This window comes from Pseudomonas sp. PVC-3-1 (assembly GCF_057444315.1).
Genome location: NZ_CM172023.1, coordinates 2,556,802 through 2,663,848 on the forward strand (window position 1 = coordinate 2,556,802; position 107,047 = coordinate 2,663,848).

Annotated in this window: 119 protein-coding genes, 2 tRNA genes, 3 pseudogenes and 1 riboswitch (1 of these 125 cut by a window edge); of the genes and pseudogenes, 77 read left to right on the forward strand and 47 right to left on the reverse strand. The window is 64.3% G+C overall.

Annotated features, from left to right (window positions below; translation table 11 throughout):
* Window positions 1–114: 114 nt before the first annotated feature.
* The 4 genes and pseudogenes from AC2T4A_RS11915 to hrpA form a co-directional block, all read left to right on the forward strand.
* Window positions 115–714: pseudogene (locus tag AC2T4A_RS11915) on the forward strand (methyl-accepting chemotaxis protein); the annotation flags it as partial.
* A gap of 227 nt (window positions 715–941) precedes the next feature.
* Window positions 942–1,193, forward strand: a complete 252-nt coding sequence (locus tag AC2T4A_RS11920) for a GlsB/YeaQ/YmgE family stress response membrane protein (RefSeq protein ID WP_486743387.1) — start codon at window positions 942–944, stop codon at window positions 1,191–1,193.
* A gap of 11 nt (window positions 1,194–1,204) precedes the next feature.
* Window positions 1,205–1,681 (forward strand): hypothetical protein, encoded by a 477-nt coding sequence (locus AC2T4A_RS11925; protein WP_486743388.1) that lies wholly within the window; start codon window positions 1,205–1,207, stop codon window positions 1,679–1,681.
* Window positions 1,682–1,846: 165 nt separating this feature from the next.
* Entirely contained in the window at window positions 1,847–5,908 is a 4,062-nt protein-coding gene (gene hrpA, locus AC2T4A_RS11930) for an ATP-dependent RNA helicase HrpA (RefSeq protein ID WP_486743389.1), read from the forward strand.
* A 99-nt stretch (window positions 5,909–6,007) separates the two neighbouring features.
* On the opposite strand, the gene AC2T4A_RS11935 is transcribed toward hrpA, so the two are convergent.
* A complete protein-coding gene (locus AC2T4A_RS11935) occupies window positions 6,008–6,712 on the reverse strand; it encodes a glutathione binding-like protein (protein WP_486743390.1) in 705 nt (234 codons plus the stop codon).
* Window positions 6,713–6,868: 156 nt separating this feature from the next.
* Between AC2T4A_RS11935 and AC2T4A_RS11940 the strand changes: the two genes are divergently transcribed.
* Window positions 6,869–7,306, forward strand: coding sequence for an HIT family protein (locus tag AC2T4A_RS11940; protein ID WP_478378849.1), 438 nt, complete (start codon window positions 6,869–6,871; stop codon window positions 7,304–7,306).
* Window positions 7,307–7,327: 21 nt separating this feature from the next.
* Here the strand turns inward: AC2T4A_RS11940 and AC2T4A_RS11945 are convergent, their stop codons facing one another.
* The gene (locus AC2T4A_RS11945; RefSeq protein ID WP_416744427.1) at window positions 7,328–7,762 is read right to left on the reverse strand and encodes a 3-isopropylmalate dehydratase; all 435 of its coding nucleotides are present in this window, start codon (window positions 7,760–7,762) and stop codon (window positions 7,328–7,330) included.
* Window positions 7,763–7,936: 174 nt separating this feature from the next.
* Between AC2T4A_RS11945 and AC2T4A_RS11950 the strand changes: the two genes are divergently transcribed.
* Entirely contained in the window at window positions 7,937–9,001 is a 1,065-nt protein-coding gene (locus AC2T4A_RS11950; protein ID WP_486743391.1) for a GGDEF domain-containing protein, read from the forward strand.
* Here AC2T4A_RS11950 and AC2T4A_RS11955 read toward each other — a convergent pair.
* Together AC2T4A_RS11955 and AC2T4A_RS11960 are read right to left on the reverse strand one after the other, a co-directional pair.
* Window positions 8,983–10,026, reverse strand: a complete 1,044-nt coding sequence (locus AC2T4A_RS11955; RefSeq protein WP_486743392.1) for an acyltransferase family protein — start codon at window positions 10,024–10,026, stop codon at window positions 8,983–8,985. The two genes, AC2T4A_RS11950 and AC2T4A_RS11955, sit on opposite strands and share 19 nt — an antisense overlap.
* An 88-nt stretch (window positions 10,027–10,114) precedes the next feature.
* Window positions 10,115–11,299 carry an MFS transporter gene (locus AC2T4A_RS11960; RefSeq protein WP_486743393.1) on the reverse strand — a complete coding sequence of 395 codons (1,185 nt, stop codon included), beginning with the start codon at window positions 11,297–11,299 and terminating at the stop codon, window positions 10,115–10,117.
* Between the two features lie 114 nt (window positions 11,300–11,413).
* On the opposite strand from AC2T4A_RS11960, the gene AC2T4A_RS11965 reads away from it, so the two are divergent.
* Window positions 11,414–12,316, forward strand: coding sequence for a LysR family transcriptional regulator (locus AC2T4A_RS11965; protein ID WP_486743394.1), 903 nt, complete (start codon window positions 11,414–11,416; stop codon window positions 12,314–12,316).
* Window position 12,317: 1 nt separating this feature from the next.
* Here the strand turns inward: AC2T4A_RS11965 and AC2T4A_RS11970 are convergent, their stop codons facing one another.
* Window positions 12,318–12,830 carry an ankyrin repeat domain-containing protein gene (locus AC2T4A_RS11970; RefSeq protein WP_486743395.1) on the reverse strand — a complete coding sequence of 171 codons (513 nt, stop codon included), beginning with the start codon at window positions 12,828–12,830 and terminating at the stop codon, window positions 12,318–12,320.
* Window positions 12,831–13,256: 426 nt separating this feature from the next.
* On the opposite strand from AC2T4A_RS11970, the gene AC2T4A_RS11975 reads away from it, so the two are divergent.
* The 3 genes from AC2T4A_RS11975 to AC2T4A_RS11985 are packed head-to-tail and all read left to right on the forward strand — an operon-like array spanning window position 13,257 to window position 15,222.
* A complete protein-coding gene (locus AC2T4A_RS11975) occupies window positions 13,257–14,378 on the forward strand; it encodes a beta-ketoacyl-ACP synthase III (protein ID WP_486743396.1) in 1,122 nt (373 codons plus the stop codon).
* Window positions 14,378–14,989, forward strand: a complete 612-nt coding sequence (locus tag AC2T4A_RS11980; RefSeq protein WP_486743672.1) for an RNA polymerase sigma factor — start codon at window positions 14,378–14,380, stop codon at window positions 14,987–14,989. Before AC2T4A_RS11975 ends, AC2T4A_RS11980 begins: the two co-directional genes overlap by 1 nt.
* Entirely contained in the window at window positions 14,983–15,222 is a 240-nt protein-coding gene (locus AC2T4A_RS11985) for an anti-sigma factor family protein (protein ID WP_169937215.1), read from the forward strand. The genes AC2T4A_RS11980 and AC2T4A_RS11985 overlap by 7 nt, the downstream gene beginning before the upstream one ends.
* 111 nt (window positions 15,223–15,333) lie before the next feature.
* Here AC2T4A_RS11985 and AC2T4A_RS11990 read toward each other — a convergent pair whose 3' ends face one another.
* Complete coding sequence (locus AC2T4A_RS11990; protein WP_478378842.1) at window positions 15,334–16,248, reverse strand: DedA family protein/thiosulfate sulfurtransferase GlpE; 915 nt, start codon at window positions 16,246–16,248, stop codon at window positions 15,334–15,336.
* 301 nt (window positions 16,249–16,549) lie between these two features.
* On the opposite strand from AC2T4A_RS11990, the gene AC2T4A_RS11995 reads away from it, so the two are divergent.
* Window positions 16,550–17,866 carry an OprO/OprP family phosphate-selective porin gene (locus AC2T4A_RS11995; protein WP_416744412.1) on the forward strand — a complete coding sequence of 439 codons (1,317 nt, stop codon included), beginning with the start codon at window positions 16,550–16,552 and terminating at the stop codon, window positions 17,864–17,866.
* A gap of 179 nt (window positions 17,867–18,045) precedes the next feature.
* Here the strand turns inward: AC2T4A_RS11995 and AC2T4A_RS12000 are convergent, their stop codons facing one another.
* Window positions 18,046–18,510 (reverse strand): GNAT family N-acetyltransferase, encoded by a 465-nt coding sequence (locus AC2T4A_RS12000; protein ID WP_486743397.1) that lies wholly within the window; start codon window positions 18,508–18,510, stop codon window positions 18,046–18,048.
* Window positions 18,511–18,655: 145 nt separating this feature from the next.
* Between AC2T4A_RS12000 and AC2T4A_RS12005 the strand changes: the two genes are divergently transcribed.
* Window positions 18,656–19,795, forward strand: coding sequence for an acyl-CoA dehydrogenase family protein (locus AC2T4A_RS12005; RefSeq protein ID WP_486743398.1), 1,140 nt, complete (start codon window positions 18,656–18,658; stop codon window positions 19,793–19,795).
* 42 nt (window positions 19,796–19,837) lie between these two features.
* Entirely contained in the window at window positions 19,838–21,019 is a 1,182-nt protein-coding gene (locus AC2T4A_RS12010; protein WP_486743399.1) for a CaiB/BaiF CoA transferase family protein, read from the forward strand.
* Between the two features lie 6 nt (window positions 21,020–21,025).
* On the opposite strand, the gene AC2T4A_RS12015 is transcribed toward AC2T4A_RS12010, so the two are convergent.
* The 3 genes from AC2T4A_RS12015 to AC2T4A_RS12025 form a co-directional block, all read right to left on the reverse strand.
* Window positions 21,026–21,523: a SprT family zinc-dependent metalloprotease gene (locus AC2T4A_RS12015; RefSeq protein WP_486743400.1), complete on the reverse strand. Its 498-nt coding sequence runs from the start codon at window positions 21,521–21,523 to the stop codon at window positions 21,026–21,028.
* A gap of 253 nt (window positions 21,524–21,776) precedes the next feature.
* Complete coding sequence (locus tag AC2T4A_RS12020; RefSeq protein ID WP_024764594.1) at window positions 21,777–22,373, reverse strand: Yip1 family protein; 597 nt, start codon at window positions 22,371–22,373, stop codon at window positions 21,777–21,779.
* 160 nt (window positions 22,374–22,533) lie between these two features.
* Window positions 22,534–23,130: a DNA-J related domain-containing protein gene (locus tag AC2T4A_RS12025; protein ID WP_416744404.1), complete on the reverse strand. Its 597-nt coding sequence runs from the start codon at window positions 23,128–23,130 to the stop codon at window positions 22,534–22,536.
* Window positions 23,131–23,231: 101 nt separating this feature from the next.
* On the opposite strand from AC2T4A_RS12025, the gene ttcA reads away from it, so the two are divergent.
* The 6 genes from ttcA to AC2T4A_RS12055 all read left to right on the forward strand — a co-directional run bounded on the left by ttcA (window position 23,232) and on the right by AC2T4A_RS12055 (window position 27,530).
* The gene (gene ttcA / locus AC2T4A_RS12030; RefSeq protein WP_017522174.1) at window positions 23,232–24,059 is read left to right on the forward strand and encodes a tRNA 2-thiocytidine(32) synthetase TtcA; all 828 of its coding nucleotides are present in this window, start codon (window positions 23,232–23,234) and stop codon (window positions 24,057–24,059) included.
* Window positions 24,060–24,080: 21 nt separating this feature from the next.
* Complete coding sequence (locus tag AC2T4A_RS12035) at window positions 24,081–24,752, forward strand: DNA-3-methyladenine glycosylase I (protein ID WP_416745616.1); 672 nt, start codon at window positions 24,081–24,083, stop codon at window positions 24,750–24,752.
* Window positions 24,753–24,780: 28 nt separating this feature from the next.
* Entirely contained in the window at window positions 24,781–25,545 is a 765-nt protein-coding gene (locus AC2T4A_RS12040; RefSeq protein WP_486743401.1) for an NAD-dependent deacylase, read from the forward strand.
* 69 nt (window positions 25,546–25,614) lie between these two features.
* On the forward strand, window positions 25,615–26,241 hold the full coding sequence (locus AC2T4A_RS12045; protein ID WP_138215336.1) for a C40 family peptidase: 627 nt from the start codon (window positions 25,615–25,617) through the stop codon (window positions 26,239–26,241).
* Between the two features lie 80 nt (window positions 26,242–26,321).
* Entirely contained in the window at window positions 26,322–26,852 is a 531-nt protein-coding gene (locus AC2T4A_RS12050; protein WP_478378821.1) for a C40 family peptidase, read from the forward strand.
* 15 nt (window positions 26,853–26,867) lie between these two features.
* A complete protein-coding gene (locus AC2T4A_RS12055; protein WP_486743402.1) occupies window positions 26,868–27,530 on the forward strand; it encodes an O-methyltransferase in 663 nt (220 codons plus the stop codon).
* A 63-nt stretch (window positions 27,531–27,593) separates the two neighbouring features.
* Here the strand turns inward: AC2T4A_RS12055 and AC2T4A_RS12060 are convergent, their stop codons facing one another.
* The 5 genes from AC2T4A_RS12060 to AC2T4A_RS12080 all read right to left on the reverse strand — a co-directional run bounded on the left by AC2T4A_RS12060 (window position 27,594) and on the right by AC2T4A_RS12080 (window position 31,775).
* Entirely contained in the window at window positions 27,594–28,292 is a 699-nt protein-coding gene (locus AC2T4A_RS12060) for a pirin family protein (RefSeq protein WP_416745608.1), read from the reverse strand.
* A gap of 126 nt (window positions 28,293–28,418) precedes the next feature.
* Window positions 28,419–29,186 (reverse strand): L-cystine ABC transporter ATP-binding protein TcyN, encoded by a 768-nt coding sequence (tcyN, locus tag AC2T4A_RS12065; RefSeq protein WP_416745606.1) that lies wholly within the window; start codon window positions 29,184–29,186, stop codon window positions 28,419–28,421.
* Window positions 29,183–29,854 (reverse strand): cystine ABC transporter permease, encoded by a 672-nt coding sequence (tcyL, locus tag AC2T4A_RS12070; protein ID WP_171049556.1) that lies wholly within the window; start codon window positions 29,852–29,854, stop codon window positions 29,183–29,185. The genes tcyN and tcyL overlap by 4 nt, the downstream gene beginning before the upstream one ends.
* The gene (gene tcyJ, locus AC2T4A_RS12075) at window positions 29,854–30,654 is read right to left on the reverse strand and encodes a cystine ABC transporter substrate-binding protein (RefSeq protein WP_486743403.1); all 801 of its coding nucleotides are present in this window, start codon (window positions 30,652–30,654) and stop codon (window positions 29,854–29,856) included. Before tcyJ ends, tcyL begins: the two co-directional genes overlap by 1 nt.
* 119 nt (window positions 30,655–30,773) lie before the next feature.
* The gene (locus tag AC2T4A_RS12080) at window positions 30,774–31,775 is read right to left on the reverse strand and encodes a D-cysteine desulfhydrase (RefSeq protein ID WP_486743404.1); all 1,002 of its coding nucleotides are present in this window, start codon (window positions 31,773–31,775) and stop codon (window positions 30,774–30,776) included.
* A gap of 253 nt (window positions 31,776–32,028) precedes the next feature.
* Here AC2T4A_RS12080 and AC2T4A_RS12085 point away from each other — a divergent pair, with 253 nt between their 5' ends.
* From AC2T4A_RS12085 to AC2T4A_RS12095, 3 genes are all read left to right on the forward strand, one after another.
* Complete coding sequence (locus tag AC2T4A_RS12085) at window positions 32,029–32,463, forward strand: hypothetical protein (RefSeq protein ID WP_416745600.1); 435 nt, start codon at window positions 32,029–32,031, stop codon at window positions 32,461–32,463.
* A 129-nt stretch (window positions 32,464–32,592) separates the two neighbouring features.
* On the forward strand, window positions 32,593–32,799 hold the full coding sequence (locus AC2T4A_RS12090; protein WP_138526277.1) for a hypothetical protein: 207 nt from the start codon (window positions 32,593–32,595) through the stop codon (window positions 32,797–32,799).
* A 199-nt stretch (window positions 32,800–32,998) separates the two neighbouring features.
* Window positions 32,999–33,250, forward strand: a complete 252-nt coding sequence (locus AC2T4A_RS12095; protein ID WP_401033169.1) for a hypothetical protein — start codon at window positions 32,999–33,001, stop codon at window positions 33,248–33,250.
* A gap of 6 nt (window positions 33,251–33,256) precedes the next feature.
* Here the strand turns inward: AC2T4A_RS12095 and AC2T4A_RS12100 are convergent, their stop codons facing one another.
* The 4 genes from AC2T4A_RS12100 to AC2T4A_RS12115 are packed head-to-tail and all read right to left on the reverse strand — an operon-like array spanning window position 33,257 to window position 36,750.
* Complete coding sequence (locus tag AC2T4A_RS12100) at window positions 33,257–33,886, reverse strand: ABC-type transport auxiliary lipoprotein family protein (protein ID WP_478378817.1); 630 nt, start codon at window positions 33,884–33,886, stop codon at window positions 33,257–33,259.
* Window positions 33,883–34,821 (reverse strand): MlaD family protein, encoded by a 939-nt coding sequence (locus AC2T4A_RS12105; RefSeq protein WP_416745595.1) that lies wholly within the window; start codon window positions 34,819–34,821, stop codon window positions 33,883–33,885. Before AC2T4A_RS12105 ends, AC2T4A_RS12100 begins: the two co-directional genes overlap by 4 nt.
* 1 nt (window position 34,822) lies before the next feature.
* The gene (locus tag AC2T4A_RS12110) at window positions 34,823–35,608 is read right to left on the reverse strand and encodes an ABC transporter ATP-binding protein (protein ID WP_416745593.1); all 786 of its coding nucleotides are present in this window, start codon (window positions 35,606–35,608) and stop codon (window positions 34,823–34,825) included.
* A complete protein-coding gene (locus tag AC2T4A_RS12115; RefSeq protein WP_416745591.1) occupies window positions 35,605–36,750 on the reverse strand; it encodes an ABC transporter permease in 1,146 nt (381 codons plus the stop codon). The genes AC2T4A_RS12110 and AC2T4A_RS12115 overlap by 4 nt, the downstream gene beginning before the upstream one ends.
* 130 nt (window positions 36,751–36,880) lie before the next feature.
* Window positions 36,881–37,105, forward strand: a riboswitch (cobalamin riboswitch).
* A gap of 270 nt (window positions 37,106–37,375) precedes the next feature.
* Here AC2T4A_RS12115 and cobO point away from each other — a divergent pair.
* From cobO to AC2T4A_RS12170, 11 genes and pseudogenes are all read left to right on the forward strand, one after another.
* Window positions 37,376–37,987, forward strand: coding sequence for a cob(I)yrinic acid a,c-diamide adenosyltransferase (gene cobO, locus AC2T4A_RS12120; RefSeq protein WP_416745589.1), 612 nt, complete (start codon window positions 37,376–37,378; stop codon window positions 37,985–37,987).
* A 225-nt stretch (window positions 37,988–38,212) separates the two neighbouring features.
* Entirely contained in the window at window positions 38,213–39,508 is a 1,296-nt protein-coding gene (locus AC2T4A_RS12125; protein ID WP_416745587.1) for a cobyrinic acid a,c-diamide synthase CobB, read from the forward strand.
* Window positions 39,505–40,155, forward strand: a complete 651-nt coding sequence (gene bluB / locus AC2T4A_RS12130; protein ID WP_478378814.1) for a 5,6-dimethylbenzimidazole synthase — start codon at window positions 39,505–39,507, stop codon at window positions 40,153–40,155. Before AC2T4A_RS12125 ends, bluB begins: the two co-directional genes overlap by 4 nt.
* Window positions 40,152–40,283: pseudogene (locus AC2T4A_RS12135) on the forward strand (cobalamin biosynthesis protein); the annotation flags it as partial. The gene bluB and the pseudogene AC2T4A_RS12135, both read left to right, overlap by 4 nt.
* A gap of 105 nt (window positions 40,284–40,388) precedes the next feature.
* Window positions 40,389–41,228 (forward strand): annotated as a pseudogene (cbiB, locus tag AC2T4A_RS12140) (adenosylcobinamide-phosphate synthase CbiB); the annotation flags it as partial.
* Window positions 41,228–42,229 (forward strand): threonine-phosphate decarboxylase CobD, encoded by a 1,002-nt coding sequence (gene cobD, locus AC2T4A_RS12145; RefSeq protein ID WP_486743405.1) that lies wholly within the window; start codon window positions 41,228–41,230, stop codon window positions 42,227–42,229. The pseudogene cbiB and the gene cobD, both read left to right, overlap by 1 nt.
* 8 nt (window positions 42,230–42,237) lie before the next feature.
* Window positions 42,238–43,686 (forward strand): cobyric acid synthase, encoded by a 1,449-nt coding sequence (locus tag AC2T4A_RS12150; RefSeq protein WP_486743673.1) that lies wholly within the window; start codon window positions 42,238–42,240, stop codon window positions 43,684–43,686.
* A gap of 132 nt (window positions 43,687–43,818) precedes the next feature.
* On the forward strand, window positions 43,819–44,340 hold the full coding sequence (gene cobU, locus AC2T4A_RS12155) for a bifunctional adenosylcobinamide kinase/adenosylcobinamide-phosphate guanylyltransferase (protein ID WP_486743406.1): 522 nt from the start codon (window positions 43,819–43,821) through the stop codon (window positions 44,338–44,340).
* A complete protein-coding gene (gene cobT, locus AC2T4A_RS12160) occupies window positions 44,337–45,392 on the forward strand; it encodes a nicotinate-nucleotide--dimethylbenzimidazole phosphoribosyltransferase (protein ID WP_416745579.1) in 1,056 nt (351 codons plus the stop codon). Before cobU ends, cobT begins: the two co-directional genes overlap by 4 nt.
* Entirely contained in the window at window positions 45,389–45,976 is a 588-nt protein-coding gene (cobC, locus tag AC2T4A_RS12165; RefSeq protein WP_486743407.1) for an alpha-ribazole phosphatase family protein, read from the forward strand. The genes cobT and cobC overlap by 4 nt, the downstream gene beginning before the upstream one ends.
* 159 nt (window positions 45,977–46,135) lie before the next feature.
* Window positions 46,136–46,801, forward strand: a complete 666-nt coding sequence (locus AC2T4A_RS12170; RefSeq protein ID WP_486743674.1) for an adenosylcobinamide-GDP ribazoletransferase — start codon at window positions 46,136–46,138, stop codon at window positions 46,799–46,801.
* Window positions 46,802–46,957: 156 nt separating this feature from the next.
* Here the strand turns inward: AC2T4A_RS12170 and AC2T4A_RS12175 are convergent, their stop codons facing one another.
* The gene (locus tag AC2T4A_RS12175) at window positions 46,958–48,778 is read right to left on the reverse strand and encodes an acyl-CoA dehydrogenase C-terminal domain-containing protein (protein ID WP_486743408.1); all 1,821 of its coding nucleotides are present in this window, start codon (window positions 48,776–48,778) and stop codon (window positions 46,958–46,960) included.
* A gap of 174 nt (window positions 48,779–48,952) precedes the next feature.
* Here AC2T4A_RS12175 and AC2T4A_RS12180 point away from each other — a divergent pair, with 174 nt between their 5' ends.
* The 5 genes from AC2T4A_RS12180 (at window position 48,953) to AC2T4A_RS12200 (ending at window position 52,558) form a co-directional block, all read left to right on the forward strand.
* Window positions 48,953–49,369, forward strand: coding sequence for a MarR family winged helix-turn-helix transcriptional regulator (locus tag AC2T4A_RS12180; RefSeq protein WP_486743409.1), 417 nt, complete (start codon window positions 48,953–48,955; stop codon window positions 49,367–49,369).
* A 74-nt stretch (window positions 49,370–49,443) separates the two neighbouring features.
* The gene (locus AC2T4A_RS12185; protein WP_486743675.1) at window positions 49,444–50,637 is read left to right on the forward strand and encodes an MFS transporter; all 1,194 of its coding nucleotides are present in this window, start codon (window positions 49,444–49,446) and stop codon (window positions 50,635–50,637) included.
* Window positions 50,634–50,756: a hypothetical protein gene (locus AC2T4A_RS12190; protein WP_478378871.1), complete on the forward strand. Its 123-nt coding sequence runs from the start codon at window positions 50,634–50,636 to the stop codon at window positions 50,754–50,756. Before AC2T4A_RS12185 ends, AC2T4A_RS12190 begins: the two co-directional genes overlap by 4 nt.
* Before the next feature lie 48 nt (window positions 50,757–50,804).
* Window positions 50,805–51,356, forward strand: a complete 552-nt coding sequence (locus AC2T4A_RS12195; RefSeq protein ID WP_478378810.1) for a glutathione peroxidase — start codon at window positions 50,805–50,807, stop codon at window positions 51,354–51,356.
* Window positions 51,357–51,628: 272 nt separating this feature from the next.
* Window positions 51,629–52,558: a DUF2167 domain-containing protein gene (locus AC2T4A_RS12200; protein WP_486743410.1), complete on the forward strand. Its 930-nt coding sequence runs from the start codon at window positions 51,629–51,631 to the stop codon at window positions 52,556–52,558.
* Between the two features lie 206 nt (window positions 52,559–52,764).
* Here the strand turns inward: AC2T4A_RS12200 and AC2T4A_RS12205 are convergent, their stop codons facing one another.
* Genes AC2T4A_RS12205 through purM form a run of 3 tightly spaced genes read right to left on the reverse strand, consistent with a single transcriptional unit; the run spans window position 52,765 to window position 55,203 of the window.
* Window positions 52,765–53,481 carry a DUF3108 domain-containing protein gene (locus AC2T4A_RS12205; RefSeq protein ID WP_416745566.1) on the reverse strand — a complete coding sequence of 239 codons (717 nt, stop codon included), beginning with the start codon at window positions 53,479–53,481 and terminating at the stop codon, window positions 52,765–52,767.
* A gap of 10 nt (window positions 53,482–53,491) precedes the next feature.
* Window positions 53,492–54,142 (reverse strand): phosphoribosylglycinamide formyltransferase, encoded by a 651-nt coding sequence (gene purN / locus AC2T4A_RS12210; RefSeq protein ID WP_416745564.1) that lies wholly within the window; start codon window positions 54,140–54,142, stop codon window positions 53,492–53,494.
* Complete coding sequence (gene purM, locus AC2T4A_RS12215; RefSeq protein ID WP_416745562.1) at window positions 54,142–55,203, reverse strand: phosphoribosylformylglycinamidine cyclo-ligase; 1,062 nt, start codon at window positions 55,201–55,203, stop codon at window positions 54,142–54,144. The genes purN and purM overlap by 1 nt, the downstream gene beginning before the upstream one ends.
* A gap of 212 nt (window positions 55,204–55,415) precedes the next feature.
* Between purM and AC2T4A_RS12220 the strand changes: the two genes are divergently transcribed.
* Both AC2T4A_RS12220 and hda read left to right on the forward strand, forming a co-directional pair.
* Entirely contained in the window at window positions 55,416–56,456 is a 1,041-nt protein-coding gene (locus AC2T4A_RS12220; RefSeq protein ID WP_416745560.1) for a DUF2066 domain-containing protein, read from the forward strand.
* 145 nt (window positions 56,457–56,601) lie between these two features.
* Window positions 56,602–57,306: a DnaA regulatory inactivator Hda gene (gene hda, locus AC2T4A_RS12225; protein WP_024764559.1), complete on the forward strand. Its 705-nt coding sequence runs from the start codon at window positions 56,602–56,604 to the stop codon at window positions 57,304–57,306.
* A 12-nt stretch (window positions 57,307–57,318) separates the two neighbouring features.
* On the opposite strand, the gene AC2T4A_RS12230 is transcribed toward hda, so the two are convergent.
* From AC2T4A_RS12230 to arsC, 4 genes are all read right to left on the reverse strand, one after another.
* Window positions 57,319–57,822, reverse strand: a complete 504-nt coding sequence (locus tag AC2T4A_RS12230; protein ID WP_486743411.1) for an alpha/beta fold hydrolase — start codon at window positions 57,820–57,822, stop codon at window positions 57,319–57,321.
* A gap of 177 nt (window positions 57,823–57,999) precedes the next feature.
* Complete coding sequence (locus tag AC2T4A_RS12235) at window positions 58,000–58,419, reverse strand: DUF2069 domain-containing protein (protein ID WP_478378807.1); 420 nt, start codon at window positions 58,417–58,419, stop codon at window positions 58,000–58,002.
* A complete protein-coding gene (gene wrbA, locus AC2T4A_RS12240; protein ID WP_416745556.1) occupies window positions 58,420–59,016 on the reverse strand; it encodes an NAD(P)H:quinone oxidoreductase in 597 nt (198 codons plus the stop codon).
* Window positions 59,013–59,366 carry an arsenate reductase (glutaredoxin) gene (arsC, locus tag AC2T4A_RS12245; protein ID WP_478378806.1) on the reverse strand — a complete coding sequence of 118 codons (354 nt, stop codon included), beginning with the start codon at window positions 59,364–59,366 and terminating at the stop codon, window positions 59,013–59,015. Before arsC ends, wrbA begins: the two co-directional genes overlap by 4 nt.
* Window positions 59,367–59,491: 125 nt before the next feature.
* On the opposite strand from arsC, the gene AC2T4A_RS12250 reads away from it, so the two are divergent.
* Together AC2T4A_RS12250 and AC2T4A_RS12255 are read left to right on the forward strand one after the other, a co-directional pair.
* Window positions 59,492–60,721: a YihY family inner membrane protein gene (locus AC2T4A_RS12250; RefSeq protein WP_486743412.1), complete on the forward strand. Its 1,230-nt coding sequence runs from the start codon at window positions 59,492–59,494 to the stop codon at window positions 60,719–60,721.
* Between the two features lie 157 nt (window positions 60,722–60,878).
* On the forward strand, window positions 60,879–61,073 hold the full coding sequence (locus AC2T4A_RS12255) for a hypothetical protein (RefSeq protein ID WP_416745550.1): 195 nt from the start codon (window positions 60,879–60,881) through the stop codon (window positions 61,071–61,073).
* A 4-nt stretch (window positions 61,074–61,077) separates the two neighbouring features.
* On the opposite strand, the gene AC2T4A_RS12260 is transcribed toward AC2T4A_RS12255, so the two are convergent.
* The gene (locus tag AC2T4A_RS12260) at window positions 61,078–61,473 is read right to left on the reverse strand and encodes a hypothetical protein (protein WP_416745548.1); all 396 of its coding nucleotides are present in this window, start codon (window positions 61,471–61,473) and stop codon (window positions 61,078–61,080) included.
* A gap of 186 nt (window positions 61,474–61,659) precedes the next feature.
* On the reverse strand, window positions 61,660–63,069 hold the full coding sequence (locus AC2T4A_RS12265) for a PilZ domain-containing protein (protein ID WP_486743413.1): 1,410 nt from the start codon (window positions 63,067–63,069) through the stop codon (window positions 61,660–61,662).
* 30 nt (window positions 63,070–63,099) lie between these two features.
* Between AC2T4A_RS12265 and AC2T4A_RS12270 the strand changes: the two genes are divergently transcribed.
* Together AC2T4A_RS12270 and AC2T4A_RS12275 are read left to right on the forward strand one after the other, a co-directional pair.
* Entirely contained in the window at window positions 63,100–63,570 is a 471-nt protein-coding gene (locus tag AC2T4A_RS12270) for a TlpA disulfide reductase family protein (RefSeq protein WP_416745544.1), read from the forward strand.
* A 2-nt stretch (window positions 63,571–63,572) separates the two neighbouring features.
* Complete coding sequence (locus tag AC2T4A_RS12275; protein WP_478378803.1) at window positions 63,573–63,848, forward strand: acylphosphatase; 276 nt, start codon at window positions 63,573–63,575, stop codon at window positions 63,846–63,848.
* A gap of 3 nt (window positions 63,849–63,851) precedes the next feature.
* Here the strand turns inward: AC2T4A_RS12275 and AC2T4A_RS12280 are convergent, their stop codons facing one another.
* Window positions 63,852–64,808 carry a hypothetical protein gene (locus AC2T4A_RS12280; protein WP_486743414.1) on the reverse strand — a complete coding sequence of 319 codons (957 nt, stop codon included), beginning with the start codon at window positions 64,806–64,808 and terminating at the stop codon, window positions 63,852–63,854.
* 8 nt (window positions 64,809–64,816) lie between these two features.
* Window positions 64,817–66,532, reverse strand: coding sequence for a proline--tRNA ligase (locus tag AC2T4A_RS12285; RefSeq protein WP_478378802.1), 1,716 nt, complete (start codon window positions 66,530–66,532; stop codon window positions 64,817–64,819).
* Window positions 66,533–66,643: 111 nt separating this feature from the next.
* Between AC2T4A_RS12285 and AC2T4A_RS12290 the strand changes: the two genes are divergently transcribed.
* Window positions 66,644–67,051 (forward strand): PaaI family thioesterase, encoded by a 408-nt coding sequence (locus AC2T4A_RS12290; RefSeq protein ID WP_416745663.1) that lies wholly within the window; start codon window positions 66,644–66,646, stop codon window positions 67,049–67,051.
* Window positions 67,052–67,136: 85 nt separating this feature from the next.
* Here the strand turns inward: AC2T4A_RS12290 and AC2T4A_RS12295 are convergent, their stop codons facing one another.
* Window positions 67,137–68,459 (reverse strand): OprD family porin, encoded by a 1,323-nt coding sequence (locus tag AC2T4A_RS12295; protein WP_478378801.1) that lies wholly within the window; start codon window positions 68,457–68,459, stop codon window positions 67,137–67,139.
* A gap of 713 nt (window positions 68,460–69,172) precedes the next feature.
* Between AC2T4A_RS12295 and AC2T4A_RS12300 the strand changes: the two genes are divergently transcribed.
* On the forward strand, window positions 69,173–69,598 hold the full coding sequence (locus AC2T4A_RS12300) for an HIT family protein (protein ID WP_486743415.1): 426 nt from the start codon (window positions 69,173–69,175) through the stop codon (window positions 69,596–69,598).
* A gap of 3 nt (window positions 69,599–69,601) precedes the next feature.
* Window positions 69,602–69,808 carry a SlyX family protein gene (locus tag AC2T4A_RS12305; RefSeq protein WP_416745532.1) on the forward strand — a complete coding sequence of 69 codons (207 nt, stop codon included), beginning with the start codon at window positions 69,602–69,604 and terminating at the stop codon, window positions 69,806–69,808.
* Between the two features lie 356 nt (window positions 69,809–70,164).
* On the opposite strand, the gene AC2T4A_RS12310 is transcribed toward AC2T4A_RS12305, so the two are convergent.
* From AC2T4A_RS12310 to AC2T4A_RS12320, 3 genes are all read right to left on the reverse strand, one after another.
* Window positions 70,165–70,425: a hypothetical protein gene (locus AC2T4A_RS12310; protein WP_478378799.1), complete on the reverse strand. Its 261-nt coding sequence runs from the start codon at window positions 70,423–70,425 to the stop codon at window positions 70,165–70,167.
* On the reverse strand, window positions 70,400–70,996 hold the full coding sequence (locus AC2T4A_RS12315) for a cold-shock protein (RefSeq protein WP_478378798.1): 597 nt from the start codon (window positions 70,994–70,996) through the stop codon (window positions 70,400–70,402). Before AC2T4A_RS12315 ends, AC2T4A_RS12310 begins: the two co-directional genes overlap by 26 nt.
* A gap of 217 nt (window positions 70,997–71,213) precedes the next feature.
* Window positions 71,214–71,684: a Dps family protein gene (locus AC2T4A_RS12320; RefSeq protein ID WP_024763362.1), complete on the reverse strand. Its 471-nt coding sequence runs from the start codon at window positions 71,682–71,684 to the stop codon at window positions 71,214–71,216.
* Between the two features lie 240 nt (window positions 71,685–71,924).
* Here AC2T4A_RS12320 and AC2T4A_RS12325 point away from each other — a divergent pair, with 240 nt between their 5' ends.
* The 17 genes from AC2T4A_RS12325 to nadA all read left to right on the forward strand — a co-directional run bounded on the left by AC2T4A_RS12325 (window position 71,925) and on the right by nadA (window position 85,532).
* Window positions 71,925–72,194 carry an FmdB family zinc ribbon protein gene (locus AC2T4A_RS12325; protein ID WP_017522110.1) on the forward strand — a complete coding sequence of 90 codons (270 nt, stop codon included), beginning with the start codon at window positions 71,925–71,927 and terminating at the stop codon, window positions 72,192–72,194.
* Between the two features lie 43 nt (window positions 72,195–72,237).
* Window positions 72,238–74,016: an aspartate--tRNA ligase gene (gene aspS, locus AC2T4A_RS12330; protein ID WP_024763363.1), complete on the forward strand. Its 1,779-nt coding sequence runs from the start codon at window positions 72,238–72,240 to the stop codon at window positions 74,014–74,016.
* Window positions 74,017–74,090: 74 nt separating this feature from the next.
* A complete protein-coding gene (locus AC2T4A_RS12335) occupies window positions 74,091–74,837 on the forward strand; it encodes a YebC/PmpR family DNA-binding transcriptional regulator (protein WP_024763364.1) in 747 nt (248 codons plus the stop codon).
* 116 nt (window positions 74,838–74,953) lie between these two features.
* Window positions 74,954–75,478 (forward strand): crossover junction endodeoxyribonuclease RuvC, encoded by a 525-nt coding sequence (ruvC, locus tag AC2T4A_RS12340; RefSeq protein WP_024763365.1) that lies wholly within the window; start codon window positions 74,954–74,956, stop codon window positions 75,476–75,478.
* A gap of 34 nt (window positions 75,479–75,512) precedes the next feature.
* The gene (ruvA, locus tag AC2T4A_RS12345; protein WP_486743416.1) at window positions 75,513–76,118 is read left to right on the forward strand and encodes a Holliday junction branch migration protein RuvA; all 606 of its coding nucleotides are present in this window, start codon (window positions 75,513–75,515) and stop codon (window positions 76,116–76,118) included.
* A 10-nt stretch (window positions 76,119–76,128) separates the two neighbouring features.
* On the forward strand, window positions 76,129–77,187 hold the full coding sequence (gene ruvB, locus AC2T4A_RS12350) for a Holliday junction branch migration DNA helicase RuvB (RefSeq protein WP_416745515.1): 1,059 nt from the start codon (window positions 76,129–76,131) through the stop codon (window positions 77,185–77,187).
* Between the two features lie 52 nt (window positions 77,188–77,239).
* Window positions 77,240–77,686: a tol-pal system-associated acyl-CoA thioesterase gene (gene ybgC / locus AC2T4A_RS12355; protein ID WP_192430549.1), complete on the forward strand. Its 447-nt coding sequence runs from the start codon at window positions 77,240–77,242 to the stop codon at window positions 77,684–77,686.
* Window position 77,687: 1 nt separating this feature from the next.
* Complete coding sequence (tolQ, locus tag AC2T4A_RS12360) at window positions 77,688–78,383, forward strand: protein TolQ (RefSeq protein WP_045210353.1); 696 nt, start codon at window positions 77,688–77,690, stop codon at window positions 78,381–78,383.
* A 23-nt stretch (window positions 78,384–78,406) separates the two neighbouring features.
* Window positions 78,407–78,871 (forward strand): protein TolR, encoded by a 465-nt coding sequence (tolR, locus tag AC2T4A_RS12365; protein WP_024763368.1) that lies wholly within the window; start codon window positions 78,407–78,409, stop codon window positions 78,869–78,871.
* Window positions 78,868–79,923 (forward strand): cell envelope integrity protein TolA, encoded by a 1,056-nt coding sequence (gene tolA / locus AC2T4A_RS12370; RefSeq protein WP_416745511.1) that lies wholly within the window; start codon window positions 78,868–78,870, stop codon window positions 79,921–79,923. Before tolR ends, tolA begins: the two co-directional genes overlap by 4 nt.
* The gene (gene tolB, locus AC2T4A_RS12375; protein WP_088416498.1) at window positions 79,920–81,218 is read left to right on the forward strand and encodes a Tol-Pal system beta propeller repeat protein TolB; all 1,299 of its coding nucleotides are present in this window, start codon (window positions 79,920–79,922) and stop codon (window positions 81,216–81,218) included. The genes tolA and tolB overlap by 4 nt, the downstream gene beginning before the upstream one ends.
* Window positions 81,219–81,270: 52 nt before the next feature.
* On the forward strand, window positions 81,271–81,777 hold the full coding sequence (gene pal, locus AC2T4A_RS12380; RefSeq protein WP_017522099.1) for a peptidoglycan-associated lipoprotein Pal: 507 nt from the start codon (window positions 81,271–81,273) through the stop codon (window positions 81,775–81,777).
* Between the two features lie 6 nt (window positions 81,778–81,783).
* Window positions 81,784–82,626 carry a tol-pal system protein YbgF gene (ybgF, locus tag AC2T4A_RS12385; protein WP_486743417.1) on the forward strand — a complete coding sequence of 281 codons (843 nt, stop codon included), beginning with the start codon at window positions 81,784–81,786 and terminating at the stop codon, window positions 82,624–82,626.
* A 194-nt stretch (window positions 82,627–82,820) separates the two neighbouring features.
* Window positions 82,821–83,468: a 7-carboxy-7-deazaguanine synthase QueE gene (gene queE, locus AC2T4A_RS12390; RefSeq protein ID WP_416745505.1), complete on the forward strand. Its 648-nt coding sequence runs from the start codon at window positions 82,821–82,823 to the stop codon at window positions 83,466–83,468.
* 38 nt (window positions 83,469–83,506) lie between these two features.
* On the forward strand, window positions 83,507–84,181 hold the full coding sequence (gene queC / locus AC2T4A_RS12395) for a 7-cyano-7-deazaguanine synthase QueC (RefSeq protein WP_478378867.1): 675 nt from the start codon (window positions 83,507–83,509) through the stop codon (window positions 84,179–84,181).
* Between the two features lie 59 nt (window positions 84,182–84,240).
* Window positions 84,241–84,316 (forward strand) — tRNA-Lys (locus AC2T4A_RS12400).
* A gap of 157 nt (window positions 84,317–84,473) precedes the next feature.
* Window positions 84,474–85,532 (forward strand): quinolinate synthase NadA, encoded by a 1,059-nt coding sequence (gene nadA, locus AC2T4A_RS12405; protein WP_486743418.1) that lies wholly within the window; start codon window positions 84,474–84,476, stop codon window positions 85,530–85,532.
* 145 nt (window positions 85,533–85,677) lie between these two features.
* Here nadA and AC2T4A_RS12410 read toward each other — a convergent pair whose 3' ends face one another.
* Complete coding sequence (locus tag AC2T4A_RS12410) at window positions 85,678–87,114, reverse strand: M48 family metalloprotease (protein ID WP_169937337.1); 1,437 nt, start codon at window positions 87,112–87,114, stop codon at window positions 85,678–85,680.
* 226 nt (window positions 87,115–87,340) lie between these two features.
* On the opposite strand from AC2T4A_RS12410, the gene AC2T4A_RS12415 reads away from it, so the two are divergent.
* Together AC2T4A_RS12415 and AC2T4A_RS12420 are read left to right on the forward strand one after the other, a co-directional pair.
* Window positions 87,341–87,592: a sulfurtransferase TusA family protein gene (locus AC2T4A_RS12415; RefSeq protein WP_017522093.1), complete on the forward strand. Its 252-nt coding sequence runs from the start codon at window positions 87,341–87,343 to the stop codon at window positions 87,590–87,592.
* Between the two features lie 54 nt (window positions 87,593–87,646).
* Window positions 87,647–88,726: an AI-2E family transporter gene (locus tag AC2T4A_RS12420; RefSeq protein ID WP_045210345.1), complete on the forward strand. Its 1,080-nt coding sequence runs from the start codon at window positions 87,647–87,649 to the stop codon at window positions 88,724–88,726.
* A gap of 50 nt (window positions 88,727–88,776) precedes the next feature.
* Here AC2T4A_RS12420 and AC2T4A_RS12425 read toward each other — a convergent pair whose 3' ends face one another.
* Window positions 88,777–89,247, reverse strand: coding sequence for a peroxiredoxin (locus tag AC2T4A_RS12425; protein WP_486743419.1), 471 nt, complete (start codon window positions 89,245–89,247; stop codon window positions 88,777–88,779).
* 25 nt (window positions 89,248–89,272) lie between these two features.
* On the reverse strand, window positions 89,273–89,830 hold the full coding sequence (locus tag AC2T4A_RS12430; RefSeq protein ID WP_416745496.1) for a glycine cleavage system transcriptional repressor: 558 nt from the start codon (window positions 89,828–89,830) through the stop codon (window positions 89,273–89,275).
* Between the two features lie 170 nt (window positions 89,831–90,000).
* Between AC2T4A_RS12430 and dapA the strand changes: the two genes are divergently transcribed.
* From dapA to AC2T4A_RS12455, 5 genes are all read left to right on the forward strand, one after another.
* The gene (gene dapA, locus AC2T4A_RS12435) at window positions 90,001–90,879 is read left to right on the forward strand and encodes a 4-hydroxy-tetrahydrodipicolinate synthase (protein WP_138526566.1); all 879 of its coding nucleotides are present in this window, start codon (window positions 90,001–90,003) and stop codon (window positions 90,877–90,879) included.
* A gap of 13 nt (window positions 90,880–90,892) precedes the next feature.
* On the forward strand, window positions 90,893–92,083 hold the full coding sequence (gene bamC, locus AC2T4A_RS12440; protein ID WP_416745494.1) for an NlpB/DapX family lipoprotein: 1,191 nt from the start codon (window positions 90,893–90,895) through the stop codon (window positions 92,081–92,083).
* Window positions 92,022–92,780 carry an MBL fold metallo-hydrolase gene (locus AC2T4A_RS12445; RefSeq protein WP_416745492.1) on the forward strand — a complete coding sequence of 253 codons (759 nt, stop codon included), beginning with the start codon at window positions 92,022–92,024 and terminating at the stop codon, window positions 92,778–92,780. Before bamC ends, AC2T4A_RS12445 begins: the two co-directional genes overlap by 62 nt.
* A 29-nt stretch (window positions 92,781–92,809) precedes the next feature.
* Window positions 92,810–93,520, forward strand: coding sequence for a phosphoribosylaminoimidazolesuccinocarboxamide synthase (purC, locus tag AC2T4A_RS12450; protein ID WP_045210340.1), 711 nt, complete (start codon window positions 92,810–92,812; stop codon window positions 93,518–93,520).
* A 95-nt stretch (window positions 93,521–93,615) separates the two neighbouring features.
* A tRNA-Ser gene (locus AC2T4A_RS12455) sits at window positions 93,616–93,705 on the forward strand.
* A gap of 85 nt (window positions 93,706–93,790) precedes the next feature.
* On the opposite strand, the gene AC2T4A_RS12460 is transcribed toward AC2T4A_RS12455, so the two are convergent.
* From AC2T4A_RS12460 to AC2T4A_RS12475, 4 genes are all read right to left on the reverse strand, one after another.
* Complete coding sequence (locus AC2T4A_RS12460) at window positions 93,791–94,159, reverse strand: hypothetical protein (protein WP_486743420.1); 369 nt, start codon at window positions 94,157–94,159, stop codon at window positions 93,791–93,793.
* Window positions 94,160–94,257: 98 nt separating this feature from the next.
* Window positions 94,258–94,605: a carboxymuconolactone decarboxylase family protein gene (locus AC2T4A_RS12465; protein WP_017522075.1), complete on the reverse strand. Its 348-nt coding sequence runs from the start codon at window positions 94,603–94,605 to the stop codon at window positions 94,258–94,260.
* A 143-nt stretch (window positions 94,606–94,748) separates the two neighbouring features.
* Entirely contained in the window at window positions 94,749–95,231 is a 483-nt protein-coding gene (locus AC2T4A_RS12470) for a GreA/GreB family elongation factor (RefSeq protein WP_416745405.1), read from the reverse strand.
* A 181-nt stretch (window positions 95,232–95,412) separates the two neighbouring features.
* The gene (locus AC2T4A_RS12475; protein WP_416745403.1) at window positions 95,413–95,886 is read right to left on the reverse strand and encodes an RcnB family protein; all 474 of its coding nucleotides are present in this window, start codon (window positions 95,884–95,886) and stop codon (window positions 95,413–95,415) included.
* Window positions 95,887–96,140: 254 nt separating this feature from the next.
* On the opposite strand from AC2T4A_RS12475, the gene AC2T4A_RS12480 reads away from it, so the two are divergent.
* From AC2T4A_RS12480 to AC2T4A_RS12495, 4 genes are all read left to right on the forward strand, one after another.
* Complete coding sequence (locus AC2T4A_RS12480; protein WP_416745401.1) at window positions 96,141–96,509, forward strand: MbcA/ParS/Xre antitoxin family protein; 369 nt, start codon at window positions 96,141–96,143, stop codon at window positions 96,507–96,509.
* Window positions 96,510–97,274 carry an RES family NAD+ phosphorylase gene (locus AC2T4A_RS12485; RefSeq protein WP_486743421.1) on the forward strand — a complete coding sequence of 255 codons (765 nt, stop codon included), beginning with the start codon at window positions 96,510–96,512 and terminating at the stop codon, window positions 97,272–97,274.
* Between the two features lie 77 nt (window positions 97,275–97,351).
* The gene (locus tag AC2T4A_RS12490; protein ID WP_416745397.1) at window positions 97,352–97,561 is read left to right on the forward strand and encodes a hypothetical protein; all 210 of its coding nucleotides are present in this window, start codon (window positions 97,352–97,354) and stop codon (window positions 97,559–97,561) included.
* 570 nt (window positions 97,562–98,131) lie between these two features.
* Window positions 98,132–99,496, forward strand: coding sequence for a DNA recombination protein RmuC (locus AC2T4A_RS12495; protein WP_486743676.1), 1,365 nt, complete (start codon window positions 98,132–98,134; stop codon window positions 99,494–99,496).
* A 100-nt stretch (window positions 99,497–99,596) separates the two neighbouring features.
* Here AC2T4A_RS12495 and AC2T4A_RS12500 read toward each other — a convergent pair whose 3' ends face one another.
* From AC2T4A_RS12500 to AC2T4A_RS12515, 4 genes are all read right to left on the reverse strand, one after another.
* Window positions 99,597–100,943, reverse strand: coding sequence for an NAD(P)/FAD-dependent oxidoreductase (locus AC2T4A_RS12500; RefSeq protein ID WP_486743422.1), 1,347 nt, complete (start codon window positions 100,941–100,943; stop codon window positions 99,597–99,599).
* A gap of 88 nt (window positions 100,944–101,031) precedes the next feature.
* The gene (locus tag AC2T4A_RS12505; protein WP_416745393.1) at window positions 101,032–101,922 is read right to left on the reverse strand and encodes a metal-dependent hydrolase; all 891 of its coding nucleotides are present in this window, start codon (window positions 101,920–101,922) and stop codon (window positions 101,032–101,034) included.
* Window positions 101,923–101,930: 8 nt separating this feature from the next.
* Window positions 101,931–103,703: an SDR family oxidoreductase gene (locus AC2T4A_RS12510; RefSeq protein WP_486743423.1), complete on the reverse strand. Its 1,773-nt coding sequence runs from the start codon at window positions 103,701–103,703 to the stop codon at window positions 101,931–101,933.
* Window positions 103,700–104,584, reverse strand: coding sequence for a M24 family metallopeptidase (locus AC2T4A_RS12515; RefSeq protein ID WP_486743424.1), 885 nt, complete (start codon window positions 104,582–104,584; stop codon window positions 103,700–103,702). Before AC2T4A_RS12515 ends, AC2T4A_RS12510 begins: the two co-directional genes overlap by 4 nt.
* 390 nt (window positions 104,585–104,974) lie before the next feature.
* On the opposite strand from AC2T4A_RS12515, the gene AC2T4A_RS12520 reads away from it, so the two are divergent.
* Window positions 104,975–105,673: a MerR family transcriptional regulator gene (locus AC2T4A_RS12520; RefSeq protein WP_486743677.1), complete on the forward strand. Its 699-nt coding sequence runs from the start codon at window positions 104,975–104,977 to the stop codon at window positions 105,671–105,673.
* Window positions 105,674–105,677: 4 nt separating this feature from the next.
* Here AC2T4A_RS12520 and AC2T4A_RS12525 read toward each other — a convergent pair whose 3' ends face one another.
* Window positions 105,678–106,592, reverse strand: coding sequence for a LysR family transcriptional regulator (locus AC2T4A_RS12525; protein WP_478379686.1), 915 nt, complete (start codon window positions 106,590–106,592; stop codon window positions 105,678–105,680).
* 83 nt (window positions 106,593–106,675) lie between these two features.
* On the opposite strand from AC2T4A_RS12525, the gene AC2T4A_RS12530 reads away from it, so the two are divergent.
* Window positions 106,676–107,047 carry the 5' portion of a DMT family transporter gene (locus tag AC2T4A_RS12530; RefSeq protein ID WP_486743425.1) on the forward strand. 87 nt of this gene lie beyond the right edge of the window, so only the first 372 of its 459 coding nucleotides appear in the window; its start codon is at window positions 106,676–106,678; its stop codon lies beyond the right edge, outside the window.

Consider the following 107,047-nt stretch of genomic DNA (forward strand, 5'->3'; position numbering starts at 1 on the left):
ATCAACGAGATGACCGCCGCCGCCCAGGAGGTCGCGCGCAGTGCACAGCAGGCGGCCGATGCCGCCCAGCAGACCGACCGCGAAGGCCAGGCAGCCAAGCGCGAAGTGGACCTGTGCGTCTCGCAGATCAACGACCTGGTGGGCGAGGTGCGCAGCAGCAGCGACTCCCTCGACACCCTGCGTCAGGACGTGCAGGGCATCGTCGGCGTACTGGAAGTGATTCGCTCCATCGCCGAGCAGACCAACCTGCTGGCGCTCAACGCCGCCATTGAAGCGGCCCGTGCCGGCGAGGCCGGGCGTGGTTTCGCCGTGGTCGCCGACGAAGTCCGCGCCTTGGCCAGCCGCACCCAGCAGAGCACCGGGGAAATCCAGCAGATGATCGATCGCCTGCGCGGCACCACGGAAGGCTCGGTAAGCGCCATGCAGCGTGCCAGCGACATGGCGGAACGCACCCGTGGCCAGGCCAACCAGGCTGGTCAGTCGCTGGACGCCATCGCCCAACTGATCGGCACCATCAATTCGATGAACGCCCAGATCGCCAGTGCCGCCGAAGAACAGACCGCTGTGGCCGAAGAGATCAATCGCAGCGTGCACCAGATCGCTGGTGGCGTGGACAGCGTGGCGGACGACGCCGCCAAGGGCGCGCGCACCGCGACCGAGTTGAACGGCCTGGGCGAGCGCCTGCGGCAACTGGTGGGCCAGTTCCGCATCTGAGCTGACAGCGCCGCAGCGTGGACGGATCGGGAGCGCTCAGCGGGGCGCTCCGATTCGGCTACAGGCGCAATCGCCAGTCCGCATCCTTTCAAGATCATCCACCGGCGCCACGGCGCTGGTGATAGTAACCATTCCCCGTCGCGCTTTTCGGAAATCACCGATATCTCCGCACCTGTGCCGCTCGTAGTCTCGGCCGCGCTTTTCCACTCTTGCGGAGATTTAGCGTCATGCACCTTATCTGGACGATCTGTATCGGCTTCGTTGCAGGGCTTGTTGCGCGGTGGCTGGCCCCCGGGAGCAACTCCCTGGGCTTCTTCATTACCGCAGCCCTGGGGACTGCCGGCGCGTTGCTGGCGACCTTCGCGGGCCAGGCCTTGCACATCTACCAACCCGGCGAGTCCACGGGCTTCATTGGCGCGGTCATTGGCGCAATAGTCCTGCTCGTCTTCTACCACGTGCTGTTCGTCAAAAAGAACTGAGAGAAGTCGCCATGAGCTTGATGGATTCGTTGTTGCAGCAGGTAGTGGGTGCCGTTTCCGAAGAGCACCTTGATAACGCGCCGGCCAGCGTATTGGGGCAAAGCCTCGCCGCCATGTTCCATTCCGATCAGACGCCGCCTTTCGCCAACACGGTGAGCCAGCTGTTCGGGCAGTCCAACGATGTACAGCGCGCGGGTATGCTGAACCAGCTACTGGCTGCTGCCGGTCCCGCGTTACTCAGCCAGATGATGAGCGGCGGGCTGGGCAGGGTGCTGCAACCTGGCGCCACGCAAGTGACCCCGGAGCAGGCCAGCCAGTTGAGTCCGTCGGATGTGGAAGCCATGGCCGCCCAGGCGGAAAAGGCCAATCCCGGTGTGGTGGAAAGCATCGGTCACTTCTACGCCCAGCACCCCACGCTGATCAAAACCCTGGGTGGCGCCGCCCTGGCCATCGCCCTGGCCAAGCTGCGCGAGCACCAGCAGGGCTGAGCCGAGCCGGGGCGCAATGCCCCGCCAATCCGGGCCGCCATGTAATCGGCGTGGCGGCCCGTGCCGGTCTTTTGCGACAATTCCCCCATTGTCGCCATGACAGCCCACTTCAGGGACCGGCCCCGCACCTGCTCGCGCCGCTCCCGCCTGATGCCCGCGAAGCCGATGACTACAGACAGCACGCCGACTCCCGAACAGCTCCTGCAGCGCATGGATCACGCGATGATCCGCGACCGCCATCGCCTGCGCCGGCAGCTCCACGAACTGCGTAAGCAGCCTGATGAAGCCAAGCTCGCCCAGTGGGCCGAGCGTTTCCAGGCCTCCTGCGCCAAGGTCGAGGCGCGCCGCGCGAGCATCCCGAAGATCCGCTACGACGACAGCCTGCCGATCGCCGCCAAGCGCGACGAGATCAAGGCGGCGCTGGAAAAGAGCCAGGTGGTGGTGATCGCCGGCGAGACCGGCTCGGGCAAGACCACCCAGCTGCCGAAGATCTGTCTGGAGCTGGGCCGTGGCACCCACGGTCTGATCGGCCACACCCAGCCGCGCCGGCTGGCTGCGCGCAGCGTGGCGACCCGCGTTGCCGAGGAAATCGGCACGCCACTGGGTTCGCTGGTCGGCTACCAGGTGCGCTTCGAGGACCAGAGCGACGAAAACACGCTGATCAAGCTGATGACCGACGGCATCCTGCTGGCCGAGACCCAGCATGACCGCTACCTCGAACGCTACGACACGATCATCGTCGACGAAGCCCACGAGCGCAGCCTGAACATCGACTTCCTGCTCGGCTTCCTCAAGACGCTGCTGCCGCGCCGGCCCGACCTCAAGCTGATCATCACCTCGGCGACCATCGACCTGGAGCGTTTCTCCAAGCATTTCGGCGACGCACCGATCGTCGAGGTCTCGGGCCGCACCTATCCGGTGGAAACCTGGTACCGCCCGCTGGCGGCGGAAGTGGACGAGGACGGCGAGGCGCTGTTCGACGACCTCTCCGTGGACCAGGGCATCCTTCGCGCGCTGGACGAGATCGCCGCCCATGAGCGCGAAGTCGGCAAGCGCCCCGGCGACGTGCTGGTATTCCTCCCCGGCGAGCGCGAGATTCGCGATGCCGCCGACATGCTGCGCAAGGCCAACCTGCGCCACACCGAAGTGTTGCCGCTGTATGCGCGCCTGACGCCGGCCGAGCAGCAGAAGATCTTCGCGCCCATGCCGGGACGCAAGATCGTGCTCGCCACCAACGTCGCCGAGACCTCGCTGACCGTGCCGGGCATCCGCTACGTGATCGATAGCGGCACAGCGCGTATCAGCCGCTACAGCTATCGCGCCAAGGTCCAGCGCCTGCCCATCGAAGCCGTCTCGCAAGCCAGCGCCAACCAGCGCAAGGGCCGTTGCGGCCGGGTCGAACCGGGCATCTGCGTGCGCCTGTACAGCGAAGAAGATTTCAACGGTCGCCCGGCCTTCACCGATCCGGAGATTCTGCGTACCAACCTGGCGGCGGTGATCCTGCAGATGCTCCACCTGCGCCTGGGCGACATCGAGGCCTTCCCCTTCATCGAGCCGCCGGATGGCAAGGCGATCAACGACGGCTTCACCCTGCTGCAGGAACTCTCGGCAGTGAACCGCGAGGGCCAGCTGACGCCGCTGGGCCGCCAACTGGCGCGCCTGCCTATCGACCCACGCCTGGGCCGCATGCTGCTGGAGGCGGCGCAACTGGGCAGCCTGCCGGAAGTGCTCACGGTGGCCAGCGCGCTGTCCGTGCAGGACCCGCGTGAGCGGCCGATGGATCGCCAACAGGCCGCTGACCAGGCCCACGCGCAGTGGAAGGACCCTGACTCGGACTTTGCTGCGCTGATCAACCTCTGGCGCGGCTTCGAAGAACAGCGCCAGGCGCTGGGTTCGAACCCGCTGCGCAACTGGTGCCGGAAGAATTTCCTGAATTACCTGCGCCTGCGCGAATGGCGCGATGCGCACCGTCAACTGACGCTGATCTGCCGTGAGCTGCAGCTGCCCTTCACGAAGCCGGACCGTGGCACCGGTAGGAGCGAGCTTGCTCGCGAACAGCCCAACGCTGCGAAGTCCCAGGACAACAAGGGCGTCGGTAAAGACTCGAAGAGCGTTCGCGAGCAAGCTCGCTCCAACAAGGGAACTGAACCGGAGGCGAAGCAGCGCGACATCGACTACGCCGCCGTACACAAGGCGATCCTCTCCGGCCTGCTCAGCCAGATCGGCCAGAAGGCGGAGGAGGGCGACTACCTCGGCGCGCGTCAGCGGCGCTTCTGGATTCATCCCTCCAGCGTGATCGGCCGCAAGAAGCCGCAGTGGATCATGGCCGCCGAACTGGTGGAGACCACCAAGCTGTTCGCCCGCATGGTCGCGAAGATCGAGCCGGACTGGCTGGAGCCGCTGGCCGGTCACCTGGTGAAGAAGAACTACCTGGAACCGCACTGGGAAAAACGCCGTGGCCAGGTGGTGGCCTACGAGCAGGTCACCCTGTATGGCCTGATCATCATTGGCCGCCGCGCCGTGCATTACGGCCCGATCGATGCGCCGGTATCCCGCGAGATGTTCATCCGCGAGGCGCTGGTGCGCGGCGCGATCAACAGCCGTGCCAAGTGCCTGTCGGCCAACCGCCAGTTGCTGGAGAAGCTCGACGAGCTGGAAGCCAAGGCGCGCCGGCGCGACATCCTCGCCGACGAGGAAACCCTGTTCGCCTACTACGACGAGCGCCTACCGGCGGATATCTACCAGTCCGCCAGCTTCGAGAAATGGTACGAGCGCGAGCACAAGGCGAAGCCGGACCTGCTGATCATGCGCGAGGAGGATGTCCTCGCCCGTGACGCCAGCGAAGTCACCGCCGGCCTCTACCCGGACCGCCTGCAACTGGGCGAGCTGCAATTGCCGCTCACCTATCACTTCGAGCCGGGCCACGTGCGTGACGGTGTCACCGTGCGCGTACCGGCGCCGCTGCTGCCACAGTTGGCCGCCGAACGCCTGGAATGGCTGGTGCCGGGGCTGTTGGAAGCCAAATGCATCGAATTGGTACGCAGCCTGCCCAAGGCGATCCGCAAGAACTTTGTGCCGGTGCCGGACTTCGTCCGCGCCGCGCTGGGCAAGATGGTCTTCGCCGAGGGCGCGCTCCCAGAATCCCTCGGTCGCGAGCTGCAGCGCATGACGGGCAGCCGCGTGTCGGAAGAGGCTTGGGCGGAAGCTGAAACCCAGGTGGAAAGCCACCTGCGGATGAACATCGAAGTGGTCGACGCCCGGGGCAAGTTCCTCGGCGAAGGCCGCGATCTTGCCGAGCTAACCGCGCGCTTCGCCGAGGCCAGCCAGGCCGCGTTGGCGATTCCGCAGGCGGACAAGCAGCAGAAGCCGGTGGAGGCCAAGGGCTTTGGCGAAGTGGCGCAGAAGGTCCAGCAGAAGGTCGCCGGGCTGTCGATGACGGTCTATCCGGCGCTGGTGGAAGAAGCCGGCGTGGTCAAGGAGAACCGCTTCCCGACCCAGGCCGAGGCTGAATACCAGCATCGTCGCGCCCTGCAGCGTCTGCTCCTGCAACAGCTGGCCGAGCCGGCAAAGTTCCTGCGCAGCAAGCTGCCGGGGCAGACCGACATGGGCCTGCTCTACCGCGAGCTGGGCCGCGTCGAATCGCTGGTGGAAGACATCCTGCTGGCCAGCCTGGACAGTGCCATTCTCGAAGGTGAAAGCAATCTGCCGCGCGACGGCGCCGGGCTTGCGTCACTGGCCGAGAAGAAGCGCGGCGCCTGGACCGAGCACGCCGAGTGCATCGCCCGCCTGACCCTGGAAATTCTCAAGCTCTGGCACGGCCTGCAGAAGCGCTTCAAGGGCAAAGTCGACCTGGCCATGACTGTGCCGCTGAATGACGTGAAGGGGCAGTTGGCCAAGCTGGTCTACCCCGGCTTCGTGCGCGACACGCCGCTGGAATGGCTGAAGGAATACCCGCGCTACCTGAAGGCGATCGAACAGCGCCTGGACAAGGTTGCCGGACAGGTGCAGCGCGACCGCGTGTGGAGCGGCGAGATGGCCGGCTACTGGGAACAGTATTCGGCGCGCCTGGCCAAGCATGCCCAGGAAGGCAAGCGCGACCCGGAACTGGTGGCGTACCGCTGGATGCTGGAGGAGTACCGCGTCTCGCTGTTCGCCCAGCAGTTGGGGACGAAGCTACCGGTGTCGGACAAGCGCCTGTCGAAGCAGTGGAGCCAGGTCGAGGCCTGACGCTGGATTCCCTGTAGGAGCGAGCTTGCTCGCGGACCGTTTCCCGGCGGATCTGAAGCTGGGCGGGTTCGCGAGCAAGCTCGCTCCTACGCAACAGATTCAATCGCGCTTCGGGATATTCAGCCCACGCTGCACCGCCGGTCGCGCGAGGAAACGCTCCAGTACGCGCTTCACATTCTGGAAGTTCTCGAAGCCCACCAGTTCTCCCGCCTCGTAGAAACCAACCAGGTTGCGAATCCACGGGAAGGTGGCGATGTCGGCAATGGTGTAGCGCTCGCCCATGATCCAGTCGCGTCCTTCCAGGTGGCCGTCGAGTACGGCCAGCAGGCGCTTCGCCTCGTCCACGTAACGTTGCAGCGGGCGCTTGTCCTCGTAGTCCTTGCCGGCGAATTTGTTGAAGAAGCCGATCTGGCCGAACATCGGGCCGATCCCACCCATCTGGAACATCAGCCACTGCAGGGTTTCATAGCGGCCGCTGGCGCCGGGGGCGAGCAGCGAGTCGGTCTTGTCGGCGAGGTAGACCAGAATCGCGCCGGACTCGAACAGCGCCAGCGGTTTGCCGTCCGGACCGTTGGGGTCGAGGATCGCCGGGATCTTGTTGTTCGGGTTCAGCGAAAGGAATTCCGGGCTCATCTGGTCGTTGCGCTCGAAGCTGACCAGGTGCGGCTCGTAAGGCAGGCCGAGCTCTTCGAGCATGATCGAGACCTTCACGCCGTTGGGCGTGGGCAGCGAATACAGCTGCAGGCGGTCAGGGTGTTCGGCGGGCCATTTGCGGGTGATGGGGAACGCGGAAAGGTCTGACATGCATACTCCGGTCAGGTGACTGAGGAAAAGCAGCGAAAGGCCTCAGGATAGACCTCCGCGCGTCGACGGTCATGACCCGCGCGCGACAAACCGGTATGGTGCGGGCCCAGAGTCACGCCACCGGACCCGTCGCGGTCGATAGACAAGGAGCCCACCATGAGCCTGCAAGGCAGCTACGATCCGCAGAACATCTTCGCCCAGATCATTCGTGGCGAGGCACCCTGCTACAAGCTCTACGAGGACGACGACGTGCTCGCCTTCCTCGATCTGTTCCCGCAATCCTACGGCCATGCCCTGGTGATCCCGAAGAATTCCCCGGCGCGCAACATTCTCGAAGTCGACCCCGATGCACTGGCCAAGGTGATGCGCGTGGTGCAGCGGCTGACCGGCGTGATCGTCGAAGAACTCAACCCCGATGGTGTGCAGGTCGCCCAGTTCAACGGTGCGCCGGCCGGTCAGACGGTGTTCCACATCCACGTGCACATCGTTCCGCGCTATGCCGGCGAGGGCCTGGGCATCCATGCGGCGAACAAGGCCGACGCAGGAGAGCTGGAGAAGCTGCAGGCGCGCCTCGTCGCCCGACTGAACGGCTGAGGCGCACCTGCGCGGTCGGGCTTACTCGACAGCCGGCTTGATGTCGAAACCGGTACGGTTGTCGCTGACGATGCGGAAGGTGTTGTCGCCACCGGGGATCAGCGGCACGAGCAGTTCGCGGCGCAGCATGGCCTTGCTGCACAGGCCTTCGCCGTCCTTGTCGCCGATGATGCCGACCACGTGCTTGCCCGCCGGCACGTGGAAGCTGGCCGACTCGCCCTTGCCGATCCGCGCCGCGATTTCATGGTCGATGGTGAGGGCGACATAGCAGCCGCCGCCGATGTAGCCCACGTCACGGGTGACGTCGACCTTGACGCTGTCCTTGCCCGGCTGCTGGTAGGCCAGCAGGCGGTCGGTGGGGACGGGGTGGACTTCATCGCTCTGGTACGAGGCACAGCCGGACAACACCCCTGTGGAAATGGCGAGCACGGACAGGACGGCAAGGATCGAACGCATAGACTTCCTCCATGGACAATGCAGCCTAGGCTAGCCCATCCGACCGGTTTCCGTCGGCTTGGCTACGCGTTGTGGGAAATTGGAGTAGTCTTCAGAAAACCTGAGTCGGGCTGGAGTGCCCGGATGCCGCCATTTCGGCCGAACCGCCGGGCGGTCGAGCCAAGGAGCAGGGCGATGCACCGCAACAGCGATCCCGACCACCTGTTCGAGTCCAGCGCCGGACCGACCGGCCTGGAGGAAGCAGACCATCGTCTGCTGATGCGGCTGATCTTCACCTGTACCGGCGCGACTCTGGGGTTGTTTTCGATTCTCCAGTTCTTCGCCGGTAACTACTGGCTGGCCGGGGCCGAGTTGATCACCTGTGGCCTGCTGCTGTGGGCCACCCAGCGGCTCAAGCGGGTCACGCGCCTGGTGCCGTGGATCATCGCCTACCTGCTGCCGACCTTCTGCTTCATCCTCTACATCATCGTCATGCCCAACGCTTCGGCGACGGCCTTCGTCTGGGTCTACCTGATGCCGGTGATGGCCTATCTGCTCCTGGGAAAAGTGCGCGGCTTCCTGCTCGCCGTGCCCTTCATGCTGATCGCCACGGTGATGTACCTGCACGCCAACCAGGTCCGGCTGGACGCGCCGGGGTTGATCGACATCGGCAACGGGGTCTTCTGCGGCGTGCTGGTGATCGCCTTCATGCACGTCTACGAAGAGCGCCGCGCCGCCGCCTACAAGCAACTGCGGCACTTGGCGCTGACCGACGCGCTGACCGGCGTGGCCAGCCGCGAGAGCTTTCAGCGCACCTTGCGCCGTTGCATCCAGGAGGCGGCGCGCTACGAGACGCGGCTGGTGCTGGTGGTACTGGATGTCGATCACTTCAAGAGCATCAACGACCAATGGGGCCACGATGCCGGGGACAAGGCACTGCAGCATCTGTGCAACCGCCTGCGCCACCGCCTGCGCGCCACTGACTTGATCGGCCGGCTGGGCGGCGAGGAGTTCGGCCTGCTGCTGCCCTTCACCGACCGCTTCGACGCCAAGCCGCTGGTGGAGTCCCTGCGCCGAGAGATCGACGAGGGACCGTTGATGTACCACGGCCAACGCATCCCGATTTCCGCCACATTCGGCCTTGCCGAATGGCCCGGCGATGGCCTGGATGCGGACGAGCTCTACCGCTGCACCGACCGCCGCCTGTATCGCGGCAAGGCCGAGGGGCGCAATCGGCTGGTCTACAGCGACCCGGTCTGAGCACGCCTGGCCGCCAGCGGCTCGGCGATGCGCGCATAAGCCGTGCGCAGCTGGCGGGCCATCTTGCGTTCCACCCATTCATAGCTCAGCCAGGAGAGCAGCAGGATAGCCGGCACGCTGAAGATCAGCGTCTGGTACGGCGTCAGGCCCAGTCGCTCATGCAGCCAGTAGGCGGCGAGCCAGAGCACGATCACGTGCAGCAGATACACCGAGTAGGACCAGTCGCCCAGCGCGTGCAACACCCGGTTGCGCTCGAACAGCGGCTCCAGCGCCACGCACGCGGCCAGCAGCGCGGCGGCAGGCAGGCCCCAGGTCAGCAGTCGCCATGGATGGTCGGCCGGGAACAGCAAGAGGGTCGTCACTGCTCCGGCGGCCATCAGCAGTGCCAGCGGGCGCGGCCAGTTCAGCCAGCCGCGCCGGTACAGCGCCGCGAGTGCAAGGCCGAGCAGGAACTCGAAGATGATCGGGTTGCGGTAGAAGTTGCTGAGCCACGGCTCGCGCGCCAGCACCTGCGCCACCAGCAGCACCAATGCGGTCACCAGCCAGGGCCGCCAGCGTTCGGCCACCAGGAAGGAGAGCGCGAACAGACCGTAGAAGAGCATCTCGAAGTTCAGCGTCCAGCCTACCGGCAGCACCGGATACAGCCCGAAGCCGCCGGGGTTTTCGCTGGGGATGAACAGCAGCGAGAGCAGCAGTGATTTGCCGCCGACACCGTAGATCGGCATCACGTCGGCAAAGGCGTAGATGATCAGTGCGGTGATTGCCGTGTACAGCCAATAGGCAGGGGCGACGCGGGCCAGGCGTTGGACCAGGAAGGTCACGGGTGAAATCGGCCTGCCGGCGCTGGAAAGATGAATCACGAAGCCGCTGAGGACGAAGAAGATATCCACCCCGACCTGGCCGCGGGTGGAGAGCAGTTTGCCGCCGAGGCTGTCGGCGCGGAAATCGAAGAACACCTGCATGAAGTGATGGAACACCACCAGCCAGGCGGCCAGTGCCCGCAGTGCCTGAAGCGAAACCAGCATGGGTGGGCGAGCCCTCCGTCTGTGGATAAAAGAAAAGGGGCGCGACAGTGCGCGCCCCTATCCTCGACAGTACGGTTTCGCCGATCGTTCACCGGGCCTGCTGGACGGTTGCCGCCGGCATTGCCGGTTCGCGTTCCAGGCGCAGGCAGATCAGCGCTGTGGCGATGGCTGCCGCAGGCAGCAGCGCACCGACCCAGGGCAGCGCGGCGAGGCCGGGGCCGTGGTCGATGGTTATGCCGCCCAGCCAGGCACCCAGCGCATTACCCAGGTTGAACGCGGCGATGTTGAAGCTTGCCGCCACGCTCTGGCCGGCGCCGTGGGCCTTCTCCAGCACCCACATCTGCAGCGGTGGCACGGTGGCGAAACCGGCGGCGCCGAGCAGGGCGATGAAAATGACAACCGCAACCTGATTCTCCAGTGCGAAGCTCATCAGCCCCATGACCACCGCCAGTGCCACCAGGCTGCCGAGTAGAGCGGGCAGCAGCCGACGGTCTGCCAGTTTGCCGCCCAACAGGTTGCCCAGCACCAGGCCGCCGCCGAACACCAGCAGCACCGGCGACACCGCGCTTTCGGAGAAACCGGCGAGGCGAGTCAGCAGCGGCGAGACATAGCTGAACACGGTGAACACGCCGCCGAAGCCGAGCACGGTGGTCAGCAGGCCGAGCAGTACGGCCGGGCGCTTCAGCACGCGGAAGTCGTCGCGCAGGTTGCCGGCGGCCGGTGGTGCGCCGTTGCGCGGCAGGTAGATCGCCAGGATCGCCAGGGCTAACAGACCGATGCCGGTCACCACCCAGAAGGCCGCACGCCAGCCATAGAGTTGGCCGAGCCAGGTGCCCAGCGGCACACCAAGAATGGTGGCGACGGTGAGGCCGGTGAACATCAGGGCGATGGCCGAGGCGCGGCGTTCGGCCGGCACCAGGCTGGTGGCGACCACCGAGCCGACGCCGAAGAAGGTGCCGTGAGCGAACGAGGTCAGCACCCGCGCCGCCATCAGCGTGGCGTAGTCCGGTGCCAGGGCACAGGCCAGGTTGCCGAGGGTGAAGATCACCATCAGCCCGAGCAGCGTACGCCGTTGCGGCCAGCGCGCGGTGAGGGCGGTGAGCAGCGGCGCGCCGAGCACCACGCCCAGGGCGTAGCCGGAGATCAGCAGGCCGGCGGCGGAGATGGACACACCGAAGTCATGGCCGACCTCCAGCAACAATCCCATGATCACGAATTCGGTAACGCCGATGCCAAAGGCACCGGCGGTCAAGGCGTACAAGGCAATGGGCACGGTGGCTCTCCCAGGCTGATTTGCATAAAGAGTGAAGAATGGCGCCACCTTATCCCCGTGCGTATTGCTGATATAGACTGCTCATAAGCAAATCACCTGTGAATTGAATTCAACATGGCGCGACCTGACGTCAACCGCTTCGGCGAAATGGAAGTCTTCATCCGCGTGGTGGAAACCGGTGGTTTCACCGCTGCCGCGCAGCAGTGCGGGATGACGCCTTCGGCAATCAGCAAGCTGGTGGCACGCCTGGAGGATCGCCTCGGCGCGCGGCTGTTCAACCGCTCCACCCGGCGCCAGCAGCTCACGGCGGAAGGCGCGGCGTTTTACGAACGCAGCCTGCGCATCCTCTCCGATCTCGACGAAGCCGAACGCGAAGCCTCGGCCAGCGCCGAGCCGCAGGGCAGAGTACGGATCAGCTGCAACCTGCCCGTCGGCCGGCAGTTCCTGATTCCGGCGCTGCCGCTGTTCTTCGAGCGCTTCCCCGGCGTCAACCTCGACCTGCAACTGACCGATGAGGTGGTGGACCTGCTGGAGGTGCGCGCCGACGTCGCCTTGCGCAGCGGCCCGCTGCGGGACTCGCGGCTGGTGGCGCGTTCGCTGGGGGAATCCGGGCACAAGATAGTCGCCGCTCCCGAGTATCTCGGGCGGCACGGCACGCCGCAGCATCCGCGTGAGCTGGGCGGGCACAACTGCGTGGGGTTCAGCTACCGGCGCATCGAGCCGGACTGGCCGTTCCTTGGCAAGCCGCTGCAGGAAGCCGAGCCGAGCGGTAATGTGCAGGCCAGTGATGGCGACAGCGTGCGCCATCTGGCATTGGCAGGCCTGGGGTTGGCGCGGCTGGCGGAATTCCAGGTGCGCGAGGACATCGCCGCCGGGCGGCTGGTGGAGGTGCTAGGGGACTTCAATCCCGGCGACCGCAAGCCGATGCATGCGCTTTACCTCGGCAAGCCCGGGCATCTTCCGGCGCGGGTGCGGGCGGTGCTCGACTTCCTCGCCGAGCACGTGCGCATCGACTGACTCAGGCCGCTTCGAGCAGCGCCAGGGTATCGGCCGCTCCCATCATCTTCGCCGCGGCCAGCGGGGTCAGGCCGCTGGCGTCACGCGCATCGCGGTTGGCGCCGTGTTCCAGCAGGCAGCGGACGATCTCCGGGCGATTGAACATCGCCGCCATCATCAGCGCAGTCTTGCCATCCGGCGAGGCGCCTTCCACCTGGGCGCCATGGCTGAGCAGCAGGCGCACCATCTCCAGATCACCCTTGAAGGCGGCGCCGGCCAGTGGCGTTTGCCCGGCGTTGTTGCGTAGGTCCGGGTCGGCACCGTGATCGAGCAGCACGCCGACGGTGTCGTGATGACCGTAGTAGCTGGCCAGCATCAGCAGGCTGTCGCCCTTGTGGTTGCGCAGGTTGGCCGGCAGGCCCTGGCTCAGCAGGTTGGCCAGGCGCTCGGTATCACCCTGGCGTGCGAGGTCGATTACCTGGTTGGCGAACTCCAGGGTCTGTTCATCCATTTCCGGTCGGTTTTCGGCGCTCATCCTGAAGTCTCCTTGGCAAAGTCGGGAATGCACTGAAGGATAAGGAGTAGCGCGCTACAGCGCGCCAACACTGTGCCTATGGTGCCGGTGAAAAATTTCAATCCGTTGCTTCAGGGCAGGTGTGGCGTGATTCGCGTCCGTAAACTTGCGCAAATGCCGCCTTCGTACGGCGGCTTTTCGGCGAAAATTGCAGCATAATCGGCGGTCAGTGGTTGCACCTGCGGTGTTACCGCGAGCCGCCGGGCGGCCAGATGTGCCGCTCGCCGCGCGGGATGGCAAACTGCCCGGTTGCAGGGGACGCCACCCCGCAGCCTTCGCGCCCAGCGCGAAAGCCCAAGAATATTCAGTGCCGGCCAGTGTGCGGGCACCTTGATGCCTAACCCAGCCGCCCGGCCCGGCGGCTTTGAGAATTGAAGAGGATTGACCGTGCATAAAGTCGTGATCAGCGGAACCGGCCTGTATACCCCGCCGTTCAGCATCTCCAACGATGAACTGGTGGAATCCTTCAACGCCTACGTCCGCAGCTACAACGACCAGCACGCTGACGCTATCGCCAAGGGCGAAGTGGAAGCTCTCTCCGAGTCCAGCTCGGCGTTCATCGAGAAGGCTTCCGGCATCAAGAGCCGCTTCGTGGTGAACAAGGAAGGCATCCTCGATCCGCAGCGCATGGCGCCACGCATTCCGGAGCGCTCCAACGACGACTGGGGCATCCTCTGCGAGATGGCTTCCGCCGCTGCCAAACAGGCCCTGGAGCGCGCCGGTCGCAAGCCCGAGGACATCGACGGGGTGATCGTCGCCTGCTCCAACCTGCAGCGCGCCTACCCGGCGGTGGCCATCGAAGTGCAGGCCGCCCTCGGTATTCAGGGCTTCGGCTACGACATGAACGTCGCCTGCTCCTCGGCTACCTTTGGCATCCAGGCCGCAGTCAACAGCGTGCAACTGGGCCAGGCCCGCGCCATCCTGATGGTCAACCCGGAAATCTGCACCGGCCACCTGAATTTCCGCGATCGCGACAGCCACTTCATCTTTGGCGACGCCGCTACCGCCGTGGTCATCGAGCGCGCCGACCAGGCGACCTCCAAGCACCAGTTCGACGTGGTGAGCACCAAGCTGCTGACCCAGTTCTCCAACAACATCCGCAACAACTTCGGCTTCCTCAACCGCGCGGCGGAAGAGGGCATCGGCAACCGCGACAAACTGTTCGTGCAGGAAGGCCGCAAGGTGTTCAAGGACGTCTGCCCGATGGTGGCCGAGCTGATCGGCGAACATCTGGCGCAAAACGACATCCCGGTCAGCGACGTGAAGCGCTTCTGGCTGCACCAGGCCAACCTGAACATGAACCTGCTGATCACCCGCAAGCTGCTCGGCCGCGACGCCGAGGCGCACGAAGCGCCGGTGATTCTCGACACCTACGCCAACACCAGCTCGGCCGGTTCGGTCATCGCCCTGCACAAGTACCAGGACGACCTGCCCGCCGGCTCCATCGGCGTGCTGAGCTCCTTCGGCGCCGGCTACTCCATCGGCAGCGTGATCCTGCGCAAGCGCTGATCGTGCCCGTCGACGACAGCGAGCTGTTGTCGCGCCTGCTGGCCGGCGACCAGCAGGCCTTCCGCACCCTGGTAGCCACCTACCAGGGTGCGATGCGCGCCGTGGCCATCGCCATCGTCGGTGCAGCCCATGCCGACGAAGTGGTGCAGGACGCCTGGCTCGCCGCCGTGCGCAACCTGGATGGCTTCCAGGGGCGTTCCAGCCTCAAGACCTGGCTGCTGACCATCACCGCCAATACCGCCAAATCCCTCCTGCGCAAGGTCCGTCGGGACGTATCGCTGGACGATCTGCCCGCCCCCCACGGCAGCATCGACGAAACCCGCTTCGCCGCCGACGGCCACTGGAGCCCGGCGCCGCTGGCCTGGCACGAGGACTCGCCAGAGGCCCTGCTGGCCGAGGACGAACTGCGCCAGTGTCTGGAAAAGACCTTGCTCAGCCTCTCCGAACTGCAGCGCAGCGTGTTGCTGCTGCGCGAACGCCAAGGGCTGGAGTTGGAAGAGATCTGTAATCTGCTGGAAGTTTCGCTCTCCAATGTCAGGGTGCTGCTGCATCGCGCGCGGCTGAAGGTGTTCGCCACCGTGGAGCACTTCGAGGAGACCGGGGAATGCTGACCTGCAAGGAACTGGTGGCGCGCTCGAGCGACCTGCTGGACGAGCAACTGGGCTGGCGGGAAAAGCTGGCACTGCGCCGGCACCTGCTGCTGTGCCGCCACTGCCGGCGCTATCTGCGGCAGATGCGTCTGACCCAGGCGACCCTGCGCCTGCTACCAGAACCGCCTCGCCCGGACTCGGAGCGCCTGGCTGACCATCTCGCCGAGCTTCGCCGGGACAGCGCGCGGCGCTGAACGTTGGCTCACTCCTATGCTGGCGATTGGCGTAGGAGCGGATTTATCCGCGATTTCTTCACGACGGATGCCCATCGCGGACGGAGTCCGCTCCTACGCCAGGTTTCAGACCTACGTCGGAATCTGTGCCCGCCAAGCATCCAATCCGCCCGACAGCGCCCACGTACGCGGGTGTCCGAAGGCCTGCAGCCGCTCCGCCAGCATCGCTGCGGAAAGCTCGTGGGGGCAGGCGCAATAGATCACCACGTCCTTGTCCTCCAGGCTGCCGCGCAGCTCGTCCAGCGCACCGTCCAGGCTGAAGGCGATGGAGCCGGGGATCGCCTCGTCATCGAACTGCGCGCGTACGTCGAGAATCAGCGGCGGCTCGCCGGCGTCCAGCCGTGCACGCAATTCGTCGACGCTGATGCGTGGAATCCGCGCAGTGCGCTTGAGCAAGCTGAAGCGCTGCCAGAGCTTCCAGGCGATGAACAGCGCGAAGGCGCCCAGTAGCGCTGCGACACCAACGCTCGCGTATTCGGTGAGCAAGCCGAGGATGCGGTCCACGGCACTGCTGAAGATGCTCCCGAGCATCAGCGCCGAACCGGCCCATAGCGCCGCTCCTGCGCAGTCATAGGCGAGAAAGCGCGGCAGTGGCGTGCGGGTCATGCCGGCCATGGTGGTGGTCAGCGCGCTGGCACCGGGGAGGAAGCGCGAGATCAGCAGCGCCCGCGGACCGATGCGCAGGTACAGGCTCTGGCTCTGGCGGATGCAACTGTCAGGCGACAGCGAAACCTTGCACACGCTGCGCAGCATGAATCCGCCGTAGCGCCGGCCGGCGCAGAACCAGATCAGGTCGGCGATCAGGCAGGCGCATACGGCCACTGCCAGTGCCTGGCCCAAGGGAACGCCGCTGCCTTGCAGGGCCAGTGCGCCGGCGACGATCAGCGCCGGGTAGGCCGGAATCGGCAGGCCCAACTGCTCCAGCAGTACGTTGAAGAACAGCAGGGTGAGGCCGTGCTGCTGAATCAGGGGTTGCAGTTCGTGCATGGGAAAGCCTGAGCGGAGAAGGTCTTTCGGCGGAAGACGACAGCATACCGGCAAAGCGGACTTCAGAAAGTGCCTGCAAGCCTAGGAAGCCGTGGCTTGGCACCTTTATGCCATAAGGAAATCAAAAGTTCCTTTGTAATAAAAGTTTTATCTACGAGCAACCGATCTGAAATAACCCCTCGCCAAGATTCCCAGCAACACAAACGGGGGCCGCCAGAACGGCCTGTGCGAGTCCTTGGGGGGCGCGCAGCAGCCAGGCACTCGGCGTGTTCAACGCAAATACCATTAAGGGGAATCTTCGATGATCCGTAAGCACTTCGCCGGTTACGCCGCCACTGCCCTGGCACTGGCCGTTTCCGCCCAGGCTTTCGCAGGCACAGTCACCACCGATGGCGCCGATATCGTAATCAAGACCAAGGGCGGTCTTGAGGTCGGCACCACTGACAAAGAATTCAGCTTCAAGCTTGGTGGCCGTCTGCAAGCGGATTACAGCCGCTTCGATGGTTTTTACACCAAGAACGGCAACAACGGTGACGGCGCCTACTTCCGCCGTGCGTACCTGGAACTGGGCGGCACTGTCTACAAAGACTGGAAATACCAGATCAACTACGACATGTCCCACAACTCCGGTAACGCTGACAACGGTTACTTCGATGAGGCTTCCTTCAGCTACACCGGCTTCAGCCCGGTAACCCTGAAATTCGGCCGCTTCGATCCGGACTTCGGTCTGGAAAAAGCCACCAGCTCCAAGTGGGTGACCGCCACCGAGCGTACCAGCGCCTACGAACTGGCTGACTGGATCAACACCCATCAGGACGGCATGGGTGCCCAGGTTGGCGGCGTCGTCGCCAACATGGCTTACCTGGACGCCGGCGTATACGCCAAGGACGCCGACGACACCGACGGCGACAGCGTCAAGCAGTTCAACTTCCGTGGTGTGTTCGCTCCGCTGAACACCGACGGCAACGTCCTGCACGTTGGCGTGGATTACGCCTACCGTGACCTGGATGACACCGCCTTCGACTCCCGCATCCGTCCGCGTCTGGGCATGCGTGGTATCGCCACCAACGGCGGTAACGACGCTGGCGACAACGGCAACCGTGCCACCTTCGGCGGCGCCACCCTGAGCCCGGCCGGCTCCTACAAGGACGACTCCACCTGGGGTGCTGAATTCGCCTACGCCTTCGGCCCGTTCTCCGCTCAGGCCGAGTACCTGAAGCGCAAGCTGAAGGCTGATGCCGACGCTTACGAAGATATCAAGGCGGACGGCTACTACGGTCAACTGGCCTACACCATCACCGGTGAATCCCGCGTGTACAAGCTCGATGGCGCCAAGTTCGACACCATCAAGCCGTCCAACAAGGAAATCGGTGCCTGGGAAGTCTTCTACCGTTACGACCACATCAAGGTTGATGACCCGAACGTGGTCGTGGCCACCGCCACCCGCGACGTGGGTGACACCAAGGCCAGCACCAACACCATCGGTGTGAACTGGTACGCCAACGAAGCCGTGAAAGTGTCCCTGGACTACGTTCACGTCAGCACCGACGGCATCCGCAACGCCAATGGCGACGACGACGGCAACGGTGTCGTAACCCGCCTGCAGTACGTGTTCTAAGAACTACAGTTCTACCGTTTGACTCCTTTGTGTGAACCCCCGCCTCGGCGGGGGTTTTTTATACGCGTCTGCAAAGGAACGGACGTTCTTTGTAGGAGCGAGCTTGCTCGCGAATCTGCTGCACTGGGAATTCGCAGGAAACTTCGTTCGCGAGCAAGCTCGCTCCTACACGGTTTGCCTCAGCGAAAACTGGGGCCCGCTGGCCGTCGGCGGAATTCGAACTCGAGCAGCTCATCGAACGGGTTGCCCATTTCCAGTCGCGTCCAGCCCAGCTTGATGAGGAAGGCCAGCGCCCCCAGGTTGTCCGGCCTCACGCTGGCGCGCCACAAGGGGCTGCTCTGCAGTTCCGCTCGGCTCATCACCAGCCTCATCACCGCGCGCCCGATTCCCGAGCCGCGCAACTCCGGGCGCACGGCGAGGTCGGTGACGAAGTAGTACGGATGCGCCGGGGTGGGCAGGCAAACTCCCACCACTGCGATCAGCAGGCCGCCCCGGAGAATGCTGTATTGGGCCTTGTCCGCATCCTTCAGCACATGTTCCAGCCAGTAGCGATCCATCGGGCCCAGTTGCGCGTAGAGCAGCGGATCGTCGAACCAGCTTTCGTACGGCGGGATGTCCTCCGCCTGGAAAGGTCGAATCTGCATGCGGGCGCTCTCCGGTGCAGCTTTGGGATGTTTCACACTCGCATCTGCTGGGCGATTGCGTCAATCGACCCTGAGCGCTCGCGTCATTGAGGCCGCGCGCGGCCAGCACCTACCCTGCGGGCACTCAACCCACCGGGAGTCGACCATGCTGCGCAATCACTTCGAGACTGAGCACAACCTGTTCCGCGATGCGTTCCGATCCTTCCTCAACAAGGAAGTGGTGCCTCACCAGGAGGAATGGGAGGAAGCCGGCGTGGTGGACCGCAGTGTCTGGCGCAAGGCGGGGGAGATGGGCTTCCTGCTGCCCTGGGCGGAAGAGGAATACGGTGGAACTGCTCTGAAGGATTTCCGCTACGAACAGATCATGTGTGAGGAATTGGCTGCCATCAACGAGCCGGGTTTCATGATCCCGCTGCATTCGGCGCTGTGCGGCCCCTACATCGCCGAGTACGGCAATGCCGAGCAGAAGGCCCGCTGGTTACCGGGGATCATTCGTGGCGAAAGCATCCTGGCGGTGGCGATGACGGAGCCGTCGGCCGGCTCGGACCTGGCTGGCATGCGCACCACGGCGGTGGACAAGGGCGACCATTTCGTTCTCAACGGCTCCAAGGTATTCATCTCCAACGGCCTGCTGGCGGACCTGGTGATAGTCGCGGCGAAGACTGATCCTTCGAACAAGCACGCCATGGGGCTGTTCGTGGTTGAACGCGGCATGGAAGGCTTCGAGCGCGGGCGCAATCTGAAGAAACTGGGCATGAAGAGCCAGGACACCGCCGAGCTGTTCTTCAACAACGTGAAAGTGCCGAAGGAAAATCTCCTGGGCGACGCCAAGGGCGGCTTCTTCTACTTGATGAACATGCTGGCCCAGGAACGCCTGACCAACGCCTGTGGCGCGGTGGCCGGCGCCGAGGCCGCGCTGAACGCGACCGTCGACTACGTGAAGGAGCGCAAGGCGTTCGATCGCCCGATCGCGCACTTCCAGAACACTCGCTTCAAGCTCGCCGAGATGCGCACGCAGATCGACGTGGCGCAGGTCTTCACCGATCGTTGCGTAATGGACCACAACCAGAAGAAGCTCACTCCCGAAGTGGCCGCCGAGGCCAAGCTGTTCACCACCGAACTGCTCTGCAAGGTGGTGGATGAAGGCGTGCAACTGCACGGTGGCTGGGGTTACATGTGGGAGTATCCGATCTGCAAGATGTACGCGAACGCGCGCATCCAACGCATCTTCGCCGGTACTTCGGAGATCATGAAAGAGATCATCAGCCGCGGCATGAAGCTCTGAGGCGCGGTGCCCACGTATCGATTGAGCGAAACAGGAGTGCACATGAACGGCCCGCTCGCCTCACTGAAGATCCTCGATTTCTCCACCCTGCTGCCGGGGCCGTTCGCTTCGCTGCTGCTGGCCGACATGGGTGCCCAGGTGCTGCGCGTGGAGTCGCCTACGCGCATGGACCTGGTGCGGGTCCTGCCACCGCACGTGGACGGCACGTCCGCCAGCCATGCCTACCTCAACCGCAACAAGCGCTGCATTGCACTGGATCTAAAGCAGGCCGAGGCGGTGGAGGTGGTGAAGCAACTGGTGCAGGAGTACGACATCGTGCTGGAGCAGTTCCGCCCTGGCGTGATGGACAAGCTGGGCGTGGGCTACGAGGCGCTCAAGACGATCAACCCGAAGCTGATCTACGTGTCGATCACCGGCTACGGCCAGACCGGGCCCCTGCGCGACCGCGCCGGGCATGACATCAACTACCTGGCCCTGGCCGGCGTCGCCAGCTACACCGGCCGCCGCGAGAGCGGCCCGCTGCCACTGGGCGTGCAACTGGCGGACATCGGAGGTGGTTCGCTGCATGGCGTGATGGGCCTGCTGGCGGCGGTCATCCACCGGCAGCAGACGGGGGAAGGGCAGCAGGTCGACGTGAGCATGACCGACTGCGCCTTCAGCCTGCATGGCATGGCCGGCGCGGGCTATCTCGCGGCGGGCGTGGAGCCGGAGATGGAAGGTCTCGCGCTCAACGGCGGCAGCTTCTATGACTATTACCGCACCCGCGATGGTCGCTGGTTCTCGGTGGGTAGCCTGGAACCGCAGTTCATGCAGCAGTTTTGCGCTGCCATCGGCCGTCCGGAACTGGCTGCGCGCGGGCTGTCAGCCAAGCCGGATGAACAGCAGGCGCTCAAGCGCGAGATCGCCATCGAGTTCGAGAAGCAGGATTTTGGCCACTGGCAGGAGCGTTTCGCCGCACTGGACGCCTGCGTCGAACCAATGCTGTCACTGGGCGAGGCGGTGGAGCATCCGCAACTGGTCGCGCGCGGAGTGGTTACCCAGGTGCCCAACGGGAAGGGCGGCGAGCAACGGCAGATGGCCTGCCCGATCCGCTTCTCCGCAGGCCTGCCCGAGCCGCGCCATATCGGCGCTGCGCTGGGCGCGCACACGGCTGAGGTGATGGTGGAGCTGGGGTATAGCGACGAGCAGGTCGCAGCGCTCAAGGCGGCGAAGGTCATCGCCTGAGCGACTTCACTCGCGGCGGGTTTCGCCGGTGAATATCAGCGTCGCGCGACAGCGCCGGCAATAGTAGCGGCGGCCCTGTGCAACCAGGTTGTGACGCTGGGAGGAGAAGGGGAACTCGTTCCCCTCGCCGCAGTGACAGCGATACAGGTAGCGGGTGGTGCGGCGGCGCTTGATCTCGTAGGTGTGGCAGCGGTCCGGCGGCAAGCCGTAGATGCCGCGCATGATCAACTGCCATTCCTCGCCGTGCGGGCGGATGCGCGGGCCGAACATCTGGTGGGCGATCAGGTGCGCCACTTCATGGGCCACGGTCTGCTGCAGGAAGTGTTCGTGGTTTTCCCGGTACAGCTGCGGATTGAAGCGCAGCAGGTTTTCATCCAGGTGGGCGACGCCGGCCTTCTGGCCGCGTAGCCGGAAGCTCACTTCCGGGCGGGGAAAGCGCCGCTGGAAGAAGGCTTCAGCCTGCTGGTAGCAGGCTTCGACGCGAGCGTTGAGCTGTTCAGGCATACAGTGGTTCTCCGACGGGGGCAGATTATGCCGCAGTCGGAGCGCGGGTGGAGGATTTCTCGCGGCCGCTCGTCCGGGGTGCAGGTTCAGGCAAGCCGGGCGAGTTTCAGGCAAGCATTGTCCTGTAGGAGCGAGCTTGCTCGCGAACCACCCAGCGATGGGGCCATCGGCGAGCCTGTTCGGTAAGAGCCAAAAACAAACCGGGCCAAAAGGGCCCGGTTTCTTTTACAGAGAGTTCTTGCAGAGAGTGGAATCAGGTGTATTCCGGGCCGACGCCGCTGCCCCAGAGGATGACCGACAGGGCCATCATCGCCACCAGCACCACCAGTCCTACCGCCAGCACCGAGCTGGAGAACAGGAAACCTTCATCCTTGGGAATATTCATGAAGGTCGGGATGCCGACGTAGAGCAGGTAGACGGTGTAGCAGATCGCGGCGGTGCCGATGATCATGCCCAGCCAAAGATGCGGATAGAGCGCCGCCAGGCCACCGATGAACAGCGGAGTCGCGGTATAAGCAGCAAACACGATGCATTGGGTCAGCGATGGCGACGCATCGTACGTACGAGCCATCCAGTGGATGAAGGCGCCCATCACGGCGACGCCGGCGAGCATGGCGATGTAAGTCATGATGGTCAGCTGGATCGCGCTGGCGGCCGTCAACTTGACTGGTCCCGCATTGCCCAATACCCAGCCGACCTGCGTGGTGCCGATGTAGGCGGAAATGACCGGGATGGCAGCGAGGATCAGGACGTGGGTGAGGTACATGTGGCTGATGGATTCTTCCTCGCCACGGATGTCCTGCCATTCCTGATCGGGATGGGTGAAGAGCCCCCACACATGATGGATCATGTCAGCATTCTCCTCTTCTTATAGAAGGTCGCCCCCCAGCAAGGCGCCTGATTCGCGTAGCCAGCGACATCCGGTGCCCGGCCGACCTATGCGACCTTACGTCGCAGTATAGGAATGGCTGCAAGCCACGTCGTCCGTGGAGTTAGAGCAAATGGGAGTTTCACGGGCGGCTGTAATAGCGCTCCAGAATTTCCATGGCCTTGTTGATCGACTGCAGGCGCGTGGTGCTGCCGCCCCGATCCGGGTGGTGCTGGCTGACCAGCTGGCGGTAGCGCAGCTTGATCAGCGCGTAGTCCACCGGGCCGTCTTCCAATTCGAAGAGGGCCAGCGCCGCGGCTTTTTCCTCGTTGCCCTGCATGCGCGTCCAGAAGCTTTCCAGCAGCTTCTCCACGTCGCGCTCGGTGGTTTCCTTCAGATGCTTCTCGTCGAGGTAGTAGGCGCGCAGTGCGTCCAGCTCGCCGAGCGCCTGCACGCCATTCCTGTAAGGAGAGAGGCGGATCTGCAGCGGGCCGATCTCCAGATGCGCCGAGTTCTCCTCCCAGAGCCGATCGCGCAGGCGATACAGCGCGTTGAACACCATGAAATGGGTACGGAACAGCACCAGCTTGTCAGTCAGCGGCAGGTTGGGCACATGGGTGGAATGCCGTGCCTTCAACTGCTGAATCAACTGGAATTCGGAGATACCTTCAGGCGCCTCCCGTAAGAGCTGCAGGAGATGGTCCGTCAGGTCGTGGGAGGGATCGAGATCGGGCGTCATGCTGTCAGATTAGCAGTAGCCCGATAGAGGGGCTGGGGTACGCGTCGCTTTGCGCGTAAAATGACCGGCTTTTCGTCTTGCCCTTCGGATTTCAGAGCACCATGGCCAGCACCCTTTCGGTCAACCAGAACAAACTGCAGAAACGCCTGCGCCGCCAGGTTGGCGAAGCGGTCACCGACTTCAACATGATCGAGGACGGCGACAAGGTCATGGTCTGCCTGTCCGGCGGCAAGGATAGCTATACCCTGCTGGACATCCTGCTGTACCTGCAGAAGGTCGCGCCAATCCAGTTCGAGATCGTCGCGGTGAACATGGACCAGAAGCAGCCCGGCTTCCCTGAGCACGTGCTGCCGGCCTACCTGGAATCCATCGGCGTGCAGTACCACATCATCGAGAAGGACACCTACTCGGTGGTGAAGGAGAAGATCCCGGAGGGCAAGACCACCTGCTCGCTGTGCTCGCGCCTGCGCCGTGGCACCCTCTACACCTACGCCGACGAGATCGGCGCGACCAAGATGGCGCTGGGGCACCACCGCGACGACATCCTGGAAACCTTCTTCCTTAATATGTTCTACGGCGGCACCCTCAAGGCCATGCCGCCCAAGCTGCTGTCCGACGACGGCCGCAACGTCGTGATTCGCCCGCTGGCGTACTGCAACGAGAAAGATATCGAGGCCTACTCGGTGCTCAAGGAGTTCCCGATTATCCCGTGCAACCTGTGCGGTTCGCAGGAAAACCTGCAGCGCCAAGTGGTCAAGGAGATGCTGCTGGACTGGGAGCGCAAGTCGCCGGGCCGCACCGAGATCATGTTCCGTGCCCTGCAGAACGTGGTGCCGTCGCAACTGGCCGACCGCAACCTGTTCGACTTCAACAGTCTGCGCATCGACGAGACCGCCACCCCGCGTTTCCTCGACGTGATGAACCTGTAATTCCTTCCGCAAGGACGTTCGATGCGCGATTACCAGTGGCTGTACGAGTTCTGCCTGAACCGCTTCGGCTCGGTCGAAGCGCTGGAAGCCCGCCTGCCACACTGCAAGTCGCCGGCAGAGCTGGCGGCGGTCGGCGATGATCGCTACCTGTCGCTGATCAGCCTGCGCATCTTCCGCGCCGGGCTCAAGCACAGCCTGGTAGATGCCAAGTGGCCGGCCTTCGAGGAAGTCTTCTTCGGCTTCGATCCGGAGAAGGTCGTGTTGATGGGCGGCGAGCGTCTGGAAAACCTGATGCAGGATGCCCGGCTGATCCGCCACCTGGGCAAGCTCAAGAGCGTGCCGCGCAACGCCCAGTTCGTCCTGGATATCGCCCGGGAGTACGGCAGCTTCGGCAAGTTGCTGGCAGACTGGCCGTCCAGCGACATTGTTGGCTTATGGAAGCTGGTGGCCAAGCGTGGCAGCCAGTTGGGCGGAATGTCCGCGCCACGTTTCCTGCGCATGGCTGGGAAGGACACCTTTGTTCTCAGTGATGACGTAGTCGCCGCGCTCAAGGCCCAGGAAATCGTCGACAAGACGCCGACCAGTCTGAAGGACCTGGCCCTGGTGCAGGCCGCATTCAACACCTGGCAGGAACAAAGCGGTCGTCCGCTGTGCCATATCTCGATGATGCTGTCGTACACGGTCAACCACTGACGCGCAGCTCGGCTGCGGAGGAGGGCGCTTGGATTCGGCCATCGAACGTACCGGCGCGGCACTGGCCCGCGCCGAACGCATCCTGGTGATCACCGGCGCCGGACTCTCTGCCGATTCCGGCATGCCCACCTATCGTGGCCTGGGCGGCCTGTACAACGGCCGCACGGCGGAAGGGATACCCATAGAGGTAGCCATCTCTGGACCGATGCTGCAGAAGGACCCGGCGCTGTGCTGGAAGTACCTGGCCGAACTGGGCAAGGCCTGCCTGAATGCGCGGCCTAACGCAGGCCATGAGGCCATCGCCGAACTGCAACGGCTCAAGCCGGAGTGCTGGGTGCTGACGCAAAACATCGATGGCTTTCATCGTCGCGCCGGGTCGCCGCCGGAGCGGCTGATCGAGATCCATGGTGAGCTGGCGCCGTTGTATTGCCAGTCTTGCGGACTGGAGAGCGCTGAATTGGACGGGCATCTGGATGGGCCGCTGCCGCCGAAATGCGCGCGCTGCGCAGGAGTGCTGCGCCCACCGGTGGTACTGTTCGAGGAGATGTTGCCAGAGGAGGCGATCGACACACTCTATGCGCAATTGCGCAGGGGATTCGATGCCGTTCTGCTGGTGGGGACCACCGCGAGCTTCCCCTACATCATCGAGCCGGTGCTGCGCACGCGGGACGCGGGAGGCTTTACCGCAGAAGTGAATCCGGGGCTGACCGACCTGAGTTCGGTGGTCGAAGAAAGAATGGTTGGTCGAGCCTTAGACATTATGCCGCGCCTGCTGAGTCACATTCCGCGATAAAAAACTTGCATTGCCCCCATTGAGCGGGCAAATTAGCCCGCTAATAAATGGAGCTAATGAGACACGGTCGTGCCCATGCTTAAACGCTTAGCACCCCTCGTGCCCATGAGTTTCGTTCTGCTGCTGGCAGCTTGCGCCAGCCATTCGCCGGAATCGCAGCCGAACCAGGTCGCTTCAGTGCCTGCCACTCGAGCAGCGTTCCAGGTAAATCAGCACAACATAGCGCTGATGAATGAGTCGCAGGACGAGGGGGCCAAAAACGATAACGGCAGTTCGACTGCCCATGTATCCGACATTCTGGACCGCGCGTTCTCGCTGATCGGTACTCCGTACCGCTTTGGTGGGAAATCGGAGCGGACCGGCTTCGATTGCAGCGGCTTCGTGGGCTATCTGTTCCGCGAAGAAGCGGGCATCAGCCTGCCGCGCTCCACGCGTGAGATGATCAATATGGATGTCCCGCTGGTCTCGAAAGAAGACCTGCAGCCGGGCGACCTGATCTTCTTCAACAACCGTGGTCGCGGTCGTGTCAGCCACGCCGGTATCTATATCGGTGACGGCCAGTTCATCCATTCCGCCAGCCGCCGTGGCGGTGGTGTGCGGGTGGACAGCCTGGACGAGAGCTACTGGCGCCTGAGCTACATGGAAGCCAAGCGTGTGCTCGAGCCCGGCTACGAGCCGAAGACGGTGACCCGCTAAACTTAAAGTTTTACTTTAAGTATTGCGCTCAACTCACTGTTGGTACAAAGTGATGGCACTCCTTGACGGGATGCCATCACATGCTCGTTCCTCAGCGCATCATTTCCCTCGCTCTCATCGCTTCGCTGGCCGCCTGCGCCAGTCGTACTCCGCCGTCACCGCCTCCCGTGGTGAACGCGCCCGCTGCTCCCGTCTACAACACCCAGGCTGCTGACGATGTCCTGATCCGTGCCATTGGCCTGGTCGGTACGCCTTATCGCTGGGGCGGCAACACGCCTGATAGCGGTTTCGATTGCAGCGGCCTGATCGGCTACGTATACCGCGATGCCACTGGCCTGATGCTGCCGCGCTCCACCCGCGAGATGATCTCCCTGCGTGCGCCCACCGTCGGTCGCGAGTCCCTGCAGAGTGGCGACCTGGTGTTCTTCGCTACCAGCGGTGGACGTGGCGTCAGCCATGCGGGTATCTATGTCGGGGAAGGGCGCTTCGTTCATGCGCCCAGAACGGGCGGGACCGTACGCCTGGACAGCCTCGACAGCGCCTATTGGCAGAAAGCCTTCCTGGAAGCCAAGCGTGTCCTCGCCGTGCAGAGTCTCGCCCTCCACCCCTGATGCTCAGGAGGGCCAATGACCACCCGTACGCTCAACCTTGACGACTCGCTTTACCAGTACCTTCTCGACGTTTCCCTGCGCGACTCGCCCGTCAAGGCACGGCTGCGCGCCGAGACTGCCAGCCTGCCGATGTCCCGCTGGCAGGTCGCCCCGGAACAGGGCCAGTTCCTTGCGTTGCTGGTCAAGCTGACTGGCGCCAAGCGCATTCTCGAAATCGGCACCTTCACCGGCTACAGCGCCTTGTGCATGGCGGAGGCTTTGCCCGAGGGCGGCCATGTCCTTTGTTGCGATCTTCCCGGTGAGTACAACGATATCGCTCGAGGCTACTGGCGCGAGGCCGGCGTCGATTCTCGCATCGAACTGCGCCTCGGGCCGGCTCTGGCCACGCTGCAAGCCCTGGTGGCCGGCGACCAACAAGACAGCTTCGACCTGGTCTTCATCGATGCCGATAAGGCCAACTATCCCATTTATCTGGAGCATGCCCTGACCTTGCTGCGTTCGGGCGGCCTGGTGGTCTTCGACAACGTACTGTGGAGCGGGCGAGTGTTGGAGGCGAATCCGGAAAGCGCGGACACACTAGCGATCCAGCAGCTCAACCTGGCGCTGAAGACGGATGAGCGCGTGGACTACTCGCTGGTGCCGATCGGTGATGGCATGAGCCTTTGCCGCAAGCGTTGAGGCAGGAATCGATAGAAAAAAGGCACGCCAATCGGCGTGCCTTTTTCGTTACCAGCGCCTGAGTCAGGCGACATCCACCAGAATCACTTCGCTGTCCTCCAGCGCTGTGACCTTCACCACCACCTCATCGGCAATGGCAGCGCCGTCGCGGGCCAGCAGTTCGACGCCGTTGACCTCGACCTTGCCAGTTGCCGGCACCAGGTAGGCGCGGTGGCCGTTGCCCAGTTCGTACTCGGCGGTTTGACCAGCCTTCAGCGTGGCGGCGACCAGGCGGCCTTCGGCGCGGATGCGCAGGGCGTCGGCGTCGTTTTCATAGCCGCTGGCCAAGGTCACGAAGCGCCCGGCGCGGTCGCCCTTCGGGAAGGGTTTGGCGCCCCAGGACGGCGTGCCGCCGCGTACTGAGGGGATGATCCAGATCTGGAAGATCTTGGTGACATCCTTCTCCAGGTTGTACTCGGAGTGCACGATGCCCGAGCCCGCGCTCATCACCTGCACGTCGCCCGCTTCGGTACGGCCTTTGTTGCCCAGGCTGTCCTGGTGGGTGATCGCACCCTGGCGTACGTAGGTGATGATTTCCATCTCGCGATGCGGATGCGGTGGGAAGCCGGTGCCGGCGGCGATTTCGTCATCGTTCCAGACGCGGAGGTTGCCCCAGTCCATACGCTCGGCGTCGTAGTACTCGGCGAAGGAGAAGTGGTGCTTGGCGTTGAGCCAGCCGTGGTTGGCGCCGCCGAGTTGCTGGAAGGGTCTGCGTTCGATCATGACTTAGTCCTCGTGGGGCGCGGCTGGTCAGTGGGCCAGGCCGCGCGGTTCATGGGACTATCTTCTCGCGCAGATGATCGATAAAAAAGCGCAAATATCGGCAGATATAGATCGAATTATTCGATCCTATTCCGCTGTGCGCTTTTCGCCCTGATCGAGGAATTTGCTGAGGAACTGGCGGGTGCGCTCTTCCTTCGGGTGAGCGAACAGCGCCTTGGCGTCGCCCTGCTCGACGATCACTCCCTTGTCGATAAAGATCGCCCGGTTCGCGACGTCGCGGGCGAAGCTCATCTCATGGGTGACGATGACCATGGTGCGTTTTTCCTGGGCCAGGCCGCGGATGGTCGCCAGGACCTCGCCGACCAGCTCCGGGTCCAGCGCCGAGGTGGGTTCGTCGAAGAGGATCACGTCCGGCTGCATGGCCAGGGCGCGGGCGATGGCGACACGTTGCTGCTGGCCGCCGGAGAGGCGCTTGGGGTACGAGTCCTCCTTGCCGGCCAGCCCAACCTTCGCCAGCAGTTGGCGCGCACGCTCGATGGCCTGGGCGCGCGGCTCCTTCTTCACGATGATCGGGCCCTCCACCACGTTCTCCAGCGCGGTGCGGTGGGGGAACAGGTTGAAGTTCTGGAAGACGAAGCCCACGTGCTGGCGCAGCTTGCGGATCAGCCCTTGCTGGCCGCTGAGTGGCCGGGAGGCGTCGATAAGAATGTCGCCGACCTGGATGGTTCCGCCGTTAGGTACTTCCAGCAGGTTCAGGCAGCGCAGCAGGGTGGTCTTGCCCGAGCCGCTGGGGCCGATGATCGCGACCACTTCGCCAGGCGCGACGGTCAGGTCGATGCCCTTGAGCACCTCCTGGCCGCGGAACTGCTTGGTCAGCTGGCGTACTTCGATCATGCGTCGTGCTCCTGGTCATGACGGTTGACCCGGTCTTCCAGGCGATTCTGCAGGTGCGACAGGATGCTCGCGAGGATCCAGTAGATCAGCGCGGCAGCCAGGTACATGGTGAAGACCTCGAAGGTCCGCGCGGTAATCAGTTGGGCCTGGCGGAACAATTCCGGGACCTGGATGGTGGCGGCCAGGGCGGTGTCCTTGACCAGCGAAATGAAGCTGTTGCCCAGCGGCGGCAGGGCGGTGCGCGCGGCCTGCGGCAGGATCACCCGGCGCAGGGTCTCGGCGCGGGTCATGCCGATGCTGGCAGCGGCCTCCCATTGGCCCTTGTCGATGGAGCCGATGGCGGCGCGGAGGATTTCGCAGACATAGGCGGCCATGTTCAGCGAGAAGCCGATCAGTGCCGCCGGCAGCGGGTCGAGTTCGATGCCGGCCTGGGGCAGCCCGTAATAGATCATGAAGAGCTGGACCAGCAACGGCGTGCCGCGGAAGAACGACACGTAGATGCGCGCGATCCAGCGCACGGGGGTGAAGCCGTACAGGCGCATCAGCGCCAGCACGAAGCCCAGCAGCAGTCCGAAGAACATGCCGCCTACGCTGAGGACTACTGTGAAGACCGCGCCCTTCAACAGGAAGGGCGCGGAATCCAGCGCAAGCTGCAGGCTTTCCTCGATCATTGGGTGACGTCAGCCTGGAACCATTTCTCCGAGAGTTTCTTCAGCGTGCCGTCGGCGCGGAATTTCTCGATGGCCTTGTTCAGCGCCGCGAGCAGTTCCGGATTGCCTTTGCGCAGGGCGATGCCGGCTTCCTGGCGGGCGAAGGGCGCGCCAGTCAGCGCCATGGCGCCCTTGGTCTTGTTGACCATGTCGAAGGCGGCCAGGCGGTCCACCAGGATCACGTCGATGCGGCCACTGCGCAGGTCCTGGAACTTGGTTGGATCGTCTTCGTAGGTGCGCACGTCAGCCTGCGGCACGTGTTCGCGCAGCCACTGCTCGTAGTTGGTGCCCAGGCCCACGCCGACTTTCACGCCTGCCAGTTTTTCCGGCGCGTCGTACTTGCCTTCGTCACCCTTGCGCACCAGCGCCTGGATGCCGGAAACGGTGTAGGCGTCGGAGAAGTCGTACTTCTTCTTGCGCTCTTCGGAAATGGTCACCTGGTTGATCACCAGGTCCAGGCGCTTGGATTCCAGCGCGGCGAGGATACCGTCCCACTTGGTCGGCTGGAGCTTGGCGGTGACGCCCAGTTCCTTGGCGATCAGGTTGGAGAAGTCCACTTCGAAACCGGCCAGCTTGCCGTTCTCGTCCTGGAAGCTGAAAGGCGGGTAGGTGCCCTCGAGACCGACGCGGACTTCGCCCTTGGACTTGATCTGGGCGAGCAGGTCGTCGGCGGCCTGGGCCTGGCCGAAGAAGCTGGCGCCGAGGGTGAGGGTCAGGCTGGCAAGCAGGAAATGACGTCGCAGTGCGGAGAAGGTCATGGTGGTCCCCGTTTTTGGTGTTTTAAGCAGGTTAGTCAACGCGTGGCGACTATATGGGCAGAATCGTTATGCAATAAAATAATAAAAAATTACATGCCTAGTTCTGAATGGTATGTAACTCAAGTGGCCGAATGATAGGCGAACAGCGCTGGTGAACCGCCGGTGTGCAGGAACAGGATAGGCCCTGGTTTTACGAAGCGATCACGGCGGACGCCATCGAGCAATCCGGCCATGGCCTTGCCGGTGTACACCGGGTCGAGCAGCAGGCCTTCGTGGCTCGCCAGCAAGCGCACTGCTTCCAGCGTGCCGGCGTTGGGTTCGCCGTAGCGCGGGCCGAAATACTCGTCCCACAGTTGGATGATCGGCCGGGTCGCTGAGTCGTGGCCGAGCAGTTCCAGCGTGCGCGCAGCCAGCCCTTCGACTTTCGGCCGTTGCGCTGCGTCGGTCCGCGAAACGGTTACCCCGATGACGTCCAGCTCCGGCAAGGCCTCGGCCAGCGCGATCGCCAGGCCCGCATGGGTGCCGGCGCTGCCGGAGGCGAGCACCACGGCGGAGAACGCCTGGCCGCTGCTGTGAATCTGCTCCGCCAGTTCCAGCCCGGCGCGCACGTAACCCAGGGCTCCCAGCGCATTGGAGCCGCCGATGGGCACGATGTAGGGCTTACGGCCCTCACGGCGCAGGCGTTCGCCAGCCTGTGCCAGCAGTTCGTCGGCGGTATCGAGATTGGGGACGAGTTCGACCTCGGTGCCGAACAGGTCCAGCAGCAGGCGATTGCCGTTGCTCAGGTAATTGCGGTCATTGGTGCCGATGGGGTTTTCCAGCAGTGCTACGCAGTGCAGACCGAGCTTCGCCGCGACGGCCGCGGTCTGGCGCACATGGTTGGACTGGATCGCGCCGGCGGTGACCAGTGTGTCGGCGCCGGCCTTCAGCGCATCGGCAGCGAGGAATTCCAGCTTGCGCACCTTGTTGCCGCCCAGGGCGAAGGGCGTTGTGTCGTCGCGCTTCACATACAACTCGCGGCCCAGGTGTGCGGAGAGCCGCTCCAGCTTTTCCAGGGGCGTCGGGCCACCGGCGAGGTCGAGGCGGGAAAAGCGGGCAAGGGCTTCGCGCAGGGCACTCATGGGGGATTCTCGGTGTGGCGGCGGGATGCGTCACGATAGAGCGCGCGAGGGGCGCCTGCAATGTGGTCGGCGGCGCGTGACGCCGCCTTGCACGGGAATGTCGCACGTTGTTGTGCCATCGCACCGTGGAAACTCCGGAGGCTGTGAATCAATGTGCGGACAGCGGCGCGGCGAACCGCTACGCTCCACCTTCAGATCCGGAATCTATAACCGGGCGATAATGAAAACAGGAAAACCAGGGCGGGAAAATCCGATGACATCTGCAGTACCTTCGCGCGCTTCGCTGCAACGCTGGACGCTTCAGCTGCTTGGTGCACTGGCCCTGATGTTGGGGCTGAGCAGCCCGGCGCTGGCCGACCGGGTGATTCCCTCGGGGATGATGGTGGGCTTCGTCGACAGTGCGGTGTATCCGGTGATCACCCTGAAACGACCGAAGCCGAGCCTGCTACGCCAGGTCATCACCATTGGTCTGTATGAAAAGACCATCAGCTATCCGCTGTCGGTCTCCATCCGCATCCGCGACGAGAACAACCGTTTCATGGTCTACGGCATGCTGCCGAAAATCAGCGGCAAGTTCGTCGGCATCAAGATGGGCCTGGATAGTCGCATCAGCCAGATATGGGTGATGACCGAAGCCGAAGCGACCGAGTACGTGACCCGCCCGGACACCCTGTTCCCGCCAAGCTGATGGCGATTGCCGTTCAACCGACAGCCTGCTGATGGCTCTGCCCGCACCACTCGTGCGGGCGGGCAGCCGGAAGCGACCGGGATCGGCTATCATGTACGCCGTTTCGAACCTTTCAGAACCGGTCTCCCCATGACGTCCTCTCAACAGCCGCCCCGCGACGACAGCGCCGACAACGCGCAGGAACAACCCAAACTCTCCCTGGCCGAGCTGGCCAAGGCCGCACTTGCCGCGCAGCAGCAGGCGAAAACCGCCTACCAGCATCGCAAGCCTCACGACCAGGCCGAGTACCGTCCGCCGCACCCGCGCGGCTCGCGTCGCTCCATGGGCAAGCGCTGATACAACCTCTCGTCCGAAACACTGTCAGCCAGCGCTCTTGCGGGTGCGCTGGCTGAACTGCGGCGGCCGGCATCGGTCGTATCCGCATCGGCCTTGCCACGCTGGCTGGCCATTTCCCGCTCTCGCGAACCCGTCACGGAATGACACCTGCACCGCCCTGCGCTTTGGCAGGAGCGCGCCTCGCGTCCAAGGAGAATCCATGAAAGTCCTCGTTCCTGTCCTTTCCCTGCTGGCGCTTGCCGGCTGCATCACCATGACCGGCAATTACGAAGTCAGTGCCCATGACGAGTCCGGCAAAGCCCTGAGCAATGGCAAGTTCCTTGCCCATGGCAGCGGTATCTACACCGTGCGCAACTCGCTCTGCTCGGTCTACCCGAAGGCCATCGTCACCATCAAGGACGTGGAGACGGATCAGGAGCTGGAGGGCGAAAGCCCCTACCACTGCCGCTGAGCAGACTTACTGGGCGGGCGGCGTGAACTTCTGCTGCTGCCCTTGCTGCAACGTCCACTCCACTACCTGCGCGGACAATTGATCGGCGGCCTTGCCGAAGGCGCTGACCACTTCGGGCACCTGCTTGCCATCCACCGGCTGGCTGACCTCGAAGGTGCGCGAGGCGACGATGCGCTGGCCGAGGGTGCGCACCAGGCGAGCGTCGTAGCGGATGTGGATCACCGGCCTGCCGTTCTGGTACTCGCTCTGGAAGGCGCGCAGCTCGCCGGTCAGGTCGAGGTCGGCCTGCAGGCTGGCTTCGTCGCTGCTCAGGGCGCGGATGCTGCCGTTGGCGGTGAAGGCGTCGAGCAGGCGATCCCGCAGCAGGCCCGGTGCGCGGTTGCTCCAGCGTGCACCCTGGTAACTGCTCAGTTGGTTGCTCTGCGGGACCACGGCGATGCGGTTGCTGTCCAGCGCCAGGCTGGCGGTAGGCGCACTGATGCGCAGCGACCAGTTCACCGCCGCGCTGCTGCGCGCAGGTTGCTGGGTGGCCGGCAGCAGATAGAAGTCCGGGCTCTCCGCTTGCGGGAGGATCGAGCAGGCGCCCAGCAGGCTGACCAGGGCGGCGGCGCCGAGCAGGCGGGGAAGGGCAGTCATGGCTGGAACTCCTTGTTGCGCTCGCGGCCGAGCAGGTAGCCGGTGGGGTTTTCCTGCAGGCGGCGGGTGACGCCGCGCAGGTCTTCCAGGGTGGAGCGCAGTTCGCGGATTGCCGGGCCGATCTCACCCAGGCCGTTGAGGCCGCCGTTCACCGAGTCGTAGTTGCTGTTCAGCAGTTGATCCACACGCTCGCTGCTGCTGCGCAGAGAGGCGAGGGTCTTCTGTGCGTCGTCCATGATGATCTGGCCCTTGCCGCCCAGGGTCTGGTTGGCGCGTTCCAGCAACTGGCTGGCGTTGGCCAGGGTGATACGTGCCTGCTCGCTGGCGGCGGCCAGTTCCTGCACGGTACGGCGAATGTCCCCGCGCTGCTCGGCGACCACGCCGGTGGCCTGGTCGATGTGGTCCAGGGTGCGGCTGATGCGGTCGACGTTCTCCTGGGAGAACATGCGGTTCACGTTGTTGATCAGGTTGTTGATGTTGGTGGCGATGTCCTCGCCGTTGGCCAGCAGCTTGGCGAAGGGTGAAGGAATGGTCTTGATCACCGGCACTTCACCGTCCTTGCTGGCCAGCGGCGGGCTGTCCTGGGCGGCGCTGGAGAGCTGGATGATGGCCTGGCCGGTGACGCCGGTGAGGGCCAGCTTGGCGCGCGTGTCTTCGCGGATCGGCGTGCTGTCGAAGACGCGGATGCGCGCGCGGACCTTGCGCGGGTCGTTCGGGTCCAGGCGCAGGGATACCACGTCACCCACGCGGATACCGCTGTACTGCACGGTGCCGCCTTCGGACAGGCCGGTCACTGCCTCGTTGAAGATCACGTCGTAGACCTTGTACTTCTGGTCGTTGCTCGACTGCGCCAGCCACAGGGCGAAGAGCAGCGCGCCGATCGACACGACGAGGGTGAACAGGCCGATCAGCACGTGATGGGCACGGGTTTCCATTTTAGTTTTCCTCCCGCAGGTGTTCGGTGGCCTGCAGCGCGGCACGGCCACGCGGGCCGTGGAAATAGTCCTGAACCCAGGCGTCGTCGGTCTGGGCGACCTGGTCCAGCGGGCCGACCACCAGCACGCGCTTCTGCGAGAGCACGGCGACGCGGTCGCAGATGGTGTAGAGGGTGTCCAGGTCGTGTGTGACCAGGAACACGGTGAGGCCGAAGGCGTCGCGCAGGGTCAGGATGAGTTGGTCGAAGGCGGCCGCGCCGATGGGGTCGAGGCCGGCGGTGGGTTCGTCGAGGAACAGGATGTCCGGGTCCAGCGCCAGGGCGCGGGCCAGGGCGGCGCGCTTGACCATGCCGCCAGACAGTTCCGAGGGATATTTGGCCCCCGCGTCCGGCGGCAGGCCGGCGAGGGAGATTTTAACCTTGGCGATGAACTCGGCATCGCTGCGCGACAGCCTGGCGTGTTCAATCAGCGGCAGGCAGATGTTCTCGCTCACCGTCAGCGAGGAGAACAGCGCGCCATTCTGGAACAGTACGCCGAAGCGTCTTTCCAGTTTCGAGCGCTCCAGCGGCGGCAGTGCCGGCAGGTTCTGCCCGAAGACATGCACGCTGCCTTCGCTGGGCTGGCGCAGGCCGATGATGCTGCGCAGCAGCACCGATTTGCCGGTGCCCGAGCCGCCGACCACGCCGAGGATTTCGCCCTTCATCACGTCGAGGTCCAGGTGCTCGTGCACCGCGTGGGTGCCGAAGCGGTTGGCCAGGTCGCGGACGACGATGATCGGTTCGCTCACCAGCCCATCTCCATGAAGAACAGCGCGAACATCGCATCCAGCAGGATCACCACGAAGATCGACTGGACCACGCTGGAGGTCGTGTGTTCGCCCACCGACTGCGCGCTGCCGCTGACTCGGAAGCCTTCCAGGCAGCCGATCACAGCGATGATGAAGGCGAACACCGGGGCTTTGACGATGCCCACCAGGAAGTGCTGCACGGCGATATCGTTCTGCAGCATGTAGAGGAACATGCGTGGCGAGATGTCCAGGCTCAGGGCGCAGACCACGCCGCCGCCGAAGATGCCGGAGATCATCGCCAGGAAGGTCAGCATCGGCAGGGTCAGCAGCAGCGCCAGCACCCGTGGCAGCACCAGCAGTTCCACCGGGTCGAGGCCCAGGGCCTGGATGGCGTCGATCTCCTGGTTGGCCTTCATCGAGCCGATCTGTGCGGTGAAGGCGCTGGCGGTGCGACCGGCGAGCAGGATCGCGGTGAGCAGCACGCCGAATTCGCGCAGGAAGGAGAAGCCCACCAGGTCGACCGTGTAGATCTGCGCGCCGAACTTCTGCAGCACGGTGGCGCCGAGGAAGGCCACCACCGCGCCGACCATGAAGGTCAGCAGGGCGACGATGGGCACGGCATCCAGCCCGGTCTCCTCCATGTGCGCGGCCAGCGAGGTCATGCGCCAGCGGCGTGGGCGCAGCAGGTTGCGCACCAGCGTCTGCAGGGTCAGACCGATGAAGCCGAGCAGGCCGATCAGGTGGTCCTTGAAGGTGACCGAGGCGATGCCGATGCGCTCCAGTACATCGACCAGTGCGTTGCCCGGAGGGGGCGCCTTTTCGTCGAGGCGGCACTGGGTGATCGCGCTGCCCACGGTGCGCAGCAGCGCCTGGCGTTCGGCGGGCAGATTGCGGGCGATCTGCTCCAGCTGGCTCATGCGGGCGCCGCCGATGATCTCGGCGAGCAGGGCGGCACCGGCGGTATCCAGCGCGCCGAGGCCGGCGAAATCCAGCTGGGCGGGCGATTCGGCGCTGCGCTGGGCAGCCACCTGGGCTTCCAGCGTAGAGAAATGCGCGAGCGTCCAGTCTCCGCTGACGTGCATCAGCGGTGGGCTGGCGGTGGTGTCGAGCTGAAGCTGGCCGGGCTGGGCAGTCGTCATCATGACTCGCATTCTAGCGAAGTTACGCGTCGCGACCACTTGACTTGTGTGACGCTTTGTAGAGCCTTTGCGGCGGATACGGCGGGCCTCGGCGACATCCTGTTCAATTGACGCCCCAGCTCGCCAGCCACTAAGCTGCGCGCCTGCTTCAGGTGCTCTCGGCGCGAGCCGCGAGTGAAACAGGGAAGCCGGTGAAGTCGATGCGCAATCGACCATTCCGGCGCTGCCCCCGCAACGGTAAGCGAGCTTCGAGCCGCAAACAGCCACTGTGCCACCGGCATGGGAAGGCGCGGTTCCTTCGGAAACCCAGATGTTTCCACTCGCAAGCCCGGAGACCGGCCTGCTGCATCGCATGGCATCGCGGGAGGCGCTGCCGACGTCGGCGCCATGCGCCGCGCGTTGCCGTCCTCCGTCTGCCCCGACTGGTTAGTGCCGCGCGGGTGAGAGCGGCGGAGAATCCTTCAGGTGAACCCCCTATTCCCTAGGTCGACAGCCTTCGTGCTGGCCGGCCTCTGCCGCATGGCGCCCGCGCGCGCCAGCGGCGAATCCCTGCCCATTCCATCCCTGGTTGGCTGCCACCTGGCCGGCAGCCTCACGCCCGTGCAAATCCTTTCAGGAGCAACCTGCCATGACTGAATCCGTCGAAAAGGACGAGCGCCATCGCTCGCGCATGCAGCGCAAGAAGGCGGTGATCGACGAGAAGATCGCCCAGGCCCAGGGCGAACGCGGCGTATTCCTGGTCAACAGCGGCAACGGCAAGGGCAAGAGCAGCTCGGCTTTCGGCATGGTCGCTCGCGCGCTCGGTCACGGTATGAAGGTGGGCGTCGTGCAGTTCATCAAGGGGGCTGCGACCACCGGCGAAGAGGCATTCTTCCGTCGTTTCCCCGAGGAAGTCAGCTTCCATGTGATGGGCGAAGGCTTCACCTGGGAAACCCAGGACCGCCAGCGCGACATCGCCAAGGCACAGGCCGCCTGGAACGTGGCGCGGCAACTGCTGAACGACCCGCAAGTCGGCCTGGTGGTGCTGGACGAAGTGAACATTGCCCTCAAGCACGGCTACCTGGAACTGGACGCTGTGCTGGCCGACATCGCCGCGCGCCCGCCGATGCAGCATGTGGTCGCCACTGGGCGCGGCGTGCAGCCGGAGATGGTCGAGGCCGCCGATACCGTGACCGAAATGGGCCTGGTGAAACATGCCTTCAAGGCAGGGATCAAGGCGCAGAAAGGGGTGGAGTTCTGATGGTCTGGGGCTTCCCTCACCCTAACCCTCTCCCGGGGGAAGAGGGGACCGTTCGGTGTTTGGAAAAGCGTTGGCGCTCGCCGGCAGGCTCTGCTGCCTCGGCTGACCGCGGCGCGACTGTTGATCGACGAAAAGCCATCCCACAGGACACACCCAACTGCTCCCTCTTCCTCTGGGAGAGGGCTGGGGTAAGGGGCTCTCTGCCCGTGCCGGGGAGTGCGACTGATGCGTGATGCGCGCCAATGCCCCGCGCTGCTGATCGCTGCGCCCGCTTCTGGCCAAGGCAAGACCACCGTGACCGCCGCCCTGGCGCGCCTGCACACGCGCCTCGGGCGCAAGGTGCGGGTGTTCAAGTGCGGCCCGGATTTCCTCGACCCGATGATCCTCGCCCGTGCCAGTGACGCGCCGGTCTACCAGCTGGACCTGTGGATGGTCGGCGAGGGCGAAAGCCGCCGCCTGCTCTGGGAAGCGGCCGGCGAGGCTGACCTGATCCTCATCGAGGGCGTGATGGGCCTGTTCGACGGCTCGCCCTCGGCCGCTGATCTCGCACGGCGATTCAACGTGCCGGTGATGGCGGTGATCAATGGCCAGTCCATGGCCCAGACCTTCGGCGCCATGGCCGTCGGCATGGCTACTTATCAGAGCGACTTGCCGTTCTCCGGCGTGCTCGCCAACCGCATCGGCAGCCAGCGCCACCGTGACCTGGTGCGTGACAGCCTGCCAGAATGGATTCGCTGGTACGGCGCGTTGCCGCGCGATACCGAAGTGGAGCTGCCCAGCCGACACCTCGGCCTGGTGCAGGCTGGCGAGCTGGCTGACCTCGATGCCCGCCTGGACGCCGCCGCTGATGCCCTGGCGGCCAGCGCCAGTACCGAGCTGCCGCTGCCGGTGAGCTTTGCTGCGCCCGAACCGCGCAGCGAGTCTTCCCGCCTCGACGGCGTGCGCATCGGCGTGGCGCGGGACAACGCCTTCGCCTTCCTTTATCAGGCCAACCTCGACCTGCTGCGCGAGCTGGGCGCCGAGCTGGTGTTCTTCTCGCCGTTGCGTGACGGAGCGCTGCCGGAAGTGGACAGCCTCTACCTGCCCGGCGGCTATCCGGAACTGCACCTGCAGGCGCTGGCGGAGAACCGCGCCATGGCCCTGGCCATCCACGCGCACCACGAGATGGGCAAGCCGATCCTCGCCGAGTGCGGCGGCATGCTCTATCTGCTCGATGCGCTGACCGACGCAGCCGGCGAGCGCGCAGAACTGCTCGGTCTGCTGCCGGGTGAAGCGCGCATGCAGAAGCGCCTCGCCGCGCTGGCGCTGCAGGCCGTGACGCTGCCCGAAGGCATTCTGCGCGGGCACACCTTCCATCATTCGTTGCTGGACAGCAGCGCGGAGCCGCTGGCCCGTGGCGTCTGCCCCAACGACAAGCCGGTGGCCGAAGCGGTGTTCCGCCGCGGCCGGCTCACCGCGTCCTATATCCACTTCTACCTGCCGTCCGATCCGGACGCCGCGGCCGCACTCTTCAGACCATGACCGAGCATGCCTACAGCCCAGAAGAGCGCGCCGCGCTCTACCGCGCCATTGCCGAGCGCCGCGACATGCGCCACTTCAGCGCTGGAGAGGTGTCGCCTGAGTTGCTCGCGCGCCTGCTGGAAGCGGCGCACCAGGCACCCAGCGTCGGGTTGATGCAGCCGTGGCGCTTCGTCCGCGTGACCGCGCGGGAGCTGCGCCAGTCGATCCATGCTCTGGTGGAGGAGGAACGCGTGCGTACCGCCGAGGCGCTGGGCGAGCGTTCCGACGAGTTCATGCGGCTGAAGGTCGAGGGCGTGCTCGACTGCGCCGAAGTGCTGGTGGCCGCCTTGATGGATGGCCGCGAGGCGCATGTGTTCGGCCGTCGTACCTTGCCGAACATGGACCTCGCCTCGCTGTCCTGCGCGATCCAGAACCTCTGGCTCGCCTCCCGCGCCGAAGGCCTCGGCATGGGCTGGGTATCCCTGTTCGATCCTGCCGCGTTGGGCGAGCTGTTGGGCTTGCCGGCAGGAGCCGAGGCCGTGGCGGTGATCTGCCTTGGTCCGGTCAGCGAGTTCTATCCCGCGCCGATGCTGGCGCTCGAAGGCTGGCGTCAACCGCGCGCGCTCAGCGAGCTGTTGTACGAGAACCACTGGGGAGAACAGCCATGAGCCTGGCCCTGCTGAGCGTCCTCGGCGTAGCGCTGGATTCCCTGCTGGGCGAGCCGAAACGCTGGCACCCGCTGGTGGCTTTCGGGCGCCTGGCGGACCGGCTGGAGCGGCGCTTCAATCGTTCCCGAGTTCCGGAGCGCCCTCTCCCTTACCCTCTCCCTGAAGGGAGAGGGGACTGTTCAGTTTCAGGCGAAACGACGAGCAGGTCGGCAACTCCAATTTGCTCCCTCTCCCTTCAGGGAGAGGGCTGGGGAGAGGGTGTATCTGCGAGCGCCATTAGTCCCAGGAATGACACCCCCGGCCTCGCCTGGCGCAGCCATGGCGTCACCGCCTGGATCATCGCAGTCATCCCGCTGACCCTGGTCGCGCTGCTACTCAGCTTGCTGCCCTATGTCGGATGGATGGTGCAGGCGCTCGCGTTGTACTCCGCGCTGGGCCTGCGCAGCCTGGGCGAACACGCCGAACCGGTGGCGCTGGCCTTGCGCGCCGGTGACCTCAACGAAGCCCGGCTGCGCGTGGGCTACATGGTCAGCCGCGAAACCGCCGAGCTGGACGAGACCGCTGTGGCTCGCGCCGCCACCGAATCGGTGCTGGAGAACGGCAGCGATGCGGTGTACGCCGCGCTGTTCTGGTTCGCCGTGGCCGGCGCGCCGGGCGTGGTGCTCTATCGCCTGAGCAACACCCTCGACGCCATGTGGGGCTACCGCAACGCGCGCTTCGAGCGCTTCGGCTGGGCGGCGGCGAAGATCGACGACGTGCTCAACTACATTCCGGCGCGGCTGGTGGCCTTCACCTACGCGCTGCTCGGCCATACCCGGCTTGCCTTGCGTTGCTGGCGCACGCAGGCGCCGCAGTGGGACAGTCCCAACGCCGGCCCCGTGATGGCCGCCGGCGCGGGTGCGCTGGGCGTGTCGCTCGGTGGCTGCGCCCGCTACCACGGCGAACTGCACGAACGCCCGCAGCTGGGCGAAGGCCCAGCGCCCACCGCCGTGGACATCTGGCGCGCGCTGGCCCTGGTGCGCCAGGGGGTGTTGTTATGGTTGGTGATCATCCTGATTCTGGGAGTGCTCTGATGCTCGAACATGGCGGCCGGTTGCGCAAAGCGGCGCAGCAGTACGGTATTCCGCTCGCCGAATGGCTGGACCTGTCCACCGGTATATCGCCCTGGTCCTGGGCTCTGCCCAGCGTGCCGGCGACGGCCTGGATGCGCTTGCCGGAGGACGGCGACGGCCTGGAAGCTGCCGCACGCCGCTACTACGGCGCCGAGAAGCTGCTGGCGCTGCCCGGCAGCCAGGCGGCGATCCAGTTGCTGCCGCGCTTGCGCAGGCCGGGCAAGGTCGGTGTGATCTCGCCTTGCTATGCCGAGCATGCGGAATCCTGGCGCGCTGCCGGGCACATCCTGCGCGAGGTCAGTGACCAGGAGGTGCCCCATCACCTGGAGCGCTTCGACGTGCTGGTGGTGGTCAACCCGAACAACCCCACCGGCCGGCGCATCGAGGCCGGCGTTTTGCTGGAATGGCATGCGCGCCTGCAGGAACGCGGCGGCTGGCTGGTGGTGGATGAAGCCTTCATGGACTGCACACCCGAGCACAGCCTGGCGCCCAGTTGCGCTAGCCGGCCGGGGCTGATCGTGCTGCGCTCCTTCGGCAAGTTCTTCGGCCTGGCCGGCGCGCGCCTGGGCTTCGCCTTCGCCGAACCGCGCCTGCTGGAAAGCCTGGCGAAACTGCTCGGCCCCTGGGCGGTGAGCGGCCCGACGCGCTGGGTCGCGCAGGCGGTCCTGGGCGAGTTCCAGGAGCAGATTCAGCGGCGACGCGATCTTCACGAGGCCAGCCGGCATCTGGCCGGGCTGCTGGGTGAACACGGTTTCGCCCCGCAGGGCGGCACAGCATTGTTCCAGTGGGTGGTTTCCATGCGCGCCCACGCGCTGCGCGATCACCTGGCGCGGCAGGGAATCCTCGTGCGCCTGTTCGAGACGCCCAACAGCCTGCGTTTCGGCCTGCCGCCGGATGAAAAGGGCTGGGAACGCCTGGAGCATGGCCTGCGCACCTTCAACCAGATGGAGAGCCTGCGTTGAGCACGTTGATGGTGCAGGGCACCACCTCGGATGCCGGCAAAAGTACGCTGGTGACCGCGCTGTGTCGCTGGCTGCGCCGACAGGGCGTGGCGGTGGCGCCGTTCAAGCCGCAGAACATGGCGCTCAACAGTGCGGTCACCGCCGACGGCGGCGAGATCGGCCGCGCCCAGGCGGTACAGGCGCAAGCCTGCCACCTGGCGCCGCACACCGACATGAACCCGGTGCTGCTCAAGCCCAACAGCGACACCGGCGCCCAGGTAATCATCCACGGCCGTGCGGTGACCAGCATGAATGCCGTGGCCTACCACGACTACAAACGCGTTGCGATGCAGGCGGTGCTCGAATCCCACCAGCGTCTTTGCGCGCAGTACCCGGTGGTGATGGTGGAAGGCGCGGGGTCGCCGGCGGAGATCAATCTGCGCGCCAACGACATCGCCAACATGGGCTTCGCCGAGGCGGTGGATTGCCCGGTGATCCTGATTGCCGACATCGATCGCGGCGGCGTATTCGCCCACCTTGTCGGTACCCTGGAGCTGCTCTCCGAAAGTGAGCGGGCGCGGGTGAAGGGCTTCGTGATCAATCGATTCCGCGGTGACATTGCGCTGCTGCAGAACGGCCTCGACTGGCTGGAAGAACGCACCGGCGTGCCGGTGCTCGGCGTGCTGCCATACCTGATGGACTTCCACCTGGAAGCCGAGGACGCCATCGACACCCGCCAGGCCGCCAAGACCGGCGAGCGCCTGCGCGTGGTGGTGCCGGTGCTACCACGTATCAGCAACCACACCGACTTCGATCCGTTGCGCCTGCACCCGCAGGTGGAACTGACCTTCGTCGGCCCCGGCCAACCTATCCCGCCGGCGGACCTGATTATCCTGCCTGGCTCCAAGAGCGTGCGACCGGACCTGGCCTTCCTCCGCGCCCAGGGCTGGGAGGAAGCGATCCGCCGTCACCTGCGCTATGGCGGCAAGCTGCTCGGCATCTGCGGCGGCTTGCAGATGCTCGGCCGCAGCCTGGCCGACCCGCACGGCCTGGAAGGTGCGGCGGGGGAGAGCGCCGGTCTCGGCCTGCTGGATTTTTGCACGGTGCTGGAGCCGGAGAAGCAGTTGCGCAATGTCAGCGGCCAGTTGGCGCTGGAAGAGGCCCCGGTGAGTGGCTACGAAATTCATGCCGGCGTCACCGAAGGCGTAGCGCTGGCTAACCCGGCCGTACGCCTGAGCGATGGGCGCACTGACGGCGCAGTGAGTGACGACGGTCAGGTGATGGGCACCTACTTGCACGGGCTGTTCGAGTCCGCCGCGTCCAGCTCGGCGCTGCTGCGCTGGGCCGGCCTGCGTGAGGTGCAGAGCATCGATTACCACGCCCTGCGCGAACGCGATATCGAGCGCCTGGCCGATCAGATCGAGGCGCATCTGGATACCGAAAAATTGAGAGCACTGTGCGGGCTGCAGGGTGCATGACTCCTCCATCCTGCCGCACCTGGCTTTTTTGTAGGAGCGAGCTTGCTCGCGAACCGCACGACACCAATGTGGCCGGCAAAGATGTTCGCGAGCAAGCTCGCTCCTACAGGTCCCGATTTTCAGGGAGACACCATGCTTGAACTGATCCTCGGCGGCGCCCGTTCGGGCAAGAGCCGCCTGGCCGAACGCCTTGCGCAGGACAGCGACCTGCCGGTCACCTACGTCGCCACGGCCCAGGCTGGCGATGGCGAGATGTCCTCGCGCATCCTCCAGCACCGTGAGCGCCGCCCCGAACACTGGGGCCTGGTGGAGGAGCCGCTGGCCCTGGCCGACGCCCTGGAGCGCCTGGCCAAGCCGCAGCACTGCGTACTGGTGGACTGCCTGACCCTGTGGGTCACCAACCTGTTGATCCATGAAGACGGCTGGCGCCTGCGCGGCGAGATCGATGCGCTGCTGGAAACGCTGCCGCAACTGCCCGGGCGAATCATCCTGGTCAGCAACGAAACCGGGCTGGGGGTGGTGCCGATGGGCGAGCTCAGCCGCCGATATGTCGATGAGGCCGGCTGGCTGCACCAGTCCCTGGCCGAGGTCAGCGAGCGCGTGGTGTTCACCGTCGCCGGCCTGCCCATGGTGTTGAAGGGGGAAGCGTTATGAGTCTGCAATGGTGGCTGCAAGGTACCCAGCCGATTGACCGTGTGGCGCAGGACAAGGCCGCTGCGCGCCAGGACCAACTGACCAAGCCGCGCGGCGCGCTGGGTCGGCTGGAAGAGGAAACCATCCGCCTGGCCGGCCTGCAGGGCCGCGAGCGGCCGACGCTGGAGCACATCTGGATCGCCCTGTTCGCCGGTGACCACGGCGTGGTCGCAGAAGGCGTGTCGGCCTATCCCCAGGCGGTGACGGTGGAGATGCTGCGCAATTTCGTGCGCGGTGGCGCGGCGATCAGCGTGCTGGCCCGCGATCTCGATGCGCGCCTGGAAGTGATCGACCTGGGCACCGCTACGCCGCTGGAGCCGCTTCCGGGAGTGCTGCACGTGATGGTCGGCGCGGGCACCGCGAACTTCACCAGGGAACCGGCGATGACCGCCGCGCAGTGCCTGATCGCGCTGGAGGCCGGCCGCGAATCCGTGCGCCGCGCGCAGCAGGCCGGTGCGGAGTTGTTCATCGGCGGCGAAATGGGTATCGGCAATACCAGCTCGGCGGCGGCCCTTGCCTGCGCCCTGCTGGACGAGCCGGCGCAGGCACTGGTCGGCCCCGGTACCGGACTGGACTCGCAGGGCGTCGCGCACAAGGTCGAGGTGATCGACCGCGCGCTGGCACTGCACCGCGCCCACTGCGACGAGCCCTTCGAGGCCTTGTGCCGTCTGGGTGGCTTCGAGATCGCCGCGCTGGTGGGGGCCTATCTCGCCTGTGCGCAGAAGGGTATCCCGGTGCTGGTGGACGGTTTCATCTGCACCACTGCCGCGCTGTGCGCCACGCACCTCAATCCCGGTTGCAGGGACTGGCTGCTGTTCGCCCATGCCGGTGCCGAGCCGGGGCATAACCGTGTGCTGGCAGCGCTGAACGCGCAGCCGCTGCTCGACCTCGGCCTGCGGCTGGGCGAAGGCAGCGGCGCGGCGCTGGCGGTGCCGCTGCTGCGCCAGGCCTGCCGGCTGCACAGCGAGATGGCGACCTTCGCCGAGGCGGCGGTGTCGGACCGTCCGGCATGACGCTGCGTATTGAACTGTTGCGCCACGGCGAGACCGAGCGTGGCGGCGGCTTTCGCGGGCGCCTGGACGATGCACTGACCGAAACCGGTTGGGCGCAGATGCGTGGCGCACTGGGTGATGAATGCCGCTGGTCGGCGCTGGTCAGTTCGCCTTTGCAGCGCTGCGCTGCGTTTGCCGAGGAACTGTCGGCGCGCCACGGTCTGCCGCTGGTCTTCGAGCCGGGCTTGCAGGAGCTGGACTTCGGCGAGTGGGAAGGCATTTCGCCAGCTACGCTGATGGAAAGCGATGCTGCGGCGCTGGAGCGCTTCTGGAGCGACCCCTACGCTTTCCCTCCGCCCGGTGGAGAGGCCATGGGAAACTTCGAATCCCGCGTCTTCGCCGCTTTGGAGCGCCTCTACCAGACCCATGCCGGATCCTCCGTGCTGCTCATCACCCATGGTGGCGTGATGCGCCTGCTCGGCGCGCTGGCCAGCGGCCTGCCGGCGAAGCGCCTGCTGGAAGTGGTGGTGAGCCACGGCGAATGCATGGCGCTGGACGTGACCCGTGAGGGTGACGGCTGGCGCATCCACAAGGCGCAACCCTGAGTCGAGCCTTTGATGAACAACCCTCACCCGGATCGTGAGCAAGAGGCAGCCGAGCCCGCCGACCAGGCCGCCGAAGGCGCGCGCGGCCAGCTCAGTGACTGGTGCCTGCCGCTGGTGGCATTGCAGTTCCTCACCCGCCTGCCCGTGCCTCTGAGGCACATGCCGACGCCAGGGCAGTTCGGCCGCGCCACGTTGTATTACCCCCTGGTGGGGTTGCTGATAGGTGCCGTGCTGTTCGCCATGGGCGAGTTACTCAGTGGCGTGCACCTGCTGCTGCAGGCGGCGCTGATCCTGCTGGTGTGGGTGGTTTTCACCGGCGCGTTGCACCTCGACGGACTGGCTGACACGGCAGACGCATGGATCGGCGGATTGGGCGATCGCGAACGCACCCTGGCGTTCATGAAGGACCCACGCTGCGGCCCGGCGGCAGTCGTTGCGCTGGTGCTGTTGCTACTGCTGAAGTTCGCCGCGATCACCGCCATCCTCGGCAATCACCAGCACTGGGGCTTGTTGCTGGCGCCCTGGCTGGGGCGCTGCGCGTTGCCGCTGCTGTTCTTCACCACTGACTATGCGCGCAAGGGCGGCCTCGGCCAGGCGCTGGCCGACCACATGCCGCGCGGCGCGATGCCGTGGATGCTGGCGGCCAATGCGGCACTGATGGTGCTCGCGGGCCTGACCGGCATGCTGGCTCTGGCGGTTGCGTTGGTGGTGTTCGTCTGGCTGCGCAGCCGCTTCATCGCCCGCCTGGGCGGCACCACCGGGGATACCGCCGGGGCGATGCTGGAGATGATCGAGTGCGCGGTGCTGGTGGCGCTGGCGCTCTGAGAGCTGCGAGTTTCGGCTGAGCCTGTAGGAGCGAGCTTGCTCGCGAACGGGGTTCCCGGCCGCGCCAGTGCTGTGCGGTTCGCGAGCAAGCTCGCTCCTACAAAAAGCGCTTACCACCTCGTTCAGTCGGAAGGGGCGGAGGGCTGCGCAGGGCGATCAATCAAACGCGAAATGCTCCGTCTTCAACCCCATGATCGACCGCACCGGCTTGGCCATCGCTGCCGCGTGCCCCTTGGCGCGCGGCAGCAGGCGGGCGAAGTAGAAGTCACTGGTGGCGATCTTGGCCTTGTAGAAGTCGCTCGATTCGCTGCCGCCCTGGCGCAGGCGCTTGCGTGCGGCGGCTTCCTGCAGTGCCCAGGAATAGGCCAGCGCGGCGTAGCCGGAGAACATCAGGTAGTCGTGGCTGGCGGTGCTCACCAGGTCGCGCTGTTTACGGGCGGTGAGGGCGATGCGCATCGTGAGGATATTCCACTGTGCGCAGAGCTTGAGCAGCGTGAGCGCGCGACCGCGCATGGCGGGTTCCTGCTTGAGCAGCTCCAGCGCGAACTTCGCCACTTGCCGGGTGAAGTCGCGCACGGCCTTGCCCTGGGTCATCAGCAGCACTTTGCGGCCGAGCAGGTCCAGCGCCTGGATGCCCGTGGTGCCTTCGTAGAGCGTGGCGATCCGCGCGTCGCGGACGATCTGCTCCATGCCGTGCTCCTTGATGTAGCCGTGGCCGCCGAACACCTGCATGCCGAGATTGGCGCTCTCCAGGCCCAGTTCGGTCAGGCAGCCCTTGAGGATCGGCGTAAGGAAGCCGAGCTTGTCGTCCCAGCGGTCGTACTCGGCATTGGAGTGGGTCAGCAGGCCCTGGATCATCTTGTCGGCGTATTGGGTGGCGAGGTAGATCAGCGCGCGACCACCCTCTGCCACCGCCTTCTGGGTCAGCAGCATGCGGCGCACGTCGCCATGGTGCATCAGGGTGTCGGCGATTTCGCCCGGCTCCTTGGTGCCGGAGAGGGCGCGCATCGAACGGCGCTCACGGGCATAGGCCAGCGCGCCCTGGTAGGCCAGTTCGGCCGTGGCGACGCCCTGGATGGCGGTGCCGATGCGCGCGCTGTTCATGAAGGTGAACATGCACTCCAGGCCCTTGTTCGGTTCGCCGATCAGGTAGCCGGTGGCGCCGTCGAAGTTCATCACGCAGGTGGCGGAAGCCTTGATGCCCATCTTCTTTTCCAGCGCGCCGCAGCTCACGCCGTTGCGCGGGCCGAGCGCGCCGCCTTCACCCGGAAGGAATTTCGGCACGATGAACAGCGAGATGCCGCGCGTGCCCTTGGGCGCATCAGGCAGGCGCGCGAGGACGATGTGCACGATGTTCTCGGTGAGGTCGTGCTCGCCGGAGGAGATGAAGATCTTGGTGCCGGTGATCGCGTAACTGCCGTCGGCGTTGGTTTCCGCGCGGGTCTTCACCTGGCCCAGGTCGGTGCCGCACTGCGGCTCGGTCAGGCACATGGTGCCGCCCCAGCGGCCTTCGGTGAGCGGAGTGAGGTAGGTCTGCTTCTGTTCTTCGGTGCCGTGCTGCATCACGGTGTTCATCGCGCCCAGCGATAGCCCCGGGTACATCGAGAACGGCCAGTTGGCGGTGCCCATCATCTCCTGCTTGAGTGCACCCAGGCTCATCGGCAGGCCCTGGCCACCGTATTCGACCGGGTGCGACAGGCCCTGCCAGCCGCCGGCGACGTAGGCGTCGTAGGCTTCCTTGAAGCCCTTGGGCGTACGCACTTCCCCGTTCTCCAGGTGGCAGCCTTCCTCGTCGCCGCTGTGGTAGAGCGGGGCGATCACTTCCTCGCAGAGCTTGGCGCACTCGCCGAGGATAGCGTCCACCATGTCCGGCGTGGCTTCGCCGCCGTTGACCAGGTTCTGGTAGTGGCTGGGGAAATCGAAGACTTCGTTGAGCAGGAAACGGGTGTCGCGCAGCGGAGCTTTGTAGACGGGCATCGGGGACCTCGGACCGTGATGCGCCCCGTCGAAAGCGCGGGGCTGGCTGGCCGCAGTTATACGGCCGAGGCGCGGTGGTGCCCTTGGCTGCGCCAACGCCTGGCGTTGGCAGATGGGACAATTGGTCACGCCGGCCATTGTGTTTCGTCAGTTGCGGGTATATACACGTATCCCATGCTGACTACCCAATGCCTCTGTACCAAATTGCGTCGCTCGGCCCGCGCCGTGACCCGCGTTTACGACGATGCCCTGAAGGGCGTCGGGCTGACGACTGCGCAGTTTTCCCTGCTGCGGCATCTGTCGCGGCTGGAGCAGCCGAGCATCTCGGACCTGGCTGAGGCCATGGGGCTGGACCGCAGTACCCTGGGGCGCAACCTCAAGCCGCTGGAAGCCGACGGCTTGGTGAAGCTGGAAGAGGGCGAGGACCTGCGCAACCGCATCGTGGCGCTGACTCCAACAGGGTTGGAGCGCATCGTTCGTGGTGGCGAGGCCTGGGATGCTGCCCAGCGGGACGTGGCGTCTCATCTGGGGGATGCCAAACGTCGTCAGCTGGAAGCCTTGCTGGATGAACTGGCCGCGCTGGAGAGCTAGCGCGGGCCTGCGTGCAACGGATACGAACGATTAGAAGCGGGTATATACCCGTGTAGGAGCAAGTGATGTCGAAGCTGTCGCGTACGGGGTTCTGGATACTGCTATCCGGCGCCCTGATCCTCGCCCTGTCCCTGGGCACCCGCCACGGCTTCGGCCTGTTCCTGGCGCCGATGAGCGCCGAATTCGGCTGGGGGCGCGAGACCTTTGCCTTTGCCATCGCCCTGCAGAACCTGATCTGGGGCATAGCCCAGCCGTTCACCGGCGCCATTGCCGACCGCTTCGGCGCGATGCGCACGGTGGTGGTGGGCGGGATCCTCTACGCAATCGGCCTGGTACTGATGGGCTACTCCGATTCGGCCTTCAGCCTGTCCATGAGCGCCGGCCTGCTGATCGGCATCGGCCTGTCGGGCACCTCGTTCTCGGTGATTCTCGGTGCGGTGGGGCGCGCGGTGCCGCTGGAGCAGCGCAGCATGGCGATGGGTATCTCGGCGGCGGCGGGCTCGTTCGGCCAGTTCGCCATGCTGCCCGGTACGCTTGGGCTGATCAGTTGGCTTGGCTGGTCTGCCGCGCTGCTCGCCCTCGGCCTGATGGTGGCGCTGATCGTGCCGCTGGCCGCGCTGATGAAGGACAAGCCGCTGCCGATGCAGGGCCATGAGCAGACCCTCGGCGAGGCGCTGCGCGAGGCGGCCGGGCATTCCGGGTTCTGGCTGCTGTCGCTGGGCTTCTTCGTCTGCGGTTTCCAGGTGGTGTTCATCGGTGTGCACCTGCCGGCCTACCTGGTGGACCGCCACCTGCCGGCAACCGTCGGCACCACGGTGCTGGCGCTGGTGGGCCTGTTCAACGTGTTCGGCACCTATTTCGCCGGCTGGCTCGGCGGGCGGATGAGCAAGCCCAGGCTGCTCACCGGCCTGTACCTGCTGCGCGCGGTGGTGATCGTCGCCTTCATCTGGGCGCCGCTGAGCGTCTGGACGGCCTACGCCTTCGGCATCGTCATGGGCCTGCTGTGGCTGTCCACCGTGCCGCTCACCAACGGCACGGTCGCTACGTTGTTCGGCGTGCGCAACCTGTCGATGCTCGGTGGCATCACCTTTCTGTTCCACCAGATCGGCGCCTTCCTCGGCGGCTGGCTGGGTGGCTACGTGTATGACCACACCGGCAACTACGATCTGGTCTGGCAGATTTCCATCCTCCTCAGCCTGCTCGCTGGCCTGCTCAACTGGCCGGTGCGCGAGCGCCCGGTCGAGCGCCCGGCGCTGGGGGCGGCGTGAAGCGCCCACTGTTGCTCGCGCTGGTGCTGGGCCTTGGCCTGGCACTGGCCGGGTTCGCCTGGTGGGGCTGGCAGCGCGGCGGGCTGGCGTTGATGCAACTGGGTATGGGCAGTTGCTGAGCTCCGGCGCGCGGGGTAGCGTGGCGGGATAACTCGAGGATCACTGCCATGCGTCTTTCCCTGCTCGCGTTGTCCCTTCTCTTGCCGCTGGCGGCCCAGGCCGCCGATTGCCCTGCGTTGCTCAAGAGCCAGGGCGAACTGCCCAAGCTGCGCTCCAAGGACGTGCTCGACCTGTGCGAGCTGTACGCCGGCAAGCCGCTGGTGATTGTGAATACCGCCAGCCATTGTGGCTTCACCCCGCAATTCAAGGGGCTCGAAGCCGTCTACCAGAAGTACAAGGGCCAGGGCCTGGAAGTGCTTGGTGTGCCCTCCGATGACTTCAAGCAGGAAGACGCCGACGCCGCCGAGACCGCGAAGATCTGCTACGGCAACTACGGCGTGACCTTCAACATGACCTCGGTGCAGCCTGTCAGCGGCGATGAGGCGATCCCGCTGTTCAAGAACCTCGCCCAACAGGCCGACCAGGTGCCGCGTTGGAACTTCTTCAAATACGTAGTGGACCGGCAGGGCAAGGTGGTGGCGGAGTTTTCCAGCCTGACCAAGCCGGACGACCCCGAGCTGCAGGCCGCCATCGAAAAGGCCATCGCCAGCCAGCCGTGAGGGTGCGGACGAGCTCTTCGTAGGAGCGAGCTTGCTCGCGAACCACTTGGCACAGGCGCTTCCGGCTGATTTGTTCGCGAACAAGCTCGCTCTGCATAAAACTCGCTTGCGTGCAGATCGAAGTCGGACAGATGTCCGGCTTTTTTGTGCATACGCTCGAAGGCTGCAGAAATTTTCTGTTACAGACCGGGCGGGTCAGTGAGACAATCCGTGCCCGGCGCCACCATGAGTGGCCGCTGATGTCATGGATTCGATTCAGGAGATTCACCCCTATGGATGGCAAAGCCCTCTTCCTCGTTGCCTTGCTCGCCCAGGCCGTTGCCGCCCCGGCGATCGCTGCCCCCGCCACTTCCAACCAGAGCGAAGCCCCTGCGGCTGCCGCTGCTCCCGCCGCCGAGTCGGACGAGGACATGTCACCCGAGACCTTCGTCGCCAGCCTGCACTTCCAGAAGGGCAAGGTGGTGGTCGGCGACAACCTCGCCACTTTCGACCTACCGGACAATTTCGTCTTCCTCGACGGCAAGGACGCCGAGCGCGTACTGGAAGCCTGGGGCAACCCGCCTTCCGATCCGCCGCTGGGCATGCTGATGCCAGCTGGCGTTTCGCCCTTTGATACCGAGTCCTGGGCAGTGACCGTGCAATACGAGGAGAGTGGCTACGTCTCCGACGAGGATGCGGCGAAGATCGACTATGCCGAGATGCTCAAGGAGATGCAGGACGACCTCAAGGAAGCCAATCCGCAGCGCGAGCAGCAAGGCTTCGAGGCGATCCAGTTGATCGGCTGGGCCGCGCCGCCACGCTATGACGCCGCGGAGAAGAAGCTGTACTGGGCCAAGGAGCTGCAGTTCGGTGACGCCAAGGAGCACACCCTGAACTACAACATCCGCGCGTTGGGCCGCAAAGGCGTGCTGGTGCTGAACTTCGTCGCGGGTATGGAGCAGTTGCCGGAGATCGAGAAAAACGTCGGCAAGGTGCTGGCGATGACCGAGTTCAACCCGGGCAGCCGTTATGTCGACTTCAACCCCAGCGTCGACAAGGTCGCCGCCTATGGCCTGGGCGCGCTGATTGCCGGCAAGGTTGCCGCCAAGGTCGGCTTGTTTGCCACCCTGCTGGTCCTGCTGAAAAAACTGTGGATCGTCCCGGCCCTGGCCATCGGCTGGATTGCCCGGCGCTTCAAGCGCAAGCCGTCGAACGAAGGCTGATACGCCGCCCTTGTTCTCCAGGCAAAGAAAAGCCGGGCAATGCCCGGCTTTTTCATCTCTGCGCTATGCGCAGGACGAGCTTTGTAGGAGCGAGCTTGCTCGCGAACCGCTTGATACCGCAGCGCCAGGCGAGGTTCGCGAGCAAGCTCGCTCCTACCCAAAGCAAAAAGCCGGGCATATGCCCGGCTTTTCAGTTCGCTGAAGGATCAGCCTTTCTCGCCCTGAACAACCTTGCCGTTCACGGTGCCTTCCTTGAGCATGATCTGGTATTCCTTGCCGTCGGACTCCTGCTGGTACAGGCGCACGAGGAGGAAGTCCCAATCCTTGGCGAACCAGAGGATGGTCTTGCGGTTGCTCTTGGTGGGGTCGCGCACGCGCTCCACCTTGATCGCGGTGATCAGGCCCGCCTGGGTGCGAACCTTCTCCTCGCCGAGCACGCGGAAGTCGTAGGTATCGGTGTCGGTACCCTCGATCACCTGGTAGCTCATGGCCTTCTTGCCAACGGCCACGTCATGCTGCAGCGCGAGCTGGTAGGTGGACTTGTCCAGCTGGCCCTTGTTCAGCGGCTGGCGCACCTGGTCGCCACGGTCGCTGCCCAGTACCTGCTTCTCGGCCCAGTCGAAATCGAGCTCGGTCTGCTTGTTCTTGCCCAGGCCTTCGCGGGCCCAGCGGTAGGTCAGCGGCAGGTAAGTGTCGTTCTCGACCTTGAACGTGCTGTTTTCGGTCAGGCTGGCAAGCAGCATGGAAGCCTTGAAGTTCAGCTCCCAGCGGCCACCATCGCCTTGCTTGAGGCTGCGGGAGGCGGTACCGCTGATGGGCATCTGTTTCCAGTCGGCGGTGTAGCTGGCGTCGAATGGTTCCAGCTCATAAGCCTGGGCCGGCAAGGTCAGAACGGCCATCAGGAATAACAGAGCTCTACGCATCGCGAATCTCCTAGGTTCGGTACGAATGGCCGGAAGCGGGCAGAAGCTCCCCATCCAGCATGGCGCCTTGTTCACCCAGCCTGACTCGGCCTTCGGCGAACCAGCGCATGGCCAGCGGATAGATCACATGTTCCTGCACGTGAACGCGCTGCGCCAGCGTTTCCGGCGTGTCGTCAGACTCTACCGGGATTGCCGCCTGTACGACCAGCGGACCGCCGTCAAGTTCCTCGGTGACGAAGTGCACGCTGCAGCCGTGCTCGGCATCCCCGGCCTCCAGCGCGCGCTGGTGGGTGTGCAGGCCCTTGTACTTGGGCAGCAGAGACGGGTGGATGTTCAGCAGGCGGCCCTGGTAGTGGCGCACGAAGTCCGCGCTGAGGATGCGCATGAAACCGGCGAGCAGCACCAGATCGGCGTCGAAGCCGTCAATGGCCTGGATCAGCGCGGCGTCGAAGCTTTCGCGGTCCGCGTAGGACTTGTGGTCGAGGAAGCGAGTCTCGATGCCGGCCCGGCGTGCACGCTCCAGGCCGTAAGCGTCCGCGCGGTTGGAAATCACCGCGCGGATCACTGCCGGCGTGTCAGCGCCGGCGAGACTGTCGATCAGGGCTTGCAGGTTGCTGCCGGAGCCGGAAATCAGCACCACGACATTGCAAGATTTGGACATCAGTGGCCTTTCAGGTTGTTCAGGACCACGCGCTCGGCGTCTGCGGCGCACGCATCGATGCGGCCGATGACCCACGGCTGCTCGCCGGCGTCACGCAGGGCTTTCAGGGAAGCCTCGACCTGATCCTGGGCGACGCAGATGACCATGCCCACGCCGCAGTTCAGTACGCGGTGCATCTCGGTCTCGTCGACGTTGCCTTTCTCCTGCAGCCAGTCGAAGACTGCCGGGCGTTGCCAGCTGGCCACGTCAACCACGGCCTGGGCGTTGTCCGGCAGCACGCGCGGGATGTTGTCCAGCAGGCCGCCGCCGGTGATGTGGGCCATGGCCTTGACCGCGCCGGTTTCTTTGATCAGCTGCAGCAGCGGCTTCACGTAGATGCGGGTCGGGGCCATCAGCAGGTCGGCCAGGGGCTTGCCGTTCAGCTGGGTGGATTCGATGTCGGCGCCGGAGACTTCGATGATCTTGCGGATCAGCGAGTAGCCGTTGGAGTGCGGGCCGGAGGAGGGCAGGGCGATCAGGGCGTCGCCGGCGACTACTTTCGAGCCGTCGATGATTTCCGATTTCTCCACGACGCCGACGCAGAAGCCGGCCAGGTCGTAGTCTTCGCCTTCGTACATGCCCGGCATCTCGGCGGTCTCGCCACCGACCAGGGAGCAGCCAGCCAGTTCGCAGCCGGCGCCGATGCCGGTGACCACGGTGGCGGCAACGTCGACGTTCAGCTTGCCGGTGGCGTAGTAGTCGAGGAAGAACAGTGGCTCGGCGCCGCACACGACCAGGTCGTTCACGCACATGGCGACCAGGTCCTGGCCGATGCTGTCGTGCTTGTTCAGGTTCAGCGCCAGGCGCAGCTTGGTGCCGACGCCGTCGGTGCCGGAGACCAGTACGGGTTGCTTGTAGCCGGCCGGGATTTCGCACAGAGCGCCAAAGCCACCCAGGCCGCCCATGACTTCCGGACGCGCGGTGCGCTTGGCCACGCCTTTGATGCGTTCGACCAGGGCTTCGCCGGCGTCGATGTCCACACCGGCGTCCTTGTAGCTCAACGAGGGTTGCTTGTTGCTCATAAATCCAGGCCTATAGAAGGGATGATTCGTCTTGCCGCCGGGCGCGCCGTTCGCGCTTCCCGGCCTGCGCGGGAGGCGCGGGATTTTATCAGGCTTGCCCGGCAGCGGCCATCTCGCGCTGTTGCCGCTGGCCGGACGGCTGTTTAAGGTATAGGCCTTCCTTGCCAGCTCGTTGAGCGCTGGCATCTTCGTTTTCGCCGCGAGAGCCCGCCATGCGCCTGACCGCCCGCCTGTTGATCCTCTGCCTGACGCTGTTCAGCCTGCCGTCCTTCGCTGAAACGCTGGGCAACCTCTACCAGGTGCACGAACCGGTCGCCTCCCAGCAGCCGGACGAGCGCAATGCCGGCCTGACCCGCGCCCTGCAGACCCTGGTACTGCGCCTGACCGGCAACGCCAGCGCCGCACAGAGCCCGGCACTGGCCGGCTACTTCAAGGACCCGCAGCAACTGATCAGCCAGTACGGCTTCGAGAACGGCCCGCCCATGGCGCTGGTGGTGGACTTCGACCCGACTGCTACCGACAACGCCTTGCGCCAGGCCGGCCTGCCGGTCTGGGGCGCCAGCCGGCCGAGTGTGCTGGCCTGGTGGCTGAACGAAAGCGCCAACGGCAGCAGCCTGGTGGGCGACAGCCAGGAAGCTTCCGCCCCGCTGAACCGCGCGGCCCAGCGCCGCGGCCTGCCGCTGCGTCTGCCGATGGCCGACCTCAGCGAGCAGCAGGTCGGTACCCCCGAAAATCTCAACGCCGCCCAGCCCGACGTGCTGAAAACCGCCTCCGAGCGCTACGGCGCCGATGCCCTGCTGGCGGTGGACGCGAAGGAGGCCGACGGCAAGTGGACCGCCACCTGGCGCGTGTGGATGGGCGACAGCCGGGAGCAGGGCCAGGCCCAGGGCGATACCCCGGATGCGCTGGCCGATGCGGTGATGCTGGGCGTATCCCAGCGCCTGTCGCAGCGCTTCGTCGGTTCGGCCGGCTCGGCTTCGGCCCAGGTCCTGCAGATCGAGGGCGCTGATCTGGCGCGCTACGCCGAAGTTTCGCGCCTGCTGGAGCCGATGGGCGCCAAGCTGGTGGAAGTCCAGGGCAAGAATCTGGTCTACCGCGTAACCGCCAGCTCCGAGCAACTGCGTGCGCAGCTGGCTTTGGCCCGCCTGCAGGAAGCCCCGGCCGAGCCGGCGCAACCGGCGGTCGACGCCAATGGCCAGCCGGTGCCGAACGCGGCCGTGCCGGCCCAGAACACCCTGCGCTTCCACTGGTGACGAGCGCTCCGGGGGCGGGCAAATCCCCGCTTCCCGGCGCCGGTGGCTCTGAGTCGCACGTGGTAGCTGCGTTATCCTTCTGATTTGGATAAACTTTCAGGCACCAAGGCCCACCCCAAGCGATTGAAGAAACGCCCGGCCCGGCATGACTCCTATGCAGCTCCCACTCAGCGTACGTCTGCGCGATGATGCAACGTTCGCCAACTACTACCCCGGTGCCAACGCCGCGGCGCTCGGCTATGTCGAGCGTCTGTGCGAGCCCGAGGCGGGGTGGACGGAAAGCCTGATCTATCTCTGGGGCGCCGAGGGCGTGGGCCGCAGCCACCTGCTGCAGGCGGCCTGCATTCGTTCCGAGCAACTGGGTGAGCCCTCTGTCTACCTGCCAATGGCTGACCTGGTGGCCTATGGCCCGGAAATCTTCGACAACCTCGAGCAGCGCGAGCTGGTATGCCTGGACGATCTCGACGCCCTGGCTGGCAAGCGTGAATGGGAAGAGGCGCTGTTCCACCTGTTCAACCGCCTGCGCGACTCCGGCCGCAAGCTGCTGCTGTCGGCCTCGGTGTCGCCGCGCGAGCTGGGGGTAAAGCTGCCGGACCTCAAATCGCGCCTGACCCTCTCGCTGATCTTCCAGCTGCACCCGCTGACCGACGACGAGAAGCTGCGCGCCCTCCAGCTGCGCGCCTCGCGTCGCGGCCTGCACCTGACCGATGAAGTGGGGCGTTTCATCCTCACCCGCGGCGCGCGCAGCATGCAGTTCCTCTTCGACCTGCTGGACGAACTGGACAAGGCCTCGCTGCAGGCCCAGCGCAAGCTGACCATCCCCTTCCTCAAGGAAACCATGGGCTGGTAAACAGCCTCGGTTTCAGCTCAGCTCATTCATAAACGCCGCGATGGCGGCCCCGCAGGGTTCAGGTCTGCTTTGCAGCAGAAAGTGCGGGCCGGCGATTTTCTTCGTCCTGATGTTTTCGCAGCCGGGGGCAATGCTGGCTCGTGCGCGCATGCTCACCAGTCGGTCGTTCAGTGGCACCAGGCTCAGGCAGGGAATTGTCAGCGGCGAGGTCGGTTCGCGCAGTCGGGCCAGAGTTTTCAGGCGCGCGTGAACCTGTGCTGTTGGCAGTCGGCGGACTTCTTCAGCGATCAAGTTCACCAGCGCGTCCGAAGCATTTCGCCCCACACAGAACTGACGAATCAATCTGCGCTGAGCGAGCAGAGCGGTCGGCGGCAGGGGAAGGAACTGGAGCAGGCTAAGCAGCGGGTTCGGCGGTACGGCGAACGTGGCGGCGAAAACGACTCCTCGCAACCCCGTCGGAGAGCGTTGGGCGAGCACCCTGACCAGAGGACCGGAGAACGATTCGCCCAGCAGCACGAAGGGAGTGCTTCCCAACTTGGGGTGTAGTGCGTCCGCCAGGCTTAGGTAGTCCTGGGCTCCCTCTTCAGGCAGCTCAAGACATTCCACAGTCAGGTTGCCTGGCAGATGAGGCAGTAGAGGGGTGAATAGGCGATTGCTGCCGTTAAGCCCAGGTAGAAGCAGCAACCGCACCGGTCAAGTCTCGCCGGCCAGCTTGCGGTCGTACTGGAAGCGCCAGCGCGTGTACATCAGCGCCGAGCAGAACAGCGACACGCTGAGGATGATCTCCGCCCAGCCGAAGATGGCATGGTTGGGATCGAAGGCGTTGAGCACGCCGAGGATGAAGTACAGGTTGATCACGTAGCACGCCCAGGCGTGCCCGCGGGCGCTGCCGATCAGGATGCCCGGCGCCACCACCAGCAGCGGCAGCAGCTTGAAGCCGAGGAACGCCCACGGCACCCAGCGCGCACCGCCGTGGGCGTCGGCGAACAGCAGGTCCCAGATGACGATGAGCAGGATCAGCCCGATGAAGCTGCCGAGGGCGACCGCGCGGCTGGCGGCCAGCCGAGGTTTGAGCCACTCCAGGGACGGCAGCGGTTTATTCTTGCGGGCCATTCAACTCTCCAGTTTGCGGGCGACTTCGGCCAGGCGCTTGCCGAGCGCGCGGCACAGGGTGATTTCGTGTTCGTCCAGGCTGCGCTTGCCGTCGGCAGTGGCGAAGTGGCTGGCGCCATAGGGCGTGCCACCACCGCGGGTTTCCAGCAGGGCGGGCTCGCTGTAGGGGATGCCGGAGATGAGCATGCCGTGGTGCAGCAGCGGCAGCATCATCGACAGCTGGGTGGTCTCCTGGCCGCCGTGCAGGCTGGCGGTAGAGGTGAAGACTGCCGCCGGCTTGCCTACCAGACCTCCGGTCAGCCACAGGCTGCTGGTGCCGTCGAGGAAGTACTTGAGCGGCGCGGCCATGTTGCCGAAACGGGTCGGGCTGCCGAGAACGAGGCCGGAGCAGTCCTTCAGGTCATCCAGGGTGGCGTAGAGCGCGCCTTCGGCCGGGATGTCCGGGGCGACGGCTTCACATTCGGTGGAAATCGCCGGCACCGTCCGCACGCGCGCTTCCAGTCCGCCCTGCTCGACGCCACGGGCGATCTGCCGCGCCATTTCGGCGGTGGCGCCGTGACGGCTGTAGTACAGGACCAGGATATAGGGAGCGCTCAAGGCAGGATCTCCAGGACTTTCTCCGGCGGACGGCCGATCACCGCCTTGTTGCCGACGATGACGATCGGCCGTTCGATCAGCTTGGGATGCTGCGCCATCGCGTCGATCAGTTGGTCATCGCTCAGTGCCGGGTTGGCGAGGTCCAGGTTCTTGTATTCGTCTTCGCCGGTGCGCAGCAACTGGCGTGCACCGATACCCAGCTTGCTGAGCAGGGCCTTGAGTTCGGTGGCGCTGGGCGGGGTTTCCAGGTAGCGAATGACATTCGGCTGGATGCCGCGCTCTTCGAGCAGTTCGAGGGCTCCACGGGATTTGGAGCAGCGCGGATTGTGGAAAATTGAAATCTGGCTCATATGCCGGGACTCGCAAGGCCGATGAAGTGGCGGCTATTCTAACCGCCTCCTCGGACTGGACTGAACCGCTGTCGTTCGCCGCGATCTACGAGGACGGTTTTTTCAGTGCAGCCAAAGGACACTTCATGCACGAACGCTTGCAGGGCCTGGTCGAATTCGGCCGCTATCTGGTCCAGCGCTTCCTGGCCGACAAGGCGCCTAACAGCGCCGCGGCCCTGACCTACACCACGCTGTTCGCGGTCGTCCCGATGATGACCGTGACTTTTGCCATGCTCTCGGCCGTGCCCGCCTTCGAAGGCATGGGCGAGCGCATCCAGCTGTTCATCTTCCGCAACTTCGTGCCGTCCACCGGCGAGGCGGTCGAGGCCTACCTGCGCAACTTCACCATGCAGGCGCGCCATTTGACCTGGCTGGGCGTGGCTTTCCTGGCGGTCACCGCCTTCACCATGCTGGTGACCATCGAGAAGGCCTTCAATGCCATCTGGCGCGTACGCCAGCCGCGCCGGGGCGTGACTCGCTTCCTGCTGTACTGGGCGATCCTCAGCCTTGGGCCGCTGTTGCTGGGGACGGGGTTTGCCGTGTCCACGTACGTCACTTCGCTGTCGCTACTCTCCGGCCCCCATGCACTGCCGGGGGCAGCGATGCTGCTGAAGTTCATGCCGCTGCTGGCCAGCGTGGCGGCCTTCACCCTGATCTATGCGGCGGTACCCAATGCGCGGGTGCCGGTGCTGCACGCGCTGGCTGGCGGGGTGTTCACCGCGATCCTGTTCGAGGCGGCCAAGTCGCTGTTCGGCTTCTATGTGAGCTTCTTCCCTGGCTACAAGCTGATCTACGGCGCCTTCGCCACGGTGCCGCTGTTCCTGCTGTGGATCTGGTTGTCGTGGCTGATCGTGCTGTTCGGCGCAGAGCTGGTCTGCAACCTGTCATCGACCCGCCTGTGGCGACGCCGGGCGATGCCGCGGCTGCTGGTGATCCTTGGTGTGCTGCGGGTGTTCTTCGACCGTCAGCGGCACGGCCTGCCGACGCGTCTGGCGCATCTGCACCGGGCCGGCTGGCTGCTGCCGGAAGATGAGTGGGAGGAGGTGCTGGATTTCCTCGAGGGCGAGCAACTGGTCTGCCGCGCCGGCTCGACCACTGCCGCCTGGGTGCTGTGCCGTGATCTGGGCAGCTACAGCCTGCATCACCTGCTCAATCGCAGTCCCTGGCCGCTGCCGTGCCTGGAGGCTTTGCCGACGGAGCTGGATGAGCCCTGGTACCCCGAATTGCGGGAAGCGCTGGCGCGCTATCAGGCGGATCGTCAGGAGCTTTTTGGTGACAGCCTGGCGAAATGGTTGAAGCCGTCACATTACGAGTGACGCAAAACGTCAGTTTGCGGCGAATCTGATTCTGTCGCGGTTTTGTATCACTTCAGAAATGCGCCAATTCTGGCTATTTCAGAATTGGCACAGTTCTGGCTTTGGAGGTTGCAGGACACAGGAGTCCTTTAGAAGTTCCTCCAAGGCCATCGAATCCATGAAAAAAGACCAGAACAACGTAGTGCACCTGCATCAGCGCGATCTGACGAGCGCCTTGGAGCGGTTGAATAGAATCACTGGTCTGCAGTTCAGCAGCTGGCCTGAATCGCTCTTGCCGTCCGTCCCGCAGGAAACCGCCGAGCCTGTGGCGGCCGAGCCGTCGGACGACACCCTGGTGCGTCAGCTGGGCTGATCAATCATAGGCTGGTGGCCACCGGGCGCGCAGCGCCTGCCTGCTGTTCCACCGCCTGCATGAAGACTTCTTCGGCAATCACCCGTGACAGGGGAATGGCCGCGCGCAGCTTGATCTGCGCATCCTCGATCCGTTGGGAAAACAACAGGCGCGCAATGCCCGAGAGCAGGATGCGGCTCTGCTTGTTGACCGTTCCATGGTCGATCACCACTTCCCGGCTGCGCTCGCCATCGCGGTAGTTGAGCAGCAGTGTCACCGGCAGGTCCGCTACGCCGGGCAGGTGCAGCCAGACCGCGACATTGAAGTCGGCCAGCCGTCCTCCATTGGCCGCATTGGCCGGCCGTGCGCTGGCGACAACATGGCTGGGAACCTTGCTGACAAGCTGGTCTGTAGGCTGCATCTGGCTGTCCTGTCGCTGAAGGGGTGGCGTGCGTGGCGCCAGCCGCGTTCTGAAGGCCGCCATTGTACCGGCGAGCGAGAGTCGTCCCGGGTGTCGGAACGAACGTTCGAATTATAGGGAGGCATGCGTCTGGCATATCGGGCCTACTGCCGATCTTGCCTGTGACATCTCTCCCAAATTCGACAATCAGGCCAGGCGAAGCGGGTGTCGGGCTACCAGCGGCGTGCTGAGGTTGGCAATGGGCAGCGGCAGGATGGTCTGGTTATCGAAGCTGGCCAGCTGCAGCCAGAGATTCTCGTCTTCGACGAACTGCCCCTGGGACACCCAGAGCCCGTGGTACCAGCCGTTTCCCGGTTCCGGTGTGCTCTGCAGGACGCCAGGGTGACGCTGCGCGTCAGGCGCGCGGCGGAGCCAGACCGGGCGGGGAAGCCCTTTCAGATAGCGCAGCCCGAGGTGCAGCCCGTCGCTGTTGAGGTGACGCCAGCGCACCACCGCGAGGGTAGGGGTGCCGCCATTGCCGGGGATCAGCAGCAATTGGCCAACGGGCAGTTGCCCTGCCAGTTGACCGGGGCAGAGGATGCGCGCGCCGCCGGCGCTGGCATCCATCAAGGCTGCTTCCCGGCTGGGGCTGGTGGAGCTGTCCAGCAAATGCTGCTGGATGGCGGGAAGCCCGACCACCACGCGGCAGGTGCCGCTCTGTTCTGCGCGTTCGTGGCGGCGCGCCTGGTGCCCGAGCCAATGGTGGCGGACGCGCTCCAGCAGCGCCCCCTGATCCAGGCGGCGCAGCGGAGCAGGGTCATGCAGGGCGATCAGCAGCGCGCCCAACTCCAGGCGGCGCAACTGTTCGGTCGGGGCATCGGCGGCTTGCTCAGCGGCGAGGCAGGGTTGGTCCGACCCTAAGTCGACGACGAAGCCTTCCTGCTCCTCATCGTCCCAGGGTAACAACCGCCCCAGCGCGGCCAGTGGCGCCAGCGCGCTGAACAGTTGCGGCGCTTCCCCTTCGGTCAGGTGGAATGGGTTGCTCAGGGCCAGCAGCAGTATCTGCTGGTACAGCCCGCGCAAGGTGCCGGCCGGAACCGGATCGAAAGCGGCTGCCACCGGCTCGTCCAGGCACTCCTGGTGCTCGCCGATCCAGTACAGCAGGTGACTGTCGCGCCACAGGCTGCCCGGCGGCTGCTGGTATTGCTGGTAATGACGCAGCAGAGCCTGGGCAAGGAAATGCTGGGCCATGTACAGGCACCAGGCCATGTGCGGCCGCGACGGTTTGCGGCCGTGCAGGATCTGCAGCAACAGGCGCTTGAAGCCGGCTGCCAGTTCGCTGCAGAAGTGCACGAAGAGTGCCGGCGGCGTCTTTTCCTGGCGGATCAGCCGTTCGTAATGCCGGTATTCTTCGCTGAGGCTTTGCAGGGCGCGTTGCCTTTCCAGTAAGGTCAGCGCGCATCGGTTGAGGCGGAACAGCGTGCCCAGGGCCTTCTGCAAACCTTCCTGCAGGGGCTGCTGCCGCGATTCCTGGAGCCTGACCGCCAGGTTGCTCATTGCCTCGGCATCTTCTTCGAGGATGTCCGGCACCTCCAGGCGCAGGGCATCGAGCATCATGACCACCCCGCATACACGAGGATTGAAGGCATGGGAGTGCGGCTCCGTATTGTGATGGGCTTGATGGCCGGCCTGATCCTGGCCGGCTGCTCGGCGGACTATGGCACCGATCAGCATGGACAGAAAGTACCCGCTGCGAGTGTAGATGGCCAGTGGCTAGTTATTAATTACTGGGCCGAATGGTGCGCGCCTTGCCGCAAGGAAATTCCTGAGCTGAATAATCTGGCTGAACAGGGTACGGCAAACGGCTTCCGGGTGCTGGGGGTGAACTTCGACGGGCTGCGTGACGCGGACCTGGCGAAGGCTTCCCAGGCCCTGGGCGTACAGTACACCGTACTGGCCGACGATCCCGCGCCGCGCTACAGCCTGCCGCGCAGCGAAGCGCTGCCTGTAACCTACATCGTCGACCCTGAGGGCAAGATGCGTGAGCAGTTGCTCGGCGAACAGACCGCCGCCGGCCTGCAGGCGCGCCTGAGCGCATTGCGCGAGGAGAAACAGTAGAGATGGCCAGAATCTGTCTGCACGGCTACATCAGCGGCAAGGTGCAGGGCGTCTATTATCGCCAGAGCACCCAGGAACAGGCCGAACGCCTGGAGGTCGACGGCTGGGTGCGCAACCTCGAAGACGGGCGTGTGGAGCTGTTGGTCGAGGGAGAGGAGGGGGCGGTGCGCGAACTGGAGAAGTGGCTGGCGCGCGGCCCGGTAAAGGCCAAGGTGGCGGCGGTGGAGTTGCAGCCGATGACACCCCAGGGCATCACCGGCTTCATCGTTCGCCGCTAGGCGTCAGTTGCTGACGCCGGGGTCCGCCGCCAGGCGACCGGCGTCGGTCATCAGGCTGTGGAGGAACTCCTTCTGCAGCTCCGGATCGTTGCGCGTCAGCTCGATCAGGCTCTGTTCCAGTTCGCTGGCTTCCTCTTCCAGGCCCAGGTCAGACAGACGTTTTACCCGGTGTACCCAATGGTGCACGTCGTCGCCTTCCAGGTCGTCATAGATCAGCGCGTGGGCTTCCTGCAGCTTGCCGCGCAGGGAGCGGCTGACCAGCAGGCTGGCGTCGGCGCGGGTGTCGTCCGAAGGGTCCTGGACGCTGAACTGCAGGCGGCCGATGCGGCTGACTTCGTCGTCGCTGAAGGGGCCTTCCAGCAGGTTCAGGCGCAGCACGCCGTGGCGGTCGGTGAGCAGCTCCTGGGAGTTCTTGCCAGCGGTGACGGTCACCGGGCGCTCCGACCAGGGCAGGCTGGAGTACTCGGTGCGCTTGTCGCGCTGTTGCTCGTCGATCAATGCCAGGTTCTGCTCGGCGCGGCCGTTGGACTCGACGTTCATGAACGGATTCATGCCGTCGATGCCGTAGCGAATCCAGCCGCGGGTGACGCTTTCCGGCAAATTGCCGAGTGCGAAGACGTTCACCACGTTGGCGCCGATACCGCCGACAAAGGCCACGACGCCCAGCGGCATCTCGTACACCTTGCGCCAGCCCTGGTAGGGCGTATAGCGATCATAGCGGCGGGTGACCTCGAACTCGGTGACTTCGAAGGTCTTCTGCTCCTGCACGCGAATGCGACGCTGCGGCAGTTCCAGGGTGCCCGGGGTGCCCACGTCGATCTGCAGGCTGTGGTCGAGCAGTTTGCGCTCGACACGCTCTTCATGCTCGCTGCGTTGCGGCAGCTGGTTGGCGCAGCCGCTCAGCAGAAGGCTGCCGCACAGGGCGGCAGCCACGAGGCTTGAGGTACTTCGGGTGGACATCGCTCTGCTCAGTTGCCGATCTTGGCCGTGATGAAAGCTTGCAGGTCGGACAGGGCGACAGGCTGCGACTCGGCGTCACGGCGGCCCTTGTACTCCAGGGTGCCTTCGTCCAGGCCGCGCTCGCTGACCACGATGCGGTGGGGGATGCCGATCAGTTCCATGTCGGCGAACTTCACGCCGGGGCTGGTCTTCTTGTCACGGTCGTCCAGCAGTACTTCGAAGCCGGCGGCGGTGAGGTCCGCGTAGAGCTTGTCAGTGGCAGCGCGCACGGCTTCGTTCTCGTACTTCATCGGCACGATGGCGATCTGGAACGGCGCCAGGGCGGCCGGCCAGAGGATGCCGCGGTCGTCGTAGTTCTGCTCGATGGCGGCGGCGACCACGCGGGATACGCCGATGCCGTAGCAGCCCATGATCAGGGTGACCGGCTTGCCGTTCTCGCCCAGTACGGAGAGCTTCATGGCTTCGCTGTACTTGGTGCCGAGCTGGAAGATGTGGCCGACTTCGATACCGCGACGGATGATCAGGGTGCCCTTGCCGTCCGGGCTCGGGTCGCCTTCGACGACGTTACGCAGGTCGGCGACTTCCGGTACCGGCAGATCGCGTTCCCAGTTCACGCCGAAGTAGTGCTTGTCGTCGACGTTGGCGCCGGCGGCGAAGTCGCTCATCAGGGCGACGGAGCGGTCGATGATGCAGGGCAGCGGCAGGTTCAGCGGGCCGAGGGAGCCGGGCGCGGCACCGATCGCAACCTTGATGTCCGCTTCGCTGGCCATCTGCAGGGGGCTGGCGACCAGGGGGTGGTTGCCGGCCTTGATCTCGTTGAGTTCGTGGTCGCCGCGGACGATCAGGGCGATCAGCTTGCCTTCTTCGGCAGCATGCACCACCAGGGTCTTGATGGTCTTCTCGATCGGCAGGCCGAACTTTTCCACCAGGGCGGCAATGGTCTTGGTCTCGGGCGTGTCGACCAGGCGCAGCTCTTCAGTGGCGGCGCCGCGAGCGGTCTCGCGGGGCAGGGCCTCGGCCTTCTCGATGTTGGCGGCGTAATCGGTGGATTCGCCGAAGACGATGTCGTCCTCACCGGAGCCGGCCAGCACGTGGAATTCATGGGAGCCGCTGCCGCCGATGGAACCGTTGTCCGCCTGCACGGCGCGGAAGTCCAGGCCCAGGCGGGTGAAGATCTTGCTGTACGCGCCGTACATGACGTCGTAGGTCGCCTGCAGCGAGTCCTGGCTGGCGTGGAAGGAGTAGGCGTCCTTCATGATGAACTCGCGGCCACGCATCAGGCCGAAGCGCGGACGGATCTCGTCACGGAACTTGGTCTGGATCTGGTACATGTTGATCGGCAGCTGCTTGTAGCTGTTCAGCTCGTTGCGCGCGAGGTCGGTGATTACTTCCTCGTGGGTCGGGCCGACGCAGAAGTCGCGGTCATGGCGATCCTTCAGGCGCAGCAACTCGGGGCCATACTGCTGCCAGCGGCCGGACTCCTGCCACAGTTCGGCGGGCTGGATGGCCGGCATCAGCACTTCCAGGGCACCGGCGGCGTTCATCTCTTCGCGAACGATGGTCTCCACCTTGCGCAGTACCCGCAGACCCATGGGCAGCCAGGTGTAGAGACCGGACGCCAGCTTGCGGATCATGCCGGCGCGCAGCATCAGCTGATGGCTGATGACGACCGCATCGGAAGGGGTTTCTTTCAGGGTGGACAGCAGGTACTGACTGGTACGCATCTTTGGCCGTTTTGTCGGTTGCGAAGGGAAATATAGGCTGGGCATTGTACGGTGCAGGTCTGGCTGCGTACAGGGCGCGGCGGGCGGAGACGGAGGAGTGGCGTGAGTCGTTTGAATGCAGCCCAGGTACAGGCGTTCATCCGCGCGGGATTACCCATGGCGGACGACATGGATTTGCGAATCGATGCACTGGAAGGGCGCAGCGCCTTCGTGCGGGTTCCTTTCCACGGCAAGATGGTTCGCCCGGGCGGAACGGTGTCCGGCCCCACCATCATGTCGCTGGCGGATGCGGCGATGTATGCGGTGATCCTGGCGCAGCTGGATAACGTCGAGATGGCCGTTACTTCCAATCTCAATATCAACTTTCTCAGCAAACCCAAGCCGGAAGACCTGTTGGCGGAAGCCAAGATATTGAAGCTGGGGCGGCGACAGGTGGTTTGCGAAGTTTCTGTCTACTCGGTCAGTAATCCGCAGGAGTTGGTTGCCCACGTAACGGGAACTTATGTATTGCCGATGTAACAGATACGTTCGAAGTTGTAGGTAAGTTGCAATAAAAAAGCCCGGCAGAAGCCGGGCTTTTTAGTTACCTGCAGTTCGTTCCGGATTACAGAACGGACAGCGGATAGTCGATGATCAGGCGGAACTCATCGACGTTGCCTTCGGCCTGGTCGGCGTTGGCGCGGTGCCAAGCCTGACGAGCGCGGAAGGACAGGTCTTTTGCCGGGCCGCTCTGGATAACGTATTTGGCTTCCAGGTTGGTCTCGCGGTGTTTGCCGTCCGGGCCATAGCCATAGTTGGCGTAGGGGCTGGTCGGATCGATCTTGTCGCCGTCGATGTCCTTACCGTAGATGTAACGGCCCATGAAGGTCAGGCCCGGAACACCGTACTCGGCCATGTTCAGGTCGTAACGACCTTGGATGGATTTCTCACCCGGGCCGTTGAAGTCGGAGTACTGAACGGAGTTGGCGAGGAAGATCGAGTCGCCGCCGGCGTTGTTGTCGCCGATACCGATGTAGTCGAACGGAGTGTTGCCGTTCACTTTCTGGAAGGCCAGGGTCAGGGTGTGCGCGCTGATGGTGTAGGCAGCGGCCAGCGAGAAGGTGTTGTTGCTGATGTCACCCAGTTTGGCGGAGCCGGCATCGGTGGTGCGATAGTAGTTGAAGTCCAGGCCGAGGGACTGATTGTCAGCGATCGGCAGGGTGTAGTTCAGGTTGACGTAGTACTGGTTCCACAGGTCTTCGACCTTGGCGCCGTACAGCGAAGCGGAGAGCTGGTCGTTGATGGCGTACTTGCCACCCAGGAAGTCAGCGCTGTTGGCGGTGACGCCACCGTACTGGGACCAGATCTCACCGTCACGGTTGGTGGTGTCCTGGCCGGTACCGGAATAGAAGTGACCGCCTTCCAGATCCAGGCCGTCGATTTCGCTGCTCATCAGGCTGAAGCCGCTGGCGGTTTGCGGCAGCAGGCGGGTGCCGCCTACAGCGAACACCGGAGCGGTGGGCTGCATGTCGCCGAATTTCAGCTCGGTCTTGGAGATGCGGACCTTGACAGCTGCGCCGGCTTTGCCGAAGTCGTCAGCCTTGTCGCCGTCATCGTGAACCGGCAGGTTGCCGGTGCCGCCGTAGCCGCTGCCACCGTCGAGTTTCAGGCCCAGGTAGCCGAAGGCGTCAACGCCGAAACCGACGGTGCCTTGGGTGAAGCCAGAGTTGTAGTTGGCCCAGAAGCCTTGGGTCCAGTCACGGGCGTCGGTGGCGCCGTCTTTCTTGTTGCGATTGAAGTAGTAGTTGCGAACCAGGAAGTTCAGGCTGCTGTCTTCGACAAAGCCTTTAGCGTCAGCCTGATTACCTACGAAGGGTTCGGCCATTGCCAGTTGTGTGCTGCCTGCAGAAACCGCCAGGGCGATGGCGCTCCACTTCATCACTTTCATTGTGATTGCTCCTTTGGTTTTGAAATTATCTGCCATCACAGTGCCGCGGTGACGGCTCATTCTTTTTGTCGGCGCTAACTTATAGCACGCGTGTTCAGTTGGCGATAGTTGCCCAAATAAACACGCAAAAACTTTACGGGGTTGTCGCAAACCTGCATGAACTGTGTCGCATCCAAGCAGTTTCGATGTTGCAAAAAGAGATTGCCCCCTGATTGCTTCATTGATGCTTCAGCCCCTGTGGTTCTCTATTCCATTGACCACTTCTTATGTTCTCTCGCCTCCGCGTCCACTTCTCCAAATGGGGTGGCCGTCGGTGCGCTGTCCTTGCCTCTAGCAACAACCGTGCACAAATGCCCAGGGTTGCCTTCACAGTGCTCGTCTTGCGACGCGTTGACGCATTTCACGGCTTCCGTAGAGGATTTGCAACATGGGCGCGCACGGATGTCGTTTTCCGACATCCCGCAGTTGTAGCTGTTTAATCGTTTTTTCGCCGCTGATTGCCGTGATTGCCGTGCAGATTCCTGCACGCGCCTGTGGTCGGGATATGCCAATCCGCGCCATGCGCGATCCTGGTGCGGACCGCTGATGAGCATGCTCCAGCAGGAGGCGTCGGCTGGGCATGTTCGTCGGGGAGGCTCTCTAGTATTCTTCGCGCCCTTCGGCTCCCTCGTGGAGCTAGGCTCAAACAAGGTCCGTCGAACAGGAGAGGTCTTATGTTCGCCCTCGATTCCCGCCTCCAGCAGGACACAGTTGCGGTGGGTGATCTCCCGCTGAGCAGCCTGCTTTTGATGAACGACTCGCAATATCCGTGGTTCATCCTCGTTCCGCGCCGCGAAGATGTCAGTGAGATCTTCCAGCTCGACTCCGCCGATCAACAGCAACTTTGGCGTGAGGCCACCCAGTTGGCCGAAGTACTCAAGGACACTTTCGATGCGGACAAGATGAACGTGGCCAACCTCGGCAACGTCGTCAGTCAGTTGCACGTGCATGTGATCGTGCGCAAGAAGGATGATATCGCCTGGCCGGGGCCGGTCTGGGGCAAACATCCCGCCGTTCCTTATAAAGAAGAAGAGTTGGCGCGGGTGCGCGAGAAACTGCGCATGGTGCTGGGCGATGGTTTTCGCTTCAGCCAGGAGTGAGTGATGGATCTGGAAAACCGGGTGACCGACCTGGAGAGCCGGCTGGCCTTCCAGGATGACGCGCTGCAGACCCTCAGCGATGTGGTCTACGAGCAGGAGCGTGTGATCGAGCGCCTGCGTCTGCAGATGCAGGCGTTGCTCAAGCGTCTGGAGGATCTACAGGGGCAGGTTGGTATCGCGGAGGATGAGGCGCCTCCTCCTCATTATTGAGCGAAGAGTCTGTTAGCTTGCCGAAGCCACACTTCAGCATCTCATGCGATAGGCAGTGTCCTGTCCATGTGTCCAGATCAAATTCCCGCCACTTGGCGAGAGGGAGTGGATGAGCCGTTGAAAGCGCCTGCGACCACCATTCGCTTATTGGATTTTCGCCTGAACTTCTTCGCGTCTCTCCACTGATTTCCTACGTTTCCCGCCGAGCGAGCAGCCGAAATCACCTGTTTCGTGGATAGGTGGTTTTCCCTGCGGCGGACAGCCTTTAGCTGCTACCCGCTCAGATAAAAGCCGCTCAGTAACCCGCTCCAGGCCTCAAACCATTCCACCCGCTTTGGTTAAGGATCAATACCAGTTCAGACTCCCAGCAGTGTTCGTCCTTTCAGGTTCTGATGTGGCTGAGCGACGTTGTACCAGGCAAAAAGATCGCCAGCGCCGTTTGCAGTTGTTCGCCATTCGCTACGCCCCAACTGCTGCTGAATTTGGATGCGGAAGTATGTTTCTTTTCTAGCGGGAATGAAGTTCTCTTGTTGTGTGCTGTCCGCTGAAAAAAAGCCCGCCAATCGGCAGGCTTTTTCATGGGTGTAACGCTCAGCGCCGATTAGGCAGCGCAGCAATCACATCCTCTGCCTGCAACCCCTTGTCACGCTGGACAACGGAGAACTCCACCCGCTGCCCTTCGATCAGGATGCGGTGGCCTTCGCCGCGGATGGCGCGGAAGTGGACGAAGATGTCTTCGCCCGAGTCGCGGGAAATGAAGCCGAAGCCCTTGGAGGTGTTGAACCACTTAACGGTGCCGGTTTCGCGATCTACACCGGCGAAGGTTTCGATGGTGGCGCTGGCGCTCGGTTTGTTGAGGCCGGCAATCCATTGCAAGACGACGGCGCCGGCCAGGCTCAGCAGCGGCAGCACGATGGCCGGTTGTTCGCCGATGAAGGGCAGGGGGGCGAGCAGGATCAGGATCTGCAGGACCACGGCCAGCACGACCAGGGCGGTGGCGAGGCTCTGCAGGGCGGAGGGGTGTTTCAGTTGGCTGCTCGGGGCGAGCAGGAGGCTGGTCAGACCGAGCAGGGCCAGGTAGATGGCATCGCTCTGTTGCAGGTAGGGCAGGGCATCACTACGCAGACTCGGGATAAGGGACAGCACGAGTGCGGCGACGCCCGTCACGAGATGGACGATCTTCAACATGGCTACGGATTCACCTTGAGCGGGTAACGAAATAAAGAAGCAGCCAGCCCCAGGTGCGACGCCAGAAAGGGAAAATGAAAGCGTGCCGGGCGGCCTATGCGAGAAACGCACGGCGGGTATTTAACCGCAATCCAGTTGCCTTCTCAAATCAACCGCTTAGGCCATTCGTAGGGGTAGGCAGCCGGCTTTCTGGCCGGCTGCTTATAAAGGGAAGGGGTTATTCGGCGAGCAGGCTGCGCAGCATCCAGGCAGTCTTTTCGTGCACCTGCATGCGCTGGGTCAGCAGGTCGGCGGTGGGCTCGTCCGCCACCTTGTCGGCCAGCGGGAAGATGCTGCGGGCGGTGCGTACCACGGCTTCCTGGCCCTGCACCAGCAGGCGGATCATTTCCTGGGCGTCCGGTACGCCTTCTTCTTCCTTGATCGAGGACAGGCGGGCGTAGGCGGCGTAGGTGCCAGGCGCCGGGAAGCCCAGGGCGCGGATGCGTTCGGCGATGCTGTCCACGGCCAGCGCCAGTTCGTTGTACTGCCCTTCGAACATCAGGTGCAGGGTGTTGAACATCGGCCCGGTGACATTCCAGTGGAAGTTGTGGGTCTTCAGGTACAGCGTGTAGGTGTCGGCCAGCAGGCGGGACAGGCCGTCGGCGATGGCGGCGCGATCTTCTTTGGCGATTCCGATATCGATGTCCATGGCGATCTCCTCATCGGGCATGAATGATTTAAAACGCTGGATTCGAGGCTATCACCGGGGCAGGTGCGAAGCTCTTGGTCTATATCAAGGCAATCGATTGAGTTTTTCTATTAAAAGGCTGTGCGCCCGGCAGGCTTTTCCGCCACCGGAGCCCGGCTGCAACCTGCGGATTTTTCAGGCTATAATCGGCCTCTTTGCCGCGGGACGCGGACCCGTGGCGTTACACAGCCAAGGTGTTCCATGCCGATTTACGAGTACCAGTGCCAGTCCTGCGCGCATCAGCTGGAATCGCTGCAGAAGATCAGCGATGCGCCGTTGGTCGATTGTCCGGCCTGCAAGGCTCCCGAATTGAAGAAGATGTTGTCGGCTCCGGGCTTCCGCCTGGGCGGCAGCGGTTGGTACGAGACCGACTTCAAGACCGGAGCGAAGAAGAACCTGGCCTCCGGCGATGCCCCAGCGGCCTGTCCGGCCACCGGTTGCGGTGCCGGCGCCTGCTCCGCCAGCGAATGAGCGGTTCCCTAGAATTCAAGACTTTCGAGAAGCGAAACACACCATGATGCGCAGCCACTATTGCGGCCAGTTGAACGAGAGCCTGGACGGCCAGGTAGTCACTCTTTGCGGTTGGGTACACCGTCGCCGCGACCACGGCGGGGTGATCTTCCTCGACGTGCGTGATCGTGAAGGTCTGGCCCAGGTGGTGTTCGACCCGGATCGCGTCGAGACCTTCGCCAAGGCCGACCGCGTGCGCAGCGAGTACGTGGTGAAGATCACCGGCAAGGTGCGTCTGCGCCCCGAAGGCGCGCGCAACTCGAACATGGCCTCGGGCGCCATCGAAGTGCTGGGTCACGAGCTGGAAGTGCTGAACCAGGCGGAAACCCCGCCGTTCCCGCTGGACGAATACTCCGACGTGGGCGAGGAAACCCGCCTGCGCTACCGCTTCATCGACCTGCGTCGTCCGGAGATGGCCGCCAAGCTGAAGCTGCGCGCTCGCATCACCAGCAGCATCCGCCGCTACCTGGACGAGAACGGCTTCCTCGACGTGGAAACCCCGATCCTCGGTCGTCCGACGCCGGAAGGCGCGCGTGACTACCTGGTGCCGAGCCGCACCTATCCGGGCCACTTCTTCGCCCTGCCGCAGTCGCCCCAGCTGTTCAAGCAGCTGCTGATGGTGGCCGGCTTCGACCGTTACTACCAGATCGCCAAGTGCTTCCGCGACGAAGACCTGCGTGCCGACCGCCAGCCGGAATTCACCCAGATCGACATCGAGACCAGCTTCCTCGAAGAAAGCGACATCATCGAGATCACCGAGAAGATGGTGCGCCAGCTGTTCAAGGAAGTGCTGAACGTCGAGTTCGACGAGTTCCCGCACATGCCGTTCGAAGAGGCCATGCGTCGCTACGGTTCGGACAAGCCTGACCTGCGTATCCCGCTGGAACTGGTCGACGTGGCCGATCAACTGAAGGACGTCGAGTTCAAGGTCTTCTCCGGCCCGGCCAACGATCCGAAGGGCCGTGTTGCCGCCCTGCGCGTGCCCGGCGGTGCGAGCATGCCGCGCAAGCAGATCGACGACTACACCAAGTTCGTCGGCATCTACGGCGCCAAGGGCCTGGCCTACATCAAGGTCAACGAGCGCGCCAAGGGCGTGGAAGGCCTGCAGTCGCCGATCGTGAAGAACATCGCCGAGCCGAACCTGAACGAGATCCTCGATCGCGTCGGTGCGGTCGATGGCGACATCGTGTTCTTCGGCGCCGACAAGGCCAAGATCGTCTGCGACGCCCTGGGCGCGCTGCGCATCAAGGTCGGCCATGACCTCAACCTGCTCACCAAGGAGTGGGCGCCGATGTGGGTCGTGGACTTCCCGATGTTCGAAGAGAACGACGACGGCAGCCTGACCTCGCTGCACCACCCGTTCACCGCGCCCAAGTGCACCCCGGAAGAGCTGGAGGCCAACCCGGCCGGCAAGCTGTCCCGTGCCTACGACATGGTGCTCAACGGCACCGAGCTGGGCGGCGGTTCCATCCGTATCCACGACAAGGCCATGCAGCAGGCGGTGTTCCGCGTGCTGGGCATCGACGATGCGGAGCAGGAAGAGAAGTTCGGCTTCCTGTTGGACGCTCTGAAGTACGGCGCGCCGCCGCACGGTGGCCTGGCCTTCGGCCTGGACCGTCTGGTGATGCTGATGACCGGCGCGGCCTCGATCCGCGAAGTCATTGCCTTCCCGAAAACCCAGAGCGCTGGCGACGTCATGACCCAGGCTCCGGGCACCGTGGATGCCAAGGCTCTGCGCGAGCTGAACATCCGCCTGCGCGAGCAGCAGAAGGCCGCCGAGTAAGTCGATTCGAATAGCTGGCGGCGCCCGCACTGCGGGCGCCACCTGCGAAGCAAACAAGCGATACGGAGTGAGTTATGGCTGGTCATTCCAAATGGGCCAACATCAAGCACCGCAAGGAACGTCAGGACGCCAAGAAGGGCAAGATCTTCACCAAGCTCATTCGTGAGCTGACCGTCGCTGCCAAGCAGGGCGGCGGGGTGCCGGCGGACAACCCGCGTCTGCGCCTGGCGGTGGACAAGGCGCTGACCGCCAACATGACCCGCGACACCATCGACCGCGCCATCCAGCGCGGCGTGGGCTCCAGCGAAGCCGACAATATGGCCGAGCTGACCTACGAAGGTTACGCACCCAGCGGCGTGGCGATCATCGTCGAAGCGATGACCGACAACCGCAACCGCACCGCAGCCGAAGTGCGTCATGCCTTCAGCAAGTGCGGCGGCAACCTGGGGACCGATGGTTCGGTGGCCTACATGTTCGAGCGCAAGGGGCAGATCAGCTATGCGCCGGGCGTGAACGAAGAAGCCTTGATGGATGCCGCGCTGGAAGCCGGCGCCGACGATGTAGTGGTCAACGACGACGGTTCCATCGACGTATTCACCACCTTCGCCGACTTCATCTCGGTCAACGAAGCACTGACCGAAGCCGGTTTCAAGGGTGAGGACGCGGAGATCACCATGATCCCGTCGACCGTGGCGACCCTGGACCTGGACACCGCGCAGAAGGTCCTCAAGCTGATCGACATGCTCGAAGACCTGGACGACGTGCAGAACGTCTACTCCAATGCGGACATCCCGGACGAGGTGATGGCCCAGCTGGGCTGATCCCACCACCGGCGATGTGCTGAAGCCGGAAGCGGGAGTGGTCGTCAGCGGCGCCTCCCGCTTCCGGTTTTTGTTATCTGAAATGCGCGTTGCAGACTAGGTGTGATCGAACGGACATGACCCTGATTCTCGGTATCGACCCAGGTTCACGGATTACCGGCTTCGGCGTGGTGCGCGACACCGGCCGTGGCTGCGAGTACGTGGCTTCGGGCTGTATCCGTACCGGCAATGGCGAGCTGTTCGAGCGCCTGCAGATCGTCTTCCGTGGCGTGCGTGAGGTCATCCAGACCTACCAGCCGACCATGATGGGCATTGAGCAGGTGTTCATGGCGCGCAACGCCGATTCGGCGCTGAAGCTGGGGCAGGCGCGCGGCGCGGCGATAGTCGCGGCGGCGGAAGAAGGGTTGCAGATTGCCGAGTACACCGCCAGCCAGGTCAAGCAGGCGATTGCCGGCACCGGCGGCGCGGACAAGCAGCAGGTGCAGATGATGGTCATGCACCTGCTCAAGCTGGTGCAGAAGCCACAGATCGACGCCTCCGACGCCCTGGCCATCGCCCTGTGCCATGCGCATACCCGGCAAAGCCTGGTACCGCATGGTCTGATGGGCGCCCGCCGTCGCGGCGGACGCCTGCGCCTGTGATATCCGGAAAAACATTGAGCAAGGACAAACACCCGTGATTGGACGCCTGCGTGGCACCCTGGCGGAAAAGCAGCCGCCGCACCTGATCGTCGACGTGAACGGCGTGGGCTATGAGCTGGAAGTGCCGATGACCACCCTGTACCGCCTGCCGAGCCTGGGCGAGCCGGTGACCCTGCACACCCATCTGGTGGTGCGCGAGGATGCCCACCTGCTCTACGGTTTTGCCGAGAAGCGTGAGCGCGAGCTGTTCCGCGAGCTGATCCGCCTCAATGGCGTGGGGCCGAAGCTGGCGCTGGCGCTGATGTCGGGCCTGGAAGTGGATGAGCTGGTACGTTGCATACAGGCGCAGGATACTTCCACCCTGGTGAAGATTCCCGGTGTCGGCAAGAAGACCGCCGAGCGCCTGCTGGTGGAGCTGAAGGATCGCTTCAAGGCGTGGGAGAATATTCCTTCCATCGCGCCGCTGGTGGTGGAACCCATGCGGGTAGCCGCAGTCTCAAGCGCCGAGTCCGATGCGGTCAGCGCGCTGATCGCCCTGGGCTTCAAACCCCAGGAGGCGAGCCGCGCCGTGGCCGCCGTGCAGGAGGAAGGTTTGTCCAGCGAAGAACTCATCCGCCGTTCCCTCAAGGGCATGGTCTAGGTAGACACTGATGATCGAAGCCGATCGCCTGATTTCCTCAGCTTCCAGTCGCGACCGCGAAGAGCAGTTCGACCGCGCCATCCGCCCGCTCAAGCTGGCGGACTACGTCGGTCAGCCGGTGGTGCGCGAGCAGATGGAGCTGTTCATCCAGGCGGCCCGCGGGCGTCAGGAAGCGCTGGATCACACGCTGATCTTCGGCCCGCCCGGCCTGGGCAAGACCACCCTGGCGAACATCATCGCCCAGGAGATGGGGGTTTCGATCAAGAGTACCTCCGGCCCTGTGCTGGAGCGTCCCGGTGACCTGGCGGCGATCCTGACCAACCTCGAGCCTAACGACGTGCTGTTCGTGGACGAGATCCATCGCCTGTCGCCCATCGTCGAGGAAGTGCTGTACCCGGCCATGGAAGACTTCCAGCTGGACATCATGATCGGCGAAGGCCCGGCAGCGCGCTCGATCAAGCTCGACCTGCCGCCCTTTACCCTGGTCGGTGCGACGACCCGCGCCGGCATGCTGACCAATCCGCTGCGTGACCGCTTCGGTATCGTCCAGCGTCTTGAGTTCTACGGTGTGGACGACCTCTCCAGCATCGTCGCCCGCTCGGCGGGGATTCTTGGCCTGGAGATCGAGCCGGCGGGCGCCTTCGAGATCGCACGACGTGCCCGTGGCACGCCGCGGATCGCCAACCGACTGCTGCGCCGGGTGCGGGATTTCGCCGAGGTGCGCGGCACCGGGCACATCAGCCGCGACATCGCCGACAAGGCGCTGAACCTGCTGGACGTTGACGAAAGAGGGTTCGATCACCAGGATCGCCGCCTGTTGCTGACCATGATCGACAAGTTCGACGGTGGGCCGGTGGGTGTCGATAACCTGGCAGCGGCCATCAGCGAAGAAAGACACACGATTGAAGACGTGCTGGAGCCCTATCTGATCCAGCAAGGCTATATCATGCGCACACCGCGCGGCCGTGTCGTGACTCGGCACGCGTACCTGCATTTCGGCCTGAATGTGCCGAAGCGGATGGGGGAGGGGGCGACGCCGGATCTGTTCGTCCCTGAAGATGGTAATTAATTGCATTTGTAGGCGATTGCCGATTGGCAAAGTCTCTACTTGGTTCTAGAGTATGCGCGCGCAACACGGGGGTCAGCCGTTCCAGCAGCGGTATCGGGTCTATTACGAGGACACCGATGCCGGCGGCATCGTCTACTACGTCAACTACCTCAAGTTCATGGAGCGGGCTCGTACCGAGCGGCTGCGTGATCTGGGCTTTGCCCAGTCACAGCTGGCGGGGGAGAACCTGCTTTTCGTCGTTCACTCGGCCGAAGCGCGCTATCACGCGCCGGCCCGCCTGGACGATGAGCTGCTTGTCAGCGCCGAGGTGGAGGAGTTGAACCGTGCGAGCCTGAAGTTTCGTCAACAGGTTCGACGGGCGTCGGATTCGACCTTGCTCTGCGAGGGGCGATTCCTGGTGGCGTGCGTGCGGGCGGACAACCTGAAACCCCGCGCTATCCCAGATGTGTTGCGTGCGGCATTTGCCGGCAGTCCGGACACCCTTTCAGCAGGAGATTAACGTGGAACCGAACGTCGTCGACCATACTTCCATGTGGAGCTTGATCAGTAACGCCAGCGTCGTGGTACAGCTGGTGATGCTGACCCTGGTGGCCGCATCGGTCACTTCCTGGATCATGATTTTCCAGCGCAGCAACATGATGCGCTCGGCGAAGAAGGCCCTGGAAACTTTCGAAGAGCGCTTCTGGTCGGGCATCGACCTGTCCAAGCTCTATCGTCAGGCGGGCAGCAATCCCGATCCGGATTCGGGGGTCGAGCAGATCTTCCGTGCCGGCTTCAAGGAATTCTCCCGTCTGCGCCAGCAGGCCGGCGTTGACCCGGATGCAGTGATGGAAGGCGTTTCTCGCGCCATGCGCGTCGCCATTTCCCGCGAGGAAGAGAAGCTGGAAACCAGCCTGCCGTTCCTCGCCACCGTCGGCTCCACCAGCCCGTACATCGGACTGTTCGGTACCGTATGGGGCATCATGAACTCCTTCCGTGGCCTGGCCACCGTGCAGCAGGCCACCCTTGCCACCGTGGCGCCGGGTATTGCCGAAGCGCTGATCGCCACCGCCATCGGCCTGTTCGCGGCCATCCCCGCGGTCATCGCCTACAACCGCTTCGCCGCTCGCTCGGAGATGCTCATCGGCCGTTACTACACCTTCGCCGACGAGTTCCAGGCCATCCTGCACCGCAAAGTGCACACCAGCGACGATTGAAGACGACCAAGAGGTAAGCCGTCATGGCAAGAGTTCGTCACAAGCGCAAGCCGGTCGCGGAAATGAACGTGGTGCCTTACATCGACGTGATGTTGGTGTTGCTGGTCATTTTCATGGTGACCGCGCCCATGCTCAACCAGGGCGTCAAGGTCGACCTGCCCAAGGTTTCCAGCGAAGCGCTGCCGCAGGATAACGATTCCCGCGTGCTCACCATCTCCATCAAGGCCGACAAGACCTACTACTGGAACATGGGCTCGGAAGTGGACCCGGATCAGGGCAAGGGCAGCCAGACTGCCGTGGACCTCGATCAACTGGTCAACGCTGCCACCGGCATCATGGCCGAGAACAGCCGCCAGGGTAAGAAAGTCCAGGTCTTCGTCCGCGGGGACAAGGCAGTCGACTATGGCTCGGTCATGGCCGTCATGGGCGGCCTGCAGAAAGCCGGGGTCGGCAACGTCGGTCTGATTACCGAGGCACCAGGTAGTTGATGCACCAGCTCGAGCGCTCTCAATCGGAAGGCTACTTCTGGCCCACGGTCCTGGCCGTGGCCCTGCACGTCCTGATCTTCGCCATGCTGTTCGTCAGTTGGGCCAGTACGCCTGAACTGCCGCCTTCGCGGCCGATCGTCCAGGCCACCCTGTACCAGCTCAAATCCAAGAGCCAGGCGACCCAGCAGACCAACCAGAAGATAGCCGGCGAGTCGAAGAAGACTTCGGCCAAGCAATACGAGCAGGAGCAGCTCGAGCAGAAAAAGGCTGAGCAGCAGGCATTGGCTGCTGCGAAAGCCGAGGAACAAAAGAAGGCGGATGCGGCTCAAAAGGCTGCAGATGCAGCCGAGAAAGCGGCCGAGGCCAAGAAGGCAGACGACGCCAAGAAGGCGGCCGATGCCGCTGCAGCCGCCAAGAAAGCGGCCGAGGCCAAGGCTGCCGAACAGAAACAGCAGGCGGATATCGCCAAGAAAAAAGCCGAGGAAGAGGCCAAGAAAGAGGCCGCTGACGAGGCGAAGAAGAAAGCTGCCGAGGAGGCCAAGAAGAAGGCCGCCGAGGACGCGAAGAAGAAAGCCGCCGCGGACGAAGCCAAGAAGAAGGCTGCCGCGGTCGAGGCTGCGAAGAAGAAGGCTGCCGCTGCAGCCGCCGCAGCAGCCCGCAAGGCGACGGAAGACAAGAAGGCCCAGGCCCTGGCCGAGCTGCTGTCGGATGACACGCAACGGCAACAGGCCCTGGCCGATGAGCAAGGTAACGAGGTGGCGGGCAACTTTGACGATCTGATCGTCAGCCTGGTGAGCCAGCAGTGGAGCCGTCCTCCTTCAGCTCGTAACGGAATGAGCGTAGAAGTGCTGATTCAGATGCTGCCGAGCGGCGCCATCACCAATGTGAGCGTGACCCGCTCCAGCGGTGACAAGCCGTTCGACGATTCGGCGGTGGCCGCGGTCAAAAACGTGGGCCGTATTCCCGAACTGCAAAAACTGGATCGCGCCACTTTCGATAGCCTGTATCGTCAGCGCCGAATGGTCTTCAAACCGGAGGATTTAGATCTGTGAGTACCCTGATTCGCTTCGCGCTCTTCGCCCTGGCCCTGGTGGCCGGCGCAGCGCAGGCCGCCGACCCGCTGGTGATCTCCAGTGGTCGCGACTCGGCCGTCCCGATCGCCGTGGTTCCGTTTGGCTGGCAGGGCGGCAATGTCCTGCCCGAAGACATGTCGAACATCATCGGCAACGACCTGCGCAACTCCGGTTACTTCGAACCGATTCCGCGCCAGAACATGATCAGCCAGCCGGCCCAGGCCAGCGAAGTGATCTACCGCGACTGGCAGGCCCTCGGCGCGCAGTACGTCCTGGTCGGCAGCATCGTGCCCAGCGGTGGCCGCCTGCAGATCCAGTACGCCCTGCTCAACGTGGCAACCCAGGAGCAGGTGCTGACCGGCAGCGTGGGCGGCACCACCGACCAACTGCGCGACATGTCGCACTACATTGCCGACCAGTCGTTCGAGAAGCTCACCGGCATCAAAGGTGCGTTCTCCACCAAGCTGCTCTACGTGACTGCTGAGCGTTTCTCGGTGGACAACACCCGCTACACCCTGCAGCGCTCCGACTATGACGGCGCCCGCCCGGTGACCCTGCTGCAATCGCGCGAGCCGATCCTCTCGCCGCGCTTCTCGCCCGATGGCCGTCGTATCGCCTACGTGTCCTTCGAGCAGAAGCGTCCGCGCATCTTCATGCAGTACGTCGACACCGGTCGCCGCGAGCAGATCTCCAACTTCGAAGGCCTCAACGGCGCCCCGGCCTTCTCGCCGGACGGCAACCGCCTGGCCTTCGTGCTGTCGCGCGACGGCAACCCTGAGATCTATGTGATGGACCTGGGCAGCCGCCAGCTGCGTCGCCTGACCAACAACTCGGCGATCGACACCGAACCCTTCTGGGGCGCGGACGGTTCTACCCTGTACTTCACCTCGGATCGTGGCGGCAAACCGCAGATCTACAAGATGAACGTGAACTCGGGCGCTACCGACCGCGTGACCTTCATCGGCAACTACAACGCCAACCCGAAACTGTCGGCGGATGAGAAGACCCTGGTCATGGTTCACCGCCAGGACGGTTTCACCAACTTCCAGATCGCGGCGCAGGACCTTCAGCGCGGTAATCTCCGGGTACTTTCCAACACCAATCTGGACGATTCGCCCACTGTTGCGCCAAATGGCACGATGCTAATATACGCCACCCGCCAGCAGGACCGGGGCGTGTTGATGCTCGTGAGCATCAACGGACGTGTTCGGTTACCGCTACCCACCGCTCAAGGCGACGTGCGCGAGCCTTCCTGGTCCCCTTACCTGAACTGACGGTTGCCAACTGTTTCAAATTTATACACTGGGGTTCATTAGGAGTTACATGATGGAAATGCTGAAATTCGGCAAATTTGCCGTTATCGCCCTCGCCATGGCCGTAGCCGTTGGTTGCTCGTCCAAGAAAGGCGATGCAACTGGTGAAGGCGCCAATGGCGGCGTTGACCCGAACGCTGGCTACGGCGCCAACAGCGGTGCCGTTGACGGCTCCCTGAGCGACGAAGCCGCTCTGCGCGCTATCACCACCTTCTACTTCGAGTACGACAGCTCCGACCTGAAGCCGGAAGCCATGCGTGCCCTGGACGTACACGCCAAGGACCTGAAAGGTTCCGGCCAGCGCGTAGTCCTGGAAGGTCACACTGACGAGCGCGGCACCCGCGAGTACAACATGGCTCTGGGCGAGCGTCGTGCCAAGGCCGTTCAGCGCTACCTGGTACTGCAGGGCGTTTCCCCGGCTCAGCTGGAACTGGTTTCCTACGGCAAAGAGCGTCCGGTTGCCACTGGCCATGACGAGCAGTCCTGGGCCCAGAACCGTCGCGTTGAGCTGAAGAAGTAAGACCTGATGCCGATGCGCCTGCGTTTTCTGACCTTGATCGCATGCGGACTGCCCCTTATGGCGGCAGCCGCGGTTCCGGTACAGGACGGTAATGGTGGCTATGCCAGCACACCGCCCTCGGGTTATGGCACCGCAGGCGCTGATGGCGCCTACGCCGGAGGCGGGATGACAACTCCCGTCTCCGGTCAGGCTCAGCTGTTCATGCAGCTGCAGCAGATGCAGGACGAAATGTCCCGTCTGCGCGGCATGCTCGAAGAACAGCAGAACCAGATTCAACAGATGAAGCAGGAAAACCAGGAACGCTTCCAGGACATCGATAGCCGCCTTTCCAGCGGTGCAGGTGCAGGAGCGGCCGGTGCTGCTGTTCAACCCAATTCCCCCGCTGCCGGCGCCAGTGCCGGAGCTGCCGCTGGCGCAGGCGTCGCCGCCGCCCAGCAACAACAGCCCGCCGCCAGCAGCGAGCCGGGTGACCCGGCAAAAGAGAAGCTCTACTACGACGCCGCCTTCGACCTGATCAAGGCCAAGGACTTCGACAAGGCCAGTCAGGCCTTCGGCGCCTTCCTGCGCAAGTACCCGAGCAGCCAGTACGCTGGCAACGCGCAGTACTGGCTGGGTGAGGTGAACCTCGCCAAGGGCGACCTGCAGGGCGCTGGTCAGGCTTTCGCCCGTGTCAGCCAGGCCTACCCGAGCAGTGCCAAGGTGCCGGATTCGCTGTACAAGCTCGCCGATGTCGAGCGCCGCCTGGGCAATACCGACAAGGCCCGTGGCATCCTGCAGCAGGTCGTGGCCCAGTATCCGGGCACTTCCGCTGCCCAGCTGTCCCAGCGTGACCTGAAGAACCTCAAGTAAGGCTCCGCACCGTCTGAAAACCCGCGCCCGTCGCGGGTTTTTTCGTTAGAATTCCCGCCCCCGGAAAGCGCCAGTGGTTTCAGCTCGGCTGATGTCTGCTGTGTTCCGGGTCTTCCGGGCGCCCCATGAGCGCGCCCACGACTCCAACGCAACGGAGGCGGATGGCCTGTGTAGCCGTCACGCCCGTGGCTGATATGCAACAGACCCTGCGCATTACCGAGATTTTCTACTCGTTGCAGGGGGAAACGCGCACCGCCGGCTTGCCGACCGTGTTCGTACGCCTGACTGGCTGTCCCCTGCGCTGCAATTACTGCGATACCGCCTATGCCTTCAGTGGCGGCGAGATCCAGACCCTCGATGCCATCTTCGAGCAGATTGCCGCCTATCGCCCACGCTACGTCTGCGTGACTGGCGGCGAGCCGTTGGCCCAGCCCAATTGCATCCCGCTGCTCGAGCGCCTCTGCGATGCCGGCTACGAAGTGTCGCTGGAAACCAGCGGAGCGCTGGATATCTCAGCCACCGACCGCCGCGTCAGCCGTATCCTCGACTTGAAGACTCCTGGCTCCGGAGAAGCGGCGCGCAATCGCTACGAGAATATTGGCGAGCTGACCTCCAACGATCAGGTGAAGTTTGTCATCTGCTCCCGCGAGGACTACGACTGGGCTGTATCCAAGCTGATCGAGTACCGCCTGGAGCAACGCGCTGGCGAGGTGCTGTTCTCGCCCAGCCACCGCCAGGTGGATGCACGTGCACTGGCCGACTGGATCGTCAGCGACAACCTGCCCGTGCGCCTGCAACTGCAGCTGCACAAGATTCTCTGGAACGACGAGCCGGGCCATTGAGCGCGGAGGAGACCCTGTTTATGTCCGATAAGAAAGTCATGAATGACAAGAAGGCGGTGATCCTGCTCTCTGGCGGTTTGGACTCCGCGACCGTGGTTGCCATGGCCAGGGCAGAAGGCTACGACTGCTACACCATGAGCTTCGACTACGGCCAGCGTCACCGCGCCGAACTGCAGGCAGCCGAGCGTGTCGCGCGTCAGCAGGGCGTGATCGAGCACAAGGTGATCGGTCTCGATCTGAACGGCATTGGCGGCTCGGCGCTGACCGACAGCAGCATCGATGTGCCCGAGGCTCCCAGCGAAGGCATCCCGGTAACCTACGTGCCGGCGCGCAACACCGTGTTTCTATCGTTGGCCCTGGGGTGGGCGGAGGTGCTGGGCGCGCGGGATATCTTCATCGGCGTAAATGCCGTGGATTATTCCGGCTACCCGGATTGCCGTCCGGAGTTCGTCGAGGCTTTCGAGCGCATGGCGAATCTGGCGACCAAGGCCGGTGTGGAGGGCGATGGCTTCCGTATCCAGGCGCCGCTGCAGTTCCTTTCCAAGGCGCAAATCATCGAAGCGGGAGTCGCCCAGGGTGTGGATTACAGCCTGACTGTTTCCTGCTACCAGGCTGATGATGACGGGCGTGCGTGCGGGAAATGCGACAGCTGTCGCCTGCGTTCTGATGGCTTTGTCGCGGCCGGAATTTCCGACCCGACGCGATATTTCTGAAAAAAGTTTTCTCGGGGTGTTGTTTTTACGTTAGAAATCAGTATTATACGCACCACGTCGGGTCGTTAGCTCAGTCGGTAGAGCAGTTGGCTTTTAACCAATTGGTCGTAGGTTCGAATCCTACACGACCCACCATCAAATCCTGTGAAAGCCCCGTGATCGAAAGGTCACGGGGCTTTTGCCATGTGCCGGAAAAAGTCCGCTGTACGGCCATCGAGGCCGCATCGCACGAAGGACGGTGGTGATAAAATCGCCGGCATAATCAGACCGTGCCTGTTGAGGTTTCCACACGATGTCCCAGATTTCCGAACGCCTGCTGGTCCAGGCCCATCTGGCGGCGAAGCAGCCGCGGGTGCTGAGCGCGCAGGAAGAGGCCGATTACCGTGCGGCCATCGCCGCTGAGCTGAAGGCGCAGAACGCTGTGCTCGTGGCGCACTACTACTGCGACCCGGTCATCCAGGCGCTCGCTGAGGAGACCGGTGGCTGCGTTTCCGACTCGCTGGAAATGGCCCGCTTCGGCAACCAGCATTCGGCGCAGACCGTAGTGGTCGCCGGTGTTCGTTTCATGGGCGAGACCGCGAAGATCCTCAACCCGGAAAAGCGCGTGCTGATGCCGACCCTGGAAGCGACCTGCTCGCTTGACCTGGGTTGCCCGGTGGAAGAGTTCTCCGCCTTCTGCGACAAGCATCCCGAGCGCACGGTAGTGGTCTATGCCAATACGTCGGCGGCGGTAAAGGCGCGCGCTGACTGGGTGGTGACCTCCAGCTGCGCCGTGGAGATCGTCGAGCACCTGATGGACAACGGTGAGCCGATCCTCTGGGCGCCCGACCAGCACCTGGGCCGCTATATCCAGCGCGAGACCGGCGCCGACATGCTGCTCTGGGATGGTGCCTGCATCGTTCACGAGGAGTTCAAGGCCAAGCAGTTGGAAGACCTCAAGGCGGTCTACCCGGACGCTGCGATCCTGGTACACCCGGAGTCGCCGGAAGCGGTGGTGGACCTGGCCGATGCGGTGGGTTCCACCAGCCAACTGATCAAGGCTGCGCAGACGATGCCGAACAAACGCTTCATCGTCGCCACCGACCGCGGCATCTTCTACAAGATGCAGCAGCTTTGTCCGGACAAGGAATTCATCGAGGCGCCCACCGCCGGCAACGGCGCGGCCTGCCGCAGCTGTGCGCACTGCCCATGGATGGCCATGAACACCTTGGAGCGCACCCTGGCGTGCCTGAAGGAAGGTTCGGGTGAAATCTTCGTCGACCCGGCGCTGATTCCCAAGGCGATCAATCCGCTCAAGCGCATGCTCGATTTCACCCAGGCGGCGAAGCTGAAGTTGGCAGGCAATGCCTGACTCACTCGGCACCATGAAAAAAGCCCGGCAGATGCCGGGCTTTTTCTTTGCGTCTTTTGTGGGAGCGAGCTTGCTCGCGAACCGCTTGATGCCACCAATTCCCGTGATGTGATCGCGAGCAAGCTCGCTCCTACAGGAAAGGGCTTTAGCGCCCCATCATTTCCTTGAGGATGCGTTCCTGGTCGCGGAACTCCTGCTGGCGTGCGTCCAGTCGAGCCGCCAGGGTGAAGTTGCCCCCGGCGCGACGCTTGGCAAAGTCCAACTGCTCGATGGCCTGCTTGTAGTCACCGGTGAGTGCGTAGTACTCCGCGCGGGCCTGATACACACCGATGGCGTTGCCGCTCAGGGTGCAGGCGTCGGCCAGGCGGTTCCACACGTCCGGGTCCAGAGGGCGGCGTTGGGAGAGCTTGAACAGCGTCTTCTCGGCGTCGGCCGCGCGGTTGGTCTTCATCATCAGGTCGGCGTTGGCCTGGATCAGCGGATAGCTGTCCGGGTACTGGCCGAGCATCTTCTGCACACGGGCCTGGGCGTCGGGCAGCTTGTTGGCGGTGATGTCGAGATCGGACATGGCCAGGTTGTAGCTGATGTCGTTGGGCGCCTTGGCCAGTAGCTGCTGGAGATTGCTGCGGGCGTCGTTGAGCTGGCCGATCTTGGTCTGCGACAGCGCAAGGCCGTAGCGCGCGGCATCGTTCTTCGGGTCCTCATCGAGTTGCGCGCGGAACTGTTTGCTGGCCATGCCCGGGGTATCCTCGAACATCTGCTGGACGCGGGCGCGCATGAGTTCATAGCGCAGCGAATCTTCCTTGCCGCCTTTGGGATATTGCTCGGCGCGGTTGCGGGTGTCGGCAATACGCGATTCGGTCACCGGGTGAGTCAGCAGGAATTCCGGCGGCTTGCCCTCGTAGCGGTACTGGCGGGCCAGTCGCTCGAACATGTTGGGCATCGAGCGCGGGTCATAGCCGGCGCGGACCATGGTAGCGACGCCGACACGGTCGGCCTCCTGCTCATTCTGCCGGGAGAAGCGCAGCTGGTTCTGGATCGCCGCGGCCTGGGTGCCGGCGATCGCGGCGATACCGGCGTCCCCGGCGCCGGCTGCGGCGGCGATGATGCCGGCCAGCATGGCGGCCATCACCGGTACCTGCATGCGTTGCTGCGCTTCGATGCCGCGGGCGAAGTGGCGTTGGCTCAGGTGGCCAAGTTCGTGCGCCAGTACGGCGATGTACTCGCCCTCGGTCTGGGCATAGATGAACAGGCCGCCGTTCACGCCAACCACGCCGCCGGGGGCGGCGAAGGCGTTGATCTGCTTGTCGCGGATCAGGATGAAGGCCAGGCGGTGGTCCTGCAGTTCGCTGGATTCGGCCAGGCGGTAGACGCTGGACTCGACATAGTCCTTGAGTTGCGGATCGTTGAGCGTGTCGACCTGGTTGCGCAGCATGCTCAGCCAGGCGCGGCCGAGCTGGAATTCCTGCTCCGGGGAGACGATGGAAGAGCTGGCATCGCCCAGGGACGGCAGGTCGTCCGCCAGGGCCGGCGTGGCGAGGGCGACAGCGAGCGACAGCAGGGCAGGGCGGAGTACTTTCATGTACACGAGGCTCGTTCCGAGAAAGGCTCTACTTTAGCTGCACGCTAACGCCTATGCCTAGTTTGCAGGACAGAAGTGCGGGGCAATTCGAAATGGGTATTTCCGCTGCGCTGCCGTTTTAACCCCCGACGCTGACGGCTGGATTAATGATCAGTGTCGCAGTCGGGCCTGGTTACTTTTCCAACGCTTTCGGTATTCTTGGGCGCCCTGACCGGAGTTCGTTTCGATGTCCGATTCCACGCCGTCCGTCCCCGCCTGTGACGCGGAGCTGGACGCCAGCGGTCTCAATTGTCCGCTGCCGCTGCTCAAGGCAAAACTTGAGCTGAACCGCCTGCCCAGCGGTGCGGTGCTCAAGGTGATTGCCACCGACGCTGGCTCCCAGCGTGACTTCCGTGTTTTTGCCGACCTTGCAGGGCACTCGCTGCTGCATGAGGAGGTCGAAGCTGGCGTTTATCGCTACTGGCTACGCAAGAAGTAGCTCCTGATCCTGGGTAACTGTGACGTTGCCCCTTTTGTTTCGCAGGTTTCGTTGATGCTCAAGGTTTTGCAGGACTGGATGCAGCGCTATTTCTCCGATGAGGAGGCGATAGTGCTGGCGGTCATTCTCGGGCTGGGATTCACCGTAATCCTGGCCTTTGGTGGGATGCTCGCGCCGGTACTGGCGGCGATGGTCATCGCCTTCCTGATCCAGGGTATGGTCGGTGTACTGGAGCGCCTGCGCGTACCTCACCTGTTTGCGGTGTGGCTGGTGTATTCGCTGTTCCTCGGGCTACTCGCAGTGTTCCTGCTGGTACTGGTGCCGCTGCTGTGGAAGCAACTGTTCACCTTGTTCAACGAGCTGCCCGGCATGCTCGGCGAGTGGCAGGCCACCTTGCTGATGCTGCCCGAGCGCTACCCGGACATGGTCACCGAGGAGCAGGTGCTGCGTACCGTTGAGGCGGCCCGCAACGAGCTGGGGCAGCTTGGCCAGTGGGCGCTGACCTTCTCGCTGTCCGGCCTGCCGGTGGTGGTCAACATCATGATCTACCTGGTGCTGGTGCCGATCCTGGTGTTCTTCTTCCTCAAGGACCGCCGTCGCTTCTATCACTGGTTCCGTCGCTACCTGCCCCGCGAGCGCGGGCTGATGAAGCAGGTGTGGAACGAGATGAACCAGCAGATCGCCAACTACATCCGCGGCAAGGTCATCGAGATATTCATCACCGGTGTGGCGACCTACATCGCCTTTGCGGTGCTGGGGCTGAACTATGCCGCGCTGCTTGCCCTTCTGGTCGGCCTGTCGGTAGTGGTGCCTTATATCGGCGCGGTAGTGGTCACTGTGCCGGTGGCAATGATCGCGCTGTTCCAGTGGGGCTGGAGTGACCAGTTCATCTACCTGATGGCTGCGCACGCGATCATCCAGGCGCTGGATGGCAACGTGCTGGTGCCGCTGCTGTTCTCCGAAGCGGTGAACCTGCACCCGGTGGCGATCATCTGTGCGGTACTGCTGTTCGGCGGGCTGTGGGGCTTCTGGGGCGTGTTCTTCGCGATTCCGCTGGCGACCCTGGTGAAGGCCGTGCTGGATGCCTGGCCGCGGCAGCCGCCATTGGAGCCGCAAGTCAGTCCGATGATGTAAAAGAAAAAGGCCGCTGATCAGCGGCCTTTTCATGGGGCTGGCTCCGCGGCTTACGGGTTCAGCTCTTGAGCGGCCGCGAGCACGGCGTCCACATGCCCGGGCACTTTCACGCCGCGCCATTCCTTGCGCAGCACGCCCTTGGCGTCGATCAGGAAGGTGCTGCGATCGACCCCCATGTATTCCTTGCCGTAAAGCTTCTTCAGCTTGATCACGTCGAACAGCTGGCAGACGGCTTCGTCCTTGTCGCTGATCAGTTCAAAGGGGAAGCACTGCTTGGCCTTGAAGTTCTCGTGGGACTTGATGCCGTCGCGGGAGACGCCGAACACCAGGGTGTTGGCCTTGGCGAAGTCCTCGATCTTGTCGCGGAAGCCCTGGCCTTCAGTGGTGCAGCCGGGGGTGCTGTCCTTGGGGTAGAAGTACAGGACGACCTGCTTGCCCTTGAGTTCGGACAGGCGGAATTCGACGCCGCTGGTGGCCGGGGCGTGGAAATCGGCGACGGCTTTGTTCAGTTCGACTGCCATTGGGATTTTCTCCTTGAGAGCATCCTTACGGATGCTGCGGACGCCAGGGTTCGATCAGCGCGTCCAGGTTCAGGGCGTCGGCGAAGTCCAGGAACTGGTCGCGCAGCCAGCTGATCTGGGTGCCGGCCGGCAGCGTCACGGTGAGGGTGGCATTGAGCATGCTGGTGTTGGTGTGCGGCGCCTGGTAGGTGTCGCAGGTGAGGTTCTCCAGCTCGATGTTGTGATCGATGAAGAACTGGCACAGCTCGTTGAGGATGTCCGGACGATAGACGGCGCTGACATAGGCCACATAGGGCAGGGCCTGGGCGCGGGTAACGTGGACGTTGCTGCGCGTGACGCTGAGGGTGAAGCCGTGGCGCTTGGCCAGGGGCGACAGGCCGCCTTCCAGGCGGGCCAGGGCATCCCAACTGCCGGAGACCTGCAGGATCAGCGCGCTGAATTCGCCATGGCGGGTCAGGCGGCTGCTGACCACCGAGCAACGGTTGTCGACGCAGGTGCGGCACAGCACGCTGGTCAACTCCATCGGGTTCGGGCCCAGAGCGCTGATCAGAAGGAATTGTTCACGAGGGTGAGAGGCGGACATGCAGCTTTCCTGGAGTGGCGGCCAAGCGGGCCGCATCGACAAAGGAGAAAGGGTAGCGAAAAGCGCCGGTGAGGGGAATGTCTGGTCGCTCGTGGGTCGCTGCGTCACCTTGTGCGTGGCCGGTGGCGACAGTACCATTACGGCTTTATTTTTCCGGCAGGAGCGGTTGCATGATTGCGGGCAGTATGGTGGCGCTGGTCACCCCCTTCGATGCTCAGGGTCGACTGGATTGGGACAGCCTCGCGAAGCTGGTGGACTTCCACCTGCAGGAAGGCACCAACGCCATCGTAGCGGTCGGCACCACTGGTGAATCGGCCACTCTGGACGTGAATGAACACCTGGAAGTGATCCGTCGCGTGGTCGACCAGGTCAAAGGCCGCATCCCGGTCATCGCCGGCACCGGCGCCAACTCCACCCGCGAAGCCGTCGAGCTGACCGAGGCTGCCAAGTCCGGCGGCGCCGATGCCTGCCTGCTGGTGACTCCGTACTACAACAAGCCGACCCAGGAAGGCCTGTACCAGCACTTCCGCCACATCGCCGAAGCCGTGGCCATCCCGCAGATCCTCTACAACGTGCCGGGCCGTACTGCCTGCGACATGCTGCCCGAGACTGTCGAGCGCCTGTCCAAGGTGCCGAACATCGTCGGCATCAAGGAAGCCACCGGCGACCTGCAGCGTGGCAAGGAAGTACTCGACCGCGTCGGCAAGGACTTCCTCGTCTACTCCGGTGACGACGCCACCGCCGTCGAGCTGATGCTGATGGGCGGCAAGGGCAACATCTCGGTGACCGCCAACGTCGCCCCGCGCGCCATGAGTGACCTGTGTGCCGCCGCCATGCGTGGCGATGCCGCCGCTGCCCGCGCCATCAACGACCGCCTGATGCCGCTGCACAAATCGCTGTTCATCGAATCCAACCCCATCCCGGTCAAGTTTGCCCTGCACGAAATGGGGCTGATTCCAGAGGGCATCCGCCTGCCCCTGACCTGGCTCAGCCCGCGCTGCCACGAACCGCTGCGTCAGGCCATGCGCCAGACCGGCGTCCTGGCTTAAGGAGCTCCCTCGCATGAAGCGACTGGCAGGACTGACTGCGCTCGCCCTGGTTATCGGCAACACATCCGGCTGCGGCTGGCTATGGGGCCCGGAAGGTTACTTCCGTGACCGTGGCGACGATTACCTGAACGCCCGTGAAACCGCACCGATGAAGGTGCCCGAAGGTCTGCAGAGCAAGCCGCTCGACCCGCTGCTGCCGATTCCGATGAACGTTGCCACCAGCACCGAGAAGGAAGGCGAGTTCGAAGTGCCGCGCCCGCAGCCGCTGTCCGGCGCCGGCGAAGTCAGCGACTTCAGCCTGCAGAAGAGCGGCGACTCGCGCTGGCTGGTAGCCCAGCGTCCGCCGGCCGAAGTCTGGCCGGTCGCGCACCAGTTCTTCCAGGACAACGGCTTCTCCATCGCCAACGAGCGTCCGCAGACTGGTGAATTCAGCACCAACTGGCAGCCGCTGTCGCAACTCTCCGCACCCCTGGCGCGTCGCCTGAGTAGCCGCGTGTCGGGCGTCGAGCCGGACAGCGAGGCGCGTGTTCGCGTGCGCATCGAGCCGGGCGTGCAGACCAACACCAGCGAGGTCTATGTACTGAGCGAAACCCGCCCGGCCGGTAGTACCGCCAACGGCGACTGGCCGACCAAACCGGCTGTGCCGAGTCTGGACGCCGCACTGCTCGACGAGATGATCGCCAGCATGGCTACCAGCGCCGAGAAGGGCGGTTCGGTCTCCCTGCTCGCTGCGCACTCGGACTACGACACCCCCGGCTCCGTCCAGTTGAACAAGGACGGCAGCGGCAACCCGGTACTGACCGTGGATTCCGACTTCGACCGTGCCTGGGTCAGCGTGGGCCGTGCCCTGGATCGTGCCGACATCCGTGTCGACGACCTCAACCGCAGCCTGGGCGTGTACTACGTCAACATCGCCGAAGGCGCGAAGAAGAAGGATGAAGACAAGCCTGGCTTCTTCAGCCGCATGTTCGGTGGTGGCGAGAAGACCAAGGAAGAAGAGGACGCCAAGGCCCAGCGCTACCAGGTTCGCCTGACCAGCGTGAGCAACACCGTCCAGATCACCGTCGACAAAGACATCAACACCTCCGCGCCGGCTGACGTGGCGCAGGGTGTATTGGAAAAACTCCAGGAGAGTATGCGGAATGCACTTCGCGGTCCTGGGGAGCGGAAGCCGGGGCAATTCGGCCTTGGTGAGCAGTTCTGACACCCGGATACTGATCGATTGCGGTTTTCCGCTGCGTGAAACCATCCGCCGTCTGGCGCGCCTGGGCGTAGAGCCCGGGCAGCTGGATGCGGTGCTGGTCACGCACGAGCACTCCGATCACATCAACGGCGTCGAACTGTTGGCCCGGCACCATCGAATACCCGTGTACCTCAGCGCCGGCACCCTGCAGGGAATGCGCAAACCGGTGACACCAGCGGCGCTGCTCAAGTGCGGCGACCGCCTGGTACTGAAAGACCTGGAAGTCACTGCGGTGAGCGTCTCCCACGATGCGCGGGAGCCCCTGCAGTACGTGTTTTCCGATGGCCGGAAGCGCTTTGGCCAGCTCACCGATCTGGGAGCCGCCACGGCGCAGGTGCTGGAATGCTATCGTGGCCTCGATGCCTTGATCATCGAGGCGAATCACGATACCGACATGCTGGCCCGCGGTCCGTATCCCTACCCACTCAAGGTCCGTGTAGGCGGCCAGTGGGGACATTTGAACAACCGGCAGGCCGCCGAACTGGTGGCCCAGCTGGGCTGGGAAAGCCTGCAGCACCTGGTGCTGGCGCATCTCAGCGAAAAGAACAACTCGCCGCAGTTGGCCCGGCAAAGCTTCGTCGACACCCTAGGGTGCGACCCGGACTGGCTGCAGGTAGCCGATCAGCATTCTGGACTCGACTGGCGCACCATCGCCTGAGCCCACCCCCTAAGCAAGCGGAGCCCATCATGGAAAAACGCGAAGAACTCTATCGCGGCAAGGCCAAGTCGGTTTACACCACCGATGACGCCGACCGCCTCGTCCTGCTGTTCCGCAACGACACCTCGGCGTTCGACGGCAAGCGCATCGAGCAGCTCGATCGCAAAGGCATGGTGAACAACAAGTTCAATGCCTTCATCATGCAGAAGCTCGAAGCCGCCGGCATCCCGACCCAGTTCGACGCCCTGCTGTCGGACAACGAAGTACTGGTCAAGAAGCTCGCCATGATCCCGGTCGAGTGCGTTGTGCGTAACTACGCCGCCGGCAGCCTGGTGCGCCGCCTGGGCGTGGAAGAGGGCCTGCAGCTCACCCCGCCGACCTTCGAACTGTTCCTGAAGAACGACGCCCTGGGCGACCCGTTCATCAACGAATCCCACGTCCAGGCCTTCGGCTGGGCGACCCTGGAGCAGTTGGCCGAAATGAAGGCCTACTCCTTCAAGGTCAACGAAGTGCTGAACAAACTCTTCGACGACGCCGGCCTGCTGCTGGTGGACTTCAAGCTCGAGTTCGGCCTGTTCCACGGCAAGATCGTCCTGGGTGACGAATTCAGCCCGGACGGCTGCCGTCTGTGGGACAAAGAGACTCGCAAGAAGATGGACAAGGACCGCTTCCGTCAGGGCCTGGGCGACGTCATCGAAGCCTACGAAGAAGTGGCTCACCGCCTCGGCGTGCCACTCTGATCCGACGAGTGCACGCAAGCGCCTGATACCACGCAAAAAAATCCTGAAACAGGGCTTCGCCTTCAGGCTTCAAGCTGGTATCATGCGCGCCGCACGGAGAGATGCCGGAGTGGCCGAACGGGACGGATTCGAAATCCGTTGAACTGGCAACAGTTCCTAGGGTTCAAATCCCTATCTCTCCGCCATTACATATGGCCGAAACCCCTGAAATGCTTAGCGTTTCAGGGGTTTTGTCTTTTCTGCGCTCTGCAATTCCTGAACAGCGCTCCATCATCCGCAATATCCATCCATCTTCTGCCGATTCCCCTCCGTGGGATTCGCCTGGTACTGCTGTCGCCAGAACTGGCACGGCGCGCTGTTGAAGCGCCTTTCCTGTTCGGATTTCTCTATCTGACGATTCTGCTGTTCCTGCGCTGTCTGCTGGCGTTGCAGGTATTGCTGGAACATTTCCTCGTTGTTCAGCGGTGGAGGCGGGGCTGCGGGATTTGTCGCGTGTGGCGGGGCGAGGCGGGTGGCGACGGTGGTAGGCAGTTCGGGCCAGATCAGCCAGGCGGTAGCGGCGACGGCGAGGCAGCCGAGCCACAGGCCAGTGGCGATGGCGAAGGTGAGTTTCCAGAAACCGAGGGCGGGCTGTGACATGGGGGCTGACTTTGGTGGGCTAAGACCCACTGATACCCCATCGAAGCACTGGAAGGAAAGGGGCAGGCCCGCGGCGCCGAAGCGTCGCGGGCGAGGGCTCATTTCGGTGCGGCGGCGGACTCGTAGGCTTCGAGGGCGCGCAGGGAGTAGATGTAGGCGGCACCCGCATTGAGCGAGATGGCGGTGGCCAGGGTCTGGGCGATCTCGGCCTCGGTGGCGCCGGCCTTGCGCGCGGCTTCGGCGTGGACGCCGATGCAGCCGTCGCAGCGGGTGGTGATGGCTACGGCGATGGCGATCAGCTCGCGGGTTTTGGCATCCAGGGCGTCGCCGTCAGCAGCGGCGGCCTCCAGGGCCTGATAGGCGGCGATCATCTTCGGGTGTTTCTTGCCGAGCGCGCCGAAGGCTTTTTTCACGGCGGGAACGTATTCGGACCAGTTGAACAGCATGATGCTTCTCCTTGAGGCCGGGAGGGATTGGGTGTGGCCTTGAAGCTTAGTCTGTGTCAGTGGGCGCGCCGGGTATTGTCTGTTCCGCTCAGATTTTTCATCGATGCGCTCGAGCGTCGTTGATCAGTTGGGCGGCTGACCCGTCAACAGACATCGAGGATTTCGTAGCGCTGGCGGGCGCTGCCAGCGCCCACCTCGACTTCGTCGCCGGGGTGTCGATGGAGGAGGGCGCTGCCCAGCGGGGCGCGCGTGGTAATGACGAGTATCTCGCAGCCTTCGTACTGCACCTTGAGGCCAGCGCCATCCGGGCCGAGGAACACCCAGCGCTGCTGGCCTTGTTCGTTGATCAGTTGCACCAGGGCGCTGGTCTGTATGCCCTGTTCTTCGTCGAAATCGCGCAGTTGCAGGTTCTCGAACAGCGACAGCGCCTGGCGGATTTCTTCCACGCGGCGCGATTGGCCGGCGGCGAGGTAGGCGGCTTCCAGCCCGAGGGTGTCGTACTTGTTCTCGGCGATGTTTTCCTCGTGGGTCGCGGTCTCGTGGGCCGTCCGGGCGGCGCGCACGGCGACGTCGAGGTCTTCGGCGAGGCGGGCAAGGATCAGTTGGTAGGCGCGTTTCTTGTCCATGGCGGCGGGCTGGAAAATAAAGGCGCCTATCCTAGGGCCTTTGTCTGGCCCTGCGAAGGCGCTTTCAATATTTCCCGCCGCCTGAATTCCCGGAACAAAGGACATCCGGCATATCAATCCAGCGATCCAGACCGTTGTCGCCCAGTTGCGCGCGGTGGGCGACGCCAGCGCCTGAGATGAATCAGTAACCGGCGAGGATGTTGACGATCACGCCGCTGGCGATGGCTATCAGGACGTAGTCGCCGTTGACATACAGCCAGCGATGATCGCGCGGCGGTGCGTACAGGTGGCGGGCATTCCAGTCGGTGACCCAGTAGCGGTCGCCGCGATACGCCGGTGCTACAACCACACCGTGGCGCCACTCGCGATGGGGCACGGGCATGCCAGCCTGCGGGCGGTAGTTCGGGTTCTTGTAGTAACGCGGATCGGCGTGGCCATTGCGTCCCTGATTGTAGTGATCGTGGGGCTGTTGATACTGCGGTGATGGGGTTGGCCGTTGCTGTTGGGGCTGGTGCGGCCGCTGCTGTTGCTGTTGCGGCGGTCGATTATCCGGACGGTTCTGGCCATTGTCCGGGCCGCCCCCCGGCTGGGCGAAACTCGCCAGCGGGCTGCCGAGCATCAGGGCGGCACAGAGTAGGGCGACAGACTTCTTCATGGTATTTCTCCTGACGCAGCCGACTTCGCCGGTGCGTGATCCTGCATTGATCTCCCGGACAATCCGGGTATTTCATGAGACCGCATGGCGGAGTCAATGAACGCCAAGCCTAAGTAAATGTTCGGTAAAGAGAATCTCGGCTTTGTCAGCGCATTGATACACGGCTGTCAGGCGGGAAATCCGGCGGATCTGCTTTGTGCGGTTGCAGCATTTGATGGTATGTTTGGAACAAATGCACTGGATGGAGTTTCGCCATGAGCGCTCTGCTGAAGGAAAAACCGGCCGCCGATGCCGTCCTGGCGAAGGCAGTACTGACCGCTCGCGAGCACTTGGCGATGACCCAGCAGGAACTGGCCGCCATTGTCGGTGTGGACCGTAGCGCGGTGAGCCGCTGGAAGCAGAACGGCCTGCGGGTGGACAGCAAGACCGGCGAGTTGGCCTTGCTGCTGGTGCGCATCTACCGCGCGCTGTTCGCCCTGTTCGGCGGCAACCATGAGGACATGCGCCATTTCCTGCGTACCGAGAACCGTCATCTGGGTGGTGTGCCGCTGCAACTGATGGAGCAGGTGCAGGGGCTGGTCGCCGTGGTCGAGTATCTGGACGCCATCCGGGGCAAGGTCTGAATGTCCTTCGAAGCCGGCGCCCGTCTTTGGGCTGAATATGAAAGTTCGGTCGTCGCCCCCATTCGCGGGCGACTGGTACGAATGGTGGAGAGCCAGGGCCAGGTAGCGACGCTGCAACTGGTGGACACCCTGGAGGAGCAGGCGCTACTGGAGGAGTTGCTGGAAACCAGTAAGCCGCGCATGCCACCGCCCGCCGAGCCGCTGCACTACCTGTTGAAGACGCCGTTTCGCTATCCGCCGCTGCGCTGGGGTTCGCGCTTCGGTCGGCGTCATGAGCCGAGCCTGTTCTACGGCGCGCTCATGCTGGAAACGGCGATGGCGGAGTCGGCTTTCTACCGTTTCGTGCTCTGGGAGGGGATGGCGACACCGCCGCCCAGCGGGCGAATCCTGTCCGAGCATGCATCGTTCGAGGCCCGTTTCCAGGTGCAGAAGGGCGTGCGCCTGCATCTGCCGCCGTTCCGCGAGCACGAGGCGCTGCTCGATCCGCAGGATTACAGCGTCACCCAGGGCCTGGGCAGTGCGATGCGCGACGCAGGGGTGGAGGCGTTCGAGTATCGTTCGGCGCGGTGCCCGCGGGGCGGCGTCAATGTGGCCCTGTTCGCTCCTTCGGCGTTCACCGAGAAGCGTCCGCGCAACCTCACGCCCTGGTTGTGCGAGACCACATCGGAGTACGTAGCCTTCAAGCACGCCCAGGTGCCCGACAGCCCGCGTATCCATCGGCGCGAGCACTATCTGGTGGATGGCAGACTGCCGCATCCGGCCTGACCGCTCATCGTTTTGCCACTGTCGTGTCACGGTGAGCGGTGTATGTTGCGGGATGGCCAAGCAGGGAGTGCCAGACCATGGATATACGGATAACCATCCATCCCAGTGACGATCGTCGCTGGCGCGTGTACCTCAATCAGTTCTTCTATGACTGCAACAGCCGCAGTGCAGCTGAGCGCATTTATGCGCGGGTCTGCGCCGCCGAGCAGTTGGCGATTCAGCTTCCCGAACCACCCCGCGTCCTCCGGCCGCAGCGAGCGCTGCGCCGGGAAGTTCAGATCGCATGAAATTCGCCGGGTATCGGCGTCGGAAGACGGAGCTTCTGGCGCGCATGTCACCCGGTTGAGTGCACTGTCTGCCTAGGAATACTGCTTATCCGCTGCCCTGAAAGGGGGCGGCCGGCTGCTGCGTGGCGCGCACTTGTGCACAATGCCGACGCACTCTGTCAAGTCCTCGAAACATTGCATTTAGCCAGCTCTCGAATTTCCTTGCGTTTTTTAACCTATTGAAAAATAAAGGAAATTTCGATTGGTGAAAAAATCACCAATCTGTCACACGGCCCCAGTTCACTGGGGGTATGGCCTGTTTTCAGCAAGTTCTCCACTGAGTTATCCACAGCTTCTGTGGATTGTCCCGAGCGCTTGCTCAGGAGCCTTGTTCCAGGGCCTTTACAGGGGACGAAGCCGGTTCGGGTGGCCGACTGTTAGACTGGCGCGATCCATTGCCACACCTCGGAGTCTTGCATGCCCCTCGATCTGTCCGCCTTGTTGCTCGGCGCGCTCGCCGGATTGCTGCCCATGGCTGCGCTCGCCTGGCGCCTGCAGGCGCGCAAGGTGGAGGTGGAACAGGAGGCAAGCCTGCTGCGTGAGCGTCTGGCGACGGCGCAGCTGGCGCAGGACGGGCTCTCCGCCCAGGCCGAGGCGGACCGCGAAGCTTTCCAGCGCTTGAGCAGTCGGCATGGCGAGCTGTCTGCCGAAGCGGCGGCGCTGCGCCGCGAAGTCGAACTGGGCAAGGACGAGCGCGCGCGCCTGGGCAATGCCGAGCAGGACTGGCAGGCCGAGCGCGCCGACAAGGAAGTGGAACTGCGTCGCCTCTCCGCCGAGCATGCGGCGCTCTCGGCCGAGTTGCGCGAGCAGCAGGAGAATCACCAGCAGCGCCTGGGCGATCTGCAGGCCGCGAAGGACGACCTGCGTGCCCAGTTCGCCGAGCTGGCCGGGAAGATCTTCGACGAGCGCGAACAGCGCTTTGCCGAGTCCAGTCAGCAGCGCCTCGGGCAGTTGCTCGACCCGCTGAAGGAGCGCATCCAGTCGTTCGAGAAACGCGTGGAGGAAAGCTACCAGGCCGAGGCCCGCGAGCGCTTCTCGCTGACCAAGGAACTGGAGCGCCTGCAGCAGCTGAATCTGCGCCTGGGCGAGGAAGCCACCAACCTGACTCGCGCGCTCAAGGGCCAGAAAACCCAGGGCAACTGGGGGGAACTGGTGCTCGAGCGCGTTCTGGAACATGCCGGCCTGGAGAAGGGCCGCGAGTATGAAACCCAGGTCAGCCTGCGCGCGCCGGACGGCGAGCGCTTCCAGCCCGACGTGCTGATCCGCCTGCCCGGCGACAAGCAAGTGGTGGTGGACGCCAAGGTCAGCCTGACGGCTTACCAGCAATTCATCGCCGCCGAGGATGAGGTGATCCGCCAGCAGGCGCTCAAGGCTCACGTGCTGTCGTTGCGCAACCATGTGAAGGGGCTTTCCGGAAAGGATTATCGGCGCCTCGAAGGCCTGCACAGCCTCGACTTCGTGCTGCTGTTCATGCCGATCGAGGCGGCTTTTTCGGCGGCGCTGCAGGCCGAGCCGAACCTGTTCCAGGAGGCCTTCGAGCGCAACATCGTGATTGTCAGTCCGACCACCCTGCTGGCGACGCTGCGGGTGATCGACAGCCTGTGGCGCCAGGAGCGGCAGAACCAGAATGCCCGGGAGATCGCCGAGCGCGCCGGGGCGCTGTACGACAAGTTCGTGCTCTTCGTGCAGGACCTGGACGAGATGGGCACCCGCCTGCAGCAGTTGGACAAGACTTACGCGGCGGCGCGCAACAAGCTCTGCGAAGGGCGCGGCAACCTGATCAGCCGTGCCGAGCAGGTGAAGCTGCTGGGCGCGCGGGCCAGCAAGAACCTGCCGACGGATTGGCTGGAGCGGGCGTTGAGCGATGATTCGCCGATGGTGGAAGAGGGCGAATAGCTGTTCCTGTAGGAGCGAGCTTGCTCGCGAATCGTATTCCCCGGATGCATCCATGCAGCCGGTGGGCTCTGTTCGCGAGCAAGCTCGCTCCTACAAAAAATCAGAATAGCGAGTAAGGCTTGCCCGCCGTCCCATCGGCGAAGCGCCGCAGCCTGAAGGCATGCAGGTCCATTCCTGGCTCTCCCTTGTGAATCCACTGGCTCATCAGTTGGCCAACGATAGGCCCCATGGCGAAGCCGTGGCCGCAGAAGCCCGTGGCGATCAGCAGGCCGGGCACTTGCGCTGGTGCATCGAGCACTGGAATGCCGTCCGGTAGCACGTCGATCAAACCGGCCCAGCTTTCCACGACTTTCACATCGCGTAGTGCCGGGAAGGCCTTCGCCAGATTCTGCTGTGCAGTGAAGACACGCGAAGTGTTCACCTTCACCTGCGGATCACGCTCGCCCAGTACCGCGCCGTTCACGCCCCTTTCCGAACCCGGCAGGCGCTGGCGCAGATCGTGGAAGAGTGCGCCGTTCAGCTTGAAGGAGAAGCCCGCGCGGTGCTCCGGCAGATGCGGCAGGTAGTGCCTGGCGCCGCGCAGGTAATCGAGATTGAGGTCAATGTCGGCCTGGGTTTCGTCGGCGAGGTTGATGCTGCCGTCGGCGCGTTGGCGGAAACCGATGCCGTGGCCGATGAAGCTCTGCGCGCCGACGTCCGGACCGGGGCTGGTGCGCGAGACGGTGCAGCGCACGGCCTGTTGCGGCAGCTCCAGCCCGAGGCTCTGCACCAGGCGCCAACTGCTGGCTCCGGCGCAGACCAGCAACTGCCGGGTCTTCACATAGCCACGTTCGGTCTGCACGCCGCAGACGGCACCGGCCGCGCGGTCAATGCCGGTGACGCCGCAGCCTTCGACGAACAAGGCACCTCGCTCGATGGCGCGCAGTGCATAACCTGGAGCAACGCGGCGCGGTTCCGCCTGGCCGTCGTTGGCAGTGTAGAGGGCGCCGAGCGCGGGATCGCTCAGCGCCGGCATCAATTGTGCGACTTCCGCACGGCCCAGCAGCCGGGTGCCGAGGCCGAAGTTGGCGGCGACCTTCAGCCAGTCCTCGTACTTGTGCTGCTGCTCCGGGGTTTCAGCCAGGTACAGGCAGCCGCCCTGGCGCCATTCCAGCGTCAGTTGCAGCTCCTTTTCCAACTGCTCCCAGAGCGGGATCGCCGCCATCATCAGCGGCACTTCCGCCGGGTCGCGCGCCTGCTGGCGGACGAAGCCCCAGGCGCGGGTGGATTGCTGGCTGGCGAGGCCGGCCTTGTCCAGCACCAGCACGCTCAGGCCAAGGCCCGCAAGCTGCCAGGCGGTGGCGCAACCCATGATGCCGCTGCCGGCGATGACCACGTCCACCTGCTCCGGCAGGCGCTCCACGCGGGAGGAAAGGGCGGGGTGAAGCGGATAGGTTCCCATCGGCATACGGCGGCATCCCTGAATCGAATAACGGATGTCGCAGTATGCGATTGCCGCGCGCCCTGCATCCACTGCGCGGGCGCGCCGACAGGCCTTACGAGGCGCGCGCGGCCCGGCTGGCGGCCGGTGAGCGGGCCAGGTAGTCCAGCGCTTCCTGGGTGTTGGCCTCGTGGTCGGGGTGGTACCAGGGCTTGAAGTAGCGCAGGAAGCTGGTGGCCAGGGAGCTGATCTTCGGCAGCACGCCGGCCTTCGAACCATCGCGCCAGATCGCCGCGAAGGAGCGTGGCCGGGCGATAGTCGGGTCCTGGCGCGACAGCGTGCGCGTACCGAAGGCGAACAGGTAGATGATCAGCGGCCAGACCACGAACATCCACAACTGCCGGCTGATGAAGGTGCCGCCCAGGTGCACGTGCAGGTCGTGGGCGACGTTGCGGTGCTCCACTTCCTCGGCGCCGTGCCAGCGGAACAGGTCGAGCAGCACCGGGTCGGCCTTGGCGCGGTCCAGCGCATCGGCTTCGAGAATCCATTTGCCCAGAATGCAGGTGAAGTGCTCCACCGCGGCGACGATGGCGCAGCGCTGGCCGATCCACCAGCGCTTGAGCCAGGGTGTGCGGTTGAACAGTTCGATGCCCAGCGGCGTGTCGCTGAGCAGCTGCTCGAACAGGTAGTCCATGACCTTCAGGTAGCGCGTGGAGTCGATGCCGTGGTGGCTCAGGTAGCGCTCCAAAGCTCCCGAGTGGGCGCGGGCGTGCATCGCTTCCTGGCGGATGAAGCCCTGTACGTCCTCGCGCAGCCGGCCTTCTTTCACAAAGGGCAGGGCCTTGTTGTACAGCCGGCAGAACCACAGTTCGCCCGCCGGCAGCATCATATGGATGACGTTGATCGCGTGGGACGCCTCGGGCTCGCCGGGAATCCAGTGCAGTGGCGAGTCGCTGTAGTCGAACTGCACCTTGCGTTGCACGAGCTTGTGATGATGATCGTTCATGGCAGTTCTCAGGCAGTGAGATTGAGGCGGGCGAACAGGCGCGACAGCCAGGGCATGAAGCGCCATTGCAGGGCGCCCAGGTGCACTTCGCTGCCGACCTTCACCACCGGCTGGTCGCGCTCTACGGCGCGGGTGATGCGCTCACCGACGGTATCCGGGCTGAGCCGGCGCCGACGATAGAAGCGCTGCACCTTGGCGCGATGTCTGGCTTGTTGTTCGTCATTCATGCCGGCAAAGCGCGTGGCCTGGACGATGCCGGTATCGACGAAGCCCGGGCACGCCGCGCTGACGCCAATGCCGTGGCCGGCCAGTTCGGCGCGCAGGCATTCGCTGAGCATCAGCACTGCGGCCTTGCTGGTGGCGTAGGCCGGGTAGTTGCGCGAAGGCGCGAAGGCCACGCCGGAGGCGACGTTGACCAAGTGGCCCGGCTTGCCGGCCTCGACCATCTGCTGGCCGAACAGCCGGCAGCCGTCGATCACGCTCCACAGATTGATGCGCAGCAGGCGCTCCCATTCCGGCGGGGTGGTCTTGAGCATCGGCCCGGCCATGCCGATGCCGGCGTTGCTCACCACCACGTCGGGCACGCCAAGGCTGCTTTTCACCCACTGGGCGAAGCGCTCCATGGCGGCGCTGTCGCCTACGTCCACACAATAGCTGTGGGCGCTGGCGCCGACCGCGCGGGCCAGTTCGGCGCTGCGCTCGGCGGCGGCCGGGTCGATGTCTGCAGCCAGCACGCTTGCGCCGCGCTCGGCGAAGCTCAGCAGAGTCGAACGGCCGATACCGCCGCCCGCGCCGGTTACCACCACGAGCTTGCCGGCGAAGGGGCCGGCGCCGGGTTTCAGTGCGGCGCGCTGCAGTTCTGGCGTCGCTTCGCCGCCCTCGATGTGGCTCACGAACTCGTCGATCCAGTTGCCCAGTTGAGCCGGCTCGGCGAGCAGTTGCCAGTGCCCGGCGGTGACGTCGCGGCGCCACAGGCGCGGGGCCCACAGCGAGAGTTGCTGGAACAGCTGCTGGCCTACGTAGCGGTCGCGGGTCGGCACGATGAGTTGCACCGGCACCTCGGTATGCCGTTTGCGCGGCTTGAAGATCGAGGTGATGAAGTTGGCCCGGTAAAGCTTCACGCCGTGTTCGCCGTCGCTGGCCTGGTGCGGGTTGCGCACCGGGTTGCGGATGCCTTCGACCTTGCGCAGGTATTGCGGCCACGCTTTCGCCGCGCCGAAGCGCCAGGACAGCGATGGCAGCAGCGGCAGGTGGAAGTAGTAGATGTACCAGGAGTGCAGCAGCTGGCTGGCCATCTGCAGCAGCGCTCGTGGCGTCTTGCGACGCAGACGGTCACGCATCCAGAAGCCGACGTGGTCCAGGCAGGGGCCGGAGACGCTGGTGTAGGAAGCGATGCGCGCGCGCAGCTGCGGATCGGTGACGCTCTCCCAGGTCTGGATCGAACCCCAGTCGTGGGCCACCAAATGCACCGCGCGTTGCGGGCTGACGGCGTCGAGCACTGCCTTGAGGTCCTGGCTGAGCAGTTCCAGGCCGTAGTCGCGGGTCTTGCGCGGCTTATCCGATTCGCCAGCGCCGCGGACGTCATAGGCGACCAGTTGATAGCGGCCTGACAGGTGGCGGATCAACGGCAACCAGGTTTCATGGTTGTCCGGGTAGCCGTGGACGAACAGCACCATCGGCAGGTGCGCCTCACCCCAGCGCCAGACCGCCAGGCGCACGTTGCCGGACTGCACATCCAGCCGTTCCGGTGCCGGCAGGGCTTTCTCCAGCATGGCGTTCATGCCACCTCCCGCCGCGCCGGTGCGCTGATCAGGCCGCGCGCGGTCCAGCGGCGCACGTGGGGCAGGTCGTCGTCGAGCCAATAGGCATCGTCCTCGGTGACCACCAGCAGTTCCTCGAACTTGGCGCCCACGCCGCGCAGGCCCAGGTGCGGCTCGACGGCCCAGAGGCCCGGCGTTGGCGCGTGTTGCGAACGGTCGTTGCTCGACCACAGCGGCGACCAGCCTTCGCGGCGGCCGGTGACCAGGGCGTTCTTCATCAGCGTGGCAATATTGCGCACGCCGAAGCGCGCCACTGAGGGCCCGGTATTACGCGCGCCGAGTTTTTCCACGCGGTGCGCCAGCACTTCGAAGGGGTAGGCCTTGTGTCGGGGCAGGGTGCCCTGGCGATGGCAGAGACGGTCCACCGACTGGCTGACTTCCGCCAGCGGCAGGCGTTGGCGCACCTGCTCGACGATCAGGTTGCGGTGTGCCAGCAGGTCGTCCATCAGCCGTTCCACCAGCAGGTTGTGGCCCAATGCTCCGGAGTAGCCGACGTCGGCGGTGAAGGCGCCCAGGGTTGGCGCGCAGTCGAGGATGAAGGGCATGCCTTCTTCCAGGCGCTGCTTGCCGGGATAGAAGGCCAGGTTGAAACCGCCCAGGTGGCGCAGGCCGTCGAAACCCTTGAACGAAGTGCGGGCGCCGAACCAGGCGAAGGGCTGGTGGAACCAGTCGCGCACGCCGTGATCGAGCAGCCAGGTCTTCATCAGGGCGGCGGTCTCGCGCTCGCTGATGCCCGGGCGCAGTTCGCCGGCAATGGTTTCGCAGCAGCGGTAGGCCAGTTGCTGAATCTCGCGGAAGTGCCGCAGGTCTTCGGGGGTGGGCACCCAGGCGCCTTGGGACATGACTTTCTCCAGGCTGGTTGTTGTTATCGTTACATCGGTCGATGTCATGATCGATGCTGACCCATCGTTGAACGTTGCGCCATGCGTGCGCGCCGGGCCTGGAGTGTTACCGGAACGGAGAACCGCTGACGGCGCGGCTTGTGGGCGGAAACGGGATAAACGGCGGGTGCAGTTCCCGTCTTTGGTTGGGCCTCGGGGATGAGAAAGGGATCACCGAAGGATTAATCCTTCCGATTGTTCCGGGGGCATGTCGCTGGCTATCATCCGGCCATGAGCACACCTCTGAACCTCTTGCAGCGCCTGCTGCAGCGCCCGGACGACGCGCCTTCCGAACTGGAAGAGGAGCGCGAGTATTCCGTGGATGAGCTGGCCCGCGAGGGCGGCACCACGGTGCGCAACCTGCGTGCCTACCAGGACCGAGGCCTGCTGCCGCCACCCGAGCGCCGGGGCCGTGCCGGGGTGTATTTCGCCAGCCATCTGCGCCGCCTGCGGTTGATCAACCGTTTGCTGGAGCGTGGCTACAACATCGCCAATATCAAGGAGCTGCTGGAGAGCTGGGAGCGCGGCCAGGATCTGGACCACGTGCTCGGCCTCGACGAGGCTATCGTCGGCCCCTGGAACCTGGAGTCGCCCGGCAGCATCGAGTTCAGCGACCTGCAGGCGTTGTTTGGCGAGGAGCTCAACGACGCAGTGATCGACCAGGCACTGGCGCAGGGCCTGTTGGCCTTCGATGGCGAGCGCATCAGCATTCCAAGCCCGCGCCTGTTCAATGCCGGTGTCGAGCTGTACCGCGCGGGTATTCCATTGGCGTCGCTGCTGGATCATCTGGCGGTGCTGCGCAGTGATACCGAGCACCTCGCCGCCGGCATCGTGCGCCTGGTGGTAACTCATCTGGTGGACAAGCCCGGCGCCGACCTGCTGCCCGGAGCTGCCGATCTGGAGCGACTTGCCGAAGTCTTTCAGCGCCTGCGGCCGGTGGCCGAGCAGGTGGTGCTGGTGGAGTTGGCACGCGGCCTGAAACGCTCGGCCAACGAGATGCTCGGCGAGCGCGTCGGGGAAATCCTCCGGCGGCTGGAAACGCCGGAGTAACGCCTCAGGTCCTGCTGGTCACCACGGCCAGCTTGCCGCGCAACCAGCGCCGCGCCGGGTCATCCTCGCTGGTGTCTGACCAGATCTGCACGAAATCGAACGGCGCCAGCTTCAAGGGCGGTTCGAAGCTGGCTAGGCCATGGCTGGCGAGATCAGCCGGGAGCATTCGCGCGGCAATCGTCAGGACCATATCAGTGCCCGCCAACAGGCTGGGCGCCACGCTGAAGTGCGGCACGGTGGCGGCGACCTTGCGGCGGCGACCGAGCTTTTCCAGATGGCTGTCGATCTCTTCCGCTGGGCTCTGCTGCAGGGCAACCCGCAAGTGTGGGGCGGCGAGGTAGTCGTCCAATTCCAGGCGCTTTCTTGCGCCCAGGGTTTCGCGCGAACACAGGCAGACGAAGCGCTCCTCGAACAGCCGCTGTACGCGCAGCCCTTCGGGCAGCATCGGGAAGACGCCCAGTGCGCCATCGAGCTCGCCGCTCGCCACCTGTTCCGCCATGCCCACCCGCGAAGCCTGGCGTACGTCCAGGTGAATACCCGGCGCTTCGCGGCGCAGGATCGGCAGCAAAGCCGGCAACACCACCCAGGCGCCGTAGTCGGACATACCCAAGCGCAGCTCCAGCTCGGCGCTGGCCGGTTCGAAGTCGTCGCCCAGCACCAGCCGACGCACGCCACCGAGAATGTCCCTCAGCGGGCCGGCCAGCTCGAAGGCGCGGCGGGTCAGCTGCATCTGGTTGCCGGCGCGCAGCAGCAGCGGGTCATCCAGCAAGTCGCGCAGGCGATTCAGCGCATGGCTTACCGCCGGCTGGGTCATGGCCAACCGCTCGGCTGCACGGGAGACGTGGCGCTCTTCCAGCAGGGCGTCGAGGATCACCAGCAGGTTGAGGTCGATGCGGCGCAAGTCATGAATTGAGTGCATTCAGGTTGTACCATTCATTCATTTCCATGCGTTGGATGGATAGCAGAAGCTGAGCCTCATCGACAAGCCATGGAGAATTTTCGATGTCGAAACTGCTTCTGCTCTTGCCCGCCATTGGTGTGGGCGCTCTGGTTGCCTTGCAGGCTGGGAGCAACTCGCTGCTGGGGCGCCAGTTGGGACACCCGTTGAGTGCCAGCCTGACGTCGCTGGGGGTGAGCCTGGCGGCGGTGATCATTGCGCTGCTGGCGTTCAGGGTGCCGCTTCCAGCGGCTGCCGGCATTGCCACCACGCCTTGGTGGGGCTGGCTCGGCGGGCTGTTCGGGGCGGCCTATCTGACGGTGGCGGTGATGCTGGCGCCGCAGCTGGGCGCGGCAACGTTCCTCGCATGCGTGGTGGCGGGGCAGATGCTCATGTCGGCGTTGTGTGATCAGTTCGGTTGGGCGGGGTTTTCGGTG

What these genes read in the sequence shown, in the direction of transcription:
- AC2T4A_RS11920 (WP_486743387.1), top strand. Translation starts at nt 942, where the DNA reads ATGCACCTTATCTGGACGATCTGTATCGGCTTCGTTGCAGGGCTTGTT.
- AC2T4A_RS11925 (WP_486743388.1), top strand. Translation starts at nt 1,205, where the DNA reads ATGAGCTTGATGGATTCGTTGTTGCAGCAGGTAGTGGGTGCCGTTTCC.
- hrpA (WP_486743389.1), top strand. Translation starts at nt 1,847, where the DNA reads ATGACTACAGACAGCACGCCGACTCCCGAACAGCTCCTGCAGCGCATG.
- AC2T4A_RS11935 (WP_486743390.1), bottom strand. Translation starts at nt 6,712, where the DNA reads ATGTCAGACCTTTCCGCGTTCCCCATCACCCGCAAATGGCCCGCCGAA.
- AC2T4A_RS11940 (WP_478378849.1), top strand. Translation starts at nt 6,869, where the DNA reads ATGAGCCTGCAAGGCAGCTACGATCCGCAGAACATCTTCGCCCAGATC.
- AC2T4A_RS11945 (WP_416744427.1), bottom strand. Translation starts at nt 7,762, where the DNA reads ATGCGTTCGATCCTTGCCGTCCTGTCCGTGCTCGCCATTTCCACAGGG.
- AC2T4A_RS11950 (WP_486743391.1), top strand. Translation starts at nt 7,937, where the DNA reads ATGCACCGCAACAGCGATCCCGACCACCTGTTCGAGTCCAGCGCCGGA.
- AC2T4A_RS11955 (WP_486743392.1), bottom strand. Translation starts at nt 10,026, where the DNA reads ATGCTGGTTTCGCTTCAGGCACTGCGGGCACTGGCCGCCTGGCTGGTG.
- AC2T4A_RS11965 (WP_486743394.1), top strand. Translation starts at nt 11,414, where the DNA reads ATGGCGCGACCTGACGTCAACCGCTTCGGCGAAATGGAAGTCTTCATC.
- AC2T4A_RS11970 (WP_486743395.1), bottom strand. Translation starts at nt 12,830, where the DNA reads ATGAGCGCCGAAAACCGACCGGAAATGGATGAACAGACCCTGGAGTTC.
- AC2T4A_RS11985 (WP_169937215.1), top strand. Translation starts at nt 14,983, where the DNA reads ATGCTGACCTGCAAGGAACTGGTGGCGCGCTCGAGCGACCTGCTGGAC.
- AC2T4A_RS11990 (WP_478378842.1), bottom strand. Translation starts at nt 16,248, where the DNA reads ATGCACGAACTGCAACCCCTGATTCAGCAGCACGGCCTCACCCTGCTG.
- AC2T4A_RS11995 (WP_416744412.1), top strand. Translation starts at nt 16,550, where the DNA reads ATGATCCGTAAGCACTTCGCCGGTTACGCCGCCACTGCCCTGGCACTG.
- AC2T4A_RS12000 (WP_486743397.1), bottom strand. Translation starts at nt 18,510, where the DNA reads ATGCAGATTCGACCTTTCCAGGCGGAGGACATCCCGCCGTACGAAAGC.
- AC2T4A_RS12005 (WP_486743398.1), top strand. Translation starts at nt 18,656, where the DNA reads ATGCTGCGCAATCACTTCGAGACTGAGCACAACCTGTTCCGCGATGCG.
- AC2T4A_RS12010 (WP_486743399.1), top strand. Translation starts at nt 19,838, where the DNA reads ATGAACGGCCCGCTCGCCTCACTGAAGATCCTCGATTTCTCCACCCTG.
- AC2T4A_RS12015 (WP_486743400.1), bottom strand. Translation starts at nt 21,523, where the DNA reads ATGCCTGAACAGCTCAACGCTCGCGTCGAAGCCTGCTACCAGCAGGCT.
- AC2T4A_RS12020 (WP_024764594.1), bottom strand. Translation starts at nt 22,373, where the DNA reads ATGATCCATCATGTGTGGGGGCTCTTCACCCATCCCGATCAGGAATGG.
- AC2T4A_RS12025 (WP_416744404.1), bottom strand. Translation starts at nt 23,130, where the DNA reads ATGACGCCCGATCTCGATCCCTCCCACGACCTGACGGACCATCTCCTG.
- ttcA (WP_017522174.1), top strand. Translation starts at nt 23,232, where the DNA reads ATGGCCAGCACCCTTTCGGTCAACCAGAACAAACTGCAGAAACGCCTG.
- AC2T4A_RS12035 (WP_416745616.1), top strand. Translation starts at nt 24,081, where the DNA reads ATGCGCGATTACCAGTGGCTGTACGAGTTCTGCCTGAACCGCTTCGGC.
- AC2T4A_RS12050 (WP_478378821.1), top strand. Translation starts at nt 26,322, where the DNA reads ATGCTCGTTCCTCAGCGCATCATTTCCCTCGCTCTCATCGCTTCGCTG.
- AC2T4A_RS12055 (WP_486743402.1), top strand. Translation starts at nt 26,868, where the DNA reads ATGACCACCCGTACGCTCAACCTTGACGACTCGCTTTACCAGTACCTT.
- AC2T4A_RS12060 (WP_416745608.1), bottom strand. Translation starts at nt 28,292, where the DNA reads ATGATCGAACGCAGACCCTTCCAGCAACTCGGCGGCGCCAACCACGGC.
- tcyN (WP_416745606.1), bottom strand. Translation starts at nt 29,186, where the DNA reads ATGATCGAAGTACGCCAGCTGACCAAGCAGTTCCGCGGCCAGGAGGTG.
- tcyJ (WP_486743403.1), bottom strand. Translation starts at nt 30,654, where the DNA reads ATGACCTTCTCCGCACTGCGACGTCATTTCCTGCTTGCCAGCCTGACC.
- AC2T4A_RS12080 (WP_486743404.1), bottom strand. Translation starts at nt 31,775, where the DNA reads ATGAGTGCCCTGCGCGAAGCCCTTGCCCGCTTTTCCCGCCTCGACCTC.
- AC2T4A_RS12085 (WP_416745600.1), top strand. Translation starts at nt 32,029, where the DNA reads ATGACATCTGCAGTACCTTCGCGCGCTTCGCTGCAACGCTGGACGCTT.
- AC2T4A_RS12090 (WP_138526277.1), top strand. Translation starts at nt 32,593, where the DNA reads ATGACGTCCTCTCAACAGCCGCCCCGCGACGACAGCGCCGACAACGCG.
- AC2T4A_RS12095 (WP_401033169.1), top strand. Translation starts at nt 32,999, where the DNA reads ATGAAAGTCCTCGTTCCTGTCCTTTCCCTGCTGGCGCTTGCCGGCTGC.
- AC2T4A_RS12100 (WP_478378817.1), bottom strand. Translation starts at nt 33,886, where the DNA reads ATGACTGCCCTTCCCCGCCTGCTCGGCGCCGCCGCCCTGGTCAGCCTG.
- AC2T4A_RS12105 (WP_416745595.1), bottom strand. Translation starts at nt 34,821, where the DNA reads ATGGAAACCCGTGCCCATCACGTGCTGATCGGCCTGTTCACCCTCGTC.
- AC2T4A_RS12115 (WP_416745591.1), bottom strand. Translation starts at nt 36,750, where the DNA reads ATGATGACGACTGCCCAGCCCGGCCAGCTTCAGCTCGACACCACCGCC.
- cobO (WP_416745589.1), top strand. Translation starts at nt 37,376, where the DNA reads ATGACTGAATCCGTCGAAAAGGACGAGCGCCATCGCTCGCGCATGCAG.
- AC2T4A_RS12125 (WP_416745587.1), top strand. Translation starts at nt 38,213, where the DNA reads ATGCGTGATGCGCGCCAATGCCCCGCGCTGCTGATCGCTGCGCCCGCT.
- bluB (WP_478378814.1), top strand. Translation starts at nt 39,505, where the DNA reads ATGACCGAGCATGCCTACAGCCCAGAAGAGCGCGCCGCGCTCTACCGC.
- cobD (WP_486743405.1), top strand. Translation starts at nt 41,228, where the DNA reads ATGCTCGAACATGGCGGCCGGTTGCGCAAAGCGGCGCAGCAGTACGGT.
- AC2T4A_RS12150 (WP_486743673.1), top strand. Translation starts at nt 42,238, where the DNA reads ATGGTGCAGGGCACCACCTCGGATGCCGGCAAAAGTACGCTGGTGACC.
- cobU (WP_486743406.1), top strand. Translation starts at nt 43,819, where the DNA reads ATGCTTGAACTGATCCTCGGCGGCGCCCGTTCGGGCAAGAGCCGCCTG.
- cobT (WP_416745579.1), top strand. Translation starts at nt 44,337, where the DNA reads ATGAGTCTGCAATGGTGGCTGCAAGGTACCCAGCCGATTGACCGTGTG.
- cobC (WP_486743407.1), top strand. Translation starts at nt 45,389, where the DNA reads ATGACGCTGCGTATTGAACTGTTGCGCCACGGCGAGACCGAGCGTGGC.
- AC2T4A_RS12170 (WP_486743674.1), top strand. Translation starts at nt 46,136, where the DNA reads ATGCCGACGCCAGGGCAGTTCGGCCGCGCCACGTTGTATTACCCCCTG.
- AC2T4A_RS12175 (WP_486743408.1), bottom strand. Translation starts at nt 48,778, where the DNA reads ATGCCCGTCTACAAAGCTCCGCTGCGCGACACCCGTTTCCTGCTCAAC.
- AC2T4A_RS12180 (WP_486743409.1), top strand. Translation starts at nt 48,953, where the DNA reads ATGCTGACTACCCAATGCCTCTGTACCAAATTGCGTCGCTCGGCCCGC.
- AC2T4A_RS12195 (WP_478378810.1), top strand. Translation starts at nt 50,805, where the DNA reads ATGCGTCTTTCCCTGCTCGCGTTGTCCCTTCTCTTGCCGCTGGCGGCC.
- AC2T4A_RS12200 (WP_486743410.1), top strand. Translation starts at nt 51,629, where the DNA reads ATGGATGGCAAAGCCCTCTTCCTCGTTGCCTTGCTCGCCCAGGCCGTT.
- AC2T4A_RS12205 (WP_416745566.1), bottom strand. Translation starts at nt 53,481, where the DNA reads ATGCGTAGAGCTCTGTTATTCCTGATGGCCGTTCTGACCTTGCCGGCC.
- purN (WP_416745564.1), bottom strand. Translation starts at nt 54,142, where the DNA reads ATGTCCAAATCTTGCAATGTCGTGGTGCTGATTTCCGGCTCCGGCAGC.
- purM (WP_416745562.1), bottom strand. Translation starts at nt 55,203, where the DNA reads ATGAGCAACAAGCAACCCTCGTTGAGCTACAAGGACGCCGGTGTGGAC.
- AC2T4A_RS12220 (WP_416745560.1), top strand. Translation starts at nt 55,416, where the DNA reads ATGCGCCTGACCGCCCGCCTGTTGATCCTCTGCCTGACGCTGTTCAGC.
- hda (WP_024764559.1), top strand. Translation starts at nt 56,602, where the DNA reads ATGACTCCTATGCAGCTCCCACTCAGCGTACGTCTGCGCGATGATGCA.
- AC2T4A_RS12235 (WP_478378807.1), bottom strand. Translation starts at nt 58,419, where the DNA reads ATGGCCCGCAAGAATAAACCGCTGCCGTCCCTGGAGTGGCTCAAACCT.
- arsC (WP_478378806.1), bottom strand. Translation starts at nt 59,366, where the DNA reads ATGAGCCAGATTTCAATTTTCCACAATCCGCGCTGCTCCAAATCCCGT.
- AC2T4A_RS12250 (WP_486743412.1), top strand. Translation starts at nt 59,492, where the DNA reads ATGCACGAACGCTTGCAGGGCCTGGTCGAATTCGGCCGCTATCTGGTC.
- AC2T4A_RS12255 (WP_416745550.1), top strand. Translation starts at nt 60,879, where the DNA reads ATGAAAAAAGACCAGAACAACGTAGTGCACCTGCATCAGCGCGATCTG.
- AC2T4A_RS12260 (WP_416745548.1), bottom strand. Translation starts at nt 61,473, where the DNA reads ATGCAGCCTACAGACCAGCTTGTCAGCAAGGTTCCCAGCCATGTTGTC.
- AC2T4A_RS12265 (WP_486743413.1), bottom strand. Translation starts at nt 63,069, where the DNA reads ATGATGCTCGATGCCCTGCGCCTGGAGGTGCCGGACATCCTCGAAGAA.
- AC2T4A_RS12270 (WP_416745544.1), top strand. Translation starts at nt 63,100, where the DNA reads ATGGGAGTGCGGCTCCGTATTGTGATGGGCTTGATGGCCGGCCTGATC.
- AC2T4A_RS12275 (WP_478378803.1), top strand. Translation starts at nt 63,573, where the DNA reads ATGGCCAGAATCTGTCTGCACGGCTACATCAGCGGCAAGGTGCAGGGC.
- AC2T4A_RS12280 (WP_486743414.1), bottom strand. Translation starts at nt 64,808, where the DNA reads ATGTCCACCCGAAGTACCTCAAGCCTCGTGGCTGCCGCCCTGTGCGGC.
- AC2T4A_RS12285 (WP_478378802.1), bottom strand. Translation starts at nt 66,532, where the DNA reads ATGCGTACCAGTCAGTACCTGCTGTCCACCCTGAAAGAAACCCCTTCC.
- AC2T4A_RS12295 (WP_478378801.1), bottom strand. Translation starts at nt 68,459, where the DNA reads ATGAAAGTGATGAAGTGGAGCGCCATCGCCCTGGCGGTTTCTGCAGGC.
- AC2T4A_RS12300 (WP_486743415.1), top strand. Translation starts at nt 69,173, where the DNA reads ATGTTCGCCCTCGATTCCCGCCTCCAGCAGGACACAGTTGCGGTGGGT.
- AC2T4A_RS12305 (WP_416745532.1), top strand. Translation starts at nt 69,602, where the DNA reads ATGGATCTGGAAAACCGGGTGACCGACCTGGAGAGCCGGCTGGCCTTC.
- AC2T4A_RS12315 (WP_478378798.1), bottom strand. Translation starts at nt 70,996, where the DNA reads ATGTTGAAGATCGTCCATCTCGTGACGGGCGTCGCCGCACTCGTGCTG.
- AC2T4A_RS12320 (WP_024763362.1), bottom strand. Translation starts at nt 71,684, where the DNA reads ATGGACATCGATATCGGAATCGCCAAAGAAGATCGCGCCGCCATCGCC.
- AC2T4A_RS12325 (WP_017522110.1), top strand. Translation starts at nt 71,925, where the DNA reads ATGCCGATTTACGAGTACCAGTGCCAGTCCTGCGCGCATCAGCTGGAA.
- aspS (WP_024763363.1), top strand. Translation starts at nt 72,238, where the DNA reads ATGATGCGCAGCCACTATTGCGGCCAGTTGAACGAGAGCCTGGACGGC.
- AC2T4A_RS12335 (WP_024763364.1), top strand. Translation starts at nt 74,091, where the DNA reads ATGGCTGGTCATTCCAAATGGGCCAACATCAAGCACCGCAAGGAACGT.
- ruvC (WP_024763365.1), top strand. Translation starts at nt 74,954, where the DNA reads ATGACCCTGATTCTCGGTATCGACCCAGGTTCACGGATTACCGGCTTC.
- ruvB (WP_416745515.1), top strand. Translation starts at nt 76,129, where the DNA reads ATGATCGAAGCCGATCGCCTGATTTCCTCAGCTTCCAGTCGCGACCGC.
- ybgC (WP_192430549.1), top strand. Translation starts at nt 77,240, where the DNA reads ATGCGCGCGCAACACGGGGGTCAGCCGTTCCAGCAGCGGTATCGGGTC.
- tolR (WP_024763368.1), top strand. Translation starts at nt 78,407, where the DNA reads ATGGCAAGAGTTCGTCACAAGCGCAAGCCGGTCGCGGAAATGAACGTG.
- pal (WP_017522099.1), top strand. Translation starts at nt 81,271, where the DNA reads ATGGAAATGCTGAAATTCGGCAAATTTGCCGTTATCGCCCTCGCCATG.
- ybgF (WP_486743417.1), top strand. Translation starts at nt 81,784, where the DNA reads ATGCCGATGCGCCTGCGTTTTCTGACCTTGATCGCATGCGGACTGCCC.
- queE (WP_416745505.1), top strand. Translation starts at nt 82,821, where the DNA reads ATGCAACAGACCCTGCGCATTACCGAGATTTTCTACTCGTTGCAGGGG.
- queC (WP_478378867.1), top strand. Translation starts at nt 83,507, where the DNA reads ATGAATGACAAGAAGGCGGTGATCCTGCTCTCTGGCGGTTTGGACTCC.
- nadA (WP_486743418.1), top strand. Translation starts at nt 84,474, where the DNA reads ATGTCCCAGATTTCCGAACGCCTGCTGGTCCAGGCCCATCTGGCGGCG.
- AC2T4A_RS12410 (WP_169937337.1), bottom strand. Translation starts at nt 87,114, where the DNA reads ATGAAAGTACTCCGCCCTGCCCTGCTGTCGCTCGCTGTCGCCCTCGCC.
- AC2T4A_RS12415 (WP_017522093.1), top strand. Translation starts at nt 87,341, where the DNA reads ATGTCCGATTCCACGCCGTCCGTCCCCGCCTGTGACGCGGAGCTGGAC.
- AC2T4A_RS12420 (WP_045210345.1), top strand. Translation starts at nt 87,647, where the DNA reads ATGCTCAAGGTTTTGCAGGACTGGATGCAGCGCTATTTCTCCGATGAG.
- AC2T4A_RS12425 (WP_486743419.1), bottom strand. Translation starts at nt 89,247, where the DNA reads ATGGCAGTCGAACTGAACAAAGCCGTCGCCGATTTCCACGCCCCGGCC.
- AC2T4A_RS12430 (WP_416745496.1), bottom strand. Translation starts at nt 89,830, where the DNA reads ATGTCCGCCTCTCACCCTCGTGAACAATTCCTTCTGATCAGCGCTCTG.
- dapA (WP_138526566.1), top strand. Translation starts at nt 90,001, where the DNA reads ATGATTGCGGGCAGTATGGTGGCGCTGGTCACCCCCTTCGATGCTCAG.
- bamC (WP_416745494.1), top strand. Translation starts at nt 90,893, where the DNA reads ATGAAGCGACTGGCAGGACTGACTGCGCTCGCCCTGGTTATCGGCAAC.
- AC2T4A_RS12445 (WP_416745492.1), top strand. Translation starts at nt 92,022, where the DNA reads ATGCACTTCGCGGTCCTGGGGAGCGGAAGCCGGGGCAATTCGGCCTTG.
- purC (WP_045210340.1), top strand. Translation starts at nt 92,810, where the DNA reads ATGGAAAAACGCGAAGAACTCTATCGCGGCAAGGCCAAGTCGGTTTAC.
- AC2T4A_RS12460 (WP_486743420.1), bottom strand. Translation starts at nt 94,159, where the DNA reads ATGTCACAGCCCGCCCTCGGTTTCTGGAAACTCACCTTCGCCATCGCC.
- AC2T4A_RS12465 (WP_017522075.1), bottom strand. Translation starts at nt 94,605, where the DNA reads ATGCTGTTCAACTGGTCCGAATACGTTCCCGCCGTGAAAAAAGCCTTC.
- AC2T4A_RS12470 (WP_416745405.1), bottom strand. Translation starts at nt 95,231, where the DNA reads ATGGACAAGAAACGCGCCTACCAACTGATCCTTGCCCGCCTCGCCGAA.
- AC2T4A_RS12475 (WP_416745403.1), bottom strand. Translation starts at nt 95,886, where the DNA reads ATGAAGAAGTCTGTCGCCCTACTCTGTGCCGCCCTGATGCTCGGCAGC.
- AC2T4A_RS12480 (WP_416745401.1), top strand. Translation starts at nt 96,141, where the DNA reads ATGAGCGCTCTGCTGAAGGAAAAACCGGCCGCCGATGCCGTCCTGGCG.
- AC2T4A_RS12485 (WP_486743421.1), top strand. Translation starts at nt 96,510, where the DNA reads ATGTCCTTCGAAGCCGGCGCCCGTCTTTGGGCTGAATATGAAAGTTCG.
- AC2T4A_RS12490 (WP_416745397.1), top strand. Translation starts at nt 97,352, where the DNA reads ATGGATATACGGATAACCATCCATCCCAGTGACGATCGTCGCTGGCGC.
- AC2T4A_RS12500 (WP_486743422.1), bottom strand. Translation starts at nt 100,943, where the DNA reads ATGCCGATGGGAACCTATCCGCTTCACCCCGCCCTTTCCTCCCGCGTG.
- AC2T4A_RS12505 (WP_416745393.1), bottom strand. Translation starts at nt 101,922, where the DNA reads ATGAACGATCATCATCACAAGCTCGTGCAACGCAAGGTGCAGTTCGAC.
- AC2T4A_RS12510 (WP_486743423.1), bottom strand. Translation starts at nt 103,703, where the DNA reads ATGAACGCCATGCTGGAGAAAGCCCTGCCGGCACCGGAACGGCTGGAT.
- AC2T4A_RS12515 (WP_486743424.1), bottom strand. Translation starts at nt 104,584, where the DNA reads ATGTCCCAAGGCGCCTGGGTGCCCACCCCCGAAGACCTGCGGCACTTC.
- AC2T4A_RS12525 (WP_478379686.1), bottom strand. Translation starts at nt 106,592, where the DNA reads ATGCACTCAATTCATGACTTGCGCCGCATCGACCTCAACCTGCTGGTG.